The sequence below is a fragment of the Enterobacter ludwigii genome (assembly GCF_001750725.1).
GTDB classification, from domain to species: Bacteria; Pseudomonadota; Gammaproteobacteria; order Enterobacterales; family Enterobacteriaceae; genus Enterobacter; species Enterobacter ludwigii.
In genome coordinates this window covers 1,199,992-1,312,769 of the sequence record NZ_CP017279.1, presented here as the reverse complement: position 1 = coordinate 1,312,769, position 112,778 = coordinate 1,199,992, and the positions used below count along the sequence as shown (strand labels likewise).

114 protein-coding genes, 2 tRNA genes, 1 pseudogene and 1 riboswitch (1 of these 118 running past the window's edge) are annotated in these 112,778 nt (G+C 54.9%); of the genes and pseudogenes, 69 read left to right on the top strand and 48 right to left on the bottom strand.

Translation table 11 applies throughout. From position 1 onward, the window contains the following. From BH714_RS06300 to BH714_RS06275, 6 genes are all read right to left on the bottom strand, one after another. On the bottom strand, positions 1 to 72 hold the beginning of the coding sequence (locus tag BH714_RS06300) for an urea amidolyase associated protein UAAP2 (protein ID WP_025204312.1). 561 nt of this gene lie to the left of the window's left edge; only the first 72 of its 633 coding nucleotides appear in the window; it begins with the start codon at positions 70 to 72; the stop codon falls past the left edge of the window. 11 nt (positions 73 to 83) lie between these two features. After that, entirely contained in the window at positions 84 to 791 is a 708-nt protein-coding gene (locus tag BH714_RS06295; protein WP_040019021.1) for an urea amidolyase associated protein UAAP1, read from the bottom strand. Between the two features lie 13 nt (positions 792 to 804). Beyond that, positions 805 to 1,581: an ABC transporter ATP-binding protein gene (locus BH714_RS06290; protein WP_014169870.1), complete on the bottom strand. Its 777-nt coding sequence runs from the start codon at positions 1,579 to 1,581 to the stop codon at positions 805 to 807. Next, positions 1,578 to 2,393, bottom strand: coding sequence for an ABC transporter permease (locus tag BH714_RS06285; protein WP_014169869.1), 816 nt, complete (start codon positions 2,391 to 2,393; stop codon positions 1,578 to 1,580). The genes BH714_RS06290 and BH714_RS06285 overlap by 4 nt, the downstream gene beginning before the upstream one ends. Positions 2,394 to 2,410: 17 nt before the next feature. Beyond that, the gene (locus tag BH714_RS06280) at positions 2,411 to 3,469 is read right to left on the bottom strand and encodes a putative urea ABC transporter substrate-binding protein (RefSeq protein ID WP_040017355.1); all 1,059 of its coding nucleotides are present in this window, start codon (positions 3,467 to 3,469) and stop codon (positions 2,411 to 2,413) included. 57 nt (positions 3,470 to 3,526) lie between these two features. Next, positions 3,527 to 3,625, bottom strand: a riboswitch (guanidine-I (ykkC/yxkD leader). A gap of 216 nt (positions 3,626 to 3,841) precedes the next feature. Beyond that, on the bottom strand, positions 3,842 to 4,294 hold the full coding sequence (locus BH714_RS06275) for a MarR family winged helix-turn-helix transcriptional regulator (protein WP_040017354.1): 453 nt from the start codon (positions 4,292 to 4,294) through the stop codon (positions 3,842 to 3,844). 68 nt (positions 4,295 to 4,362) lie between these two features. Here BH714_RS06275 and BH714_RS06270 point away from each other — a divergent pair, with 68 nt between their 5' ends. From BH714_RS06270 to clcB, 8 genes are all read left to right on the top strand, one after another. Further along, a complete protein-coding gene (locus BH714_RS06270; protein WP_196480812.1) occupies positions 4,363 to 4,656 on the top strand; it encodes a DUF1330 domain-containing protein in 294 nt (97 codons plus the stop codon). A gap of 106 nt (positions 4,657 to 4,762) precedes the next feature. Then, positions 4,763 to 5,386 (top strand): glutathione S-transferase family protein, encoded by a 624-nt coding sequence (locus BH714_RS06265; RefSeq protein WP_040017353.1) that lies wholly within the window; start codon positions 4,763 to 4,765, stop codon positions 5,384 to 5,386. 156 nt (positions 5,387 to 5,542) lie between these two features. After that, positions 5,543 to 6,286 carry a YoaK family protein gene (locus tag BH714_RS06260; protein ID WP_025204317.1) on the top strand — a complete coding sequence of 248 codons (744 nt, stop codon included), beginning with the start codon at positions 5,543 to 5,545 and terminating at the stop codon, positions 6,284 to 6,286. 273 nt (positions 6,287 to 6,559) lie between these two features. Beyond that, on the top strand, positions 6,560 to 7,270 hold the full coding sequence (gene osmY, locus BH714_RS06255; protein WP_040017352.1) for an osmoprotectant ABC transporter permease OsmY: 711 nt from the start codon (positions 6,560 to 6,562) through the stop codon (positions 7,268 to 7,270). A gap of 18 nt (positions 7,271 to 7,288) precedes the next feature. Then, complete coding sequence (osmX, locus tag BH714_RS06250; protein WP_040017351.1) at positions 7,289 to 8,188, top strand: osmoprotectant ABC transporter substrate-binding protein OsmX; 900 nt, start codon at positions 7,289 to 7,291, stop codon at positions 8,186 to 8,188. 8 nt (positions 8,189 to 8,196) lie between these two features. Further along, positions 8,197 to 8,844 (top strand): osmoprotectant ABC transporter permease OsmW, encoded by a 648-nt coding sequence (gene osmW / locus BH714_RS06245; protein ID WP_014169860.1) that lies wholly within the window; start codon positions 8,197 to 8,199, stop codon positions 8,842 to 8,844. Beyond that, on the top strand, positions 8,844 to 9,992 hold the full coding sequence (osmV, locus tag BH714_RS06240) for an osmoprotectant ABC transporter ATP-binding protein OsmV (RefSeq protein WP_014169859.1): 1,149 nt from the start codon (positions 8,844 to 8,846) through the stop codon (positions 9,990 to 9,992). Before osmW ends, osmV begins: the two co-directional genes overlap by 1 nt. A gap of 168 nt (positions 9,993 to 10,160) precedes the next feature. After that, positions 10,161 to 11,471 (top strand): voltage-gated ClC-type chloride channel ClcB, encoded by a 1,311-nt coding sequence (clcB, locus tag BH714_RS06235; RefSeq protein ID WP_040017350.1) that lies wholly within the window; start codon positions 10,161 to 10,163, stop codon positions 11,469 to 11,471. Here the strand turns inward: clcB and bioD are convergent. From bioD to BH714_RS06220, 3 genes are all read right to left on the bottom strand, one after another. Further along, positions 11,406 to 12,101, bottom strand: a complete 696-nt coding sequence (bioD, locus tag BH714_RS06230; RefSeq protein ID WP_040017348.1) for a dethiobiotin synthase — start codon at positions 12,099 to 12,101, stop codon at positions 11,406 to 11,408. The two genes, clcB and bioD, sit on opposite strands and share 66 nt — an antisense overlap. Before the next feature lie 130 nt (positions 12,102 to 12,231). Then, positions 12,232 to 13,452: a sugar metabolism global transcriptional regulator Mlc gene (gene mlc / locus BH714_RS06225; protein WP_040017347.1), complete on the bottom strand. Its 1,221-nt coding sequence runs from the start codon at positions 13,450 to 13,452 to the stop codon at positions 12,232 to 12,234. A gap of 94 nt (positions 13,453 to 13,546) precedes the next feature. Beyond that, positions 13,547 to 14,479: a LysR family transcriptional regulator gene (locus BH714_RS06220; RefSeq protein WP_032678049.1), complete on the bottom strand. Its 933-nt coding sequence runs from the start codon at positions 14,477 to 14,479 to the stop codon at positions 13,547 to 13,549. A gap of 121 nt (positions 14,480 to 14,600) precedes the next feature. Between BH714_RS06220 and BH714_RS06215 the strand changes: the two genes are divergently transcribed. After that, entirely contained in the window at positions 14,601 to 15,854 is a 1,254-nt protein-coding gene (locus BH714_RS06215; protein WP_020884288.1) for an MFS transporter, read from the top strand. Position 15,855: 1 nt separating this feature from the next. Here the strand turns inward: BH714_RS06215 and BH714_RS06210 are convergent, their stop codons facing one another. After that, positions 15,856 to 16,218 carry a cell envelope integrity TolA family protein gene (locus BH714_RS06210; RefSeq protein ID WP_025204320.1) on the bottom strand — a complete coding sequence of 121 codons (363 nt, stop codon included), beginning with the start codon at positions 16,216 to 16,218 and terminating at the stop codon, positions 15,856 to 15,858. A 156-nt stretch (positions 16,219 to 16,374) separates the two neighbouring features. Between BH714_RS06210 and BH714_RS06205 the strand changes: the two genes are divergently transcribed. The 4 genes from BH714_RS06205 to BH714_RS06195 all read left to right on the top strand — a co-directional run bounded on the left by BH714_RS06205 (position 16,375) and on the right by BH714_RS06195 (position 19,529). Further along, the gene (locus BH714_RS06205) at positions 16,375 to 17,862 is read left to right on the top strand and encodes a carboxypeptidase M32 (RefSeq protein WP_040017342.1); all 1,488 of its coding nucleotides are present in this window, start codon (positions 16,375 to 16,377) and stop codon (positions 17,860 to 17,862) included. Between the two features lie 177 nt (positions 17,863 to 18,039). Continuing rightward, positions 18,040 to 18,429, top strand: coding sequence for an acid resistance repetitive basic protein Asr (asr, locus tag BH714_RS06200; RefSeq protein WP_032670412.1), 390 nt, complete (start codon positions 18,040 to 18,042; stop codon positions 18,427 to 18,429). 92 nt (positions 18,430 to 18,521) lie between these two features. Beyond that, positions 18,522 to 18,605 (top strand): small membrane protein YdgU, encoded by an 84-nt coding sequence (ydgU, locus tag BH714_RS24560; RefSeq protein ID WP_021241182.1) that lies wholly within the window; start codon positions 18,522 to 18,524, stop codon positions 18,603 to 18,605. A gap of 102 nt (positions 18,606 to 18,707) precedes the next feature. Further along, positions 18,708 to 19,529: a trypsin-like serine peptidase gene (locus BH714_RS06195; RefSeq protein ID WP_020884292.1), complete on the top strand. Its 822-nt coding sequence runs from the start codon at positions 18,708 to 18,710 to the stop codon at positions 19,527 to 19,529. Between the two features lies 1 nt (position 19,530). Here BH714_RS06195 and BH714_RS06190 read toward each other — a convergent pair whose 3' ends face one another. The 4 genes from BH714_RS06190 to BH714_RS24460 all read right to left on the bottom strand — a co-directional run bounded on the left by BH714_RS06190 (position 19,531) and on the right by BH714_RS24460 (position 22,745). Continuing rightward, positions 19,531 to 21,693, bottom strand: coding sequence for a bifunctional diguanylate cyclase/phosphodiesterase (locus tag BH714_RS06190; RefSeq protein ID WP_040017341.1), 2,163 nt, complete (start codon positions 21,691 to 21,693; stop codon positions 19,531 to 19,533). Positions 21,694 to 21,778: 85 nt separating this feature from the next. Further along, complete coding sequence (gene mdtI, locus BH714_RS06185) at positions 21,779 to 22,108, bottom strand: multidrug/spermidine efflux SMR transporter subunit MdtI (protein ID WP_014169849.1); 330 nt, start codon at positions 22,106 to 22,108, stop codon at positions 21,779 to 21,781. Beyond that, positions 22,095 to 22,457, bottom strand: coding sequence for a multidrug/spermidine efflux SMR transporter subunit MdtJ (gene mdtJ, locus BH714_RS06180; protein WP_025204323.1), 363 nt, complete (start codon positions 22,455 to 22,457; stop codon positions 22,095 to 22,097). The genes mdtI and mdtJ overlap by 14 nt, the downstream gene beginning before the upstream one ends. A gap of 117 nt (positions 22,458 to 22,574) precedes the next feature. Further along, positions 22,575 to 22,745, bottom strand: a complete 171-nt coding sequence (locus BH714_RS24460; RefSeq protein WP_086463355.1) for a protein YdgV — start codon at positions 22,743 to 22,745, stop codon at positions 22,575 to 22,577. Between the two features lie 133 nt (positions 22,746 to 22,878). Here BH714_RS24460 and BH714_RS06175 point away from each other — a divergent pair, with 133 nt between their 5' ends. Continuing rightward, positions 22,879 to 23,922, top strand: coding sequence for an AI-2E family transporter (locus BH714_RS06175; RefSeq protein ID WP_014169847.1), 1,044 nt, complete (start codon positions 22,879 to 22,881; stop codon positions 23,920 to 23,922). Positions 23,923 to 24,011: 89 nt separating this feature from the next. Here the strand turns inward: BH714_RS06175 and BH714_RS06170 are convergent, their stop codons facing one another. Then, the gene (locus BH714_RS06170) at positions 24,012 to 25,037 is read right to left on the bottom strand and encodes an LLM class flavin-dependent oxidoreductase (protein ID WP_014169846.1); all 1,026 of its coding nucleotides are present in this window, start codon (positions 25,035 to 25,037) and stop codon (positions 24,012 to 24,014) included. A 178-nt stretch (positions 25,038 to 25,215) separates the two neighbouring features. On the opposite strand from BH714_RS06170, the gene yajD reads away from it, so the two are divergent. Together yajD and BH714_RS06160 are read left to right on the top strand one after the other, a co-directional pair. Beyond that, positions 25,216 to 25,563, top strand: coding sequence for an HNH nuclease YajD (gene yajD / locus BH714_RS06165; RefSeq protein WP_014169845.1), 348 nt, complete (start codon positions 25,216 to 25,218; stop codon positions 25,561 to 25,563). Between the two features lie 56 nt (positions 25,564 to 25,619). Further along, positions 25,620 to 25,889, top strand: a complete 270-nt coding sequence (locus BH714_RS06160; protein WP_032681142.1) for a hypothetical protein — start codon at positions 25,620 to 25,622, stop codon at positions 25,887 to 25,889. Positions 25,890 to 26,008: 119 nt separating this feature from the next. On the opposite strand, the gene BH714_RS06155 is transcribed toward BH714_RS06160, so the two are convergent. Then, positions 26,009 to 26,776: an arylamine N-acetyltransferase family protein gene (locus BH714_RS06155; protein WP_040017334.1), complete on the bottom strand. Its 768-nt coding sequence runs from the start codon at positions 26,774 to 26,776 to the stop codon at positions 26,009 to 26,011. 36 nt (positions 26,777 to 26,812) lie between these two features. Between BH714_RS06155 and BH714_RS06150 the strand changes: the two genes are divergently transcribed. Further along, on the top strand, positions 26,813 to 28,321 hold the full coding sequence (locus tag BH714_RS06150; protein WP_040017332.1) for an aminotransferase-like domain-containing protein: 1,509 nt from the start codon (positions 26,813 to 26,815) through the stop codon (positions 28,319 to 28,321). Positions 28,322 to 28,387: 66 nt separating this feature from the next. On the opposite strand, the gene BH714_RS06145 is transcribed toward BH714_RS06150, so the two are convergent. Continuing rightward, a complete protein-coding gene (locus BH714_RS06145; protein ID WP_040017331.1) occupies positions 28,388 to 29,443 on the bottom strand; it encodes an SDR family oxidoreductase in 1,056 nt (351 codons plus the stop codon). Positions 29,444 to 29,540: 97 nt separating this feature from the next. Between BH714_RS06145 and BH714_RS06140 the strand changes: the two genes are divergently transcribed. After that, on the top strand, positions 29,541 to 30,422 hold the full coding sequence (locus BH714_RS06140; RefSeq protein WP_014169840.1) for a LysR family transcriptional regulator: 882 nt from the start codon (positions 29,541 to 29,543) through the stop codon (positions 30,420 to 30,422). Positions 30,423 to 30,429: 7 nt separating this feature from the next. Here the strand turns inward: BH714_RS06140 and umuC are convergent, their stop codons facing one another. From umuC to BH714_RS06125, 3 genes are all read right to left on the bottom strand, one after another. Next, positions 30,430 to 31,692: a translesion error-prone DNA polymerase V subunit UmuC gene (gene umuC / locus BH714_RS06135; RefSeq protein ID WP_040017329.1), complete on the bottom strand. Its 1,263-nt coding sequence runs from the start codon at positions 31,690 to 31,692 to the stop codon at positions 30,430 to 30,432. Next, positions 31,676 to 32,110, bottom strand: coding sequence for a translesion error-prone DNA polymerase V autoproteolytic subunit (gene umuD / locus BH714_RS06130; protein ID WP_014169838.1), 435 nt, complete (start codon positions 32,108 to 32,110; stop codon positions 31,676 to 31,678). The genes umuC and umuD overlap by 17 nt, the downstream gene beginning before the upstream one ends. Positions 32,111 to 32,343: 233 nt before the next feature. Continuing rightward, complete coding sequence (locus BH714_RS06125) at positions 32,344 to 33,210, bottom strand: aldo/keto reductase family oxidoreductase (protein WP_020884301.1); 867 nt, start codon at positions 33,208 to 33,210, stop codon at positions 32,344 to 32,346. Between the two features lie 144 nt (positions 33,211 to 33,354). Here BH714_RS06125 and tcp point away from each other — a divergent pair, with 144 nt between their 5' ends. Next, positions 33,355 to 35,016 (top strand): methyl-accepting chemotaxis citrate transducer, encoded by a 1,662-nt coding sequence (tcp, locus tag BH714_RS06120; protein WP_040017328.1) that lies wholly within the window; start codon positions 33,355 to 33,357, stop codon positions 35,014 to 35,016. Positions 35,017 to 35,053: 37 nt separating this feature from the next. On the opposite strand, the gene smrA is transcribed toward tcp, so the two are convergent. Both smrA and BH714_RS06110 read right to left on the bottom strand, forming a co-directional pair. Further along, complete coding sequence (gene smrA / locus BH714_RS06115) at positions 35,054 to 35,617, bottom strand: DNA endonuclease SmrA (protein ID WP_020884302.1); 564 nt, start codon at positions 35,615 to 35,617, stop codon at positions 35,054 to 35,056. 352 nt (positions 35,618 to 35,969) lie between these two features. After that, positions 35,970 to 36,881, bottom strand: coding sequence for a LysR family transcriptional regulator (locus tag BH714_RS06110; protein WP_014169834.1), 912 nt, complete (start codon positions 36,879 to 36,881; stop codon positions 35,970 to 35,972). A gap of 175 nt (positions 36,882 to 37,056) precedes the next feature. Between BH714_RS06110 and BH714_RS06105 the strand changes: the two genes are divergently transcribed. The 7 genes from BH714_RS06105 (at position 37,057) to uspE (ending at position 44,240) form a co-directional block, all read left to right on the top strand. Continuing rightward, the gene (locus BH714_RS06105) at positions 37,057 to 38,367 is read left to right on the top strand and encodes a M20 family metallo-hydrolase (protein WP_040017327.1); all 1,311 of its coding nucleotides are present in this window, start codon (positions 37,057 to 37,059) and stop codon (positions 38,365 to 38,367) included. Further along, complete coding sequence (locus BH714_RS06100; RefSeq protein WP_040017326.1) at positions 38,367 to 39,812, top strand: M20 family metallopeptidase; 1,446 nt, start codon at positions 38,367 to 38,369, stop codon at positions 39,810 to 39,812. Before BH714_RS06105 ends, BH714_RS06100 begins: the two co-directional genes overlap by 1 nt. 49 nt (positions 39,813 to 39,861) lie before the next feature. Continuing rightward, positions 39,862 to 41,388, top strand: a complete 1,527-nt coding sequence (gene abgT, locus BH714_RS06095; RefSeq protein ID WP_020884305.1) for a p-aminobenzoyl-glutamate transporter — start codon at positions 39,862 to 39,864, stop codon at positions 41,386 to 41,388. 10 nt (positions 41,389 to 41,398) lie between these two features. Further along, on the top strand, positions 41,399 to 41,914 hold the full coding sequence (gene ogt / locus BH714_RS06090) for a methylated-DNA--[protein]-cysteine S-methyltransferase (protein WP_020884306.1): 516 nt from the start codon (positions 41,399 to 41,401) through the stop codon (positions 41,912 to 41,914). A 183-nt stretch (positions 41,915 to 42,097) separates the two neighbouring features. After that, on the top strand, positions 42,098 to 42,850 hold the full coding sequence (fnr, locus tag BH714_RS06085; protein ID WP_014070017.1) for a fumarate/nitrate reduction transcriptional regulator Fnr: 753 nt from the start codon (positions 42,098 to 42,100) through the stop codon (positions 42,848 to 42,850). Between the two features lie 176 nt (positions 42,851 to 43,026). Beyond that, positions 43,027 to 43,179 carry a hypothetical protein gene (locus BH714_RS06080; protein WP_223398027.1) on the top strand — a complete coding sequence of 51 codons (153 nt, stop codon included), beginning with the start codon at positions 43,027 to 43,029 and terminating at the stop codon, positions 43,177 to 43,179. Positions 43,180 to 43,289: 110 nt separating this feature from the next. Then, a complete protein-coding gene (gene uspE, locus BH714_RS06075) occupies positions 43,290 to 44,240 on the top strand; it encodes a universal stress protein UspE (RefSeq protein WP_040017325.1) in 951 nt (316 codons plus the stop codon). A gap of 49 nt (positions 44,241 to 44,289) precedes the next feature. Here the strand turns inward: uspE and pntB are convergent, their stop codons facing one another. Together pntB and pntA are read right to left on the bottom strand one after the other, a co-directional pair. Beyond that, positions 44,290 to 45,678, bottom strand: a complete 1,389-nt coding sequence (pntB, locus tag BH714_RS06070) for a Re/Si-specific NAD(P)(+) transhydrogenase subunit beta (RefSeq protein ID WP_025204333.1) — start codon at positions 45,676 to 45,678, stop codon at positions 44,290 to 44,292. Between the two features lie 10 nt (positions 45,679 to 45,688). Continuing rightward, positions 45,689 to 47,218 carry a Re/Si-specific NAD(P)(+) transhydrogenase subunit alpha gene (pntA, locus tag BH714_RS06065; protein WP_020884308.1) on the bottom strand — a complete coding sequence of 510 codons (1,530 nt, stop codon included), beginning with the start codon at positions 47,216 to 47,218 and terminating at the stop codon, positions 45,689 to 45,691. A 535-nt stretch (positions 47,219 to 47,753) separates the two neighbouring features. Between pntA and ydgH the strand changes: the two genes are divergently transcribed. The 3 genes from ydgH (at position 47,754) to folM (ending at position 51,028) form a co-directional block, all read left to right on the top strand. Next, entirely contained in the window at positions 47,754 to 48,698 is a 945-nt protein-coding gene (gene ydgH, locus BH714_RS06060) for a DUF1471 family protein YdgH (protein WP_020884309.1), read from the top strand. Between the two features lie 185 nt (positions 48,699 to 48,883). Continuing rightward, on the top strand, positions 48,884 to 50,266 hold the full coding sequence (locus tag BH714_RS06055) for an amino acid permease (RefSeq protein WP_020884310.1): 1,383 nt from the start codon (positions 48,884 to 48,886) through the stop codon (positions 50,264 to 50,266). Positions 50,267 to 50,305: 39 nt separating this feature from the next. After that, on the top strand, positions 50,306 to 51,028 hold the full coding sequence (folM, locus tag BH714_RS06050) for a dihydromonapterin reductase (protein WP_025204335.1): 723 nt from the start codon (positions 50,306 to 50,308) through the stop codon (positions 51,026 to 51,028). Here the strand turns inward: folM and BH714_RS06045 are convergent. Continuing rightward, positions 51,025 to 51,360: a GlpM family protein gene (locus BH714_RS06045; RefSeq protein WP_020884312.1), complete on the bottom strand. Its 336-nt coding sequence runs from the start codon at positions 51,358 to 51,360 to the stop codon at positions 51,025 to 51,027. The genes folM and BH714_RS06045 overlap by 4 nt on opposite strands. A 128-nt stretch (positions 51,361 to 51,488) precedes the next feature. On the opposite strand from BH714_RS06045, the gene rstA reads away from it, so the two are divergent. From rstA to tus, 3 genes are all read left to right on the top strand, one after another. After that, positions 51,489 to 52,205 (top strand): two-component system response regulator RstA, encoded by a 717-nt coding sequence (gene rstA / locus BH714_RS06040; RefSeq protein WP_025204337.1) that lies wholly within the window; start codon positions 51,489 to 51,491, stop codon positions 52,203 to 52,205. Positions 52,206 to 52,690: 485 nt separating this feature from the next. Continuing rightward, entirely contained in the window at positions 52,691 to 53,989 is a 1,299-nt protein-coding gene (gene rstB / locus BH714_RS06035; protein ID WP_040017324.1) for a two-component system sensor histidine kinase RstB, read from the top strand. A gap of 74 nt (positions 53,990 to 54,063) precedes the next feature. After that, positions 54,064 to 54,993, top strand: a complete 930-nt coding sequence (gene tus, locus BH714_RS06030) for a DNA replication terminus site-binding protein (protein WP_014169815.1) — start codon at positions 54,064 to 54,066, stop codon at positions 54,991 to 54,993. On the opposite strand, the gene fumC is transcribed toward tus, so the two are convergent. Next, positions 54,994 to 56,388, bottom strand: coding sequence for a class II fumarate hydratase (fumC, locus tag BH714_RS06025; RefSeq protein WP_020884315.1), 1,395 nt, complete (start codon positions 56,386 to 56,388; stop codon positions 54,994 to 54,996). Positions 56,389 to 56,525: 137 nt separating this feature from the next. Beyond that, positions 56,526 to 58,172 (bottom strand): class I fumarate hydratase FumA, encoded by a 1,647-nt coding sequence (gene fumA, locus BH714_RS06020; RefSeq protein ID WP_040017323.1) that lies wholly within the window; start codon positions 58,170 to 58,172, stop codon positions 56,526 to 56,528. Between the two features lie 197 nt (positions 58,173 to 58,369). Here fumA and manA point away from each other — a divergent pair, with 197 nt between their 5' ends. Beyond that, the gene (gene manA, locus BH714_RS06015) at positions 58,370 to 59,545 is read left to right on the top strand and encodes a mannose-6-phosphate isomerase (RefSeq protein ID WP_020884317.1); all 1,176 of its coding nucleotides are present in this window, start codon (positions 58,370 to 58,372) and stop codon (positions 59,543 to 59,545) included. Positions 59,546 to 59,644: 99 nt separating this feature from the next. After that, positions 59,645 to 61,204, top strand: coding sequence for a YdgA family protein (locus BH714_RS06010; RefSeq protein WP_040017322.1), 1,560 nt, complete (start codon positions 59,645 to 59,647; stop codon positions 61,202 to 61,204). Positions 61,205 to 61,273: 69 nt separating this feature from the next. Here BH714_RS06010 and BH714_RS06005 read toward each other — a convergent pair whose 3' ends face one another. Continuing rightward, positions 61,274 to 62,302: a Mal regulon transcriptional regulator MalI gene (locus tag BH714_RS06005; RefSeq protein ID WP_014169810.1), complete on the bottom strand. Its 1,029-nt coding sequence runs from the start codon at positions 62,300 to 62,302 to the stop codon at positions 61,274 to 61,276. A gap of 177 nt (positions 62,303 to 62,479) precedes the next feature. On the opposite strand from BH714_RS06005, the gene malX reads away from it, so the two are divergent. From malX to add, 3 genes are all read left to right on the top strand, one after another. Continuing rightward, on the top strand, positions 62,480 to 64,072 hold the full coding sequence (malX, locus tag BH714_RS06000; protein WP_014169809.1) for a maltose/glucose-specific PTS transporter subunit IIBC: 1,593 nt from the start codon (positions 62,480 to 62,482) through the stop codon (positions 64,070 to 64,072). A gap of 48 nt (positions 64,073 to 64,120) precedes the next feature. Next, complete coding sequence (locus tag BH714_RS05995) at positions 64,121 to 65,293, top strand: MalY/PatB family protein (protein ID WP_040017321.1); 1,173 nt, start codon at positions 64,121 to 64,123, stop codon at positions 65,291 to 65,293. A gap of 96 nt (positions 65,294 to 65,389) precedes the next feature. Beyond that, positions 65,390 to 66,391, top strand: a complete 1,002-nt coding sequence (gene add / locus BH714_RS05990; protein WP_040017319.1) for an adenosine deaminase — start codon at positions 65,390 to 65,392, stop codon at positions 66,389 to 66,391. A 45-nt stretch (positions 66,392 to 66,436) separates the two neighbouring features. On the opposite strand, the gene BH714_RS05985 is transcribed toward add, so the two are convergent. After that, on the bottom strand, positions 66,437 to 67,477 hold the full coding sequence (locus BH714_RS05985; protein WP_020884320.1) for an oxidoreductase: 1,041 nt from the start codon (positions 67,475 to 67,477) through the stop codon (positions 66,437 to 66,439). A 243-nt stretch (positions 67,478 to 67,720) separates the two neighbouring features. On the opposite strand from BH714_RS05985, the gene blr reads away from it, so the two are divergent. The 12 genes from blr (at position 67,721) to gstA (ending at position 78,114) form a co-directional block, all read left to right on the top strand. Beyond that, a complete protein-coding gene (blr, locus tag BH714_RS05980; RefSeq protein WP_168112406.1) occupies positions 67,721 to 67,846 on the top strand; it encodes a division septum protein Blr in 126 nt (41 codons plus the stop codon). A gap of 232 nt (positions 67,847 to 68,078) precedes the next feature. Beyond that, a complete protein-coding gene (gene ydgT, locus BH714_RS05975; protein ID WP_006174966.1) occupies positions 68,079 to 68,294 on the top strand; it encodes a transcription modulator YdgT in 216 nt (71 codons plus the stop codon). 86 nt (positions 68,295 to 68,380) lie between these two features. Next, the gene (locus tag BH714_RS05970; protein WP_025204344.1) at positions 68,381 to 68,821 is read left to right on the top strand and encodes a DUF2569 domain-containing protein; all 441 of its coding nucleotides are present in this window, start codon (positions 68,381 to 68,383) and stop codon (positions 68,819 to 68,821) included. A gap of 76 nt (positions 68,822 to 68,897) precedes the next feature. Beyond that, entirely contained in the window at positions 68,898 to 69,479 is a 582-nt protein-coding gene (gene rsxA / locus BH714_RS05965) for an electron transport complex subunit RsxA (protein ID WP_014169803.1), read from the top strand. After that, positions 69,479 to 70,057 (top strand): electron transport complex subunit RsxB, encoded by a 579-nt coding sequence (gene rsxB / locus BH714_RS05960; protein WP_032678028.1) that lies wholly within the window; start codon positions 69,479 to 69,481, stop codon positions 70,055 to 70,057. Before rsxA ends, rsxB begins: the two co-directional genes overlap by 1 nt. After that, positions 70,050 to 72,272, top strand: a complete 2,223-nt coding sequence (rsxC, locus tag BH714_RS05955) for an electron transport complex subunit RsxC (RefSeq protein WP_040017317.1) — start codon at positions 70,050 to 70,052, stop codon at positions 72,270 to 72,272. The genes rsxB and rsxC overlap by 8 nt, the downstream gene beginning before the upstream one ends. Next, positions 72,273 to 73,325 (top strand): electron transport complex subunit RsxD, encoded by a 1,053-nt coding sequence (gene rsxD / locus BH714_RS05950; RefSeq protein WP_040017316.1) that lies wholly within the window; start codon positions 72,273 to 72,275, stop codon positions 73,323 to 73,325. 10 nt (positions 73,326 to 73,335) lie between these two features. Beyond that, complete coding sequence (gene rsxG, locus BH714_RS05945; protein WP_020884325.1) at positions 73,336 to 73,956, top strand: electron transport complex subunit RsxG; 621 nt, start codon at positions 73,336 to 73,338, stop codon at positions 73,954 to 73,956. 2 nt (positions 73,957 to 73,958) lie between these two features. Beyond that, on the top strand, positions 73,959 to 74,645 hold the full coding sequence (locus BH714_RS05940) for an electron transport complex subunit E (protein WP_020884326.1): 687 nt from the start codon (positions 73,959 to 73,961) through the stop codon (positions 74,643 to 74,645). Beyond that, a complete protein-coding gene (gene nth, locus BH714_RS05935) occupies positions 74,642 to 75,277 on the top strand; it encodes an endonuclease III (protein ID WP_040017315.1) in 636 nt (211 codons plus the stop codon). The genes BH714_RS05940 and nth overlap by 4 nt, the downstream gene beginning before the upstream one ends. 617 nt (positions 75,278 to 75,894) lie before the next feature. Continuing rightward, positions 75,895 to 77,403, top strand: a complete 1,509-nt coding sequence (gene dtpA, locus BH714_RS05930) for a dipeptide/tripeptide permease DtpA (RefSeq protein WP_014169796.1) — start codon at positions 75,895 to 75,897, stop codon at positions 77,401 to 77,403. Between the two features lie 105 nt (positions 77,404 to 77,508). Continuing rightward, on the top strand, positions 77,509 to 78,114 hold the full coding sequence (gene gstA / locus BH714_RS05925) for a glutathione transferase GstA (protein WP_014169795.1): 606 nt from the start codon (positions 77,509 to 77,511) through the stop codon (positions 78,112 to 78,114). Positions 78,115 to 78,173: 59 nt separating this feature from the next. On the opposite strand, the gene pdxY is transcribed toward gstA, so the two are convergent. The 5 genes and pseudogenes from pdxY to anmK form a co-directional block, all read right to left on the bottom strand. Next, positions 78,174 to 79,034, bottom strand: coding sequence for a pyridoxal kinase PdxY (gene pdxY / locus BH714_RS05920; RefSeq protein WP_040017313.1), 861 nt, complete (start codon positions 79,032 to 79,034; stop codon positions 78,174 to 78,176). 65 nt (positions 79,035 to 79,099) lie between these two features. Next, positions 79,100 to 80,374, bottom strand: coding sequence for a tyrosine--tRNA ligase (gene tyrS, locus BH714_RS05915; protein WP_020884327.1), 1,275 nt, complete (start codon positions 80,372 to 80,374; stop codon positions 79,100 to 79,102). A 125-nt stretch (positions 80,375 to 80,499) separates the two neighbouring features. Continuing rightward, positions 80,500 to 81,155: pseudogene (gene pdxH, locus BH714_RS05910) on the bottom strand (pyridoxamine 5'-phosphate oxidase). Between the two features lie 57 nt (positions 81,156 to 81,212). After that, positions 81,213 to 81,536, bottom strand: coding sequence for a C-type lysozyme inhibitor (gene mliC, locus BH714_RS05905; RefSeq protein WP_020884329.1), 324 nt, complete (start codon positions 81,534 to 81,536; stop codon positions 81,213 to 81,215). A 93-nt stretch (positions 81,537 to 81,629) separates the two neighbouring features. Next, complete coding sequence (gene anmK, locus BH714_RS05900) at positions 81,630 to 82,754, bottom strand: anhydro-N-acetylmuramic acid kinase (protein WP_020884330.1); 1,125 nt, start codon at positions 82,752 to 82,754, stop codon at positions 81,630 to 81,632. A 255-nt stretch (positions 82,755 to 83,009) separates the two neighbouring features. Between anmK and slyB the strand changes: the two genes are divergently transcribed. Both slyB and BH714_RS05890 read left to right on the top strand, forming a co-directional pair. Continuing rightward, positions 83,010 to 83,477, top strand: a complete 468-nt coding sequence (gene slyB, locus BH714_RS05895; protein ID WP_014169789.1) for an outer membrane lipoprotein SlyB — start codon at positions 83,010 to 83,012, stop codon at positions 83,475 to 83,477. A 235-nt stretch (positions 83,478 to 83,712) separates the two neighbouring features. Then, positions 83,713 to 85,074 (top strand): sensor domain-containing diguanylate cyclase, encoded by a 1,362-nt coding sequence (locus BH714_RS05890; RefSeq protein ID WP_040017311.1) that lies wholly within the window; start codon positions 83,713 to 83,715, stop codon positions 85,072 to 85,074. A 35-nt stretch (positions 85,075 to 85,109) separates the two neighbouring features. Here the strand turns inward: BH714_RS05890 and slyA are convergent, their stop codons facing one another. After that, entirely contained in the window at positions 85,110 to 85,550 is a 441-nt protein-coding gene (gene slyA, locus BH714_RS05885) for a transcriptional regulator SlyA (RefSeq protein WP_014169785.1), read from the bottom strand. 186 nt (positions 85,551 to 85,736) lie between these two features. Between slyA and BH714_RS05880 the strand changes: the two genes are divergently transcribed. From BH714_RS05880 to BH714_RS05870, 3 genes are read left to right on the top strand one after another with little or no spacing between them, the layout of a single operon-like run. Continuing rightward, on the top strand, positions 85,737 to 85,973 hold the full coding sequence (locus BH714_RS05880) for a DUF1656 domain-containing protein (protein WP_020884333.1): 237 nt from the start codon (positions 85,737 to 85,739) through the stop codon (positions 85,971 to 85,973). A gap of 2 nt (positions 85,974 to 85,975) precedes the next feature. Next, positions 85,976 to 86,836 carry an efflux RND transporter periplasmic adaptor subunit gene (locus tag BH714_RS05875; protein ID WP_040017309.1) on the top strand — a complete coding sequence of 287 codons (861 nt, stop codon included), beginning with the start codon at positions 85,976 to 85,978 and terminating at the stop codon, positions 86,834 to 86,836. Beyond that, positions 86,836 to 88,869: an FUSC family protein gene (locus BH714_RS05870; RefSeq protein ID WP_040017308.1), complete on the top strand. Its 2,034-nt coding sequence runs from the start codon at positions 86,836 to 86,838 to the stop codon at positions 88,867 to 88,869. Before BH714_RS05875 ends, BH714_RS05870 begins: the two co-directional genes overlap by 1 nt. On the opposite strand, the gene sodC is transcribed toward BH714_RS05870, so the two are convergent. From sodC to BH714_RS05855, 3 genes are all read right to left on the bottom strand, one after another. Next, positions 88,848 to 89,366: a superoxide dismutase [Cu-Zn] SodC gene (gene sodC / locus BH714_RS05865; RefSeq protein WP_020884336.1), complete on the bottom strand. Its 519-nt coding sequence runs from the start codon at positions 89,364 to 89,366 to the stop codon at positions 88,848 to 88,850. The genes BH714_RS05870 and sodC overlap by 22 nt on opposite strands. A 79-nt stretch (positions 89,367 to 89,445) precedes the next feature. Beyond that, on the bottom strand, positions 89,446 to 90,342 hold the full coding sequence (locus BH714_RS05860; protein ID WP_014169781.1) for an aldo/keto reductase: 897 nt from the start codon (positions 90,340 to 90,342) through the stop codon (positions 89,446 to 89,448). A 48-nt stretch (positions 90,343 to 90,390) separates the two neighbouring features. Further along, positions 90,391 to 90,630 carry a DUF1289 domain-containing protein gene (locus BH714_RS05855; protein ID WP_020884337.1) on the bottom strand — a complete coding sequence of 80 codons (240 nt, stop codon included), beginning with the start codon at positions 90,628 to 90,630 and terminating at the stop codon, positions 90,391 to 90,393. A 149-nt stretch (positions 90,631 to 90,779) separates the two neighbouring features. On the opposite strand from BH714_RS05855, the gene eptA reads away from it, so the two are divergent. From eptA to rnt, 5 genes are all read left to right on the top strand, one after another. Beyond that, a complete protein-coding gene (gene eptA / locus BH714_RS05850; protein WP_040017306.1) occupies positions 90,780 to 92,405 on the top strand; it encodes a phosphoethanolamine transferase EptA in 1,626 nt (541 codons plus the stop codon). A 41-nt stretch (positions 92,406 to 92,446) separates the two neighbouring features. Beyond that, entirely contained in the window at positions 92,447 to 93,046 is a 600-nt protein-coding gene (locus BH714_RS05845) for a TetR/AcrR family transcriptional regulator (RefSeq protein WP_014169778.1), read from the top strand. 53 nt (positions 93,047 to 93,099) lie between these two features. Then, positions 93,100 to 94,197, top strand: coding sequence for an alkene reductase (gene nemA, locus BH714_RS05840; protein WP_040017305.1), 1,098 nt, complete (start codon positions 93,100 to 93,102; stop codon positions 94,195 to 94,197). 100 nt (positions 94,198 to 94,297) lie between these two features. Next, positions 94,298 to 94,705 carry a lactoylglutathione lyase gene (gene gloA, locus BH714_RS05835; protein ID WP_020884340.1) on the top strand — a complete coding sequence of 136 codons (408 nt, stop codon included), beginning with the start codon at positions 94,298 to 94,300 and terminating at the stop codon, positions 94,703 to 94,705. 96 nt (positions 94,706 to 94,801) lie between these two features. After that, the gene (gene rnt, locus BH714_RS05830; RefSeq protein ID WP_014169774.1) at positions 94,802 to 95,452 is read left to right on the top strand and encodes a ribonuclease T; all 651 of its coding nucleotides are present in this window, start codon (positions 94,802 to 94,804) and stop codon (positions 95,450 to 95,452) included. A 45-nt stretch (positions 95,453 to 95,497) separates the two neighbouring features. Here rnt and grxD read toward each other — a convergent pair whose 3' ends face one another. Then, on the bottom strand, positions 95,498 to 95,845 hold the full coding sequence (gene grxD, locus BH714_RS05825) for a monothiol glutaredoxin 4 (RefSeq protein ID WP_003832760.1): 348 nt from the start codon (positions 95,843 to 95,845) through the stop codon (positions 95,498 to 95,500). A 339-nt stretch (positions 95,846 to 96,184) separates the two neighbouring features. Between grxD and BH714_RS05820 the strand changes: the two genes are divergently transcribed. After that, positions 96,185 to 96,958, top strand: coding sequence for a C40 family peptidase (locus BH714_RS05820; RefSeq protein WP_014169773.1), 774 nt, complete (start codon positions 96,185 to 96,187; stop codon positions 96,956 to 96,958). A 122-nt stretch (positions 96,959 to 97,080) separates the two neighbouring features. Next, complete coding sequence (sodB, locus tag BH714_RS05815; RefSeq protein ID WP_020884341.1) at positions 97,081 to 97,662, top strand: superoxide dismutase [Fe]; 582 nt, start codon at positions 97,081 to 97,083, stop codon at positions 97,660 to 97,662. 38 nt (positions 97,663 to 97,700) lie between these two features. On the opposite strand, the gene BH714_RS05810 is transcribed toward sodB, so the two are convergent. Further along, complete coding sequence (locus BH714_RS05810) at positions 97,701 to 98,867, bottom strand: MFS transporter (protein ID WP_014169771.1); 1,167 nt, start codon at positions 98,865 to 98,867, stop codon at positions 97,701 to 97,703. Positions 98,868 to 99,030: 163 nt separating this feature from the next. Then, positions 99,031 to 99,120 (bottom strand): cytochrome bd-I oxidase subunit CydH, encoded by a 90-nt coding sequence (gene cydH, locus BH714_RS24020; protein ID WP_032670423.1) that lies wholly within the window; start codon positions 99,118 to 99,120, stop codon positions 99,031 to 99,033. Between the two features lie 297 nt (positions 99,121 to 99,417). On the opposite strand from cydH, the gene purR reads away from it, so the two are divergent. After that, the gene (purR, locus tag BH714_RS05800) at positions 99,418 to 100,443 is read left to right on the top strand and encodes an HTH-type transcriptional repressor PurR (protein ID WP_014169769.1); all 1,026 of its coding nucleotides are present in this window, start codon (positions 99,418 to 99,420) and stop codon (positions 100,441 to 100,443) included. 16 nt (positions 100,444 to 100,459) lie between these two features. Here purR and punR read toward each other — a convergent pair whose 3' ends face one another. Continuing rightward, the gene (punR, locus tag BH714_RS05795) at positions 100,460 to 101,371 is read right to left on the bottom strand and encodes a DNA-binding transcriptional activator PunR (RefSeq protein ID WP_025204357.1); all 912 of its coding nucleotides are present in this window, start codon (positions 101,369 to 101,371) and stop codon (positions 100,460 to 100,462) included. A gap of 114 nt (positions 101,372 to 101,485) precedes the next feature. On the opposite strand from punR, the gene punC reads away from it, so the two are divergent. Both punC and cfa read left to right on the top strand, forming a co-directional pair. Further along, complete coding sequence (gene punC / locus BH714_RS05790; protein ID WP_040017303.1) at positions 101,486 to 102,685, top strand: purine nucleoside transporter PunC; 1,200 nt, start codon at positions 101,486 to 101,488, stop codon at positions 102,683 to 102,685. A 299-nt stretch (positions 102,686 to 102,984) separates the two neighbouring features. Beyond that, positions 102,985 to 104,133, top strand: coding sequence for a cyclopropane fatty acyl phospholipid synthase (gene cfa, locus BH714_RS05785; protein WP_014169766.1), 1,149 nt, complete (start codon positions 102,985 to 102,987; stop codon positions 104,131 to 104,133). Between the two features lie 28 nt (positions 104,134 to 104,161). On the opposite strand, the gene BH714_RS05780 is transcribed toward cfa, so the two are convergent. Next, positions 104,162 to 104,803 carry a riboflavin synthase gene (locus BH714_RS05780; protein WP_020884345.1) on the bottom strand — a complete coding sequence of 214 codons (642 nt, stop codon included), beginning with the start codon at positions 104,801 to 104,803 and terminating at the stop codon, positions 104,162 to 104,164. 225 nt (positions 104,804 to 105,028) lie between these two features. On the opposite strand from BH714_RS05780, the gene mdtK reads away from it, so the two are divergent. The 4 genes from mdtK (at position 105,029) to BH714_RS05760 (ending at position 108,428) form a co-directional block, all read left to right on the top strand. Further along, positions 105,029 to 106,402: an MdtK family multidrug efflux MATE transporter gene (gene mdtK / locus BH714_RS05775; protein WP_014169764.1), complete on the top strand. Its 1,374-nt coding sequence runs from the start codon at positions 105,029 to 105,031 to the stop codon at positions 106,400 to 106,402. A 153-nt stretch (positions 106,403 to 106,555) separates the two neighbouring features. After that, a tRNA-Val gene (locus tag BH714_RS05770) sits at positions 106,556 to 106,632 on the top strand. A 4-nt stretch (positions 106,633 to 106,636) separates the two neighbouring features. Continuing rightward, positions 106,637 to 106,713 (top strand) — tRNA-Val (locus BH714_RS05765). A gap of 119 nt (positions 106,714 to 106,832) precedes the next feature. After that, positions 106,833 to 108,428 carry an FAD-NAD(P)-binding protein gene (locus tag BH714_RS05760; RefSeq protein WP_040017301.1) on the top strand — a complete coding sequence of 532 codons (1,596 nt, stop codon included), beginning with the start codon at positions 106,833 to 106,835 and terminating at the stop codon, positions 108,426 to 108,428. A gap of 28 nt (positions 108,429 to 108,456) precedes the next feature. On the opposite strand, the gene BH714_RS05755 is transcribed toward BH714_RS05760, so the two are convergent. Next, positions 108,457 to 109,092: a carbonic anhydrase gene (locus tag BH714_RS05755; RefSeq protein WP_040017300.1), complete on the bottom strand. Its 636-nt coding sequence runs from the start codon at positions 109,090 to 109,092 to the stop codon at positions 108,457 to 108,459. A 72-nt stretch (positions 109,093 to 109,164) separates the two neighbouring features. Further along, a complete protein-coding gene (locus BH714_RS05750; RefSeq protein WP_040017299.1) occupies positions 109,165 to 109,947 on the bottom strand; it encodes an MBL fold metallo-hydrolase in 783 nt (260 codons plus the stop codon). A gap of 125 nt (positions 109,948 to 110,072) precedes the next feature. Between BH714_RS05750 and BH714_RS24015 the strand changes: the two genes are divergently transcribed. Then, on the top strand, positions 110,073 to 110,213 hold the full coding sequence (locus BH714_RS24015; RefSeq protein ID WP_020884349.1) for a hypothetical protein: 141 nt from the start codon (positions 110,073 to 110,075) through the stop codon (positions 110,211 to 110,213). A gap of 35 nt (positions 110,214 to 110,248) precedes the next feature. Here BH714_RS24015 and BH714_RS05740 read toward each other — a convergent pair whose 3' ends face one another. The 3 genes from BH714_RS05740 to BH714_RS05730 form a co-directional block, all read right to left on the bottom strand. Further along, the gene (locus tag BH714_RS05740) at positions 110,249 to 110,728 is read right to left on the bottom strand and encodes a GlcG/HbpS family heme-binding protein (RefSeq protein ID WP_032681169.1); all 480 of its coding nucleotides are present in this window, start codon (positions 110,726 to 110,728) and stop codon (positions 110,249 to 110,251) included. Positions 110,729 to 110,817: 89 nt separating this feature from the next. Beyond that, positions 110,818 to 111,429 carry a response regulator transcription factor gene (locus BH714_RS05735; protein WP_014169758.1) on the bottom strand — a complete coding sequence of 204 codons (612 nt, stop codon included), beginning with the start codon at positions 111,427 to 111,429 and terminating at the stop codon, positions 110,818 to 110,820. Further along, positions 111,422 to 112,747, bottom strand: a complete 1,326-nt coding sequence (locus BH714_RS05730; RefSeq protein WP_040017297.1) for a sensor histidine kinase — start codon at positions 112,745 to 112,747, stop codon at positions 111,422 to 111,424. Before BH714_RS05730 ends, BH714_RS05735 begins: the two co-directional genes overlap by 8 nt. Positions 112,748 to 112,778: the final 31 nt, after the last annotated feature.

Below are 112,778 nucleotides of genomic sequence, written 5' to 3'. Positions count from 1 at the left end.
GTACGGTTCACCTGCCGGGATCACGTGGCGAAATACCGCGTCTTGCACATGCTTTTCAGAGATCATGGTCATTTTACTGCTCCTTACAGGGCGAAAAGCCGGGTATTGGTCATGGCGCGTTCGTTTTCCGGGCGCGTCAGAAGCGCGTTAACGGCCCCCTCTTCATCCTCAGCCTGTCGCCAGCTCAGCGCGACCGGTCGTGGGGCATATTCCCGGGACGGATCCATCGGATGCTGCAGCGCGGTCATCACCACAAGCGTGTCCATGGGGGCGTACAGCTCCACGTAACTGCCCGGCTGCGAATAACCGCCGTGGAAGGTGAACTGACCGCGGTCATCGACGGTGACTTTGCTGAAGAAGTTGACCACCATCAGCAGATCTTCGAGGTTGAGATCCCACTTACCCATCTCCACCAGCAGGTTGTCCGTTCCGTTTCGGTAAAACCCGTTACGCAGTTCCTGATAGCGTCCCTGGCCATACTTTTCAGTCACCTCGGCGGCGTTCAGTACGCCGCCAAACGGGTCATGCCAGCCGCAGGTATCTGCGGTGATGCCTGCCAGCACGCGTCCCATGTCGGAGTAAAAGCAGTGTCCGGCTGTCAGACGCGCGGTGTGCTGACCTTTCAGGGTGTCGGGCAGGTTAAGACGTTCACTTTTCTCGTGCGGATTCAGCATCAGCAAGCTGACGTTTGCTCCACCTTCAATGTCGGTCATACGCAGGATCTGCCCGCGCTTAAGCACAAACGAGAGGTGACCGCCGCCGGGCAGGATCTCTTCACGTAACATGGTCATGGTATTCACGGTGTTAACCCCTTAATGCATAAACGTTATCGGGAGCCGTTCCACTCAGCGCGGAGAGCCGCGTCTCGTTGAGCGGAATGTCGTAGGTAATACGGGCGCCAAAGGCGTTGGGCGCCTGCGGGTCGAGGCGCACTTTGTCGAACACCAGTAAGCGGGTGCCGAGGTTAAAGCCCTCCGAAAGATCGTGGGTGACCATAAAGACGGTCATGCGGGTCTCCCCCCACAGCTGAAGCAACAAGGCGTGCATATCTTTACGGATACCCGGGTCCAGGGCGCCAAACGGCTCATCCAGCAGCAACACGCGCGGCTGCATGATGAAGGCCTGCGCAATGGCTAAACGTTGCTGCATACCGCCGGAAAGCTGGGCCGGGTATTTGTGCATCGCATGCCCGAGACCGACTTTTTCCAGCATCCCGGTGGCCCGCTCACGCGCCGCCCGTTTCTTTGCCCCAAACAGGCGCCCGAACAGCGGCGCTTGCGGCAGTTCGAGCCCTATGGTGACGTTATCCAGCACGCTGAGATGCGGGAAAACGGAGTAGCGCTGAAACACCACGCCCCGGCTGCTGTCCGGCTCGGCGCGCAGCGGTTTACCATCCAGCGTAATGGACCCTCGGCTGGGCGCTTCCTGACCGAGCAGCAGGCGCAAAAACGTGGATTTTCCGCAGCCAGAGGCCCCCACCATTGAGCAGAACTCGCCCTCTTTCACCTGCAGATTGAGGCGCTCCAGCACCACGTGGTCGCCGTACTCCTGCCAGATATTGTTGATGGTGATAAAGCTCATGCCTTCCCTCCTTCCGCCCAGGGAAACCAGGTTTTATGTAACTGGCGCAGGGCCAGATCCATCAGCCAGGCCAGCAGCGTGATCCACAGGACGTACGGAATGATCACATCCATCGCCATATAGCGGCGCACGAGGAAAATGCGATAGCCCAGCCCGGCGGTTGAGGAGATGGCCTCTGCCGAAATGAGAAACAACCATGCCGATCCCAGCAGCAGACGCAGCGAGGTCAGCAGCCGCGATAGCAGCTGCGGAAGTACCACGCGCAACACCAGCGTCCAGCTGTTGGCACCCAGCGTCTGGGCTTTGATCAGAATCTCCGGTGGGATTTCGCACGCGCGATGCTCCAGATCGCGCGCCAGCATCGGAGTGATGCCGATGACAATCAGCATCACTTTCGACAGTTCATCCAGCCCGAAAACGATAAATAGCACCGGCAGGATCGCCAGCGGCGGGATCATCGACAGCACCGTCATCAGCGGCGAGAGCGACGCGCGCCACAGCGGGAAAACACCGGCGGTGACGCCAACACAGAGGCCGATGATCGAGGCGATGACCAGCCCCGTCAGAAGACGGGCAAGGCTCACCAGCGTATCCACCCAGAACAGATAGTCACCGCTGCGTTTATCCGGGGTAAACGCCATGCGTGATAGCGCGTCCAGCATCTGCTGCAGGCCAGGCAGCAGCTTGTCCTGCGGGTTAGCCTCCAGCCTGACCGCGGAACCGAAAAAGTACGCGGCCAGCAGCAGGACGAAAGGCAGCATCACGAGCATCAGCCGCATGCCGGGCGTGGGATGGCGATTAATTTGTCGCATGGATGTTCCGTCCGTTATTACAGCGTGCCGGCAGCGGCCATTTTCACGAAGCTGTCGTCAAAGCGCAGCTTCACGTTGCTGGCATCGCCCTGGGTGACATTGCCCGGGAAGCGCATGCCGATGAAATCCGCGCTTTGCGCCCCATCGCCCAGCAGCCCTTTATCGAACGAAAACGTGGCTACGCGCTGCATGGTTTTCGCCAGCTCCGGCGACGTTAAAAAGGCAATATTGTCCTGCGGGGTATAGAACAGGTGGGTTGTTTTCAGCTGCGCCTGATAACCGGCCAGATCGGTACCGGAGGCGGCGGCCATTGCGTTGAGCACGGTGGCATCCTGCGCTTTCATCAGCCCCATCATCTCGTACCATGCGCCGGTCAATGCTTTGCCAAGCGCCGGGTTGTCTTTCAGGGTTTCGCTGTTGACCACCATCATGTCGATAAGCTCACCCGGAACCTGAGAGGAGCTGAACACTTCAGTCGTTTTTGGCGTGCTTTTGATGACCGACAGCTGCGGGTTCCAGGCTACCGCCGCCTGCACATTTGCCGTGCCAAAGGCGGAGACGATGTCCGCGTCAGACGTGTTTACCACGGTGACGTCTTTTTCGGCCAGGCCGGCTTTTTCCAGGCCGCGCACCAGCAGATAGTGGGAAACAGAGAGCTCTGGCAGGTAGACTTTCATCCCTTTCAGGTCGTTGAGCGTTTTGCCCTCGCCCTTCATCACCACGCCGTCGTTGCCTTCTGAATAACTGCCAAGGATCAGCGCCGTGGTATCAACGCCGCCCGCGGCCGGTATGGTCAGCGCATCCATATTGGTCATGGTGCAGCCGTCAAACTGGCCCGCAGTGTACTGGTTGATGGATTCGATATAGTCGTTGAGCTGAACAACGTTGATTTTGATGCCGTATTTATCGGCCCATTTATCGATGATTTTGCTACTGCTGAGGGTGCCCCAGGGCATCCAGCCGGCGTAGATGGTCCAGCAGACGTTGAACTCTTTCTTCACCGCAGCAAAGGTGGGGAGACTGACCAGCATCGCCAGGGAGAGTACCAGGGTGCGGAATAATGGCGTTTTCTTCATGCTTGACCTCTGAGTGGCACAAAATTAGGGGGCAGCGCGACACCTTCAGGTGCTGCTGTCTCCCGGGCTTTTGTCCCGCCGTGTAACCTCTCAGAGGTCGCCAGCTCTTGGACCAGCCATTCACCGCAGTGAACCGGAACCCTAGCCAGCTATTTTTCAAATTGTGGTGTGCTGCCCTTCAGTGTTAAGCGTTGCAAGGGATATGCCAGAATTTTTTATGTTAATTATTAAACTGTTAAGTCTGCCTGTGCAGGCTGTTTCACCGTTTTGGTGAGACACGGCGAGTTGAGTGCACCGTGCTGGTGCTCTTTGGGATGACGCGTGGTGCTGACGGCGTTGCCCACAGAACGTGTCTGCGACAGCAGGAAAGGCTCAAAATGATGTGCTGGTTTTTGCCAGGTCTTTCATCATCGTCGTCGTCAGGCTGAGCTGCTCGCTTCCCATTTTACGTGACAATTCCTCTCTTGCGGACTGCCATACGGGGATCACGGATGTCAGAAGCGCCCACCCCTGCGAGGTCAGGCTAAGTTGTTTTCCACGGCGCCCGCGCCCCCCCGTTGATTCAATAACCCCACGGGACTCCATAATCCGTATGTTTCGGCTCAGTGTGGTTGCATCCACCCCGGCCTTTGATGCAAGCCCTGCCACCGTTTCATTTACGCCACCGCCGATCCCCACCAGCAGGCTGAACTGTTCTGCCGTCAATTCATAAGGTCTGAAGCAGGCGTTGTAATAACGCGTAATAGCCCGTGCTGTTGCACGTGCCTGATACGCCGGACAGGTTTCGGGGATGGTTTTTAGTAACGCCAGATCAACAGTGTTCATACTTTACGCTCGACAGATACGGTGAGATAAAATAGTGTATATACACTATTAACGCTATTCAAGGTATCATGATGCCCGCATTTATCCATATCAATTTACGTGTTATCGACCCTGCACGGCAGGCCAATCTTGCACCTCGCTTCAGACTGGCACTTGAAGAGGCCGGCGGCAAAATTCTGCATTTTGGTCCTGTTGTTGAAGTCCTTGAAGGCGATGAAGAACCGCTACCCTTTGCTGGCATTTTTGAGTTCCCTTCACTGCAGCAGGCGCTGGCGTTTTACCATTCGGAAAAATATGCCCCGATCAAAGCTGAACGCCAGCTGGCACAGCAGGCAAAAATGTTCGTTGTCACCACTGACTAAGCGTTTCGTTTCCTTGCCTGCGATATCGTTTCCAGATTTCTCCACCCGTTCGCCAGAACCGGTGTAGAGTTTTTAAACACTGCATCTCTGAAAGGACACCGGCATCATGTTAAGCATCCTGGGCAAGACAACCTCGATCAACGTACGTAAAGTGCTCTGGACCTGCGAAGAAGCGGGTATCGAGTATCACCAGGAAGACTACGGCAGCGGTTTTGCCTCCACGCAAACCGCTGCCTTCCGCGCTCTGAATCCCAACGCCATGGTTCCCGTGCTGCTCGATGACGAGTTCGTCCTCTGGGAATCTAACGCAATCTGCCGTTATCTGGCCCGTAAAGCCGGCCGTGAGGATCTCCTGCCAACGGAACCGCAGGCCTGCGCCAACGTCGAACGCTGGATGGACTGGCAGGCAAGCGAATTCAACAATACCTGGCGGTATGTCTTTCCGGCATTGGGACGCAATAACCCGGACTATAACGACCCGGAGCGTATTGCCGCCGGAATTAAAGCGTGGAACCACTGCATCGCTATTCTGGAGGAGCAGTTGCAACGCACCGCAGCCTATACGGCGGGCGAGGTGTTTACCCTTGCAGACGTGGTACTTGGTCTCTCGGTGAACCGCTGGAAAATGACGCCATTTGAGAAGCCTGATGTCCCGGCAATTAACGCCTGGTTCGAACGGCTTAATCAGCGACCGGCATTTTTACGTCACGGGAATAACGGTATGGTGTAAGTTTTTCAGCCCACACACATTCAGCAAGGATATTTTATTTAATTACAAAACCCTGAATGCCGTTATCAGGAATAATAATTAAGCAATATCCTGGACAGCCCCTTGCACCGCTTTGCTAGCCTGAATAGTCAGGCAAAGCTCAACCCGGAGGTATTCTTGCTGATTAAACTCAAAAAAGAACGAACGCATCAGGAGGATCGCCTGCTCGCACTCTGGCTGGCGACCTCTGCAGGCTTGCTCAACGCCATCGCCCTCGGGGCATTTGGCTTTTTTCCCTCCCATATGACCGGCAATACCTCCCAATTATCCAGCGAAGTTTCCTCTACCGATCTGAATGATATTTTGTTCTTTGGCGCCATTATTCTGTCTTTTGTTGCCGGCGCAATCATGGCCCGTATCATCGTGTTATGGGGGATTATCCATAATATCAGGCTGGTTTTTTGCCAGATACTGTTGGTCGAGGGATTATTACTGACCGGCGTTTCCTGTTACGAGATGTATTTCCATGCCCTCACGACTAACCGTGAAATTATTATCTTTCTTTGTGGTCTGATGGGGATTCATAATTCAACATCGACCCAGCTTTCCGGCGGCCGGGTAAGATCAACCCATATTACCGGCACGCTGACGGACGCGGGAATATCTCTGGCCTCGGTCCTGGTGGCGATGCTCCGCCGGGATTATTCCAAAGATACGGCAGCGCAAAAAAGTCAGCTCAAAACCCACTTAACCACCATTTTCTCGTTTATTACCGGCGGTATCGCCGGGCTGATCCTGTTCAGGTGGATTGGGTTTAACGCCATGCTGGCGCTTGGGGTGATGCTCGTCGTTGTCGCCGCCTTTTCCATCATCAGCACCTCAGTGCGCGTTCGCCGGGTGCGCGCCGCCTTCAGCCGATAATGAGGGTCGCAGGCGTGAGGAGACGCTCACGCCATGTGACACTGTCACATTTTAAATTACGCTTTAGGACAATTCTGTCTGCACCACAGCCAGCCCTTGCTCCATAAGGCTTAACCTAAGGTTGTCACTAATTTCATAGGGTTACTGATTTTCCCCCTTCGCTGGAACCCATCCCAAACGCTTGCTATAGGTCATCTACCCCTGCCGAAACATGGCATAACAACAGGCAACCCGTGGTTGCTATAACGCATGCGCACAGGGAGACACATCGCAATGCACCCATTACTCAAACGTTCGCTGCTTTTTGTCGGCGCCATTATTGTGGTCGTTGCCCTCCTCACCTGGGGAATTGGGCTGGATACAATTAAGGCGCGTCAGGTTGACCTGATTTACCTCGGGCAACAGCATTTAATCCTGGTATTCTCCTCCATGTTCTTTGCCCTGCTGATGGGTATTCCCAGCGGCATTTTGTTGAGCCGCCCGTCAGCACGCGGTATCGCTGAATACGTGATGCAAATCTTTAACGTCGGTAATACCCTGCCGCCGCTGGCCGTTCTGGCGCTGGCAATGGTGGTGATTGGTATCGGTGATACGCCTGCGATTATCGCCCTGTTCCTCGCCTCGCTGCTGCCGATAGTGCGAAACACCTATGCCGGACTGTGCTCGGTTCCGGCGTCGTTACTGGAAGCGGCTAATGGCATTGGGATGACGAAATGGCAGCGTCTGTGCCAGGTCGAACTTCCCAACGCCTGGCCGGTAATGCTCTCCGGGATCCGCATTGCCACCGCCATCAACGTGGGTACCGCCCCGCTGGCCTTCCTGATTGGTGCCAGCAGCTACGGCGAACTGATTTTTCCCGGTATCTACCTCAACGACTTCCCGACGCTGATCCTCGGCGCGGCGGCCACCGCCCTGTTTGCTCTGATCCTCGACACCCTGCTGGCTGCGCTGGGTCGCGTGATGAGTCCACATCTCGCTCGATAACAATAACAAGGAGCTTTTATGAGACTGATATCCAGCCTGACGGCGCTGTGTGCCGCGGCACTGTTCACCAGCCAGGCGATAGCGGCCCCGCTGATCCTGGCGACCAAAAGCTTTACCGAGCAGCACATTCTCTCGGCCATGACCGTCCAGTATCTGCAAAAGAAGGGGTTTCAGGTCCAGCCACAGACCAATATTGCTACGGTCATTTCCCGCAATGCGATGATCAACAAACAGATTGATATGACCTGGGAGTACACCGGCACGTCGTTAATCATTTTTAACCACATCAACAAGCGCATGTCGCCACAGGAGTCTTACGAGACGGTGAAACGCCTGGACGCGAAGCACGGTCTGGTATGGCTCAACCCCGCCGATATGAACAATACCTACGCCTTCGCCATGCAGCGTAAACGCGCCGAAGCGGAACACATCAACACCATGTCTGAAATGGTCACAAAGATTGAGCAGATCCGTAAAACCGATCCGGATAAAAACTGGCTGCTGGGTCTGGACCTCGAATTTGCCGGACGCAGCGACGGGATGAAACCGCTGCAGGCGGCATACAACATGGAACTGGATCGCCCGCAGATCCGCCAGATGGACCCGGGCCTGGTCTATAACGCGGTGCGGGACGGTTTCGTCGATGCCGGGCTTATCTATACCACCGACGGGCGCGTAAAAGGCTTCGACCTGAAGGTGCTGGAAGATGATAAAGGCTTCTTCCCGAGCTATGCGGTCACTCCCGTGGTGCGTAAAGACACCCTTGATGCCAATCCGGGTCTGGAAGAGGCGCTGAATACTCTCTCCGCCCAGCTCAATAACGACGTTATCACCGAACTGAATAAGAAGGTGGATATCGACCATCAGTCACCGCAGCAGGTCGCCCGTGATTTCCTGCGTAGCAAACAGTTGCTGTAGGAGGCGCTATGGAGACGATTCACTACATTCTGGATAACTGGGACTATCTGCTAACCCTGACGCTGCAACACCTGTGGCTAGTGGCGCTGGCGGTTGGGCTAGCCATACTCATCGGCGTCCCTCTGGGGATTTTGATTGTCCGCCACAAATGGCTGGCGACGCCGGTGCTGGGGATTGCCACCATTGTGCTGACGATACCGTCCATTGCGCTGTTTGGCCTGATGATCCCGCTCTTTTCGCTGATCGGTCAGGGCATTGGTGCCCTGCCCGCTATCACGGCGGTGTTTCTTTACTCGTTGCTGCCAATTGTGCGTAACACCCATACCGCGCTGGACAGCCTGCCGCCGGGCCTGCGTGAAGCCGGACGCGGTATCGGGATGACCTTCTGGCAGCGTTTGCGCTGGGTTGAAATCCCGATGGCACTGCCGGTGATTTTTGGCGGTATCCGCACCGCCGTCGTGATGAACATCGGCGTGATGGCCATTGCCGCAGTGATTGGCGCTGGCGGCCTTGGCCTGCTGCTGCTTAACGGCATCGGCGGTAGCGATATTCGTATGTTAATTGCGGGTGCGCTGATGATCTGTCTTTTAGCGATTGTGCTCGACTGGCTGCTGCATCGTCTGCAGGTCGTTCTGACTCCAAAGGGGATACGATAATGATAAAACTGGAAAACCTCACCAAACAATTTTCGCAGAAACACGGCCAGAGCGTTAAGGCCGTCGACAACGTCAACCTCAACGTGCCTGAAGGGGAAATGTGCGTCCTGCTCGGCCCGTCAGGCTGTGGGAAAACCACCACCCTGAAGATGATTAACCGTCTGATCGCACCAAGCAGCGGCACGATCCTGATTAACGGTGAAGACACCAGCGGGATGGATACCGTGACCCTGCGCCGCAATATTGGCTACGTTATTCAGCAGATTGGTCTGTTCCCGAACATGACCATTGAGGAAAACATCACCGTGGTGCCGCGCATGCTGGGCTGGGATAAAGCCCGATGTAAAACCCGCGCTGAAGAGCTGATGGATATGGTGGCCATGGACCCGCATAAATTTCTCAACCGCTATCCGCGTGAAATGTCCGGCGGTCAGCAGCAGCGTATCGGCGTGATACGCGCCCTGGCGGCGGATCCTCCGGTACTGCTGATGGATGAACCGTTCGGTGCGGTGGACCCGATAAACCGCGAGGTGATCCAGAACCAGTTCCTGGAGATGCAGCGTAAACTGAAAAAGACCGTGATGCTGGTCAGCCATGACATCGACGAGGCCCTGAAGCTTGGGGATCGTATCGCCGTCTTCCGCCAGGGGCGTATTGTCCAGTGCGCCAGCCCGGACGAACTGCTGGCAAAACCGGCGAACGAGTTCGTCGGCTCGTTTGTCGGCCAGGACCGTACGCTCAAGCGTTTGCTGCTGGTATCGGCAGGTGATGTCACCGACCAGCAACCGACCCTCACCGTGCGGGGCTCTACCCTGCTTTCTGACGCCTTTGCGATCATGGATGACAACGATATTCGCGCCATTACCGTCGTGGACGATCGGGGTAAACCGCTGGGCTTTGTGAAGCGTCGGGAAGCGCGTAATGCCAGCGGCACCTGTGCCGATATCCTGCATCCGTTCCGTATGACCGGCAAAGCGGAGGATAACCTGCGCGTGGTGCTTTCACGGTTGTATGAGAGCAACACCAGCTGGATGCCGATTGTCGACGAAGAGGGCCGCTATAACGGCGAGATCTCACAGGATTATATTGCCGAGTATCTCAGCTCCGGCCGTACGCGCCGGGCGCTGAATATTCACAGCGAGAGTTAAGCGAAAACACTCCGCCGGGCGGGCCAGACGTATGGCGCTGACCTGCCCGGCTGCACGCTCCCCCACAGCGCATTTGCTCAGGCCGACACGGTTCATCGCACGCATACCTTTTGCTAACCCCGCGATTTCCCCTCACAATATTGTATCTCCCACGTTTAATTGCGGCCCATGCAACGTCTTCACGCTTATCCCGACATCCGCGCGATGTTTCGCAGACTTCTGATTGCCACCCTCACCGGCATACTGGCCGCGCTAGCCGTCGCGGTGTTCCGCCACAGCATGTATCTGCTGGAGTGGCTGTTTCTCAGTAACAACAGCGGCAGTCTGGTGAATGCCGCGGCGGCGTTATCCCCGTGGCGTCGCGCGCTGACGCCCGCGCTGGGAGGGCTGGCGGCGGGGTTATTGTTGTGGGAATGGCAGCGGCTTACGGCGCAACGTCCTCATGCGCCGACAGATTATATGGAAGCACTGGAGACGGGCGACGGCCAGTTTGATTATGGCTCGAGCCTCGTAAAATCCCTTGCGTCACTGCTGGTTGTCTCCAGCGGGAGCGCCATCGGCCGCGAAGGTGCCATGATCCTGCTTGCGGCACTGGCCGCCTCCTTTTTCGCCCAACGCTTTACGCCGAAATCCGAATGGAAATTATGGATTGCCTGCGGAGCCGCGGCCGGGATGGCCAGCGCCTATCACGCACCCCTGGCTGGCAGCCTGTTTATTGCCGAAATTCTATTTGGCACGCTGATGCTGGCCTCGCTCGGGCCGGTGGTGATTGCGGCGGTGGTAGCCCTGCTTACCACGCGACTCTTAGCGCCCGGTGCCGGTACGCTCTATGACGTCCATCTGAGTGGCCTACTCAGTGCGACAGATTATGGCCTGCTTGTCGTGACAGGCCTGCTGGCGGGACTGTGCGGACCGCTGCTGATGTGGCTTATGGCGTTCAGCCATTCGTTATTTCTGCGTCTCAGGCTCTCGCCGCCCTGGCAACTGGCGCTCGGCGGAGCGATCGTCGGGCTGCTGTCGCTCCTGACGCCTGACGTGTGGGGGAATGGCTACAGCGTGGTTCAGGCTTTTCTGCTCGCCCCACCGCTGCTGTCCGTGATAGCAGGTGTATTTATCTGTAAATTACTGGCGGTACTGGCAAGCAGTGGTTCTGGCGCGCCGGGCGGGGTTTTCACACCGACGTTGTTTGTCGGCATGGCCACAGGAATGCTGTTTGCACAACTCTTCGGGCTGTGGTTTCCGGGATCTGAAACGGTGATTTTGCTGGGGCTGGCAGGCATGGCGACGTTACTCGCCGCGACGACCCATGCGCCCATTATGTCTGCGTTGATGGTCTGTGAAATGACCGGGCAGTATTTTTTGCTGCCCGGTTTGCTGATTGCCTGCGTGATCGCGTCCGTCTTGTCGCGGACGTTACGCCACGACTCGATCTACGGACAACATGCGACCGAGGGAAGAGAGATCGATGTACTGCGCTAATTCACGCTGTTCGGCACGCGGCAGATAAGGCAGCTCGCCCACCAACGGTCCCGGCAGTTTTTTGCTGAGCACGTCGATGATTTCAGCGTAGTGCGCCAGGCCGGGGTTGATACGGTTTGCGACCCAGCCAATCAACGGCAATCCGTCATTGGCAATCGCCTGCGCCGTCAGAAGCGCATGGTTGATGCACCCTTCCTGAATACCGACCACAATGATCACCGGCAGTTGCTCCTGCACCACCCACTCAGAAAGCGGGCGCAGATCGTTCATCAGGCTGCGCCATCCGCCGGTACCTTCCACCACGACATGGTCGGCCATCTCGCTCAGGTTCGCCAGACCGTCGGACAACAGGGTGTAATTAATCAGACCGCTGTGCGCCACGCTGCTTTCATCTTCGCTTAAGGCAATGGGATTGATCGCGTGATATGGCAGTTCCAGTGACGAGACGCTTTGTAACACCAGGGCGTCTTTATTCCGCAATCCTTCGGGCGTCTCTTTACTGCCTTTTGCGACCGGTTTGTACCCTGCAACACGTTTACCGCTTGCTGCCAGAGCCTGTAGCAACGCGCGGGATACAACGGTCTTGCCGACAGAGGTATCTGTACCCGTAACAAAGAAACGCTTAAGCATGACTCATTCCACCTCTTGGGTATGCTTCGAAAATATAAACCAGAGAAATAATTCAGTGGGGGAAGTCTACGGTATGCGTGCGCTACCCAGCTTGAGATAGCGCAATTTTTCGTACATCTGCGGAAAAGAGTTAACCCTGTAGCAGGCGGATCAGCAGCGAGCCGTTATACATGGCGTCCTTGACCAGGGCTGCACCAGCCATGGTGCCCTGATTGGAAAACTGGGTGCTTTCCACGGCAATATTTTTGCTGTAGGCCGGGAGCGCCTGTTGATGAATACAGGCCGAGATAGCCGGGAAGAGGATTTCCGCCGCCTGACTCAGCGGTGAGCCAATCAGGATTTTTTGCGGGTTGAAGAGATTCACCATAATGGCCAGAATGCGGCCAACGTTATTCCCCACTCCGGTAATAATATCCTTTGCCAGCAGATCCCCCTGACGCGCTGCGGCGCAGAGTGAATCGACGGTCAACGGTTGTCCGTGCAGCGAAGAGCTCATGGACTGGCTGAGCCTGACCTGCGCCAGCTCCAGCACGCTTTCCACGCTGGCGATGGTTTCCAGACAGCCATGGTTTCCGCAGTAACAGCGCTTGCCGTAGGGATCGACCTGCGTGTGGCCGATTTCGACCAGGCTACTGCTTCCGGCATGCAGAAGGCGTCCGTCGGTGATGACGCCCGCCCCGACGTTATGGTCAATCACCACCTGAATCACGTCCCTTGCGCCGCGGGATGCGCCAAACAGCGCCTCCGCCATCGTCCAGGCGCTGATGTCATGCTGAATATAGACCGGCACGCCGGTGTGATTTTTCAGCACCTCGCCCAGCGGCATCTCTTTGACATCGTCGTAGAACGGCATGCGGTGCACGATTCCATTTTCGGTATCAATAATACCCGGCATGGTGATCGCAATAGCCGTTAAGCGTTCAAGGCGTTGCTGATGGCGAATAAAGAAGTGATCGATATGGGTGACAATGGCATCGAGGAGCGATTGTTCAGCCTCGAGCGGCAGTTCCAGCCGGTCTTCAACCACCAGCTTGCTGCTTAAATCGCGCAGGGCAAGGAAGATCTCTCCCCGGCTAATGCGCAGTGACAGGTAGTGCCACGCTTCGGTCTCCACCACCAGACCGACCGCCGGACGGCCGCGGCTGCCCGGCTCCTGAATTTCCGTCTCCTGGACCAGGTGGGCTTCCAGCATTTCACGAACAATCTTGGTAATACTGGCAGGTGCCAGTTGTGCCAGGCGCGAAAGATCGATACGCGAAACCGGGCCAAGCTGATCAATCAGGCGATAAACCGCGCCAGCGTTGGTCTGCTTAATCTGATCAATGTGCCCTGGCTGACTATCAGCAACCACCTCGTACTCCCTTATTTTCGAGCATCGAAATAAACTGTGGGCTATGGTGAAGCACTTCAATGGCCGTCGTCAAATATTTACTTAGCCATGTGATTTACTGCACATTTTTACCCACTTTTCCCTCTAAATATCGTCCTGCAGAGGCGCTTAATAGCTGTGCTTTAAACCGCTGCGCTGCATGGCTCTGCTCATGATGTTTCGACCATACCAGCCACATTTCCGAAACAGCATCGTCTTCGGCGATAGCAACCCAGCGCATTTCACGCAATTGTACCCGTTTAAACGAGGCCGGAAGAATAGAGACACCCAGCCCCGCCGCGACAAGCCCAATAATGGTCATCGCTTCCCCGACTTCCTGCGTAATGATCGGGGCAAGATCGTAGCGTCGTAACAGGCCCAGAATATCGTCGTACAGACCGGTACCTACCTGCGGGTCGAAAAAAACAAACGGCTCTTTTGCCAGCTCTGCCAGCGTGACCGCCGAACGCGAGGCGAGCGGATGATCGTGCGGGATCATTGCCATCAACGGTTCGCGCAGAATAACCTGCCACGCCAGCGTATCCGGGAGTTGGGTGTTACGCATCAGACCTAAATCAAGAGAACCTTCATTCAGCGGAGCGATTTGCTCGCGGGTATTAATTTCGCGCGTCTGAATATGCACATCCGGAAAATGCCGGCGAAACGACGACAGGGTCTGCGAAACAGCGCTGATAAACGGTGCAGACGAGGTAAACCCAATCCGCAACTCTCCGGTTTCCCCGAGATAAAGCCGCTCTGCCCGGGCTGCCGCCTCATCCACCATACTGAGAATTTGTCGGCTGTCGGCCAGAAATTGCTTCCCGGCCGCCGTCAGGCTCACGCTGCGGTTGGTCCGTGCCAGAAGGCGCGCCCCGACCTGTTGCTCAAGGATCTGAATCTGCTGGCTTAGCGGGGGTTGTGAGATATTCAGTCTTGCCGCCGCGCGGCCAAAATGAAGCTCTTCAGCGACGGCGACAAAGTAGCGCAGATGACGCAGTTCGATATTCATATTTTTAAAGTATCATTTGAGATTATTAATATATTAGACAGAATATTTACATTTTCCTACTCTGATCGTGTGGTCATACCCGTCACCCGAAACCACGGGGATGTTTAAGCAAGGACATTGTGTGAGTCGTACATCTACCATTGATATCGATCCGGCCAGAGATATTGATGATTTACCCGCAGCATCGCAGCCGGTTCAGTTCATTAAACGTGGTACCCCCCAGTTCATGCGCGTCACGCTGGCGCTTTTCTCAGCGGGTCTGGCAACCTTCGCCCTGCTCTATTGCGTTCAGCCGATCCTGCCCGTTCTTTCCCATGAATTTGGCGTATCGCCTGCCAGCAGCAGTATTTCGCTCTCCATCTCTACCGGCATGCTGGCGATTGGTCTGCTTTTCACCGGGCCACTTTCCGACGCCATTGGCCGTAAACAGGTGATGGTTACCGCCCTGATGCTGGCTTCGATTTGTACGTTACTTTCCACGATGATGACCAGCTGGCACGGTATCCTGGTGATGCGCGCGCTGATTGGGTTATCCCTGAGCGGTGTGGCGGCGGTCGGGATGACCTATCTCAGCGAAGAGATCCACCCGAGCTTTGTCGCCTTCTCTATGGGGCTGTACATCAGCGGGAACTCGATTGGCGGAATGAGTGGACGTCTGCTGAGCGGGGTGTTTACGGACTTCTTTAACTGGCGTATTGCGCTGGCGGTGATCGGCTGCTTTGCCCTTGCGTCTGCGCTGATGTTCTGGAGAATCCTTCCGGAATCACGTCATTTTCGTTCCACCTCCCTGCGCCCGAAAACGCTGTTCATCAACTTCCGTCTGCACTGGCGTGACAAAGGGTTGCCGCTGCTGTTCCTGACCGGCTTTCTGCTGATGGGCTCATTCGTTACGTTGTTTAACTATATCGGCTATCGCCTGATGCTCTCTCCGTGGCACCTGAGCCAGGCGGTGGTGGGTCTGCTCTCTGTAGCGTATCTCACCGGTACGTGGAGTTCACCTAAAGCCGGAGCGATGACGGCCCGCTTTGGACGCGGTCCGGTTATGCTGGTCTCTACGGCCGTCATGCTGCTCGGCCTGTTGATGACCCTTTTCGCCTCCCTGTGGCTTATCTTCGCCGGGATGCTGCTTTTCTCTGCCGGTTTCTTCGCCGCTCACTCGGTGGCCAGCAGCTGGATTGGGCCACGCGCTCGCCGGGCCAAAGGCCAGGCGTCGTCTTTGTATCTGTTCAGCTATTACCTCGGTTCCAGCTTTGCGGGGACGCTGGGTGGGGTGTTCTGGCATAACTATGGCTGGAACGGCGTGGGCGGTTTTATTGCGCTGATGCTCTGCGGGGCGCTGTTGGTAGGGACCCGTTTACACCAGCGGCTACACTGATTCAGGGTTTGAAATCGAGCGTGTAGTTTTCCCCGATACGCTCATCAGGTACCACTGGGAGCACATGATCGTCACTGGCAGACTGTAAGGCCGCAATGGCGGCCTTACACAGTTCCGGATCGCTGCCTTTTACCACCTGAATGTGGGTCACATAGGCCGCGCCTTTGGGCTGGTGAATCTTTAACGAGCAGAGCTTCCCTTCATACTGCTCTGTGGTCGTCATCCTTTGTTTCACTGTTTCCACATACGCAAACGCCCATGCGTGCGCAGAGTCTTCTTCGGTGTTGAACGGGATCACGTCATGATGATGTGTCTGGCACCCCGTCAGCAACACTGCAATCCCTACACTCACAACCTTGTTCATTTTCCATCCGGCAGTCGTTTTTTTTTAGGGTTATAACACAGCGTTACTGAACGAAATAGCACCAAACTCTAAGGGGTAATGGCTTGGATTCAGGCGGGAATTTTGATACTACTCACTCTTCATGCCTGAAACATCGCCTTGCAAAGAGAAAACGAAATGAGCGAAAACAGCCACTACCAACAACTCACCCGCACCTTCCAGCGCCTCTCCCGTTTCTCCCACCTCTCCGCCATCGCCAGCTGGGATATGTTTACCATGATGCCGCCGGGCGGCAGTGCCGCGCGCGGTGAAGCGCTGGCCGAAATGAGCGTTCTGCAACACCAAATCCTGACCGATAAAAAGGTGGGGGAATGGCTCACCGCCGCGGCCGGTGAGGACCTGAATGATATTGAACAAGCCAACCTGCGTGAAATGACGCGTCATTACCAGCAGGCGTCGCTGTTGCCGGAAGCGCTGGTGGAAGCCAAATCGCTGGCAGGCAGCAAATGTGAGCACGCCTGGCGTACTCAGCGCCCGGCCAATGACTGGCAGGGGTTTGCCGCCAACCTGAAAGAGGTCGTCAAACTGAGCCGTGAGGAGGCTCGCCTGCGTGCTGAAGCCAAAGGCTGCAGCCCTTACGACGCGCTGCTGGATATTTTCGAGCCGGACATGACCAGCGCGCGTCTGGACGTACTGTTCGCGGATATGAAATCCTGGCTGCCGGACCTGCTGGCAAACGTTGTGGAAAAACAGGCTCAGCAGTCGTTCGTTCCGCCGCAGGGCCCCTTCCCGACGGCAACGCAGCGTGAACTTGGGCTTGAAGCCATGAAGATGCTCGGCTTTGATTTTAACGGCGGTCGCCTGGACGTCAGTGCACACCCGTTCTGCGGTGGCGTGCCGGAAGATGTGCGCATCACCACGCGTTATGATGAGGACGAGCTGCTCAGCGCGCTGTTTGGCGTGATCCACGAAACCGGACACGCGCGCTACGAGCAAAACCTGCCGCGAACGTGGGCCGGTCAACCTGTCGCGCTGGCCCGTTCAACGGCGATCCACGAATCCCAGAGCCTGTTCTTTGAGATGCAGCTGGGGCGCAGCGACGCTTTCCTTAAACATCTCCTCCCTGCGGTTCACGCCCGTTTTGGCAGTCAGGCGGCGTTCAGTGAAGAGAACTTTATTGCCTGGAACCAGCGCGTGAAACCGGGCTATATCCGCGTCGATGCCGACGAAGTCAGCTACCCGGCACATGTGGTGCTGCGCTATGAAATTGAACGTGCGCTGATCAATGGCGATATCGAGGTGGATGACATTCCGGCGCTGTGGGATGAGAAAATGCAGGCCTGGCTCGGGTTATCAACCAAAGATAACTACCGCAACGGCTGTATGCAGGACATTCACTGGACCGACGGCGGTTTTGGCTACTTCCCGTCCTACACGCTCGGCGCGATGTACGCCGCGCAATTGTTCCATGCGGCCAAAACGGCGCTGCCGGGTCTGCAGTCCTCCATCGCTGAGGGCGATTTCTCCGCCCTGTTTGACTGGCTGCGTCAGAATATCTGGCAGCACGGTAGCCGCTTCACCACTTCGCAACTGATTACCCAGGCGACGGGTGAAGACCTGAATATCCGTTACTTCCGCGAGCATTTGACGTCCCGTTATCTGTAATCCAGCGGCCGGAGTGCGCTCCGGCCGTTTTCCTTTTGCGCACCCTGTACCGCCCTTTGTACATTCCGTTACACGCCGATACCAATCACTCACGGAAACCCCGAATTTACAGGGATATAGTTCTTTCAACGGCCCCGCAGTGGGGTTAAATGAAAAACCAAATTTGAGGGTATGAACATGAAAAAAGTATTAGCTCTGGTTGTTGCCGCTGCTATGGGTCTGTCTTCTGCTGCGTTTGCTGCTGAAACCACTGCCGCACCGGCTGCTGCTGCGCCAGCTGCAACGACGACTGCTGCTCCGGCAAAAACCGTACACCACAAGAAACACCATAAAGCCGCTAAACCTGCTGCAGAGCAAAAAGCGCAGGCTGCTAAAAAACACCACAAAAAAGCCGTTAAACAAGATGCCGCTAAACCGGCTGTAGAGCAGAAAGCGCAGGCCGCTAAAAAGCACCACAAAAAAGCGACCAAACCTGCTGTAGAACAGAAAGCCCAGGCGGCTAAAAAGCATCACAAAAAAGCAGTAAAACACGAAGCTGCTAAACCAGCTGCACAGCCAGCTGCGTAAGAGTACAAGCTTAACCGTGCCTTTCGGGGCTCGTTGGTAAACCGGCGCTGAACCGGAAAGGTCCAGCGCCGTTTTTTTTATCCGGAGGGCGTATGCTGCGGCGCTATCGGTTTGAGCTGATTCTTATCCTGCTTATTTTATGCGCGCTCATCGCAAGCCATTTTTATCTTTCCTGATCGTAGCACGCTGATTTTACTCCCACTTTAGCGCTGTCCCGTCTATAGTATTTTCATAGGGTTCACTTTTAATAATCATAATTGCCCCCACCAGAGTGTGATATGCGTAAATCTGTTGTGTTGTTACTGGGAACGTTTGGTCTTTTTTCTGGATTCTCACATGCGGATGATGGCGGTGATGAAACCATTAGCGCGAAAGAGCTTAAAACGCTGTTTTTCGGTCATGACGATCGTACGCGCGTCGCCGATCCTACCCAGGCACCCTGGGACGCTATCGGGCAACTGGAAACCGCCAGCGGTAATTTATGTACCGCTACGCTGATTACCCCGCAACTTGCCCTGACGGCAGGCCACTGCCTGCTGACACCGCCAGACGGCAAGCCAGACAAAGCCGTTGCCCTGCGGTTTGTGTCGCAAAAAGGGATGTGGCGTTATGAAATTCACGGTATTGAGGGACGCGTTGATGCTTCTCTCGGCAAACGTCTGAAGCCTGACGGTGACGGCTGGATAGTGCCTCCGTCAGCGGCATCCTGGGATTTTGGCCTGATCATTTTGCGCTACCCGCCTTCTGGCATTACCCCGCTTCCGTTATTTGACGGAGACAAAGCCGCGCTCACTGCCGCACTGAAAGCCGCCGACCGTAAGGTGACGCAATCAGGCTACCCTGTCGATCATCTGGACGCGCTTTACACCCACACGGACTGTATTGTCACAGGATGGGCGCAAAACAGCGTGCTCTCACATCAGTGCGATACGTTACCCGGTGACAGCGGCTCGCCGCTGATGTTAAAAACGGATAACGGCTGGCAGCTGATTGGGGTTCAAAGCTCTGCGCCAGCGGCAAAAGACAGATGGCGTGCAGATAACCGGGCCTTAGCCGTGACCGGTTTTCGTGACAAGCTGGAAGCACTGGCGCAGCAGTAGCTCAGCACTGTCTGACCTGACGTAACGCCCTGATTGATTCAATCGGCATCGGCTGGCTGAACCAGAACCCCTGCAGCTGATCGCAGCCAGCCAGCCGTAACAATTTCATCTGCTTTTCGTTTTCCACCCCTTCTGCGACCACCGCCATGCCCAGGGCATTGGCGATCCTCACCGTACCGCTCACCAGCGCCGCCGCCTGCTCATCGTTGTCCACCAGCCCGGCCAGTGATTTATCGATCTTAATGGTGTCGAAATTAAAACGCCGCAAATAGCCGATACTCGAATAGCCCGTGCCAAAATCATCCAGCGCCACCGCGGTGCCCAGCGCTTTAAGGTTGGCAATCGCCGTGCGGGCACGCTCGGGGTTTTCCAGTACATAGGTCTCCGTGACTTCGAGCTGGAGTCGCCTGGCCGGGAAACGGGTGCTTTCCAGAACCCAGGCCACTTTTTCTTCGAATTCAGGGTCGCGAAACTGCGCCGGGGAGATATTAACGGAGAGCTTCAATTCGCTGTACGGCTCCAGATCCTGGCAGGCACGCTGCAAAACAAACTGGCCCAGTTTGTAAATCAGCCCACTCGTTTCCGCAATGGAAATGAAGGTATCCGGACCGAGTTCACCTTCCGGACGACGCGGCCAGCGAACCAGCGCTTCCACACTGCTCATTTTCTGACTGCGGGCGTCAATAATCGGCTGGTACCAGACCTCAAACTCGTCTCGCTCCAGTCCGTTACGGATCTGGTTTTCAATCGCAAGCTTGCGTTCCCGGGCGTTATTCAGCGCCGCGTCATAGTGGGTGACACGCCCTTTCCCGCTAATTTTGGAATGGTACATGGCGATATCGGCGCGGCGAAACAGCTCGGAACTGGTGCATTCAATCAGGGTTCCGCTGGCAATCCCGATGCTGGCGCCGATATGAATGGTGCGCTCCCCCAGACGAATAGGGGTATTGAGAAAATCCAGTACGGATTCAGCAAAGGTGGTCGCCAGCGCTTCTGCCCCTTCACCGCCGATGGTCATGGCAAACTCATCGCCTCCCATGCGCGCCAGCATCCCGCCCGGTGGAACGCATTCATTCAGCGTTTTGGCAATGGTCACAATGAGATCGTCACCGAGGCTGTGGCCGTAGATATCGTTGACGTCCTTGAAGCCATCCAGATCGATAAACACCACGCTTTTGACGTCAATATCGCCACGCAAACTCACGCGGTCCAGCGCTTCAATGAGTGCGCGGCGGTTCGGCAGATGGCTTAGCCAGTCCGTTCTGGCGACCAGACGCGCCTGGCTTTCTCCGCGGGCCAGTTTGTACAGGCCCACGCAGCTTACCATAATAAACAGCAGGATCAGCACCGATGCCAGCACCACTATCTGCGTGATATCAGATGATGCGGCCCGGGCCGCCTGCGCGCCAGGAAGGCGTGCCTGCCAGTTGAGGTAACCCAGTAACTCCCCAGCAGAACTGCGCAGCGGCATACTCAGACTGTTGATTTTATCCGGGGTAAAGTTGAGGTTATCAATCTGAAAGGTCTGCCCCAGATCGGATAATATGCCGCTATTCAAATGGCGGGTAATCACCAGATAGCGGCGTGTACCGTCGTTAACCTGCAATCGCCCGATCATCGGTCGGATCAGCCCTATTCCGACAAACGCGACGCCGTGACGCGTTCGGGTGATCCCGGCATAAATATTCTTCTGGCTGGGTAATTCACGTCCGTGCTGCTGAATAAGCGCTTGCAGGCCTTTGCCAAAAAAGTTGAGATTCGACTCCGCAAAAGGCTGGCTTTGAAACGATCCCCAGATAACGTTGAAATGCTCATCCAGCACGAAAGTGCCGTCATAGAGGTTATTGACTTTAAAGCCCGCTCCCCAGGTGTTGTATAACCATTCGGTATCGAGCTTTGGGCGGTAGACCTCGCGTACCGCATCGTCCCAGACGGCATTATCAATCACCAGGGTCGAGACACGGTTAACCGACGTTTGTATCGCACCCTGCACGGAAAGCGTGGTGCGGTGCTCGTCAATTTCATTGGTTTTGGTGCTGATCAGGTGCAGAGATAAATAGAGCAGCGCGACAATGGAGATGATTAAGCCGATCCCCGCCATGAAGATCATGGCGAACAATGTTCTCGCGGTGGGAATATTGCGCCAGCTTAATGTGCGATACATTAGCCATCCTCTTCAATGTTTTGCTTTTTTTAAGAGTAATACAGGCAGCGAATTTCGCTGCCTGTAAATAATGGCTTAACGTGTATCAGGCGAGTTTTATCATGATCATGCCAGCAAGCAGCAATATCAGTCCAATCCAACCTTTGTTATTTAAACGCTGACCGAACAGCACCCAGCCGGCTGCCAGGGTGGCGGCAATACCAAACCCGCCCCACAGCGCATAGGCCACGGACAGATCGATACCCTTCACCGCCTGTGACAGGGCGCTGAACGCCCCCAGTACGGCGGCAATCGACAACAGTCCGTAAATTTTACGACGAAAACCGTCAGAGAATTTTAGCAGGACGTTCGCTAAAATCTCCAGCACGATGGCAAACCCCAACCAGGCCGCGTGGATCCATTCAAACTGCTGCATGGGTCTGCTCCTTCGGCTGCTTAGTCGGTTTGCGTGTACCCGATTTAATCAGCACGATACCTGCTACCAGCGTCGTTAACCCGGCAATCTTCATTGTTGATAATGTTTCGTCAAATAATAAGACGCTGAACAGGGTGATTAACAAAATACCGATCCCTTCCCACAGCGCATAGGCCACACCCAGCGCAATTTTCTTCACTGCAAACGACAGGAAAATATAGGAAAGTGAAATCATCACCAGCATTAAAATAAAGCCGGTATTGCCATCGCTGACGCTTGCCCATTTCATCGACAGCGTGCCGGTAATTTCAGCGATAATAGCAAGGGCTAATAAAATCCAGTAAAACATGTTTTTCTCCTGCTTGAGAATATAATCCATCGTGGCCTGCTGCGTGCAGCAAACCCAAAAATATGAAATTAAATCAGACAGCTAAGCGCGTAGCGCCAGCTCAGGCAGAAGATGTGACTATAGCGCGTTGCGCCAGTGTTGCTCACCAGAAAGAAGGCAGAAGGAAGTGAAAAATACAGCGGTGTTGTTTGAAGAATACGTCCTGAACAAATTGTCCATAAAATTACAATTATCCGCGTTGTTGCTTCTCGTCTTTGCGGATGAAAATTGTCCTCGGTAGTTGAACACGCCAAATTTGTACCATAAGTAAGGCTTTTACTCAAAGTCTTTTCAATTCTTTACCCATCCCGTTTGATTTTGGTTAGTTTATTGAAACGGCTTTCGCCTTTATTATAAATAAAAATATTATTCAGGAACCCCCATGGCTAAACCCATCATTACCCTGAACGGGCTAAAAATTGTCATCATGCTGGGCATGCTGGTGATCATATTGACGGGCGTCCGTTTTGCCGCCGACATCATCGTGCCGTTTATTCTGGCCCTGTTTATTGCGGTGATCCTTAACCCGCTCATACAGCGCATGACGCGGTTCCGCATCCCGCGCGTGCTGGCAATCACGATGCTTATCAGCATCATTATTATTGCCATGGTGCTGCTGGTCGCTTATCTCGGCACCTCCCTGAATGAACTGACGCGAACGTTACCGAAATACCGCTCGTCGCTGGCGATACCGCTGTTGCAGCTTGAACCCTGGCTGCAACGTGCGGGAATCGAAGTCTCCGTTGAGGAGTTGCTGAAGTACATTGATCCGAATGCCGCCATGACCCTCGTCACCGGCCTGCTGGCGCAGCTCTCTAACGCCATGACCTCGATTTTCCTGCTGTTTTTAACGGTGGTGTTCATGCTGCTGGAAGTGCCGCAACTGCCCGCAAAACTGCAGCAAATAATGGTCCGTCCGGTTGAAGGCATGGGAGCGATTCAACGCGCGCTGGATAGTGTCTCCCGCTATCTGGTCCTGAAAACCGCCATTAGCCTGGTCACCGGGGCCGTGGTCTGGGGAATGCTGATGGCGCTGGATGTCCGGTTTGCGTTCGTCTGGGGATTACTGGCCTTTGCGCTCAACTATATCCCCAACATCGGTTCGGTGCTGGCCGCTATCCCCCCTATTCTGCAGGTGCTGGTGTTCAGTGGGTTCTATGATGCGCTGATTCTGCTGGCCGGGTATCTGGTGATTAACCTGGTGTTCGGGAACATTCTTGAGCCACGCATGATGGGGCGTGGTCTGGGATTGTCCACGCTGGTGGTATTTCTGTCCCTTATCTTTTGGGGATGGCTGCTCGGCCCGGTCGGCATGTTGCTCTCCGTTCCGCTGACCATCATTGTGAAGATTGGCCTCGAACAGACGGCAGGCGGGCAAAGTATCGCCGTGCTGCTGAGTGATATGAGCCATAAGCCAGTCGAATAACCTCCGCAGATGCCTGCCTCGTCCCCCTTACCGGGGGTGACGAGACAGGCAGGCGTTACGGCCTTCGCGCTCGGCGCACAACAAAATGGCTACTCGCGCCATCCCATTGCCGGTGCAACATGCTTCAGAATGGATTCGATAACATGCGCGTTGTAATCCACTCCGAGCTGGTTCGGCACGGTGAGCAATAAGGTGTCCGCTTCGGCAATCGCTTCGTCCTGTTTCAACTGCTCAATCAGCTTTTCAGGCTCAGCGGCATAGCTGCGTCCGAAAATGGCGCGCGTTTTCTCATCAAGGTAACCCACGCTATCGCTGTCGTTCCGGCTTGCGCCGAAGTACATGCGGTCACGATCGTCCATCAGCGCAAAAATACTGCGGCTGACCGAGACGCGCGGCTGACGAGTATGCCCGGCTTCCGCCCAGGCCTGTCGGTAGGCGCGGATCTGTTTTGCCTGCTGAATATGGAATGGCTCACCGGTTTCATCATCTTTCAGGGTTGAGCTTTGCAGGTTCATCCCCAGTTTTGCAGCCCATACCGCTGTCGCGTTCGACCCTGCGCCCCACCAGATGCGCTCACGTAAACCTTCGGAATGTGGTTCCAGGCGCAGCAGTCCCGGTGGATTTGGGAACATGGGTTGTGGGTTTGGTTTTGCAAACCCTTCTCCGCGCAGCACCTCGAGCAGTACCTCGGTGTGTCGGCGTGCCATATCTGATTCATTTTCCCCTTCCTGCGGGACATAACCAAAATGACGCCAGCCATCAATGACCTGCTCCGGAGAGCCCCGGCTGATCCCCAGCTGCAAACGTCCGCCGGAGATTAAATCCGCCGCGCCCGCATCTTCCGCCATGTACATCGGATTTTCATAGCGCATATCGATCACACCAGTACCGATTTCGATGCTTTTCGTTTTGGCACCGATCGCCGCCAGTAAGGGGAATGGAGAGCTGAGTTGACGGGCAAAATGATGCACACGGAAATAGGCACCATCTGCGCCCAGCTCTTCAGCGGCGACGGCCAGGTCGATGGATTGCAACAGAGTGTCCGCCGCGGAACGCGTGCCGGACTGAGGTGACGGTGTCCAGTGACCAAATGACAAAAAGCCGATCTTTTTCATAACGAGATATCCTGATGATGCTTTGCGTTATCTCTACTTTACGCATTACCCGGGGAGAATAAATGCCCTTTATTTAACGGAATAATTCAAATAAATTGACTGAATTGAGCGGATCGCAATGACGCCCCATAATGAGATATAGTGCGTCTTTCTTTTTCCCTGGCAGGTAAAACCGGCAATGGCTCTGATCCCTAAAAACTACGCGCGACTGGAAAGTGGCTACCGTGAAAAGGCATTAAAAATCTATCCCTGGGTCTGTGGACGCTGCTCACGCGAGTTCGTCTATTCAAACCTGCGCGAGCTCACGGTTCACCATATCGATCACGATCATACTAATAACCCGGAAGATGGCAGCAACTGGGAGCTGTTGTGCCTGTTTTGCCACGACCATGAACACTCGAAATACACCGAAGCAGATCAGTACGGCACCACCGTTGTGGCGGGTGAAGACGCGCAAAAAGACATGGGCGTGGCCACTTTCAACCCGTTTGCCGATCTAAAAGCGATGATGAATAAGAAAAAATAATTCCCTAATATTGCCCCTCTTCGTCATATGGGCCGTACAGTTACAGGTAAAAGGATATGGATACACTCCGTTGCTACTGGGACGTTTTTTTCAATGCTTATGGCTCACTGCTCACGAAAACCGTGCTGGTATTACTGCTGGTGTGGTGGTGTCATCAAACCCTGCAGCGCTTCAGAAAAGAAGCCCCTGACGCTACCGGCCCCATTGCCGAGGCCAATGCCAGAGAACGCTACCAGTGGCGCTATTTGCGGTGGGCTTTAAGTAGCATCCAGGGCATCCTTTCCCTGTATATTATAGGGTCGATTATTACGACGCTTTTTACGTAGCGGATACGGTTTCTGCCCTGAAGACGTCTCAGGTAGCCTCTGTCTTTAACAGTTCGCATTGTCGATGATAAGCCGGGGGCGCATGCGCAGACTCGTTACAGTCCAGCGCCCCCTGCGGATCACTCAACCGTCAGCGCAAAACAATTTTTCAGTACAGAGGCAATGTCATCTTCTGCCAGCTGCTGCGTTTCCACGCCCTGCGCGGTGATCGTTTTCAGCACATTACCCAGCAAAATCTGGCGTCCTTCCGGGCGATGCTGTACGACGAGCAGCTTCTGCACAAAAATGGCGTCCGGGTGCGTGGAGTTAAGGTAGTTGGCAGGCACAAAATCAATCCACTCCTGAGGAGAGAGGTCAAAGCCGTACTGACTGGCCCATTTACCCTCCACCCATGCCTGAAGCAGATACTCACCCTCCGCGTTACGGGTCAGCCGGAACGTGTCGAAATCCTGCCGGATATCCGTATCAAGCATGTCTAACGCCATCGGCGCACGGATGCCGTAGCTACCGAACCCGAGGTCACAAAGCCACTGACGACCGCCAATCTCAGCAATGAGTGCCATATGGGTTTTAGGCCGACGCACCGGGTAGAACATCGGGCGCGCCGCGACAAAACGCCAGCGAATGCCCAATGCCTCCAGCGCCATCGCAAATAGCCCATTCACCTCATAGCAGTAGCCGCCGCGCTTCTGCCTCAGCAGCTTATCGGCAATGTCTTCGGGTACCAGCGAGACGACTTTACCCGCCTGTACATCCCCATTTTCAAAGGGTATCGAAAAGAGCTGATGGCGCATCAGCGCATGCAGAGTTGCAGTATCGGCAGCCGCCGGGCCGGTATAGTTTATGCGCCTGAAATAGGCAGAAATATCGAAATTGTCGCTGTGCATAGTGCCTCCTTGTCTGGAACATGCCGGACACTATAGATGGGGCACTTCATTGGCTGTATAGTCAGTTTTATCGAAAATTTGACTGCACAGATCCCCATGGCCGCCCCGTCCCCCCATTACCGTCGGATTGCTGAGATGCTGCGTCTTACGCTGGCTTCTGGCGCGTTGCAAATCGGCGACCGGATGATCTCTGCACGTAAACTGGCCGAGCGCGAACAGGTCAGTCTCCCGACGGCACTGGAAGCACTCCGCTGCCTTGAGGCCGAAGGCCTGATCGTTGCGCGTCCGCGTTCGGGCTACTACGTCCGTCAGACCCGCCTGTCCCGATGCGTGCAGCCCACCCGTTCCCTGCCCGGCCCCGTGCCTGTGACAATGTCAGCCGTCGCGCGATCGTTATTCAGTAGTGCAGAAGCCCGGCTGGTACCGCTGGGGGCTGCCTTGCCCGACCCCGCGTGGCTGCCAGGCGATACCCTGCAACGTGCGCTGCAGTCTGCAGGTCGACGTCTGGAAGCGCGTGGGCAAAGCTATAGCCTTCCTCCGGGACGGGTTGATTTGCGCAGTAAGATTGCCGCCCGGGCTGCGCAATGGGGCGGCCGTTTTGGTGCAGAGGATCTCATCATTACCGCTGGCGCGACACAGGCGCTGCGTCTGGCGTTGCGGGCTGTGTGCCAGCCTGGCGACGTGGTAGCGATAGAACAACCCGCCTATTTCGGTACGCTGTTGTTGCTGGAAGATTTGGGCCTGAAGGCGCTGGAGATCCCAACCGATCCTCAAGAAGGGTTGCTGCTGGCGCCGCTCGCCGATGCTATTCGGTGCCATCATCCAGCGGCCGTTCTGGCCTCGCCCACCGTGCAAAATCCGCTGGGTGCCAATATGTCCGTCCCCCGCAAGCAGGAACTGGTTGCCCTGCTGGAAGATGCAGGCATCCCGTTAATTGAGGACGATGTTTATGGCGACCTGGTCGGCGAAGGGCAACGTCCTCCGGCCTGTAAAGCGTTCGACCAGAGCGGGAATGTCATTTACTGCAGTTCATTGTCTAAAACGCTTGCGCCCGGATGGCGCATCGGCTGGATTGCGCCCGGACGTTACCACGCCCAGGTCCTGCAGGCGCGTATGGCCGGAGACTGGGCAGGCGCGCCGCTGTTTGAAGCCGCAACGAGCGAAATCCTGGCCAGTGGCGACTACGATCGTCATCTGCGGCGGCTAAAGCGGCGCATCGCAGAAGGGATTGGTGCCGTCATTGCGCGCGTCAAGGCAAGCTTCCCTCCCGGCACACGCGTTAACGTGCCAGCTGCCGGTTTCCTGTTGTGGGTTGAACTTCCACACCAGGTGAATGCACTGGAGGTGCACCGCCGCGCGCTGACACTGAATATTGGCGTTAGCCCCGGGCCGCTGTTTTCCCCCCGCGCACACTTAACGAATTTCCTGCGATTAAATTGTGCAAACGAACCCACGCCTCTCCTGCTGAATGCGGTGGATCGGATTGGCGCGCTTTGTCATGAACTGGCCGGCTCCTCTGGCCCTATTCCAGAAAGTGAACATTGAGCGTTCTTTACTCCCTGCATCCGGGTTCGCGTTTTTTACTGCCGTCAGAAACGCACTCCCCTTTTTTCACGGAATAATACGTGCCGCTCTTAGCTGCGAGAACAGGCTGAAAAACATCTCATCGGTTGCATGCATTCGCGTGAACCCTGACCGGCGGAGCTTACTGCCGTCGCCAAACATGTCGTAATTCCAGCTAAAGACAAAATCGGCAAAATGCCCGTCGTTTAGCTGCAAAATATCCGCCTCCACCAAGCGATCCCCGGCAATGTCGCGCCATAACGCACGATAGTCCTTAAACAGCTGATGGAATGACAATCTGACCGGCGGCGCAGAGTCCAGTTCAAACCAGCGTGCGATGCGCGGCCACAGCTCGCTCCAGCGCCAGATGTCCCCATTATTCACGTTGAAAGCCTGGTTGTTAGCCCTACGTGATGTGGCTGCCCACAGCGTTGCCTCCGCCAGCAATTCGGCGTCAGTATGATCAACAATGCTGTGCCAGGTCTGTTCCGAACCGGGAAAACGCAGAGGTAAACCCAGAGCCTTACACAGGGACGCATACAGCGCGATGCTCAGTGCAAGGTTCATGGTATTGCCTGGCACCGAACTGCCCACCACGCCTGGCCTGATGGCATTCCAGTGCCAGCATTTTCCCCGCTGAAAATCACGGAGCCACGCGAGCTGAGCGGCGTTAAATTCTGCCCCGGGTACGCCCGGATCGCTTTCGCGTGCCGGGGTTTTGAACGGTCCCAGGTGCGCACCATACACTTTGTATCCCTGCATCAGGCTTACCGTCTGCAAAGGCGCCGTTTTTTCAATATTGCTGACCAGGTTGCGCAACATCGTGACGTTCGGTTCAACCATTTCCGTCCAGCTCCCGGCATTCATCCAGGCGCTGTAAAAAATATGGGTGATCTCGCCAGCGGCTTGCAAAGCCCTGGCGCTATCCTCTGCATCCAGTAAATCAACGTTGATCAGCGAAATAGCATCAGGATGGGATAAGGCATGGCGGCTCAGGCCAATCACCTGCCATTTATTGTCCAGGAGCGTTTTGACGAGCTGTCTGCCTACGATCCCGCTGGCGCCAGCGACCAGCGCGACGTTTTGTGGCTGCATCTTATTCACGGTGTTTCTCCAGTTAGGGTGACAGACACAGTGTGATATATTATTTTTTCCCTACATATCCCCTGAATTCGATGGCACTTATAAGAAAAAACATTAAATGAACAATAAGCTCAACGCCATTTCCACCTTTCTGCGCGTCGCAGAAGCGGGTTCCTTTTCGGCAGCCGCTCGCCAGAGCGGAATGAAGCAGTCTGCCGTCAGCCAGCAGATTGCCGCCCTGGAACAGGAGCTCGGGGTGGTATTACTGCATCGGACAACGCGAATGATGAAGCTCACCGAGCAGGGTGAACGTTATCGCCGTGATATGCAGCTTTTGCTGGATGCCATGCAGGAAGCAGAGAGACGGTTGAACCCTGCCGATCATCAGTTTCAGGGCAGCGTCCATGTTCAGTTGCCAAGCGGTCTGGGGCAGATCGTTTTGCCCCCTCTGCTGGCGCTTCAGCGCCTGCATCCGGCGTTGCACCTGACGCTGTCCCTGGATGACCGCATCGCCGACCTGGTGAGCGAAGGGGTGGATGTCGCGCTACGCCTTAGCGCTGAACCTCCACAATCGCATGCGGCACGTCTGCTGATGCGGATTGAAACCGCGCTGTTCGCTGCTCCCGGCTTTCAGGCGGTACACTCCGTCAGCGAACTGGCGGCACATCCCCATGTGCGATTTAGCGGCATTCCGCGGGATGCGCCTCTACGGTTGATCGCCGGTGAGGAAACAATTGACGTGAAAGTGCATACCGTTTTTCGTGCCAACACCAGTGACGCCCTGTTACAGGCGCTGGAGTCAGGCATCGGGATTGGCGGTATGCAGTTGCCGCTTGCGGCAAAGGCGTTGCAAGCCGGCACGCTGGTGCCGGTATTACCGGCCTGGCGGTTACCTGACCGGTATCTCTATGCCGTCTACCCCGACGCCCGCTTTATCCCACAACGCGTCAGAAGCGTGATACAGGTGATCGAACAAATCCTGCCGTCGCTTGCCAAATAACCGGCGCCTACTTCGCTACCGGCAAATCCGCGTACCGCGTCGTATAAGCCGGTGACAACATCTCGCGCTTCATCGCCCAGGATTTCTCAATCCCCTGCCCGGCAAACCATATCTTCCCTTTCCCGGAATGATTCACGCTGTCGATCAGCGCCATCAGCGCCGCGCTGTTGGCGCGCAAACGGTTATCGTCAAATAAATTCAGCTGGGCGACGCCGCTACTGAAAAAGTCCGCCAGCATCACCCCCGCTTTCATGTAGCGATAGCCGTCAAGCCATATGCGCCCCAGCGCATCGGTGGCGGCACGGATGATATCGCGCGAGTCATTGGTGGGCGTCATCAGGGTGACAGACGCCTGATTGCCGTAATAAACCTCGTTGTCCGCATGCGGGCTGGTACGCAAAAACACGCTGATAAAGCGACAATATTGATGCTCGCTGCGCAGCTTTTCCGCAGCCCGTTCAGCGTAGGCGCAAATGGCCTGGTGCATCTCCTCATATTGCGTAATACGGTGTCCAAACGAGCGGCTACAGATAATCTGCTGCTTCGTGGGCGTGAACTCTTCCAGATCAAGACAGGGCTCGCCGCGCAGCTCGCGTGCCGTGCGCTCCAGGACAACGTTAAAATGTTTGCGGATGACCCACGAGGAAGCTTGTGCCAGATCCAGCGCCGTGGTGACGCCCATCGCATTAAGTTTTTTGGTAATGCGCCGCCCGACGCCCCACACCTCCTCTACCGGTACGCGCGCCAGCAGTTTACGTTGCCGCTCGCGATCCGATAAATCCACTACGCCTCCCGTGCTGCTCCACCGCTTTGCCGCATAGTTGGCCAGCTTCGCCAGCGTTTTCGTGGGGGCAATGCCTACGCCAACGGTTAATCCCGTATTTTTAAACACCTGCGTGCGCATATGATGACCAAACGCCTCCAGCGCCATGCAGTTGCTGATGCCAGCAACGTTCACAAACGCCTCATCAATGGAGTAAATCTCTATGGCCGGGGCGAAGTCGGTCAGCGTCTGCATCACCCGGCTGCTGAGATCGGCATAAAGCGCATAGTTCGAGCTAAAGACGTAAACCCGCGCGGGAAAGCGCTTCTCTTTGAATTTGAAATACGGCTCGCCCATTTTTATATCGAACTGCTTTGCCTCCCGCGACAGCGAAATAATGCAGCCGTCGTTATTGGAGACCACCACCACGGGTTTGCCCCGCAGATCGGGCCGAAACACCGTCTCGCAGGAGGCATAAAAGCTGTTCACATCAACCAGCGCGAACATGTTTATGCGTTTTGAGTGTGTGGGTGACAACACCGAAGATCTGCAGTTCCTCTTCGGACTGAAACGTGATCGGCTGATAGCGAACGTTATGCGGCACTAACCTCAGGATCGGGCGGGTCTGCAGCTCTTTGACCGTAAACTCACCCGCGACGGATGCCACCACAATATCCCCGTGCACGGCGTTTAACGAACGATCGACGACCAGCAGATCGCCATCGCCGATCCCAACGCCGATCATCGAGTCTCCGCTCACCTTCACAAAGTAGGTCGCGCTGGGATGCCTGACGGCCAGGCGGTTAAGATCGAGACGATCCTCCACATAATCCTGCGCCGGGCTTGGAAAACCACACGCTACGCGTTCTACAAATAACGGTAATTCAAGGGGTTGCTTTGGATAATAAGAAAAGAGAGTGTCCATAAATGCCTTTCTCGCCAGATACTGTATATAAATACAGTATTACGAATTATGGACAAGGATCAAGGTCCTTTACGGGGGTTACCCCAAACGCATTGAAGTGTGAGCGGATTTAATTCAGCCGTATCCTGCGCATCGGCGAAAGAATAGCCAGATAACGCCTGCGGCAGCGACATTCAGGTTTCAAGAGGGACAAAAAAGCCCAAAGCACTGCTTTGGGCTTATGCCTGTCTGGCTTAATCCGCCAGCGAATCGAGCGTTTCCAGCGCGTCAGCCGGGAGCACCAGCTCCGCCGCCGCAAGATTTTGTCGCAGATGCGCCACGGAGGAGGTGCCGGGGATCAACAGGATGTTCGGCGAGCGTTGCAGCAACCACGCCAGCGCGACCTGCATTGCCGTTACGCCCAGCGAATCAGCGACCGCCTGCAGCCCGGATGATTGCAGGGGTGTAAAACCGCCCAGCGGGAAGAACGGCACATACGCAATCCCCTGCTGCGCCAGCGAATCCACCAGCGCATCATCGCCACGGTTCACGATGTTGTACATGTTCTGCACACACACCACCTGCACCATCTTCTGCGCTTCCGCAACCTGGGTGGCCGTGACGTTGCTCAGGCCAATATGGCGCACCAAACCTTGCTGTTGTAACTCGGCCAGCGTGGCGAGAGGTTCAGCAATTGAGCCTTCTGCTGGCCCGTGTGCGCTGAACATGATGCGCAGATTAACCACATCCAGCACATCCAGCTGCAGATTACGCAGGTTGTCATGTACCGCCTGCGTCAGTTCCTGCGCGGAGAAGGCCGGCAGCCAGGAGGCATCACTGCCGCGACGGGCACCGATCTTGGTGACGAGCGTCAGATCGTCGCGGTACGGATGAAGCGCCTCGCGGATCAGCTGGTTGGTGATATGCGGCCCGTAAAAATCGCTGGTATCAATGTGATTCACCCCAGCAGCCACCGCTTCGCGGAGCACATCCAGCGCGGCATTTTTGTCCTTTGGAGGACCAAACACGCCCGGCCCGGCAAGCTGCATCGCGCCATAGCCAAGCCGTTTAACCGTCCGCGACCCAAGTGCGTACGTCCCGCTTTTATCAATGCTGCTCATGTCGACCTTCCTCATAAAAATGATCCGGATTTACAACGAGTTCCTTAACAGACCCCGTAGTTAAGCGCGAGTTAAATTAAAGTTTAATTTCTCTACGACGATAGTATTTGTGTAACCCTGCATCTTCTCTAACGGACGACCGCTATGCTGAAAAATCTGCACGTGATTACCGGTATTATCTTTGCTCTCACCATATTCTGTCTGTTGCAAGTTGTCACGGGAGGGTTGTTCTACTCTGCCGTCAGCAACGACCGCCATAACTTCCAGAACTCCGGGGTGCTCAATGCCCAGCAGGAGAGCCTGAGCGACAGCGTGAACACGCTGATCAAAACGCGCGTCACCGTCACCCGCGTGGCGATCCGCTACCTGAAAAACCAGCGCGACCCGGCGTCCCTTGCGGCGATCAACAAACTGCTTGGCACCGCAGCTGATTCTCTGGCTAAAGCTGAAGCCTATAACAAAGAGTGGCAGAAAATGCCGCAGGTTAACGGCCAGAACGCGGCATTAACCGACGAAATGCAGAAATCATGGAGCCAGATGCATGAAGTGATGCGTCTCTCCATTGCGTATCTGCGTGCCGACAACTACCAGGCCTATGGCGATCTGGATGCCCAACAGGCCCAGGACGATATGGAAGGGGTTTATAACCGCTGGCGCGCCGAAAACAACACCCTGCTGAAAGCCGCAACCGAAGAGAACCTGAGCAGCTTTACCCAGATGCAATGGACGCTGGCAGCGATCTTCCTGGCCGTTATCGCGGTGCTGGTGGTGATCTGGCAGGGTTTACAACACCTGCTGTTAAAACCGCTCCACATGATTATGAACCATATTCGCGCCATTGCGGGCGGCGATCTGACGCAGGATATCGCCCTGTCTGGCCGCAATGAGATGGGCCAGCTGGCGGCGGGTCTGCATGAGATGCAGCAGTCGCTGGTGACCACCGTCAGCGCCGTGCGTGGTAGCACCGACTCCATTTACACAGGCGCAGGTGAAATAGCCGCCGGAAGCAACGATCTGTCTGCCCGCACCGAGCAACAGGCGGCTTCGCTGGAGGAGACAGCAGCCAGCATGGAAGAGCTGACCGCAACGGTTAAACAGAACTCCGACAACGCCCGTCAGGCTACGCTACTGGCGAAGAACGCTTCAGAAACGGCGGCCCGTGGCGGTCACGTGGTCGATAACGTTGTCCGTACCATGACCGAAATCGCCGACAGCTCGCAGCAAATTGCGCACATTACCGGCGTGATTGACAGCATTGCCTTCCAGACAAACATTCTGGCGCTTAACGCGGCGGTGGAAGCCGCGCGTGCCGGGGAGCAAGGTCGTGGCTTTGCGGTCGTCGCAGGTGAAGTCCGCACGCTGGCCAGCCGCAGTGCGCAGGCGGCGAAAGAGATCAAAGGGCTGATTGAGAACTCCGTCAGCCGGGTGAATACCGGTTCAGAGCAGGTCAGCGAAGCGGGCGCAACCATGAAGGAGATTGTCGCTGCCGTGACCCGCGTGACCGATATCATGGGCGAGATTTCGTCGGCGTCCGATGAACAGAGCCGCGGCATCGAACAGGTGAGCCTGGCCGTTTCGCAGATGGACAGCGTCACACAGCAAAACGCCGCGCTGGTACAGCAATCCGCCACGGCGGCGGCGGCCCTGGAAGATCAGTCGGAACAACTGCGCCAGGCTGTGGCAGCGTTTCGCCTGAACGGAAAGGAAAAAGCCACCGCACCCCGCCCGGCCACGGTGAAAACCCCACAGCTGTTACGCCCGGCAACGGCCAACACCGCCACCGACAGCAACTGGGAAACCTTCTGAGTGACAGGCGGGCGAACGTCTCGCCCGCCAGAAGCGCTTAACGGCTGCGCTTAGCGTGCCGTTCCCAGTTCTCCTGTTTCGCTTCGTCAGACTTTCGTAGCGAAACATAGCATGCTCCGCTGCCGCCGTGATGCGGCAGCGCCACGCAAAAGGCCTGCACTTCCTCGAACTCGGTTAACCAGCGCGCCAGATAGCTGCGTACCACGTTGGGATGGGCGTTCTGCTCCCGCCCTTTTCCATGAATGATCACCAGGTTACGTAATCCATCGCGTCCAGCCTGGCGGATAAAGGAAAACAGCATCTGCCGGCAACGCTCGGCGGGCTGGCGTAACAGATTTAAGCTGGCCTGGCGGGAATATTTACCCGAGCGGAGCTTATCAATAACGCCCTGTTGCACCCCTTCCCGTCTGAACGCCAGCGGCTCCTCCAGGGGCAGAAGTTCCAGGAAGCCCAGGGTCAGGAAGTTATCCAGTTGCTCGGTATCAATCTCCTGACGCGTCCGCGTGTTGCGGCTCGGCTGCCAGTGAATATCCGTGCAGCGCTTCAGGGGCTGGATACCCTCCATGGCGTCAAGAAAAAGTGATTTGTCGTCAGGGTTCATGGACATCCTCCCGCTACATCTGAGCCTGTACTATACCTGCGCCAGGCATGGGCCTCAATAACCGCCCCCCAGGATAAGGACATAAATATTAACCTGATGAATATAAAATTATTTCTTCGCAAAAGTTAAACGCGACTTAACTTAAATTTCAGCACACATAAAACAGAAAGTTTAGGTTAAAAAATGTGGAATCAATGATGCTAAAACATATCTTTTTGAGGGTGGGCTGTTATAATTAAATAAACCTGCTTCACGGATATAACATTCAGGATCTGCGAAGGGAAGCACTGCTGTGTGTTGTAGGGTCTGTCTGATGTCGGACAGGCTCTGTTTTTTTATTTTACTCCCCACTTCACTCCGATACTATTTTCCGCGCCTCTCTTCTGAATTGCGTAATTAACGATTCGGTCAGGGGTGTCTGACGAGAATCACGACGCTGAATTAAATAATAGGCCGCTTTAGGTAGCGATTCGACAACGGGCAGCATAACCAGACGGTGCGCCAGCAGCGGGTCACAGCCCAGTTCCTTTGGCAGGATACTTAAAAAATCACTTTGTGCAACAAGACTAATGCAGGAAGAAAACGTTTCGCAGACAACGTCAATGCGCGGTATTTGCGAGCGATGAGTAAAAACATCTTCTAATTGCTTATAATAACTCCCGCGTGGCGTCGGCATTGTCCAGTTATAATTCAGCAATTCGGTAATGGATGTCGCGCCCGTCGCCGGATGCCCTTCCCGACAAAATACGGCGAAAGGCTTTTCGAACAATTTCTCAAACGTAAACTCATGATCGTACGGCCCCTGATAATAGGTATTGATGGTGAAATCCAGCTCGCCCTGGCGTAATTCATTGATCATCGACACCAGTTGCCCTTCCATAATCCGGACTTTTACCTGCGGATGTTGTGCATGAAAGCGGGTGATCACCGCGGGCATAAGGCTTCGCGAAATACTGGCTCCCATTCCAATATTAATCTGCCCGGCCAGTTCCCCCTGGCGCTGGCGGATATCATCCTGCGCCGCGCGTAACTCTTCCAGAATCAGCCTGGCGCGCGAGTAAAACCCTTCCCCACATTCGGTCAATGCGACGCCTTTACTCCTGCGCACAAAAAGCTGCGCCGCCATCCCCTCTTCCAGCTCTTTGATCGATTTGGTCAGCGCCGGTTGCGAAAGATTAAGCGTCCTGCTGGCACCGCGGATACTGCCCTGACGCGCGACTTCAACAAACGCCCGGATTTGATGAAATTTAATCTGAAATGACATAGCCCGACCGATAACCGTTGTTTATCAGAGTAAAGAAACTGTCATCTACTTTAATGGAAATGGATGTGCGAGGGTAATTCCTGAACGGTTAAAACTGTGAAAAAACGGTTAGTGATAAGTAAAAACTATCACAGCGTGAAGCAGTTCACATATTTTAATGATGACAGGAACAGATATGGAATCACTGGCGCAGTACATCCAGACATTAGCCCCACAACTGAGCGCATGGCGTCGCGATTTTCACCATTTCGCGGAGTCCGGATGGCTCGAATTTCGCACGGCGGCGAAAGTCGCGGAAATCTTAGACCAGCTGGGTTATTCGCTGGCGATGGGCCGCGACGTGGTGGACGCCGAAAGCCGTATGGGATTACCCGATGACGCCTCGCTGGCGCGAGAGTTTGCTCGCGCCCGGGCGCAAGGCGCACCAGAGAAATGGCTGGCCCCGTTTGAAGGGGGATTTACCGGCATTGTGGCGACCCTGAATACCGGCCGCCCAGGACCGACGCTGGCGTTTCGCGTGGATATGGACGCGCTGGATTTAAGCGAAGCACTCGATGACAGCCATCGCCCGTTCCGCGACGGGTTTGCCTCCTGCAACCCGGGGATGATGCACGCCTGCGGCCACGATGGCCACACCACCATTGGTCTGGGGCTGGCGCACGTGCTTAAGCAGAATGAATCGCAACTCAATGGCACCATCAAACTGATCTTCCAGCCTGCCGAGGAAGGCACCCGAGGCGCTCGGGCCATGGTGGCCGCCGGGGCGCTCGACGACGTGGACTACTTCACCGCGATTCACATTGGCACCGGCGTGCCCGCCGGTGTGGTGATCTGCGGCAGCGATAACTTTATGGCCACCACCAAGTTCGATGTGCATTTTACCGGGGTTGCCGCACACGCCGGCGGTAAACCGGAGGACGGCCGTAATGCCCTGCTCGCCGCAGCTCAGGCCGCTATCGCGCTTCACAGCATTGCCCCACACAGCGAAGGTGCATCGCGGGTGAATGTCGGCGTGATGCAGGCCGGCAGCGGACGCAACGTCGTGCCGGCTAACGCCCTGCTCAAGGTTGAAACCCGCGGCGTAAGCGAAGCCATTAACCATTACGTCTTTGAACGCGCGCAGGCCGTGATTACCGGTGCGGCGGCACTCTACGGCGTGAGCGTCGAGATGCGTCTGATGGGCGCCGCCACCGCCAGTGCCCCTACACCGGCCTGGGTAGATTATCTGCGCCAGCAGGCAAGCCAGGTGACCGGCGTGGTGCAGGCCATTGACAGAGTCAACGCCCCCGCAGGTTCCGAAGACGCGACGCTGATGATGGCCCGCGTGCAGCAGAACGGCGGAATGGCGTCGTATATGGTGTTCGGTACCGAGTTAAGCGCAGGTCATCACAATGAAAAATTTGATTTTGATGAGCAGGTCATGAACCTCGCTATCGAAACGCTGGCGCGCACTGCGCTTAATTTCCCGTGGACGCGAGGTGTGTAATGCAGGAGAACTACGCTTTTATTGCCGATGCCATCGACACGCGATGTCAGCTGTTAACCGGCATTGCCGACGACATCTGGGATCACCCTGAAACGCGTTTTGAAGAGTTTTGGTCCGCGGAACGGATTGCCGGCGCGCTGGAAGCGGAAGGTTTCACCCTGACCCGTGAAGCCGGCGGGATTCCGAATGCCTTTATCGCCAGCTTCGGCAGCGGTAAACCCGTTATCGCCCTGCTGGGGGAATATGATGCTCTGGCCGGATTGAGCCAGCAGGCACACTGCGCGACGGCACAGTCCGCCACGCCGGGTGCCAACGGCCACGGCTGTGGCCACAATTTGCTGGGAACGGCAGCGCTGGCGGGTGCCATTGCGGTGAAAAGCTGGCTGGAGCAGCACGGGGGGAGCGGCACCGTGCGTTTCTACGGCTGTCCTGGTGAAGAAGGTGGTTCAGGGAAAACCTTTATGGTGCGCGAAGGTTTGTTTGATGACGTTGATGCCGCCGTCACCTGGCACCCTGAAGCATTTGCCGGCATGTTTAACGTCAGCACGCTGGCCAATATTCAGGCCGCCTGGCGGTTTCACGGCGTGGCGGCACATGCTGCTAACTCGCCACATCTGGGGCGTAGCGCGCTGGATGCCGTAACGCTGATGACCACCGGCACCAATTTTCTCAACGAACACATCATTGAGAAAGCGCGCGTTCATTACGCTATCACCGATACCGGTGGAATCTCACCCAACGTGGTGCAGGCGCAGGCTGAAGTGCTGTACCTGATCCGCGCGCCGGAAATGGCCGATGCGCAGCAGATCTACGAACGTATCGAGAAAATCGCTCAGGGCGCGGCAATGATGACCGAAACCACCGTTGCGTGTCGCTTTGATAAAGCCTGCTCCAGCTACCTGCCCAACCGCACGCTCGAAGCGGCGATGTATCGCGCCCTGCAGCATTACGGCACGCCGGAATGGACGGAAGAAGAGCGCCAGTTTGCGCAGGATATTCGTGCCACGCTAACGCCAAATGACCTGCAAAACAGCCTGAAGAACATTGCCGCGACGGGGGGAGAAGCCGGTAACGCTTTTGCGCGCCGTCAGCAGGAGAAGTTACTGACAGATGAGGTCGCACCTTATGCCATTACCGATAACGTACTGGCCGGGTCAACCGATGTGGGCGATGTCAGCTGGAAAATGCCGGTGGCACAGTGTTTCAGCCCCTGCTTTACCATCGGAACGCCTTTGCATACCTGGCAACTCGTGGCTCAGGGGCGAACCTCGATTGCTCATAAGGGCATGCTGCTGGCCGGAAAAGTGATGGGCGCAACCGCGCTAAATCTGCTCCAGGATGCAACGCTGCTGCAACAATGCCGGGAAGAGTTCGAACAACAAATCACCGAAAAGCCGTACGTGTGTCCGATTCCGGCAGGCGTGACACCGTCACCTTTAAAATAACAAAACACAACACAACACAACAACACAACAACAGTCCCGAGGAACGCCCATGAGTATGTCTTCCATACCTTCGCATTCCCCATCCGGTAAGCTCTATGGCTGGGTTGAAAGGATCGGCAATAAAGTGCCGCACCCTTTCCTGCTTTTTATCTGGTTGATCGTGGTTTTGATGGTGGCGACAGCGGTGCTGTCCGCCTTTGATGTCAGCGTGCGCAGTCCGGCCGATGGCAGTATGGTGGCGGTCAAGAACCTGTTGAGCGTCGAAGGGTTGCACTGGTTCTTACCGAATGTGGTTAAAAACTTCAGCGGCTTCGCCCCGCTGGGGGCCATTCTGGCGCTGGTACTGGGTGCCGGGCTTGCCGAGCGTGTCGGTCTGTTACCGGCGCTGATGGTGAAAATGGCCTCCCACGTCAGCGCACGTTACGCCAGCTACATGGTGCTGTTTATCGCCTTCTTTAGCCACATCTCCTCTGATGCCGCGCTGGTGATCATGCCGCCCATGGGCGCTCTGATTTTCCTCGCCGTCGGACGCCATCCCGTGGCGGGTCTGCTGTCGGCGATTGCGGGCGTAGGCTGCGGCTTTACCGCCAACCTGCTGATCGTGACCACCGATGTCCTGCTCTCAGGCATCAGCACGGAGGCGGCCAAAACCATCGACACCGCGATGCACGTCAGCGTCATCGACAACTGGTACTTTATGGCCAGCTCGGTGGTCCTGCTGACCCTGGTGGGCGGACTGATTACCGATAAGCTCATTGAGCCGCGTTTAGGGAAATGGGAAGGCCGAAGCGATGAGAAGCTGGAGACGCTGAGTAAAGAGCAACGCGTTGGCCTGCGCGTGGCAGGCGTGGTCTCGCTGGCGTTTATTGCCGCGGTCGCGCTGATGGTGGTACCGGAAAACGGCATCCTGCGCGATCCGGTTAAACATACCGTTCTCCCCTCGCCGTTTATTCAGGGCATTGTGCCGCTGATTATTCTGTTTTTCTTTGTCGTTTCGCTCGCCTATGGGATCGCCACCGGCAAAATTCGCCGTCAGGGCGATCTGCCGCAGCTGATGATCGAACCCATGAAAGAGATGGCGGGCTTTATTGTGATGGTGTTCCCGCTGGCGCAGTTCGTGGCGATGTTTAACTGGAGCAACATGGGCAAATTTATGGCCGTGGGGCTGACCGATGCGCTGGAAGCGGCGGGGTTAAGCGGCGTCCCGGCATTTGTCGGCCTTGCGCTGCTGTCGTCACTGCTGTGCATGTTTATCGCCAGCGGCTCGGCTATCTGGTCGATTCTGGCCCCCATCTTTGTGCCGATGTTTATGATGCTGGGGTTCCACCCGGCGTTTGCCCAGATCCTGTTCCGTATCGCAGACTCCTCCGTCATCCCGCTGGCACCGGTCTCACCGTTTGTTCCGCTGTTTTTAGGCTTCCTGCAGCGCTATAAACCAGAGGCAAAACTGGGTACCTACTATTCGCTGGTTTTACCCTATCCGCTTATCTTTTTAGGGGTATGGCTGGTGATGCTGGTGGCATGGTATCTTGTCGGTCTGCCGATTGGGCCGGGGATTTACCCAAGGCTGCACTAAAGGATTAACGATGCTGAGATTACTCGAAGATAAAATTGCCACGCCGCTTGGTCCACTGTGGGTGATTGCAGACGAGCAGTTCTGTCTGCGCGCCGTTGAATGGGAAGAACACAGCGACAGGATGGACACGTTGCTCAACGTGCACTATCGCGCGCAGGGTTATGAACGTATCAGCGCCACCAACCCCGGCGGCCTGAGCGACAAACTGACGGCGTACTTCGAGGGCGATCTCAGCATCATTGACACCCTGCCGACCGCCACGGCAGGCACACCTTTCCAGCGCGAAGTCTGGCAGGCGCTGCGCAGTATTCCGTGCGGACAGGTCATGCATTACGGCCAGCTCGCCGGGCAACTCGGCCGTGCCGGCGCGGCCCGCGCGGTCGGCGCGGCAAATGGCGCTAACCCCGTCAGTATTGTGGTCCCCTGCCACCGCGTGATTGGCCGCAACGGCACCCTGACCGGCTATGCCGGTGGCGTGCAGCGCAAGGAGTGGTTACTGCGTCACGAGGGGTATCTCCTGCTCTAGTTTCCAGGCTTTTAGTGCTTAATTTTCTTCCGGTTAGGCTAAAAATCCATAATCAAGCTGTGGAATTTCAAGAAGATGGCAACACGTTGCCGTCTCTTGTCCTTATTGATGGTTTGGCAGGCTTACGTACTTACCAAAAAGATGTTAAAATTGACCAATATCAATTAAGGCTTGAGCAAACCTATGATCCCGGAAAAGCGAATTATACGACGCATTCAGTCTGGCGGTTGTGCTATCCATTGCCAGGATTGCAGCATCAGCCAGCTCTGTATCCCGTTTACTCTGAATGAGCATGAACTCGATCAGCTTGATAATATCATCGAGCGCAAAAAGCCTATTCAGAAAGGGCAGACGCTGTTTAAAGCGGGAGACGAACTGAAATCGCTCTATGCTATCCGTTCTGGCACCATCAAAAGCTACACCATCACTGAACAGGGTGATGAGCAGATCACCGGCTTCCATCTGGCGGGTGACCTGGTTGGCTTTGATGCCATCGGTACTGGCCATCACCCGAGCTTTGCTCAGGCGCTGGAAACCTCAATGGTTTGCGAAATCCCGTTTGAAACGCTGGACGATCTCTCAGGCAAAATGCCCAATCTGCGTCAGCAGATGATGCGTCTGATGAGCGGTGAGATCAAAGGCGATCAGGACATGATTCTGCTGCTTTCCAAAAAGAATGCAGAAGAACGCCTGGCCGCGTTTATCTATAACCTCTCACGCCGCTTCGCGGAGCGCGGTTTCTCCCCGCGTGAATTCCGTCTGACCATGACGCGTGGCGATATCGGTAACTACCTGGGCCTGACCGTGGAAACCATCAGCCGTCTGCTGGGTCGTTTCCAGAAAAGCGGAATGCTAGCCGTTAAGGGTAAATACATTACCATCGAAAACGGTGAAGCTCTGGCCGTTCTTGCCGGTCACTCCCGCAACGTGGCATAACGCCCCCGCATGATTGATGCCAGGCCGATAAATTTTTATGATTTATTGGTCTGGTACGTCACCACTTCCGTTTCACCACGTTTCCCTGGCACCGCCCCACTCAGTCCCTGAAAGGTTCTTGTTGAGGTTATGAATTGAGAGAAAGTTTATTTTTCGTTTCAGTCGTTATCGCCTCAGTGACCTTCATATTCATCTGGATCATGCTTGTCGGGCCAATGAAGGGTGAAGAAAAAACCTACGTACAGGATTCAACGACGTTTGCGATTGCGGTGATGGTACTGCTGTTGATTGCCTTTATCGCGGTAACAACAACGGTTCTTTTTCTGTGACAGATTTTCATGATTTATTGATCTGACAAAAACTTCCCCCCTGTTTCATTCAAGATATATAGGTTACTCTTTTAATTACAGACTGTGGTGACAGTAGTAAGGAGACCTGTATGGCAAAGTATCAAAACATGCTGGTGGCTATCGATCCTAACCAGGACGATCAGCCGGCATTACGACGTGCTGTGTATCTACATCAACGGATTGGTGGCAAAATCAAAGCGTTTTTGCCGATCTATGACTTCTCTTATGAGATGACCACCCTTCTGTCGCCTGACGAACGCACCGCAATGCGTCAGGGAGTGATCAGCCAGCGTACCGCGTGGATCCGTGAACAGGCCAAATATTACCTGGAAGCGGGTGTTCCTATCGATATTAAAGTGGTCTGGCATAACCGACCTTTCGAAGCCATTATCCAGGAAGTGGTCGCCGGTGGGCACGACCTGTTGCTGAAAATGGCGCACCAGCACGACAAGCTGGAATCCGTGATCTTTACCCCTACCGACTGGCACCTGCTGCGTAAATGCCCTTGCCCGGTGTGGATGGTAAAAGACCAGCCGTGGCCAGAAGGCGGCAAGGCCGTCGTGGCGGTCAACCTGGCGAGCGAGGAGGATTATCACAATTCGCTCAATGAAAAGCTGGTCAAGGAGACGATCCAGATTGCCGAGCAGGTTAACCACACTGAAGTCCATCTGGTGGGCGCTTACCCGGTAACACCGATTAATATTGCCATCGAGCTGCCTGAATTTGACCCGAGCGTGTATAACGATGCGATCCGGGGGCAGCACCTGCTGGCCATGAAGGCGTTACGCCAGAAATTCAGCATCGATGAGAAAATGACACATGTGGAAAAAGGGTTGCCTGAAGAGGTGATCCCGGATTTAGCAGAACATCTGCAGGCGGGGATTGTGGTACTGGGTACCATTGGCCGGACCGGTATTTCTGCCGCATTCCTGGGCAATACCGCCGAACAGGTGATCGACCATCTGCGCTGTGACCTGCTGGTCATCAAGCCGGATGAGTATCAGACACCGGTTGAACTGGACGACCCGGAAGACGACTAAGTTCAGACATAAAAAAACCGCCGTTTCCGGCGGTTTTTTTGTCGCTGATTTACAGCGATTTCAGAATCGCATCGACACTGGCTTTTGCATCGCCAAACAGCATGTGCGTGTTCTCTTTAAAGAACAGCGGGTTCTGAACCCCTGCATAACCGGTGTTCATGGAACGTTTGAAGACAATCACATTCTGCGCCTTCCACACTTCCAGAACCGGCATACCGGCGATTGGGCTACGCGGATCGTCCTGCGCCGCCGGGTTAACGGTGTCGTTGGCACCTATAACCAGGACGGTGTCGGTATCGGTGAAATCATCGTTGATCTCATCCATCTCCAGCACGATGTCGTAAGGCACTTTCGCTTCCGCGAGCAGCACGTTCATGTGGCCTGGCAGACGCCCCGCTACCGGGTGAATGCCAAAGCGAACCTTGATACCACGCGCACGCAGCTTCTCGGTGATCTCCGCAACCGGATACTGAGCCTGTGCCACCGCCATGCCGTAGCCTGGGGTAATGATGACCGAGTGTGAGTTTTTCAGCATCTCTGCGGTATCTTCCGCGGTGATCTCACGGTGCTCACCCACTTCTTCGTCAGAACCGGTTGAGGAGCCATCAGAACCAAAGCCACCCGCGATAACGCTGATAAACGAACGGTTCATCGCCTTACACATGATGTAAGACAGGATCGCACCAGAAGAACCGACCAGCGCACCGGTGACGATCAACAGATCGTTGCTCAGCATGAAGCCTGCTGCTGCCGCGGCCCAACCGGAGTAGGAGTTCAGCATGGAGACAACCACTGGCATATCGGCACCACCAATGGAGGCCACCAGGTGCCAGCCAAAGGCCAGAGCAATCAGGGTCATCACCAGTAACGCCAGCACCTGCAGGCCCACGCTTTCAGTGCGCACGAAGACCACCAGCAGCACAAAGGACACGACCAGCGCCGCCAGGTTCAGCTTGTGACGGTTTGGCAGCATCAGCGGTTTAGAAGAGATCTTACCGCGCAGTTTGCCGAACGCGACAATTGAGCCGGTGAAGGTCACCGCACCAATGAAGATGCCGAGGAACACTTCCGTCAGATGGATGTTGACCAGAATCGGTTCCAGACCGGGTGTGTGGTACAGGTAGCTGTTGAAGCCCACCAGCACCGCCGCCAGCCCCACGAAGCTGTGCAGAATGGCCACCAGCTCCGGCATCTCGGTCATTTCAACGCGTTTCGCCAGGCGAATACCAATCGCGCCACCGATGATCATCGCCACCAGGATCCATGCAACGTTGCCGGTGTCCGGCCCGAAGATGGTGGCAATCAGCGCAATCGCCATCCCGGCGATACCAAAGTTATTTCCCTGCTGAGACGTTTCGTGTTTGGAAAGCCCCGCCAGACTGAAAATAAACAGGATTGCAGCAACAATGTATGCGGCTGTGACTAATCCTCCAGACATATGCTACCCCTTAGCCTTTACGAAACATTTTCAGCATGCGCTGAGTCACGGTGAACCCACCGAAAATATTGATACTGGCGATCAGCACCGCGATAAAGCTCAGGAAGCTTACCCAGCCGCCGTGGCCAATCTGCAGCAGCGCCCCGACCACGATAATCCCGGAGATGGCGTTAGTGACCGACATCAGTGGCGTATGCAGCGCATGGGAGACATTCCATACGACGTAGTACCCCACCACACACGAGAGCGCGAAGACGGTAAAGTGGCCGAGGAATTCTTTCGGCGCGACGTCTGCCAGCCAGCCAAACAGAATAATGACCAGCGCCATGATCGCGTACTTGCGCCACGGAGAAGCCGGTTTAGCTGGCTCTTTAGGCTCAGGCGCCGCTTTCGGTGCCGCCTGAGGCTGCGCGGACACCTGAATCGGTGGCGCAGGCCAGGTGATTTCGCCTTCACGCACCACCGTTACGCCACGCACAACAACATCGTCAAAATCAACGGTGATGTTGCCGTCTTTCTCTTTGCAGAGCAGTTTCAGTAGGTTAACAAGGTTGGTACCGTACAGCTGAGAAGACTGCGTTGGCAGACGGCCCGGCAAATCGGTATACCCGATCACCTTCACGCCGTTAGCAGTGGTGGTCACCTGATTTGGCACGGTGTATTCACAGTTGCCACCGTTTTGCGACGCCAGGTCGACGATCACGCTGCCCGACTTCATTGAGTCAACCATCTCACGGGTAATCAGCTTCGGCGCGGGTTTACCGGGGATAAGCGCGGTAGTGACAATGATGTCGACATCTTTTGCCTGCGCGGCGAAGAGTTCCATTTCCGCTTTGATAAAAGCTTCGGACATGACCTTCGCGTAACCGTCACCGCTACCCGCTTCTTCCTTGAAGTCCAGCTCAAGGAATTCGGCACCCATACTTTGTACTTGTTCTTTTACTTCAGGACGGGTGTCAAAAGCGCGTACGATAGCGCCCAGGCTGTTTGCTGCGCCGATAGCCGCAAGACCCGCCACGCCCGCGCCAATCACCATCACTTTCGCCGGAGGCACTTTCCCTGCCGCAGTGATCTGACCGGTAAAGAAGCGACCAAACTCATGCGCCGCCTCAACAATCGCGCGGTAACCGGCGATATTCGCCATGGAACTTAAGGCATCCAGCGACTGCGCGCGCGAAATACGCGGCACGGAGTCCATGGCCATCACGGTCACGCCACGTGCTGCCAGCTTCTCCATCAACTCAGGATTCTGTGCAGGCCAGATGAAGCTCACCAGCGTCGTGCCAGGATTCAGCAGTTCAATCTCGCTCTCTTCCGGCGCATTAACCTTGAGAATAACGGGCGACTGCCAGACTTCAGCACCGTCCACCACTTCCGCGCCAGCCTGAATAAAGGCCTCGTCATCGAAACTCGCCAGTTTGCCCGCGCCGCGTTCAACTGCGACGGTAAAACCCAGTTTAAGCAGTTGCTCCACCGTTTTCGGTGTTGCCGCTACGCGGGTTTCATTGGCTAACCGTTCTTTTGGTACCCCAATACGCATAGTTTTCCCTTCCATCGGTTTTTGATGATGGTTTGTCGATAAATGCCCGCGGTTTGTATCAACTTTCGCCAGCAGGACAGCGACGACATATGATTAACCCCAGAAAATAAAACAGTAACAAACTTTCTATAACCTACTGAAAATAACGCCCGTGATCTACCGCCAGAAAACACTATTTCTTACTTTATCTGTGAAAAATAAGTGATCTGCGTCGCTGACAGTGATATTTACCTTAAATTCATCGCTGAGACCGATAAATAGCGCAAGCGAAGCGGTAAAAACATGATATAGCGCCATTAGAGAACAACTTATTAACATTAAATTAACTTGTAAAAGTCATAAGCTTTATCAGTTTTGCTTGTCAGACGCCTGTTTTTTCAACATATCACTAAATGTTATCAAATCAGATGATTCAGTGAGCACAGGCTGTGAAAAATGGCGCAGACAGCGACGGGTTTTAAATGCCATAATCGGGACCGTCTCAAATTAACAACAATACCAGTACATGGTTTGCGCAAGGCGAAGGATTATTTTTATGAAGCTTAAGAACACACTCCTGGCGTCCGCACTTCTCTCCGCGACCGCCCTGTCTGCGAATGCCGCGACAGAGTTAACGCCGGAGCAAGCGGCAGCGTTAAAACCTTTTGACCATACGGTCATTGTGGGTCGTTATAATTCTATTGGCGATGCCGTCGCCGCCGCATCAAAAGCCGCCGATAAAAACGGTGCGGCCTCGTTTTACGTTGTTGATCAGTCTGACTCCGGCAACAGCGGTAACCAGCGCGTGACCATTGCGCTGTATAAAGACAATGCGCCGAAAGCTGACGCACCGAAAAACCGCGTGATTAACGGCGTCGTTGAATTACCAAAAGATCAGGCGATTGAGCTGGAACCTTATGACACCGTCACCGTGCAGGGCTTCTATCGCAGCCAACCTGAAGTGAACGATGCCATCACCAAAGCCGCAAAAGAAAAAGGCGCGTACTCTTTCTTTATCGTGCGTCAGGTCGATGCTAACCAGGGTGGCAACCAGCGCATTACCGCGTTCATCTATAAAGAAGATGCGAAAAAACGCGTTCTGCAAAGCCCGGACGCTATTCCTGCTGATTCCGAAGCGGGTCGTGCGGCGATAGCGAAAGGCGGCGAAGAAGCGAAGAAAGTGGAAATTCCAGGCGTAGCCACCTCTGCCGCACCAAGCGCTGAAGTGGGCCGTTTCTTCGAAACGCAATCCACCAAAGGTGGCCGTTACTCCGTTACCCTGCCAGACGGAACCAAAATTGAAGAGCTGAACAAAGCCACTGCAGCGCAGATGGTGCCGTTCGACAGCATTAAATTTACCGGCAACTACGGCAACATGACGGAAGTCTCTTATCAGGTCGCGAAACGTGCGGCGAAGAAAGGGGCGAAGTATTACCACATCACCCGCCAGTGGCAGGAACGTGGTAACAACGTAACCATCAGCGCCGACCTGTACAAGTAACAGAACGGTTGACCCGAGGCGGCGCAATGCCGCCTTTTTTGTTACTTTTTTTTGAAATTCGGCCCCACGTCATTGCATGCTTTCGTGACACTCCGTAAAATCCCGCGCCTTAGTGTGATCCACCATTTTTATGCGCCTGTGCGAAATAATTATTCTGGATTTGGACCTTTCATAACAGGAAGCCAATGGAAAAGAAACTAGGCCTGAGTGCTTTGACTGCACTCGTTTTGAGCTCAATGCTGGGTGCGGGCGTGTTCAGCTTACCGCAGAATATGGCGGCGGTCGCAAGCCCTGCCGCACTGCTTATAGGGTGGGGCATCACGGGTGCCGGGATTTTGCTGCTGGCGTTCGCAATGCTGCTGCTGACCCGCATCCGCCCGGATCTGGATGGGGGGATTTTCACTTACGCCCGTGAAGGTTTCGGCGAACTGATTGGCTTCTGTTCCGCATGGGGCTACTGGCTGTGCGCGGTCATCGCAAACGTCTCCTACCTGGTGATCGTCTTTTCGGCGCTCAGTTTCTTTACCGATACCCCTGAACTGCGGTTCTTTGGCGACGGCAATACCTGGCAGTCCATTGTGGGCGCTTCGGTACTGCTGTGGGTTGTTCACTGGCTGATTCTACGTGGCGTACAGACGGCGGCCAGCATTAACCTGGTGGCAACTCTGGCCAAACTGGTTCCGCTCGGCCTGTTTATCGTGCTGGCCTTTATGGCGTTCCGTCTCGATGTGTTCAGTCTCGATTTCAGCGGTGTCGCGCTGGGCGTACCGGTCTGGGAGCAGGTCAAAAACACCATGCTGATCACCCTGTGGGTCTTCATCGGTGTTGAAGGTGCCGTCGTGGTCTCTGCCCGGGCGCGGAATAAGCGCGATGTGGGTCGCGCCACGCTGCTGGCGGTACTGGCGGCGCTGGGCGTGTATCTGATGGTGACGCTGCTGTCGCTGGGGGTGGTCGCGCGTCCTGAACTGGCCGAAATGCGTAACCCGTCGATGGCGGGCCTGATGGTGAAAATGTTCGGACCGTGGGGTGACGTGGTAATTGCCGCGGGGCTGATTATCTCCGTGTGCGGCGCGTACCTGAGCTGGACCATTATGGCGGCAGAAGTGCCGTTCCTGGCCGCAACGCACAAAGCATTTCCACGCCTGTTTGCTCGTCAAAACAAAAACAGCGCGCCGTCGGCCTCACTCTGGCTGACCAACATCAGCGTTCAGGTCTGTCTGGTGCTGATCTGGCTCACAGGTTCAGACTATAACACTCTGCTGACCATCGCCTCGGAGATGATTCTGGTACCCTATTTCTTAGTGGGTGCATATCTGTTAAAAATCGCCACACGTCCGGCGCACTATGTGGTGGGTGTCGGAGCCTGTATTTACGGCCTGTGGTTGTTGTATGCTTCCGGGCCTATGCATCTGCTGCTGTCGGTGGTGTTGTATGCACCGGGCCTGCTGGTGTTTATCTACGCCCGCCGCACGCATCAGTTAGAGAACGCGCTTAGACGCCGTGAGATGGCCTTAATCGGGCTGTTACTGGTTGCTGCCGTACCGGCAACCTGGATGTTAATGGGATAGAATCGCCTTTCCCATTGTTGAACTGAAAAGGAGAACACGATGGGAAACGCGCAGCAACGCCCAATACTGATTACTGGTGGAGGCCGTCGTATCGGCCTCGCCCTTGCCCATCACTTTCTCAATCTTCGCCATCCGGTCATCATCAGTTACCGCAGCGAATATCCCTCGATTGAGGGGCTACGCAAAGCCGGTGCGATCTGCATTCAGGCCGATTTCTCAACCGATGACGGTATTCTGGCCTTCGCTGAAAAAGTAAAATCTACCACCCCCGGGCTGCGCGCCATTATCCATAATGCCAGCGCCTGGCTTCCCGAAAAATCCGGTACGCCACTCAGCGAAACGCTCTCCTGCATGCTGCAGATCCACGTCAATGCGCCCTATCTGCTGAACCATGCCCTGCTCGACCTGCTGCGCGGTCACGGACATGCGGCGGGTGATATTATTCATTTCACCGATTACGTCGTGGAGCGCGGCAGCGACAAGCACATCGCCTATGCGGCCAGTAAAGCTGCACTCGATAACATGACGCGCTCGTTCGCCCGTAAACTTGCCCCTGAAGTTAAGGTGAACGCCATCGCCCCGGCGATGATTTTATTCAACGAAGACGATGATGCGGAGTATCGCCAGCAGGCGCTAAATAAATCGCTGATGAAAATTGCGCCAGGTGAAAAAGAGGTTATCGATCTTATCGATTATCTGCTCACCAGTTGCTATGTCACTGGCAGAACCTTTGCCGTGGACGGCGGTCGACCGCTGCGCTAGTGAAAGCGGCTCCAGAAGAAGATAAGCACCCAGGCGCTGAGCCCCCAGCAGACAACGGCCCCGCTCAGCGCCAGGGGAAGTCGCATAAAACCGGTGAAGTACCACAGCGAAAGCAGATAAAGAAAATAAGGGATGATCGACCACATCCCGAACACGATAGTCGTACGCAATGCTTCCGTGCCTCGTTCTGAGGCGACAATATAGTGCGCTATTAACGCAAAGGTCGGGAAGAGTGGGATCAGCCCGGCAATATAATAATTCCTGGTTTTAGCCAGAATACCAATCAGTAACACCACCAGCGCACCCAACGCGGCTTTTATCACCAGCCCCATCTTTTTCCCTATAACAATCAAATAACACTATGAGCCAGAATAACGGAACTGGCGTTAATTATGAAAGATTAATGGAACGTTAAGGTTGTGCGGTGTATGTTGGCTTTTTTCGCGATAACAGACGTTGTATGAATAAGATTGTTTATGTTGAAGACGAGCCCGAAGTGGGGCAATTGATCGCCGCCTATCTGGGTAAGCATGATATGGACGTCATTGTTGAGCCTCGTGGCGATCGTGCCGAAGAGGTGGTCTTACGTGAAAACCCGGACCTGGTGCTGCTGGACATTATGCTGCCCGGCAAAGATGGCATGACGGTCTGCCGCGATCTGCGCGCCCGGTGGGAGGGCCCTATCGTGCTGCTGACCTCGCTGGACAGCGACATGAACCATATTTTGTCACTCGAAATGGGTGCCAATGACTACATTCTGAAAACCACGCCCCCTGCCGTCCTCCTTGCTCGTCTGCGCCTTCATTTACGCCAGCGTGCCAGCGTTGAACGAGAAGCGCCTGCTCAGTCGCTGACCCCGCACAAAGCGATGCGTTTTGGTACCTTGTCTATTGATCCGATTAACCGTCAGGTTCTGCTTTCTGGCGAGCTTATCGCCCTTTCCACGGCAGATTTTGACCTGCTCTGGGAACTGGCAACCCACGCCGGGCAGATCATGGACCGCGATGCATTACTGAAAAACCTGCGCGGCGTCAGCTACGACGGAATGGATCGCAGCGTTGACGTGGCTATTTCGCGCCTGCGTAAAAAACTGCAGGATAATGCCACTGAGCCGTACCGCATTAAAACCGTGCGTAACAAGGGCTATCTGTTCGCGCCTCACGCCTGGGAAACCTGATGCCGGTTCCCCGAACGACACCGTTTAAAACATTACGCAGACGAGGTCTGACAGTTGCATAAAATAAGAACACTCAGCCTGATCTGCTGTTTTGGGTTAACCGGGTGCGTTGTCGCAGATATGGATTCAAGTCATTATGACTATGTTCCGTATATTCAGACTATCCAGAATCCCAGGACCCCGGGCCATACCAATGTGCAACAACGCCGTGAGGATTTGTACGCCTGCGGCGTTGATCGAAAGTATTCGCTCAATTCATGGGACGAAAGCTTCAGTCGCAACCGCCTGCTGCCGGGCGAAACGATAGAACAGCAAGATTCCAGGATCAAAAAAATAGAAGACTGTATGAAATCAAAAGGGTACGTTCTGTGGGATTACTCACAATGCGGACCCCGTAAAAAACCGAGCGGTATGTGTAACTAGTTTGGGTTTGCGTGTTTGTCTTCGACGCAGGTTGTTAACGTATTGATTTTCGGTGAGATTGAATGAAAAAGCTGTTCGTACAGTTTTATCTCCTGCTGTTTGTCTGCTTCCTGGTGATGACCATGCTGGTTGGGCTGGTCTATAAATTCACCGCCGAACGTGCGGGCAGGCAGTCACTGGATGATTTAATGAAAAGCTCGCTCTACCTGATGCGCAGCGAGCTGCGAGAGATCCCGCCACACGACTGGGCCAAGACCTTAAAAGAGCTGGATCTGAACCTGTCGTTTGATCTGCGCATCGAGCCGATGAAGGATTTCGATTTAGAGCCACCCGCCATGCAGCGACTGCGTGACGGGGACATTGTGGCGCTGGATGAGAAATATACCTTTATCCAGCGCATTCCACGGAGCCATTACGTTCTGGCCGTGGGGCCGGTACCTTATCTCTATTATCTGCACCAGATGCGCCTGCTGGACCTTGCCCTGCTGGCTTTCATTGCCATTTCGCTCGCGTTCCCGGTCTTTATCTGGATGAGGCCACACTGGCAGGACATGCTGAAACTGGAATCAGCTGCGCAACGTTTTGGTGACGGGCATTTTACCGAGCGCATTCACTTCGACAGCGGTTCCAGCTTCGAACGTCTTGGCGTGGCGTTTAACCAGATGGCTGATAACATCAATGCGCTGATTATCAGTAAAAAACAGCTCATTGACGGAATTGCTCACGAGCTGCGTACGCCGCTGGTACGCCTGCGCTATCGGCTGGAGATGAGCGAAAACCTGACGGAGGTCGAGTCTCAGGCGCTGAACCGCGACATTGGTCAGCTTGAGGGCCTCATTGAGGAGCTCCTGACCTACGCGCGCCTCGATCGCCCGCAAAACGAACTGAACCTCAGTACGCCGGACCTGCCCGGCTGGTTACAAACCCATATCGATGATGTCCAGAGCGTAAACCCGCAACGTACCCTGCTGACACACGTCACGCCCGGCGATTATGGCGCACTGGATATGCGTCTGATGGAACGCGTGCTGGATAATCTGATGAACAACGCCATGCGCTATAGCGAGAGCACGCTGCAGATTGGCTTAGATTTACAGGGTAGTCAGGCCTGTCTGACGGTTGAGGATGACGGACCGGGCATCGCCCCGGAAGCGCGTGAAACGGTGTTTGAGCCGTTTGTACGCCTCGACCCCAGCCGCGATCGTGCCACGGGGGGATGTGGCCTGGGGCTGGCAATTGTTTACTCCATTGCGCAGGCGATGGGCGGCACGGTGCATTGTGAAGAGAGCGCACTCGGCGGCGCGCGCTTCTGCTTTAGCTGGCCAGTATATCACAACATCACCCTTCCCGTCCCTGCCTGACCTTTATCGCACGCTGGCCTGACCCGGCGTGCTGTGCTATATGATAAGTATGTTGTAACTAATGAAGAGTTATCATGGCGACGTACGATCTCATCGAAAGGCTGAACAGCACGTTCCGCGACATTGAACACGAGTTACTGACCCTGACCGAACGTTTGCAGACCTGCCGTCTGTTAGCCGCGCGGGTCTTTACCCTGCCGGATGTGGTGAAAGGCGCTGAACACGACCCGCTGGAAACCATAGAGGTACAGCAGCATATCGGCAAAGCGGCGCTGGAACTGACGCTGCGGCACTACCGTCGCCTGTTTATCCAGCAGCAGTCAGAAAACCGCAGCAGTAAGGCGGCCGTTCGTCTGCCGGGCGTAATCTGCCTGCAAACTGATGCAACAACGCGAGAAGCGCTGGAAAACCAGATTGCGCATATCAACACGCTTAAGGCGACGTTTGAAAAGATCATCACTGAAGAGTCGGGTCTGGCCCCTGCCGCCCGTTTTGAATGGGTACACCGACAGCTACCGGGATTAATCACCCTGAATGCCTACCGTACGCTCACGGTACTGCGTCATCCCGCTACGCTTCGCTTCGGCTGGGCCAACAAGCACATCATTAAAAACTTCACCCGGGATGACATTCTGGCGCAGCTGGAAAAGAGTCTGAAGGCACCGCGGACTGTCGCACCGTGGTCACGCGAGCAGTGGATTGAACGGCTTGAGCAGGAGTACCACAGCATCGCCTCACTGCCGGCAGATACCCGGCTTAAGATTAAGCGTCCGGTGAAGGTGCAGCCTATCGCGCGCGTCTGGTATTCCGGCCAGCAAAAGCAGGTACAGTATGCCTGCCCGACGCCGCTGATCGCACTTTATGATGCCGATCAAGGGGCCATTGTGCCGGATATTGGCGAACTGCTGAATTACGATGCTGAAAATGTCCAGCATCGTTACAGACCTCAGGCGCAACCGCTGCAGCTGATCATTCCGCGGCTGCACCTGTATGTGGCGCAGTGATTATTTCAGGCTGCCGACCATCGATTCCGGGCGTACCCATGCATCAAACTCAGCCTCCGTCAGGTAACCCAATGCCAGAGCGGAGGCTTTCAGCGTCAGCCCCTCTTTATGCGCTTTTTTCGCAATCTCAGCGGCTTTGTCGTAGCCGATATGGGTATTCAGCGCGGTCACCAGCATCAACGACTCATTGAGCAACTGGCTGATGCGCTCGCGGTTTGGCTCAATGCCTGACGCACAGTGCTCGTTGAAACTCTCCATACCGTCCGCCAGCAGGCGTATGGACTGAAGCACGTTGTGAATCACCATCGGGCGATAGACGTTCAGCTCAAAGTTACCGGACGCGCCGCCCATGTTAACGGCAACGTCGTTACCCATTACCTGACAGCAGAGCATGGTCATGGCTTCACATTGGGTCGGGTTTACTTTGCCCGGCATGATTGAGCTACCCGGCTCGTTCTCCGGAATGCTAATTTCACCGATACCGCAACGGGGACCCGAGGCCAGCCAGCGCACATCATTGGCGATTTTCATCAACGACGCTGCCAGCCCCTTGAGGGCACCGTGGGTATGAACCAGCGCATCACAGGTGGCCAGCGCTTCAAACTTATTCGGCGCCGTGATAAACGGCTGCCCGGTGATGGCCGCCAGCTCGTCGGCAACGCGCACCGCATATTCCGGATGGGTATTTAACCCCGTACCGACCGCCGTTCCGCCCAGCGCCAGCTCTGCAAGATGCGGCAGGCTGTACTCGATGTGCTTGAGGTTATGTTCTAGCATTGCCACCCAGCCGGAAATCTCCTGGCCGAGCGTCAGCGGCGTGGCATCCTGCAGGTGAGTACGTCCTATTTTGACGATATCGCTGAAAGCCTGCGCCTTCTCGCCAAGGGTGGTTTTAAGCACGTTGAGCTGCGGGATCAGCTGTTCACGAAGCGCAATCACCGCCGCCACGTGCATCGCCGTCGGGAAGACGTCGTTCGAACTTTGGCTTTTGTTTACGTCATCGTTCGGGTGAACCTTACGCTCCATACCGCGCACGCCGCCCAGCAGTTCGCTTGCCCGGTTCGCCAGCACTTCGTTCATATTCATGTTGCTCTGGGTGCCAGAACCGGTCTGCCAGATGGCGAGGGGGAATTCATCGGGATGCTTGCCGGCCAGCACTTCATCGGCAGCAGTGATAATCGCGGTGGCCTTATCTGCCGCCAGCAGGCCTAAATCCTGATTCACTTTGGCGGCCGCACGTTTAGTGAGCGCCAGCGCCTGAATCAGCGAGACGGGCATTTTCTCGGTCGAAATACGGAAATGTTCCAGCGAACGCTGGGTTTGCGCGCCCCATAGCTTGTCAGCCGGGACATCGATCGCGCCCATAGAGTCTTTCTCACGGCGTACCGTAGTCATTACTTTCTCCTTGATAACACTGTCGGGATTGCTCACATGCTTCAGAGATAAGTATTGATTGCTTTACAGAAAAGATATGGCGCTTTGTGCGCTCTTTGATGTGCCGGGTGACGTGAACGCCACCCGGCTATAGTAGATTACTTCAAACACGCCGAACATTGAGAGGACTGGATCTGCCTGAAGAAGTCGTTACCTTTGTCATCCACAAGGATAAACGCCGGGAAATCTTCCACTTCAATTTTCCAGATAGCTTCCATACCCAGTTCCGGGTATTCAATGCACTCAAGGCTCTTAATGCTGCCCTGCGCGAGTACGGCAGCCGGACCGCCGATGCTGCCCAGGTAGAAGCCACCGTGTTTATGGCAGGCATCCGTCACCTGCTGGCTACGGTTTCCTTTTGCCAGCATGATCATGCTGCCGCCGTTGGCCTGTAGCTGGTCAACATACGAGTCCATACGGCCTGCGGTGGTCGGGCCTAACGAGCCAGAGGCGTAGCCTTCTGGCGTTTTGGCCGGGCCTGCGTAGTAAATCGGGTGATCTTTGATGTACTGCGGCAGCCCTTCACCATTGTCCAGACGCTCTTTCAGTTTCGCGTGAGCGATGTCACGACCAACGATGATGGTTCCGTTAAGAGAGAGACGGGTCGACACCGGATACTGAGACAGCTGCGCCAGAATCTCTTTCATCGGACGGTTCAGGTCAACGTGAACGGCTTCACCCTCGCCCGCTTTGCGCAACGCTTCAGGAATGTACTTCCCTGGGTTGTTTTCCAGTTTTTCGATCCAGACACCTTCGCGGTTGATCTTCGCTTTGATGTTACGATCCGCAGAACAGGAGACCCCCATCCCGACCGGGCAGGAGGCGCCGTGGCGCGGCAGACGGATCACACGCACATCATGGGCAAAATATTTGCCGCCGAACTGCGCACCCAGACCGAGGTTACGCGCTTCTTCCAGCAGTTCCTGTTCGAGCTGAACATCGCGGAACGCCTGGCCGTGCTCGTTCCCTTCGGTAGGCAGGCCGTCGTAGTATTTGGTCGACGCCAGCTTCACCGTTTTCAGGGTGCTCTCTGCCGACGTACCGCCAATCACAAAGGCAATATGGTACGGCGGGCAGGCAGCGGTGCCGAGCGTGCGCATTTTCTCAACCAGGTAATTCTTCAGCTTGCCCGGCGTGAGCAGCGCTTTGGTTTCCTGGTAGAGATAGGTTTTGTTCGCTGAACCGCCACCTTTGGCGATGCAGAGGAATTTGTATTCATCACCGTCCACGCTATACAGGTCAATCTGCGCAGGCAGGTTTGTGCCCGTGTTGACCTCTTTGTACATATCCAGCGCCGCGTTTTGCGAGTAGCGCAGGTTGTCTTCGGTGTAGGTGTTGTACACGCCGTGCGCCAGCGCCGCTTCGTCGCCGCCGCCGGTCCAGACGCGCTGGCCTTTTTTACCCACAATGATGGCCGTGCCGGTGTCCTGACAGGTAGGTAAAATACCCTTCGCCGCGATATCCGAGTTACGCAGGAACTGCAGGGCGACGTATTTGTCGTTTTCGCTGGCCTGCGGGTCGCTCAGGATATCGGCCACCTGCTGCTGGTGCGCAGGGCGGAGCATAAACGAGGCGTCGTGGAAAGCCTGCTGCGCCAGTAACGTCAGCGCCTGCGGATCGACCTTGAGGATCTCCTGCCCTTCGAATTCAGAGACGGAGACGTGATCGCGGGTTAACAGGTAATATTCGGTTTGATCCTTACTGAGGGGGAAAGGATCCTGATAATGAAAGGGTTTGTTCGACATTGTTCTCTCACTTACTGCTTCAGTCTGATTATTTGGGCAGATGTTCCGCTGCCCGCTTAAAAGCGAGTCAGCTTATCCTACACAATTTTTTAACAAAAACTGAGACTAGTACGACTTTTTACATCCACAGGTTACTTCCATGTGGTTTATTGCTTTAATACCCGGAGTTAATTCCACCATTGAATCAGGGCTTGATAATGCAAAAACTCATTAACTCAGTGCAAAACTACGCCTGGGGAAGTAAAACTGCGTTAACGGATCTCTACGGTATCGCGAACCCAAACAACCTGCCAATGGCAGAACTGTGGATGGGTGCGCACCCGAAGAGCAGCTCAAAAATTGAAGACGCAAGCGGCCAGGTTCGCTCTCTGCGCGACGTGATTGATGCCGACAAAGCCACCCTGCTGGGTGACAAGGTTGCCAGCCGTTTTGGTGAGCTGCCGTTCCTGTTTAAAGTGCTGTGCGCCGACCAGCCACTCTCGATCCAGGTGCACCCGAATAAAAAAGCCTCTGAGATGGGCTTTGCGAAAGAGAACGCGGCCGGTATTCCGTTAGATGCCGCCGAGCGTAACTACAAAGATCCTAACCACAAGCCGGAACTGGTCTTTGCGCTGACCCCCTTCCTGGCGATGAACGCGTTTCGCGAGTTCTCAGAAATTATCTCCCTGCTGCAGCCGGTGGCGGGTGCTAACAACGCTATTGCCCACTTCCTGGAAAACCCGAATGCAGAAGGCCTGAGCCAGCTTTTCGCCAGCCTGCTGAACATGCAGGGAGAAGAGAAATCTCACGCCCTGGCGGTGCTGAAAGCAGCGCTGGACAGCCAGCACGGTGAGCCGTGGGATACCATCCGCCTGATTTCTGAATTCTACCCGGACGACAGCGGCCTGTTCTCCCCTCTGCTGCTGAACGTGGTGAAGCTGAACCCGGGCGAGGCGATGTTCCTGTTTGCTGAAACCCCGCACGCCTACCTGCAGGGCGTGGCGCTGGAGGTGATGGCCAACTCAGACAACGTACTGCGTGCAGGCCTGACGCCGAAATACATTGATATCCCTGAGCTGGTTGCCAACGTGAAGTTTGAGGCGAAGCCTGCGGATCACCTGCTGACTCAGCCTGTTAAACAGGGTGCGGAGCTGGACTTCCCGATCCCGGTGGATGATTTTGCCTTCTCACTGCATGACCTGAGCCCGGCAGAAACCGCCATCGCGCAGGAGAGCGCAGCAATCCTGTTCTGCGTTGAGGGTGAAGCAACGCTGCATAAAGGTGGCGAGCGTCTGGTGCTCAAGCCAGGCGAATCGGCATTTGTAGCGGCAAACGAGTCGCCGGTGAGCGTGAGCGGTACCGGTCGTCTGGCGCGTGTTTTTAATAAGCTATAAGCACTTACTGAATTTTTTAACAACTCTTGCTAAGCTAGTTGAAGACTTTACATCACCGGGCGGTTTCTACCGCCTGGTTTCATTTTAGGGATAGTCGCAATGAAAAAATCGGTCGTAGCGGTAGGAGTGATTGTAGCGTTAGGCGTGGTCTGGACAGGTGCCTCCTGGTTTACCGGGAAACAGCTGGAAAGCCGTCTGGCTGAGATGGTGGCACAGGCTAACGGAGAGCTTAAGCGTGGTGCGCCGGAAGCAGGCGTGGAGCTTGCCTACCAGAATTATCAGCGTGGTGTCTTTACCAGCCATATGCAGGTGGTTGTCAAGCCTGTCGCCGGTAATGAAAATGGCTGGCTGAAACCGGGCCAAAGCGTGGTGCTGGATGAAGTGGTCAGCCACGGTCCGTTCCCGCTGGCACAGTTAACGTCTTTTAACCTGATCCCGTCGATGGCGTCTGTTCATACTGTACTGGTGAATAACGACTTAACCAAACCTCTGTTTGATCTGGCAAAGAATGAGTCACCTTTCGAGGTTAACACCCGCATCAGCTACGCCGGTGACACACGTTCCAGTATCGATCTGAAAGCACTGAACTACGAGAAAGATAACGAGAAAGTGACCTTTAGCGGGGGGAATTTCAAGGTTGATGCTGACCGCGATGGAAATGTCTTCTCCCTGACCGGTGCAGCAGAGAGCGGCCTGATCAATGCCGTCAATGAATACGGTCAAAAGGTTCAGCTGACGTTCAATAACCTGAAAGCCGATGGCGACAGCAAGATGACCGATTTTAAAGAGCGTATCGGTAATCAGAAACTCTCTTTCGACAAGATTGCTATCGCGGTTGAAGGGAAAGAGATGGCCGTGCTGGAAGGCATGGAGGTGGACGGCAAATCCGACGTGTCTAAAGACGGTAAGAGCATCAATACCCAACTGGATTACGCCCTGAAGAGCCTGAAAGTGCAGAACCAGGATCTGGGGACCGGCAAACTGTCGCTGAAGATTGGCAATATCGACGGTCAGGCGTGGCATGAATTTAGCCAGAAATACAGCAAAGAGAGCCAGGCACTGCTGAGCAATGCCGCGCTGCAGCAGAATCCGGAAGTTTACCAGCAGCAGGCCATGGCGGTGCTGATGAACAACCTGCCAATCCTGCTGAAAGGCGAGCCGGTTATCACTGTGGCCCCGCTGAGCTGGAAAAACAGCAAAGGCGAAACCAACTTTAACCTGTCCCTGTTCCTGAAAGACCCGGCAACCGCAACGGGTGAACCTCAGACGCTGGCGCAGGAAGTGGATCGCAGCGTGAAGTCACTCGACAGCAAGCTGGCCATCCCTGTGGATATGGCGACCGAGTTTATGACCCAGATTGCGAAGCTTGAAGGGTATGGCGATGAAGATGCCGGCAAGCTAGCGAGCCAGCAGGTGAAAGGCCTGGCGGCAATGGGCCAGATGTTCCGCATCACGAAGATGGAAGACAACACCATTTCCACCAGCCTGCAGTACGCCAACGGTCAGGTCACGCTGAACGGCGATAAAATGCCGCTGGAAGATTTTGTCGGGATGTTTGGTATGCCTGCCCTGGGGATGCCGGAACCGGCTGAACCTGCAGCGCCGGCCGTGCCTGAAGCACCCGCTGCACCCGCTGCACCCGCTGCACCACAGCAGTAATCATCAAAACCCCTCTCTGAGGGGTTTTTTATTACCGGTTGCAGGTACTCAGCCTGGTGCCACGAAATACTATTTCACCGTCACTAACCGTGCCGACACAATCTGGTGCCCGGCCTGCACGTCTGCTTTCTCGATGCGCTGCATAATCCTGTCCGCCAGCGTGTAACCCATCTCCCGGGCAGGTGTGGTGGCCCAGACAATGGGCAGATCGTCCAGCGCGTTTTCACCAACGTCGGCAAATGCCCCTAACGCCACCTGGTGGCCGAAGAAGGTTTCAACGCCACCCTCGCCGCTCTGACGCCCGGCGCGGATCAGGCCAAACCAGGCCCCCATCGCAATCACCTCGTTATAGCAAATCACGGCGCTTATCGTCGGGCTACTCCGTAATAACGCGTTTATCGCTTCCGCGGCTTTCTTCTGGCTGGATTCGCATTCCACCACCCATTCACTGTGGAACGGGAGGCCGTATTTAATCAGCGTCGCGCAGTAGCCGCCTACCCGCTCGGCTCGCGTCAGGGACGAGCTTTTTCCGCCAAGCCAGGCAATGCGCTGATGCCCACGATGAATGAGATGCTCCGTCAACATTTGTGCGGCTTGCATGTTGTCCGGTCGCAGGGTATCGGCTTCGTCCAGATAACTGGCGCGCGAGGCAAACACCAGCGGCACGCCTTTTTCGGCAGCGCGCTCGCACAAGTCATTACTCACCCCCGACGCGCCGGCGACGATCACCCCGTCGACGCCCTGCGTAAGCAGCATATCCAGACGGGAAAGGAGCTGATCGGCCTCGCGGCCGCCGTGAAGCAAAAAGACCATCCGTCCCTGCGCTTCAAGCGCTTCGGTCAGGCCCGCGGTCAGTTCGGCATAAAAGGGAGAGGTCAGGTCACGCACAATCAAACCGATCACACCGCTTTGGCCGCCGCGCAGCGCTGATGCCTGGCGGTTACGTACAAAGCCCAGTTGCTCAACCGCCTCGTTAACCCGTTGCCCGGTCGCGGGAGAAATGCGTCCTTTCCCACTGAGCACCAGTGAAACGGTGCTGACGGAAACCCCCGCCGCCAGCGCGACATCGTTGATGGTGATTTTTTTCGCTACAGCCATGTGTCGGCGTGACTCCCTGAAATGAGATCGGTAAAACGTTTTATCAATATGTAATCTTTATACTACCAGTCAAAGCCTGAGAATGTGATTCAGAGCGCACTAAACTTTGATAAAACGTTTTATCTTCTCGCAGCATTGACGCAGATAAACTGATTTTAACAATAAAGGAGTCGTTTTATGACGGCGAAAGCAGCACAAAAAATATCGCTGTGGGAATTTTTCCAGCAACTGGGTAAAACCTTTATGCTGCCCGTGGCACTCCTCTCGTTCTGCGGGATCATGCTCGGGATCGGCAGTTCGTTGAGCAGTAAGGACGTCATCACGCTGATCCCGTTCCTCGGAACACCTGTGCTGCAGGCGATCTTTATCTGGATGAGTAAAGTCGGCTCCTTCGCCTTCAGCTTCCTGCCGGTGATGTTCTGTATTGCTATCCCGCTGGGTCTGGCACGCGAGAACAAAGGCGTGGCCGCCTTTGCCGGGTTTGTCGGTTATGCGGTAATGAACCTTGCGGTGAACTTCTGGCTGACGGCTAAAGGCATTCTGCCCACCACCGATGCCGCCGTGCTTAAAGCGAACAACATTCAGAGCGTTATCGGGATTCAGTCCATTGATACCGGGATCCTCGGCGCGGTGATCGCCGGGGTGATTATCTGGATGCTGCACGAGCGCTTCCACAATATCCGCCTGCCTGATGCGCTGGCGTTCTTCGGGGGCACCCGCTTTGTACCCATTGTAACCCTTGTGGTCATGGGTCTGTTTGGCCTTATTATTCCGCTGATCTGGCCAGTCTTTGCGCTGGGGATTAACGGGATTGGTCGCATCATCAACGGTGCGGGCGATTTTGGTCCGATGATCTTCGGAACCGGCGAACGTCTGCTGCTGCCGTTTGGTTTGCAACATATTCTGGTGGCGCTGATCCGCTTTACCGAAGCGGGCGGCACAATGGAGGTGTGCGGACACGATGTGAGCGGTGCGCTGACCATCTTCCAGGCACAGCTGAGCTGCCCGACCACGCACGGCTTCTCTGAAAGTGCGACCCGCTTCCTGTCACAGGGTAAAATGCCGGCCTTCCTCGGCGGCTTGCCGGGTGCGGCGCTGGCCATGTATCACTGTGCTCGTCCGGAAAACCGCCATAAAATTAAAGGGCTGCTGATTTCCGGGGTCATCGCCTGCGTCGTGGGTGGTACAACGGAGCCAATCGAATTCCTGTTCCTGTTTGTCGCGCCAGTGCTGTATCTCATCCACGCGGTACTGACCGGTCTGGGCTTCACCGTGATGGCGGTGCTGGGCGTCACCATCGGGAATACCGACGGCAACGTCATCGACTTTGTGGTGTTCGGGATCCTGCACGGGTTGTCGACCAAATGGTACCTGGTACCGGTGGTGGCCGCTATCTGGTTCGCGGTGTACTACGGCATTTTCCGCTTCGCCATCACCCGCTTTAACCTCAAAACGCCTGGACGGGATACCGATACCGCCAGCAGCGTTGAGCAGGCTGTTGCAGGTACCGTGGGTAAGTCTGGCTATAACACCCCTGCTATTCTGGCGGCGCTGGGCGGTGCAGATAACATTACCTCTCTGGATAACTGCATCACCCGACTGCGCCTGTCGGTGGCAGACATGTCGAAAGTGGACACCAACGCCCTGAAAGCCAACCGGGCCATCGGCGTGGTACAGTTAAATCAACATAATTTGCAGGTGGTTATCGGCCCGCAGGTTCAGTCAGTGAAAGATGAGCTGGCAACCCTGATGCGTACAGTGGAAGCCTGATGCCTCACCCCCTCGCGCTGAGGGGGTTTTTCTTTAAGGACTTGAGTCATGTTCGATTTTTCAACCGTCGTGGATCGACACGGCACCTGGTGCACGCAGTGGGACTATGTCGCCGACCGCTTTGGCGCGGCCGATCTGCTGCCCTTCACCATCTCCGATATGGATTTCGCGACCGCGCCCTGCATCACCGAAGCGCTGCACCAGCGTATTCATCACGGGGTGTTTGGCTACAGCCGCTGGAAAAATGAAGAGTTTCTCGCCGCTGTGGCGCACTGGTTCCGGCAGCGCTTTAACAGCCACATTGATACCGACTCGCTCGTGTACGGGCCTTCCGTTATTTATATGGTATCCGAACTGATTCGCCTCTGGTCAACTCCCGGCGACGGCGTGGTGGTCCATACCCCCGCTTACGATGCGTTCTATAAGGCCATCGAGGGGAATGCCCGCCAGGTGGTCGGCGTGGCGATGGAAAAACATGCCACGGGCTGGCAGGGAAATAGGGCCGCACTTGAGGCGGCGCTGGCAAAACCGGAAAACAAAATTTTGCTGCTGTGCAGCCCGCAAAATCCCACGGGTAAAGTCTGGACCCGTGAAGAGCTGAGTCACATGGCAGAACTGTGCGCCCGTTATGACGTGGCGGTGATTAGCGATGAAATTCATATGGACATGGTGTGGGGAGGCCGTCGCCATACGCCGTGGAATGAAGTGGCACGCGGCAAATGGGCACTTCTGAGCTCTGGTTCAAAAAGTTTTAACATACCGGCGCTCACCGGTGCCTGGGGGCTTATTGGCGATGAACAGAGCCGTAACGGTTACCTCAGCGCATTAAAAGGTCGTGACGGGCTCTCTTCCCCTTCCGTACTGGCGCTGACGGCCCACATTGCTGCCTATCAGCAGGGAGAGCCATGGCTGGATGCGTTGAGGGCGTATCTGGAGGAAAATCTGGCGTACATTGCACGCGAATTACACCGCGCGTTTCCGACGCTCAACTGGCAGCCACCGGAAGCCACGTATCTGGCCTGGATCGATTTACGCCCACTCAACCTTGACGATAAAATGCTACAAAAAGTCCTGATTGAGCAGCAAAAGGTCGCCATCATGCCGGGATACACCTACGGCGAAGAGGGTAGCGGTTTTGTCCGTCTGAACGCGGGATGCCCGCGTAGCAAGCTTGAGCAAGGGGTTCAGCGGCTGATCGCCGGCATAACGACGCTCCTGTAATCAGATTGCGCAACGGAATATTCCCTTGCGCAAATAGCTTTTTACCTCGTTTTGTTTTTATAATATGACGCACTTTAACCAGAAAAGAGTGCGACCATGATTGATACACGCCTGCCACTAACTGATATTCACCGCCATCTTGACGGTAACATTCGTGCCCAAACCATCCTCGATCTTGGCCGCCAGTACAATCTCACGCTCCCTGCTCAAACGATTGAGACCCTAATCCCCCACGTTCAGGTCACCTCAAATGAACCGGATCTGGTCAGTTTCCTGAGCAAACTCGACTGGGGCGTGAAGATGCTGGCCTCGCTGGATGCCTGCCGCCGTGTTGCTTTCGAAAATATTGAAGATGCCGCCCGTAATGGCCTGCACTACGTTGAACTGCGCTTTTCGCCAGGCTATATGGCGATGACCCACAACCTGCCCGTTGCAGGCGTGGTTGAAGCGGTAATTGACGGCGTGCGCGAAGGGTGTAAAACCTTCGACGTTCAGGCTCGCCTGATTGGCATTATGAGCCGCACCTTCGGTGAAGCGGCCTGTCTGCGGGAGCTGGAAGGGTTACTGGCGCATCGTGATGCGATCGCTGCCGTTGACCTGGCGGGTGATGAACTCGGCTTCCCGGGCAGTTTGTTCCTTTCTCATTTCAACCGCGCGCGTGACGCCGGCTGGCACATTACCGTGCATGCCGGTGAAGCGGCAGGCCCTGAAAGCATCTGGCAGGCCATCCGAGAGCTGGGTGCAGAGCGTATCGGTCATGGTGTCAAAGCCGTTGAAGATCGCGCCCTGATGGATTTCCTTGCCGAGCAGCGTATTGGTATTGAATCGTGTCTGACGTCCAATATTCAGACCAGCACAGTGGCATCACTGGCGCATCACCCGCTGAAAACCTTCCTGGAGCACGGTGTTCTGGCCTCACTGAATACGGACGATCCGGCGGTACAGGGCGTGGATATTATTCATGAGTACACCGTCGCCGCACCGCAGGCTGGCCTGAGTCAGGATCAGATCCGCCAGGTGCAGATTAACGGCCTGGACATCGCCTTCCTGACGCCAGCAGAGAAACAGGCGCTGAGGGATAAAGTCGCCCGCGGCTAAGCCCGTTGCCGGGTGGGCGCTTAGCCTTACCCGGCTTTGCCAGAATCACGCCAGACAGAGCGTTGCGCGGTGTTTGGCTGATTCAATCCCCAGTTCAATCAATTCCATAATCTGAATCGCCTGGCTGGCCGGAACCGGGTTATCCCCCGTCCCGTTTAGCGCATCACGGATAGCGGCATAATACGCCGGATAGTTACCCGGGATCGTCAGTAACGTTTCTTCAACCCTCTCCTCGCCTTCCACCCGCGTCACAACCCCGTCCCGCATGTCATAGCCCCAGTCTTCCTGCGGCAAACGCTCGCCGTTTTTCAGGCGTTCTTCCTGAGGATCGAGACCAAACTTCACAAAGCTCCCGCGGGTACCGTGGAGGATATAACGCGCTGATTCGGCGGCTGCCACCATTGTCCCGTGCAGTACAATACGCCGCTGCGGGTAACTCAAGACGGCATGAAAGTAATCGGTGGTTTGCGCTCCGGGTCTGAGCTGGGCCAGATCGACCGTCATGCTGACCGGCAGGCCAAACAAATTTACGGCCTGATCGAGAAGATGCGGCGCTAAATCGTACCAGATGCCGCTGCCCGGCCCGGCTTGCTCACGCCAGCGGTTTCGGACCTGAGGGCGGAACCGGTCAAAGTGCGATTCAAAAAAGAGGATTTCGCCCAGCGTGCCTTCATTAAGGAGCGCTTTTACCGTCAGGAAATCACTGTCCCAGCGGCGGTTATGAAATACCGAAAGCACTCTGCCAAAACTTTTTGCCAGCGCATCCAGTTCGCGTGCCTGTGACAACGTCACCGTGAAGGGTTTATCGACAATAACGTGCTTACCGGCTTCCAGTGCAGCCTTTGCCAGCGGAAAATGCGTGTCATTGGGGGTGGGAATGACGATCAGATCAATATTAGGGTCGTTAAAAAGATGCTTAGGTTCAGAAACAACCGGCACGGAGGGCCAGTCGGCATGCACTTTCGTGGCATCGCTACTGGAAACTGCCGCCAGCGCCATGCCCGGCGTCCCGGCAATCAGAGGCGCATGAAAAGTCTTGCTCGCGTAACCGTAACCAATAAGCCCGACGCGGATGCTATCACTCATAATGTTGCCCTCTTTTATGACTATCTTATTTCACACTGGCTACTCTGACGTTCTTACAGATTAATCATGTGCCATATGACGTAAAATAGCAGGCTATGCCGGTTGTTTTTGTTACATAGATTTAACGTTCTGATTTTGTTTAGGGGAACCGTTCCCAAAGCACTTGCCGCGGGGGAAACGGCGCTGTAACATTTGCAACCTGTATTTATGGATAAATTACACGTACCAGTCATGACGTCAATTATTAATCGAATCATTGAATTAGCGGGATGGATTGTCCTTGGGGTATCGGTCATTTTGCTTGGCGTTGCCAGCCATATCGATAACTACCAGCCGCCGGAGCCTGTCACCGTCGCCCAACCTAAGTAACCGGTTACCGCAATAAAGAGTGACATAATATGTCAGTTACTTATTGCCAGCCCTGGTGAACACGGTTAACCTTCTCTTCCAGGCATCGTCTGATGCCTGTACTTTCAGCAAAGAAAACTCCTAATTTAGTCGCGTTATCTGAGTGGGCTGTTTACGTCTTTATTAATCCGTTTATTATTCGGACGAATTACCTTAACTGGTATTACTCACTTTTATATGGAAACTTATTAATATGACAGTTCAGGACTATTTATTAAAATTTCGCAAGATCAATTCGCTTGAGAGCCTGGAAAAACTGTTTGACCATCTGAACTACACGCTGTCGGATAATCAGGAAATCATCAATATGTATCGCGCCGCTGACCACCGCCGTGCGGAGCTGGTCTCCGGTGGCCGTTTGTTCAACGTCGGTGAAGTGCCTAAGTCTGTATGGCGCTACGTTTTATAAGAAAGTAGCCATCCGCGCGAAATGTTATATACTCTCCGCCCTGCAAACTGGCTGTACAACATTTCGCGCAGATTATGGGAGAGTTCATGACCGCAACGCCTGGAGAACGAATTGGAGGCTGGTTAATCGCCCCACTGGCATGGCTGCTGGTTGCCTTATTAAGCGCATCACTTGCGCTGCTGCTTTATACCACCGCTCTGATTACACCTCATGCAATCCAGACCCTGATGTCGCAAAGTGTGCTTAATATTACGATGTGGTTTGTGTCGTTCGTTTTTGCAATCGGGATGTGGTACTACACGCTATGGCTGACCATTGCCTTCTTTAAGCGCCGTAAGGGTGTCCCTAAACACTACATTATCTGGCTGCTGATTTCGGTCCTGCTGGCGGTGAAAGCCTTTGCTTTTTCGCCAGTTTCTGATGCCCTGGCCGTTCGCCAGCTGCTTTTCCCGTTACTGGCGGCGGCGCTGCTGGTGCCCTATTTCAAGCGTTCGACGCGGGTGAAGAACACCTTTGTGAACCCGTAATAACCTTACAGATAACCTGTTGTCGCCTGCGGTGGTTTGTCCGATAATAGGCGGCTTTTTTATTTCAGGCTAAATAATGACCGATTACTTACTGCTCTTTGTCGGCACTGTGCTGGTTAACAACTTCGTCCTGGTGAAGTTCCTTGGCCTGTGTCCATTTATGGGGGTTTCCAAAAAGCTGGAAACTGCGATGGGCATGGGGCTGGCCACCACCTTCGTGATGACGATGGCGTCTATCTGCGCGTGGTTGATTGATAACTGGATCCTCATCCCGCTGGATTTAATCTATCTGCGTACGCTGTCCTTTATTCTGGTCATCGCGGTGGTAGTGCAATTCACAGAAATGGTGGTGCGTAAAACCAGCCCGGCTCTCTATCGCCTGCTGGGTATCTTCCTGCCGCTGATTACCACCAACTGTGCAGTACTTGGCGTGGCGCTGCTGAACATCAACCTTGGGCATAATTTCATGCAATCGGCGCTGTACGGTTTTTCTGCCGCCGTCGGTTTCTCTCTGGTGATGGTGCTGTTCGCCTCGATTCGCGAGCGTCTGGCAGCAGCGGATATCCCTGCGCCATTCCGCGGTAACGCGATCGCCCTGGTGACAGCAGGTTTAATGTCTCTGGCCTTTATGGGCTTTAGTGGTCTGGTGAAGTTGTAATGAGTACTGTCTGGATAGCCATCGCCTCTATCAGCGTGCTGGGGTTGGTGTTTGGCCTTATTCTGGGTTACGCCTCCCGCCGTTTCGCGGTAGAGGACGATCCTGTTGTAGAAAAAATCGATGAGCTTCTGCCGCAAAGCCAGTGCGGGCAGTGTGGCTATCCTGGCTGCCGCCCCTATGCCGAAGCGGTAGGCGTGCAGGGTGAAAAAATTAACCGCTGCGCACCCGGCGGTGAAGCGGTAATGCTGAAAATAGCCGCCCTGCTTAACGTTGACCCGCAACCTGTTGACGGCGATGAAGATGTGCAGGAGCCGGTTCGCGCCCTCGCCGTGATTGACGAAGCGAACTGCATCGGCTGCACAAAATGCATTCAGGCATGCCCTGTCGACGCCATCGTTGGCGCAACGCGCGCCATGCACACCGTCGTGGCGGATCTGTGCACCGGCTGTAACCTCTGCGTGGCGCCCTGCCCGACGCAATGTATCGCGTTGCGCCCGGTTGAACCGACTACCGAAAGCTGGAAGTGGGATCTTCAAACCATTCCGGTTCGCATCATTCCTGTGGAACAACATGCTTAAGTTATTTTCTGCTTTCAGAAAAGAGAAGATTTGGGACTTTGACGGTGGTATCCATCCACCTGAAATGAAAACCCAGTCCAACGGCACGCCGCTGCGCCAAATTCCGCTGGCGTCCCGTTACGTCATGCCGCTGAAACAGCATATCGGTGCTGAGGGTGAACTGTGCGTGAAAGAAGGCGATACCGTCCTTCGCGGCCAGCCGTTAACGTTCGGTCGCGGACGTATGCTGCCGGTCCACGCTCCGACCTCCGGTACAGTGATGGCGATCGCCCCCCATACCGTTGCACACCCCTCTGCGCTCTCCGAGCTGAGCGTCATTATTGAAGCCGACGGAGAAGACCGCTGGATAGAACGTGACGGCTGGAGCGACTACCGCAACCGGAGCCGCGAAGCGCTTATCGAGCGTATTCATCAATTCGGCGTTGCCGGCCTGGGCGGCGCAGGGTTCCCTACCGGCGTCAAACTGCACGGCGGCGGCGATAAAATTCAGACTCTGATCATCAATGCAGCGGAATGTGAACCCTACATCACCGCCGACGATCGTCTGATGCAGGACTGCGCCGCGCAGGTCGTGGAAGGGATCCGCATTCTTGCCCATATTCTGCAGCCGCGCGAAGTGCTGATTGGCATTGAAGATAACAAGCCACAGGCTATTTCGATGCTGCGCGCCGTCCTCAACGGCAGCCACGATATCGGCCTGCGCGTTATCCCAACCAAGTACCCCTCTGGCGGCGCCAAACAGCTGACGCAAATTCTGACCGGCAAGCAGGTTCCGCATGGCGGACGCTCTTCGGACATCGGGGTGCTGATGCAAAACGTCGGGACAGCCTACGCCGTGAAACGTGCGGTGGTGGACGGTGAACCGCTGACCGAGCGCGTGGTTACGCTGACCGGTGAATCTGTCGCACGTCCGGGCAACGTCTGGGCGCGTCTGGGTACGCCGGTTCGTCATCTGCTGGAACAGGCTGATTTTTGCCCGGGCAGCGACCAGATGGTGATCATGGGTGGCCCGCTGATGGGCTTTACCCTGCCGTGGCTCGATGTCCCGGTAGTAAAAATCACAAACTGCCTGCTTGCCCCCTCCCCGACTGAAATGGGTGAAGAGCAGGAGGAGAAAGGCTGTATCCGCTGCAGCGCCTGTGCCGATGCCTGTCCGGCGGATTTACTTCCGCAACAGTTGTACTGGTACAGCAAAGGTCAGCTGCACGATAAAGCGCAGGCCCATAACCTGGCCGACTGCATCGAATGCGGCGCCTGCGCCTGGGTCTGCCCAAGTAACATTCCTCTGGTGCAGTACTTCCGCCAGGAGAAGGCCGAGATTTATGCCATCTCCATGGAAGAGAAACGCGCAGCCGAAGCGAAAGCACGTTTTGAAGCGCGTCAGGCGCGTCTGGAGCGTGAAAAACTGGCCCGTCAGGCGCGTCACAAACAGGCCGCAGTTCAGCCCGGCGAAAAAGACCAGGATGCGATTAATGCCGCACTGGCACGCGTGCGGGAGAAAAAAGCGACGGCAGCCCAGACCGTGGTGATCCCGGCAGGTGAAAAACCGGATAACAGCGAAGCGATTGCCGCCCGCGAAGCGCGTAAAGCGGCTGCGCGCGCCCGTCAGGCAGAAAAAGCACAGACAGCCTCCTCTGACGCTGAGATCGATCCGCGTAAAGCCGCCGTTGAAGCCGCCATTGCCCGCGCCAAAGCGCGTAAGGCCGGTGAGCAAAACGTGGTAGTTGAACAAGACGCGGAGGCCGTAGATCCCCGTAAAGCGGCTGTTGAAGCGGCGATCGCGCGCGCCAAAGCCCGTAAGGCCGGCGAGCAAAACGTGGTAGTTGAACAAGAAGCGGAGGCCGTAGATCCCCGTAAAGCGGCTGTTGAAGCGGCGATCGCGCGCGCTAAAGCGCGCAAAGCAGCGGCGCAGACTGAAACCGCTACGCCTGAAGCCCCCGTCGACCCGCGTAAAGCGGCTGTCGAAGCCGCCATTGCCCGTGCCAAAGCGCGTAAAGCGGCGGCGCAGCCTGAAGCCGCTGAACCTGAAGCACCTGTCGACCCGCGTAAGGCGGCTGTTGAAGCCGCCATTGCCCGCGCCAAGGCCCGCAAAGCAGCACAGCAGGAAGAACAGCAACCGGCCGCAAACGACGACCCACGTAAAGCCGCAGTCGCCGCCGCCATTGCGCGCGTTCAGGCGAAGAAAGCCGCACAGCAAGCAGTTAACGAGGATTAAATGGTTTTCAGAATCGCAAGTTCCCCTTACACCCATAATCAGCGCCAGACATCACGCATCATGATGCTGGTGTGCCTGGCGGCGCTGCCGGGCATTGCCGTACAGTGCTGGTTTTTCGGCTGGGGAACGCTGTTCCAGATAGTGCTGGGCTGTGCCAGTGCCTTAGGGGCAGAAGCCCTGGTGCTTAAACTGCGTAAGCTGGCGGTTTCCCGCATCCTTGCCGATAACTCAGCACTGCTGACTGGCCTGTTGCTGGCAATCAGTATTCCGCCGTTTGCCCCGTGGTGGATGGTGGTGCTCGGTACGGTGTTTGCAGTCATTATTGCCAAACAGCTTTATGGTGGGCTGGGCCATAACCCGTTCAACCCGGCGATGATTGGCTACGTCGTACTGCTGATCTCCTTCCCGGTTCAGATGACCAGCTGGTTGCCGCCGCATGACATTGCCGCGACGGTACCCGGCTTTATGGATGCCCTGCACGTTATCTTTACCGGCCATACCGTGCTCGGTGCGGATATGAACGCGCTGCGTATGGGCGTGGATGGCATCAGCCAGGCCACACCACTCGATACGTTTAAAACCTCCCTGCATGCCGGGCACTCCGTCGATCAGATTATGAAATCTGCCATCTTCAGCGGCATGCTGGCGGGCGCGGGCTGGCAGTGGGTGAACCTTGCTTATTTGCTGGGCGGGCTGTTCCTGCTGCAGCAGAAAGCGATCCGCTGGCATATTCCGGTCAGCTTCCTCGTGACGCTGGCAGTCTGCGCCACACTGGGATGGGTGTTCTCGCCAGAATCGCTCGCCAGCCCACAGATGCATCTGCTCTCGGGGGCAACCATGCTGGGTGCGTTCTTTATCCTGACCGATCCGGTAACGGCATCTACCACGAACCGTGGCCGCCTGATCTTCGGTGCACTGGCCGGCTTGCTGGTGTGGCTCATCCGCAGCTTTGGCGGTTACCCGGACGGTGTGGCATTCGCGGTTCTGCTTGCAAACATCACCGTTCCGCTCATCGACTACTACACGCGTCCGCGCGTGTACGGCCACCGTTAAGGGTTTCGCGATGCTGAAAACAATGCAAAAACACGGTGTCACGCTGGCCATTTTCGCCGCGGTCCTCACCGGACTGACGGCCCTGGTGAACAACCTGACCAAATCGACCATCGACGAACAGGCGGTGAAGCAGCAAAAAGCCCTGTTCGATCAGGTGATCCCCCCTGATTTCTACGATAATGACCTGCAGAAAAGTTGCTTCGTGGTCCAGGCACCTCAGTTAGGCAAAGGCCCGCACCGCGTCTTTATTGCCCGTAAGGGAGATAACGCGGTAGGCGCGGTGATGGAAGCGACGGCGCCCGATGGCTACTCCGGGGCGATTCAACTGCTGGTCGGCAGCGATTTCTCCGGTACCGTGTTGGGTACGCGCGTGACGGAACATCATGAGACGCCAGGCCTGGGGGATAAAATTGAAACCCGTCTGAGCGACTGGATTTTGCATTTTGCCGGAAAAGTGATCCACGGCGAAGCGGATCCTGCGTTTGCTGTGAAAAAGGATGGCGGCGAGTTTGACCAGTTCACAGGGGCAACCATTACCCCACGGGCCGTGGTCAATGCCGTAAAACGAGCCGGGCTGTATGCGGAAACGCTGCCCGCGCAGATGAACAATCTTCCGGCCTGTGAGGAGTAATCATGAGCCAGGTTAAAGAGGTTATCGTCCAGGGATTGTGGAAGAACAACTCCGCGCTGGTACAGCTGCTGGGGATGTGTCCGCTGCTGGCAGTGACATCCACCGCCACCAACGCGCTGGGTCTGGGGCTGGCAACCACGCTGGTTCTCACCCTGACCAACCTGTCCATCTCTGCCCTGCGCCGCTGGACGCCATCAGAAATCCGTATTCCGATTTACGTCATGATCATCGCGTCGGTGGTGAGTATCGTCCAGATGCTGATTAACGCTTATGCGTTCGGTCTGTATCAGTCGCTCGGGATCTTTATTCCCCTCATCGTAACCAACTGTATTGTGGTCGGGCGCGCGGAAGCTTTTGCCGTGAAAAACAGCCCGGCGATGTCGGCTCTGGATGGTTTCTCTATTGGTATGGGGGCAACCGGTGCCATGTTCGTGCTCGGCTCAATGCGTGAGATCCTGGGTAACGGAACGCTGTTTGATGGCGCAGATGCGCTGCTCGGCGGCTGGGCTAAAGCGCTGCGCATCGAAGTCTTCCACACCGATACGCCGTTCCTGCTGGCCATGCTGCCGCCAGGCGCGTTTATTGGCCTCGGCATGATGCTGGCGATAAAATACCTGATTGATGAAAAACGTAAGCGCCGCGCGGCTGAGCGCAGCGTACAGGAAGGGATACCCGAGAAGGCCTCATGAATAAAGAAAAGCGCATTGCGATCCTGACCCGTCTGCGGGATGAGAACCCACACCCGACGACGGAGCTGAATTTTAACTCCCCGTTCGAGCTATTGATCGCCGTGCTGCTCTCTGCGCAGGCTACCGACGTGAGCGTTAATAAGGCGACCGCCCTGCTTTATCCGGTCGCCAACACGCCAAGGGCGATGCTGGAACTGGGCGTGGACGGGGTGAAGTCCTATATCAAAACCATCGGTCTGTTTAACAGCAAGGCTGAGAACGTGATCAAAACCTGCCGGATCCTGCTGGAACAGCACGGGGGGGAAGTGCCGGAAGATCGCGCCGCTCTGGAAGCATTACCCGGCGTGGGACGTAAGACTGCGAATGTGGTACTTAACACCGCGTTTGGCTGGCCGACTATCGCCGTTGATACCCATATTTTCCGCGTCTCTAACCGCACGAACTTCGCACCGGGTAAGAATGTCGAGCAGGTTGAAGAGAAACTGCTAAAAGTGGTCCCCGCCGAATTTAAGGTGGATTGCCATCACTGGCTCATTCTCCATGGCCGTTATACCTGTATTGCCCGTAAGCCTCGCTGTGGCTCCTGTATCATCGAAGATCTCTGCGAGTACAAAGAGAAAGTGTATCCCTGATATCTTCCGCTTTTCGTTTTCTGACGCAACGGCAATTCCTTACCAAAAGAGGGTCTACCAGAAGACCTTCTTTTGACCATAATTTATCCGCCTTCCTTACCGCTTCCCTTATCACTTGTTCGAGCCTTTAACGCTCAAACAGGTTAATACTTTTTTCATAGCCGAAAATTTCTATACATATGTGATCAAGATCACCCTGATAACTTCGTGTTGAATTTTTGTTGTTAAAAGCGGCGTAAACCCTTTGCCAGACAAGATCAAACTCATCACGAGCAACACATAAGACCAGCTATTTTTCAGAATATGGGCTATATCACTGCAATAAACCTTAAATAGCAGAACATATCGCCATTGAGGGCAAAATACGGGTGAATGCCAGTCAAAAAAACTCCCTTTACAGATCGTATGAAATTTAACGCTGAATAACATTTGTATGAACCGCCGATTATAGCGGCCCAGTTATATGTAACAGATTATTACAAACGTATTGCCAGACGGTGCAGGATAGTGAACATTACCCGCCGTTTCTCCTCCCAATATAACTATAAGGCGGATGGACTACGGCCATCACGCGATGAACACCCCCGTTAATATGGGATGTAAAAAAAGAGGTATATGTGTCGACTGCAAACAATAAACCAACAGATGAAAGCGTAAGTCTTAACGCTTTTAAACAACCTAAAGCGTTCTATCTCATCTTCTCTATCGAGTTATGGGAGCGTTTTGGTTATTACGGCCTGCAAGGGATCATGGCGGTTTACCTGGTAAAACAGCTGGGTATGTCCGAAGCAGATTCCATTACGCTGTTCTCCTCTTTCAGTGCCCTGGTGTACGGTCTGGTCGCTATCGGCGGCTGGCTCGGTGATAAAGTCCTCGGGACTAAACGTGTCATTATGCTGGGTGCGATTGTCCTGGCCGTTGGCTATGCACTGGTTGCATGGTCTGGTCACGATGCCGCTGTGGTGTATATGGGTATGGCGACTATCGCCGTCGGTAACGGTCTGTTCAAAGCGAACCCGTCTTCCCTGCTCTCTACCTGTTACAACAAAGATGACCCGCGTCTGGACGGTGCATTCACCATGTACTACATGTCCGTGAACATCGGTTCCTTCTTCTCCATGCTGGCAACCCCGTGGCTGGCCGCTAAATTCGGCTGGAGCGTTGCGTTCTCCCTGTCCGTTGTCGGTATGCTTATCACCGTGGTTAACTTTGCCTTCTGCAAACGCTGGGTGAAAGACTACGGCTCCAAACCTGACTTCGAACCGGTTCACATTGGCAAACTGCTGGCGACCATTGTCGGCGTGGTGATCCTCGCGGCAATCGCAACCTGGCTGCTGCATAACCAGGGCATCGCGCGTGCGGTTCTGGGTGTGGTTGCGCTGGGTATCGTGATCATCTTCGCGAAAGAAGCCTTCGCCATGCAGGGTGCCGCTCGTCGTAAGATGATTGTGGCCTTCATCCTGATGCTGGAAGCGATTATCTTCTTCGTTCTGTACAGCCAGATGCCAACGTCTCTGAACTTCTTCGCTATCCGTAACGTTGAACACTCAATCCTGGGTATCGCGTTCGAGCCGGAGCAGTATCAGGCCCTGAACCCGTTCTGGATCATGATTGGTAGCCCGATTCTGGCTGCTATCTATAACAAGATGGGCGACCGTCTGCCGATGCCGCACAAATTTGCTATCGGTATGCTGCTGTGTTCTGGCGCATTCCTGGTACTGCCGCTGGGTACGAAATTTGCGACTGACGCCGGTATCGTCTCCGTTAACTGGCTGATCCTGAGCTACGCGCTGCAGTCTATCGGTGAACTGATGATCTCCGGTCTGGGCCTGGCGATGGTTGCACAACTGGTTCCTCAGCGTCTGATGGGCTTCATCATGGGTAGCTGGTTCCTGACCACTGCGGGTGCCGCCATCATCGCAGGTAAAATTGCAAACCTGATGGCCGTGCCGGATAACGTGACTGACCCACTGGTCTCTCTGAACGTCTACGGTACCGTGTTCATGCAGATTGGTATTGCTACTGCGGTTATCGCGGTTCTGATGATGCTGACTGCGCCGAAGCTTAATCGCATGACTCAGGACGACGACAAGACGGCGAAAGCGACCGAAACCGCTACCGCATAATGTCACTGAGAAACGACTGAACAGAAGCCGCTAATGTATTAGCGGCTTTTTTTTTACCCGTTCGCGCACTAACATAGCTGAAACCTCAGCAAAAAGGAGTTACCGATGAAACTGTTCTACAAACCGGGCGCGTGCTCTCTTGCTTCCCACATTACCCTGCGCGAGAGCGGCAAAGATTTCACGCTGGATGGCGTTGACCTGATGAAAAAACGCCTGGAAAACGGCGATGATTTTTTTGCTATTAACCCGAAGGGACAAGTTCCGGCTCTGCTGCTGGATGACGGTACCCTGCTGACCGAAGGCGTGGCGATTATGCAATTCCTCGCCGATAGCGTGCCCGACAGGCAATTGCTGGCACCGGTAAGTACGGTTTCTCGCTACAAAACGCTGGAGTGGATGAACTACATTGCGACCGAGCTGCACAAAGGCTTTACCCCGCTGTTCCGTCCGGAGACGCCGGAAGAGTACAAACCGACCGTACGTGCTCAACTGGAGAAAAAACTGCAGTACGTTAACGCATCGCTGAAAGACGATCAGTGGATTGGGGGCGCGCGTTTTACGATTGCCGATGCCTATCTGTTCACCGTGCTGCGCTGGGCGCGGGCCATTAAGCTCAACATGGACGGGCTGGACCACATTGCATCGTACATGGATCGCGTAGCCGCGCGTCCTGCGGTGGCTGCAGCGCTTAAAGCAGAAGGGTTGAACTGACCGGCGCACTGTATTGCCGGGTGGCGCTGTCGCTACCCGGCTGACAGGAACGTGAACCGTTATAACCGGGTCGCGCTGAAGTAATGCTCCGGTTTCGCGATACGATCCTGTGCCGCGACCACCTGCAGTTCATACTCCTGCATCTCTTTTGTCGCCTTCATGATTTCGTACACCGCAGCAGTCATATGCTCAAGCGCATCCCGCAGCGTGGCTCCCTGAAGTAATTTCACCAGCAGCAAACCGCTTGTCACATCACCGACACCCACCGGCTGACGCATGCCGAAGTCCACCAGCGGACGGCTGATATGCCAGGCTTCGTCTTTCGTCACCAGCAGCATCTCAAAACGGTCCCTGCTCAGCCCTGCGCGCGCGAGATGTTTCACCAGGACAATCTCCGGCCCCTGGGCTATTAGCTCACGAGAAGCGCTTACCGCCTCTTCTACGCTATTCACCGGATGCTCGCAGAGAATTTCCAGCTCAATCAGGTTCGGCGCAATAATATCGCTAGCCGGCAGCGCGTGACGCACATGGAATTCAGCCACGCCGGGGGCCACGATACAGCCTTTCTCCGGATGCCCCATAACAGGATCACAAAAGTATTTCGCCGCCGGGTTTGCCGCTTTCACCTGGCGGACAATGCCCAGGATATGCTCTCCCTGCTCTGCCGAACCGAGATATCCGCTCAGTATCGCATCACAGCGTTTTAGCTGATCGATATTGGCAATGCCCTGCACAATGTCGGTGAGGTGCGAAGGCGGCATCACGCAGCCGGTCCATTGACCGTATTGTGTATGGTTTGAGAACTGCACGGTATTGAGGGGCCAGACGTTGGCACCGAGGCGGCGCATCGGAAATTCCGCGGCGCTGTTGCCAGCATGCCCAAAGACCACGTGGGACTGAATGGCGAGGATGTTCTTCATTTTTACTTACCAAACCCTGAAAAAACAAAAGGGGCGTGGTTTCCCACGCCCCTGGATACTTTTAATTATTTCCAGCAGACCAGACAGTAGTTTTTCTTACCGCGACGCAGAAGCGTGTAGCGGCCATACAAACGATCGCTGTCAGCGAAGGTGTATTCCGGGTCGGCCTGTTTTTCACCGTTAATGGTGATAGCGTTCGAGGCGATGGTTTTACGCGCCTGACCGCGGGATGGCTGCAGCTCGGAGTCCACCAGCGCCTGCATCAGGTCGGCACCTTTTTCCATCTCAACCATCGGCACGCCATCCTGCGCCAGCTGTTCGAAGTCCGCTTCGCTCAGATCGCTCAGCGTCCCATTGAACAGGCTTGCAGTAATGCGTTTTGCCGCGGCCAGACCTTCTTCACCGTGAACCAGTTTGGTCACTTCATCAGCCAGTACGTACTGAGCACGTGGCGCTTTACCGCTGTTTTTGTCTTCTTCTTCCAGAGCATTGATCGTCTCAATGTCCATAAAGGTGAAGAACTTCAGGAAGCGATAAACATCGGCATCTGCCGTGTTAATCCAGAACTGGTAGAATTTGTACGGGCTGGTTTTCTTCGGATCAAGCCATACCGCGCCGCCTTCGGTTTTACCAAATTTGGTGCCGTCGGCTTTGGTGATCAGTGGAACGGTCAGACCGAAGACCTGGTTCTGGTGCAGACGACGCGTCAGATCGATACCCGACGTGATGTTGCCCCACTGGTCAGAGCCGCCAATCTGCAGGCAGACGCCGTGCAGTTTATTCAGGCAGGCAAAGTCATAACCCTGCAGCAGGTTGTAGGAGAACTCGGTAAAGGAGATGCCCTGGTCGTCACGGTTCAGACGCTGCTTCACCGCTTCTTTGTTAATCATCTGGTTAACAGAGAAGTGTTTGCCAATGTCGCGCAGGAAGGTCAGCACGTTCATGCCGCCAAACCAGTCATAGTTGTTGGCCGCAATCGCAGAGTTGTCACCGCAGTTAAAGTCGAGGAAAGGCGCAACCTGTTTGCGGATCTTATCCACCCACTCCTGCACGGTGTCTTCGGTGTTCAGTTTACGCTCGGCAGCTTTAAAGCTTGGGTCGCCAATCAGACCGGTCGCGCCGCCAACCAGTGCGACAGGCTTGTGGCCCGCCATCTGGAAGCGTTTCAGGCATAACAATGGAACAAGATGCCCCAAATGCAAGCTGTCAGCGGTAGGATCGAAGCCGCAATAGAGCGCGATCGGGCCTTGCGCCAGTCGCTCTGCTAACGCTTCCTCGTCCGTCACCTGAGCCACAAGGCCCCGCTCTTGCAATTGTTTAATCAAGTTACTGCTTGCCATCAAATTCTCCATGTATAAACGACTGCACCTTTGCCGGTACACGACTTTTCGCCTGATGCGAAAGGTACATAGAATAAAGCGCAAGCGCGGCCTGCGCTAGCGCTTAAATCAACAAATTTCGGCGATTACGGTGCCAGCCTGTCGATTTTCCAGCCGCCATTTTCACGCTGGTATAAAAAGCGGTCATGCAGACGGTGTTCGCCGCCCTGCCAGAATTCCATCTGCTCGATCGGAATGCGGAAGCCCCCCAGAAACTGGGCAACGGAACTTCGCCCTGCTGGAATTTCTGCTTCAGTTCGAGGAATTTGCTTTCAAGCACGCCACGCGCCGAAATACGGCTGGACTGTTTTGAGACCCAGGCGCCAATCTGGCTGTCACGCGGACGGCTGTGGAAATACTTCACCACTTCCAGCGTGGAGAGACGCTCTGCTTTGCCGGTGACCATCACCTGACGCTCCAGCATATGCCACGGGAACAGCAGGCTGATACGAGGATTGTTTTCTAAATGGTGTGCCTTACGACTGCCCAGGTTGGTGTAAAACACCAGGCCTTTCTCGTCATAATGTTTGAGCAGGACGATACGCTGATACGGTTGACCGTTTTCATCTACCGTTGCGACAACCATTGCCGTTGGGTCGGCGAGTTTCGCTTCGCAGGCCTGTTTCAGCCAGCGTTCAAAAAGCACGAGGGGTTCGGCGGGAAGATCCTGGCGACGCAGGCCGCCTTTGGTGTATTCACGGCGCAGATGCGCAATTTGCTGCAGTTCGTCGTTATCTGACATGGCGTTAGCTGACATTGACATTGGGTGGCGCTATTGTGCGCCGCCCCTGTAAAAATCTCAACGCTTCGGATTTTCGAGCTGGCAATTGTTCAGCACAATACGGTCGCGTTTGTAGACGGTGGCACTGTCGCCTTTCGACCAGAAGACATAAATTCCGTCCGTGTAGCGTGCGCCGGAGGCAGAAATGCCCTGCTTGAGGGTGAGCAATTTGTTGTCGTAGACAAAACTGGCTTCCTGACGCGGATTGTTCAGCTTAACGGTCAGCGGTTTTTCATCACAGCGATACTCCAGGGTATCGGTCTGCATGCGATCAAGGAACTGGTTGTAGACGCTGCATCCTGACAGCAATAAAGGCGCGGCAATAAGAAGAAGTTTTTTCATGGGCGTATTCCGAAGACTTTCCTGGTCCTGGAGGGCATGGCTGCCCTCCTGTTTCATTCCATTCTAACGACCACACGCCGCGCTGAATTTCAGTTAACTCTGATTATGACGTGGATTCGCCGGGAAAATGGCCCCGAGGACGCTGGCCTCACGTGCGCCAGTCACCGACGGTAAATTGCCCGGAAGCCCGGCAATGGTGCGCCAGGCAAGCCAGGCAAAGGCCAGCGCTTCCATATCATCGCCGCTGATGCCGGCTTCATCGGTGGTCGTCACCTCGGTACCCGGCAATAACCCGGCAAGACGTGCCATCACCAACGGGTTACGGCTGCCACCGCCGCACACCAGCAGGCGTTCGCATCCACCGCTGAGAAGAACCTGTTCCGATATCGAAACCGCCGTTAACTCGGCGAGCGTCGCCTGGACATCCTGCGGTGCAAGTGCCGGGAACTGCGCCAGCTGACGTTCGAGCCAGCCATAGTTGAAATATTCGCGCCCCGTGCTTTTGGGCGCCGGTAGGGCGAAGTACGGATCGCTTAGCATGGACTGCAACAGCGGGATGATCACTTTGCCTTCGCTGGCCCACTGCGCGTCTTTATCATACGCCTGACCACGCTGACGCCAGATCCAGGCATCCATCAGCATGTTACCCGGGCCGGTGTCATAGCCGCGTACGGGTTGATCCGGGATAAGCAGAGACAGGTTGGCGATACCGCCAATGTTCAGCACCATTCGGCGCTCTGTCGGATGGGTCAACAATGCCTGATGAAAAGCGGGCACCAGCGGCGCGCCCTGCCCGCCAAGCGCAATATCGCGACGCCGAAAATCACCGACTACGGTCACGCCCGTCTTCGCCACAATCTGGTTGTTGTCGCCGATTTGCAGGGTATGCGGTGCATCGCCGACCGGCTCATGCCAGACCGTTTGTCCGTGACAGCCGATGGCGACGACATCCTGCGGGCGAAGCTTTTCTTTATGCATCAGGGCCAGTACCGCATCGGCAAACAGCGCCCCCAGCCGCACATCAAGCTGACCAAGCTGAGAAAGCGTCAGTTGCTGCCCCTGACAGACACTGAGAATGTCCTCTTTCAGCGCCAGGGGGATAGGCCAGGTCAGGCTCGCCTGCTGTGCCACCATGTTTTCATCAATAGCGGCCAGAACGACGTCTACGCCATCCAGACTGGTACCCGACATCACACCAATGTAGCGACCCGATTTCATGCGCTTTCCTTACGTTGCGTGGGCTAATGCTCTCCACTCAACCATAAACAGTGCCGCTTTGCTATCCGGCGATAATATTTTTTAACAATCTCAGACAGGTAACCTGCCGGGTGCCCGTTTATGTCTCGTTAAGTTAAATTCAAGTACAATTTTCTTATTGTTAGTGCAAAGATATGAACTATGGCCCCTTATGCCATATAATTTAGCCATAACGGATGCCCGCCATCGGGCGTTTTTGGTGAACAGGAGATTCAAATGATTTTACGTGTACTGGGCGTTTCGCTGATCGGTTTAACCCTTGCAGGCTGTGTGAATGACAGTTCACTTTCTGGCGACGTGTACAGCGCTTCTGAAGCCAAACAGGTTCAGAGCGTCACTTACGGTACCGTTGTTAACGCACGTCCTGTACAAATTCAGGGTGGCGATGACAGCAACGTGATGGGCGCCATCGGCGGTGCTGTGCTGGGTGGCTTCCTCGGTAATACCGTAGGCGGTGGCACAGGTCGTTCGCTGGCCACAGCAGCAGGTGCCGTTGCGGGTGGCGTTGCAGGCCAGGGCGTTCAGGGTGCAATGAACAAAAGCCAGGGCGTAGAACTGGAAATCCGTAAAGATGACGGCAGCACCATCATGGTAGTACAGAAACAAGGTAATACCCGTTTCTCTGCCGGCCAGCGCGTTGTTCTGGCGAGCAACGGAAGCCAGGTCACCGTTTCTCCACGCTAATTCAAACTGGATGTGGTCATCAGACCACATCCATTTAACAAATCCGTTTAGCGAAGCCAGTAAACAAATCTATTTACATATAATATAATTATCAGCAATATATTTACAAAAAACATTCCCGCCATGAATCATTAAGCGCGGTATATCTTGTTCCTGCGCAAAGTATTTACTCTCCACGCCTGTTACTCTCTTTCTCACTTTACATTTTTTAATTTTATTATTCCGTCAAATCCCTATGCTTGCACTACAACGATATTTTAAGAACCCTTATATTACATTCTGTTTTGGATGCATCGTCGTCGTTGGAATATTACAAGGTCTCTTTGTAAAACTGGTAGAATTAGTTCCTTCATTCTCACCGCTGCTATTCCCGACACTTACCATATTTTTGCTGGTATTCCACCTGTTTATTGCCTGCTTCATGGTCATGAAATACTGGTGCGACAGACGGCGGTTGTACCTTATCGCCCTCGCCTCGGCCTTCGCCGGGTCGACGATGCTGATGGCCGGTACCCTGTCCAGCTTCCCGTCATGGCTGGATCTCTATCAGTTCAATGTTGTCGACTATAACGACGCCATGATCTTCTTTATGTTCCGTCATATTCTTATGGCGGTGCTGATAATAGTCTCAGCGTTACTCTATTCCATTCGGGATTATCCCCTTTCACGCCCCGCGCATATTGCCGTGGTTATCGGTACAATGCTGTTTACGGTTTCTATGGTCGCCCTGGCCTGGTTCTGCTCCAGCCACTCGGCACTGATAACGCTGGATCTGGTGGATAATGAAACCCGGCAATTTATGGTTCTCTGGAGCCAGGTCATAAATATCTTTTTGATTCTTCTCTGGGTTGTGGCGTTAGCAACGTTAATGACGATTACCCGGGTGCGGAATCTTTTTTGGGTTGGCGGTAATTTCTTATGTGTCTGTTATGTCCTGACGCTCGCATTACTGTTAGCCGGCGGGCATGCTGAGGACACGTCCTGGTATCACGCTCGCTTATTCGAAACCGTGGCGACGCTGATGATTATTTTTGTCCTGCTGTACGACGTCTTTAACCTGTATCGCGACTCGCACATAAAGTATCAGCAGTCTTATCAGAACTCGATCCGCGACCCGCTGACGCGCCTCTACAACCGCAGTTATTTTTACGACGCCTTAAATCAGGCACTCAGCATCAGCAAAGCCAACCACCCTGTGTCGGTTATCGTCAGCGATCTCGACCGTTTTAAGCGCATCAACGACTGCTACGGCCATCTGCAGGGAGACAAAGTATTGCAGTTTGTCGCCAACCTGCTGATGGATTCCGTCCGCCCACAGGACATCGCGGCACGTATTGGTGGGGAAGAATTTGTCCTGATGCTGACCAATACTTCGTCGGAAGCAGCGTACCAGGTGGCTGAACGCATACGGCTAAAGCTGAGCAGTTTTGATAAGGTCAGCAGCGGCGGTCAGTTACCTGAATCCATCACGATTAGCATGGGGGTATTTACCGCCACCTCTCCGACGACGACCGCTGAAGCGTGCGTGGAGAATGCTGACAAGGCGATGTATGAAGCGAAAGAGACCGGGCGTAACCGTGTCGTTGTGTCGAGGTAAAAAAGGCCTTGCTGCTGCAAGGCCTTGTGATGGTGTCAGTCGCGTGACTGCAGCTCATGGATGTTCTGCTCAAGGCGCCCAATGAGGCTGATGAGCAGTTCAAGCTCTGCGGGTGAAACCCCGGAAAGGATTTCGCCGCGCGTTTTGGTGATAACGGCTTCCATTTCAGTAATGATAGGGGCCGCTTTCTCAGTGAGCTTAATCCGCTTAGCGCGACGATCGCTGGCGCAGGTTTGCCGGGAGATGAGTCCTTTCTCTTCCAGTTGGTCAAGCGTACGTACCAGTGACGGTTGCTCAATGCCGATCGCTTTTGCCAGTTGAATTTGTGACTGGTCGGGTGGCAGCTGATGAATGTTATGCAGCGTGACCCAGTGCGTCTGTGTCAATTCCAGAGGTTTCAGGCGATGGTCAATCAGAGCACGCCAGACGCGTACCAACCTTGCCAGATCAGAACCTAATGGCGATTCCAATTTCATCTCCTTATAATTAGCTTGCTAAGTTATTATACTGATTTTAGAATAGTGTGCAGCATTTGTATTGGCAAAACAAATGCAATACTGCATTCATCGAACTTAAAAGGATGACTTACACTGAATTGTGATGTTCCATCAGATTAAGACTCGCCCTCGCGGCATTTTGTTCACTGCAAAGGATCTCTGCCCGTGACGTTTTTTCAAAGCTCCGTGGGACTCCCCCTTCAGGACCTGATTTTCGGTGCGTCAGTCTACTTTCCGCCCTTGTTTAAGGCCGTCCTGGTCGGCTTTATGATTTGGCTCATAGCCCATCGCCTGCTTCGCGACTGGATGTACTCCGGCGAGATTTGGCACCCCATGTTAATGGATCTCTCCCTGTTTGCCCTTTCCGTATGCCTGGGCCTAGCTGTCTTGATTGTGTGGTGAATATGCCCCTGAAAACGCTGAAGTACTTTTCCACGCTGATTGTTCTTGCTCTGGCCCTGGTTGCCGGGTGGTGGCTCTGGAATTTTTATATGCAGTCACCCTGGACACGTGACGGCAAAGTGCGGGCTGAGCAGGTCAGCATTACCCCACAGGTTTCGGGCAGCATTACGACGCTTGTCGTGAAAGATAACCAGTACGTTAAAAAGGGTGACGTGTTATTCCGTATCGACGACACCCCCTATCATATTGCGATCCTTAACGCCCAGGCACAGCTGGCGAAGGCCCAGTCTGATTTAGCAAAAGCCAATAACGAAGCCAATCGCCGCCGGCATTTGTCGCGCAACTATATTTCCGCAGAAGATTTAGATACTGCCAATATCAACGTTAAGGCCATGCAGGCGAGCGTGAACGTCGCGGAGGCTACGCTCAAACAGGCGCAGTGGGAGCTGACACAAACCGTTATTACCGCGCCAGTCGATGGATGGATCACCAACCTGTCAGCCCGCGTGGGGAATTATGCCACCGCCGGGCAACCCGTTTTCGCCCTTGTCGACAGCCACTCGTTCTATGTGGTGGGTTATTTTGAAGAGACCAAGCTTCGCCATATTCGCGAAGGGTCTCCCGCTACCATTACGCTTTACAGCGGTTCGCAGAGGTTACAGGGTCACGTCTCCAGCATTGGCCGCGCCATTTACGATCAGAGTGTTGAAATGGATTCAGGCCTGGTACCGGACATCAAACCGAACGTGCCGTGGGTACGTCTGGCCCAGCGCGTACCGGTTCGTGTGGAGTTTGACCATTTACCGCAGGGCATAACGCTGGTCTCCGGCACAACCTGCACCGTCGCCATCGGGACCCGTTGATGAACCTGCAGGCCTTCTCCTGGCGAAATACGCCGTGGATGAAAGCGACACGTCCGCAGTGGCGCTATGCGCTGCGTAATGGCATTGCGATGTGTCTGGCGCTGACTGTCGCCTATTACCTCAACCTTGATCAGCCCTACTGGGCAATGACCTCTGCCGCGGTGGTGAGTTTCCCCACCGTCGGCGGGGTGATCAGCAAAAGTCTTGGACGTATTGCTGGCAGCCTGTTGGGTGCCACCGCAGCGTTAATCATTGCAGGTCATACGCTGAACGATCCGTGGCTTTTTTTGTTGAGCATGGCGATATGGCTGGGCTTTTGTACCTGGGCCTGCGCGCACTTTACGAATAACGTTGCCTATGCCTTCCAGCTGGCTGGCTATACCGCCGCCATTATCGCCTTTCCGGTGGTGAATGTGCTCGATACCACCGAGCTGTGGGACATCGCTCAGGCGCGCGTCTGCGAAGTAATTGTCGGTATTCTGAGCGGCGGTTTCATGATGATGATACTGCCGAGCACTTCCGATGGCACCGCGCTTATTACTGCCCTGAAGACCATGCATACCCGTTTACTGGAGCACGCAAGTCTGCTCTGGCAACCGGATACCAACGACGACATCCGTCTTGCGCACGAAAAGGTGATCGGCCAGATCCTGACCATGAATCTGTTACGCATTCAGGCCTTCTGGAGCCACTATCGCTTTCGTCGTCAGAACACCCTGCTGAACTATCTGTTGCATCAGCAGTTGCGTATGACCAGTTCAATCTCCAGCCTGCGCCGGATGCTGCTCAACTGGCCTACACCCCCTGCGCATACGCGCACCGTGATTGAAACGCTGCTTGCGGCGCTTGCACGCCCGGATGCCGACATCTACACCGTCGCGAAGATTATCGCCCCGCTCGCGCCAGTAGATGAGTACGATTACCGTCACCGCGCCTTCTGGCAGCGTCTCAACTATTTTTGCCGGTTGTATCTGCGCAGCAGCCGCTGGATTAACGCCGTGGAAAATGCCACCCCGGTCACCGAGTTCGCTGTCCCCGGTAGCCCGGCGCTGGCACGACACACAGACTCGATGGAGGCACTGTGGAGTGGTTTTCGTACCTTTTGCGCGCTCACGCTGGTTGGCGCGTGGAGTATCACCACCCAGTGGGAGTCAGGCCCTGCGGCCCTGACGCTTGCTGCTATCAGCTGCGTGCTGTACTCCGTCGCCGCGTCACCGTTCAACTCCCTCACGCTGCTGCTACGCACCCTGGTGCTGCTTTCGCTGTTTAGTTTTGCCGTGAAGTTTGGGTTGATGGTGCAGATAAGAGACCTGTGGCAGTTCCTTCTGTTCCTGTTCCCGCTGTTAACCACCATGCAGTTGCTGAAGCTGCAAATGCCCAAACTCGCGGGGCTGTGGGGACAGCTGATTGTATTTATGGGCTCGTTTATCTCCGTCACTAACCCGCCGGTTTATGACTACGCCGATTTTCTCAATGATAATCTGGCGAAGATCCTTGGCGTTGGGCTGGCGTGGCTGGCATTTGCGGTGTTACGTCCGGGTTCAGATGCGCGCAAGAGTCGCCGGCATATCCGCGAGTTACGCAGAGGTTTTGTCGACCAGTTGAGTCGAAAACCGCATTTACGTGAAAGTGAGTATGAATCGCTGGTCTATCACTATGTCAGCCAGCTCAATAACAGCCAGGACTCCCTTTCGCGCCGCTGGCTGTTGCGCTGGGGCGTGGTGCTGTTGAACTGCTCTCACGTGGTCTGGCAACTTAGGGCATGGGAAACACGGTCCGACCCGCTGTCGCAGGTTCGTGATGTCTGCATCACCCTGCTACGCGATGTCATGAGCGAACGCGGTGTCCAGCAGCGTCCACTGGAAACCACGCTTGCCGAACTTCAGCGAATTTGCGATACCCTTGCGCACCACCACTCGCCTGCAGCACGAGATTTAGCCTCGATAATCTGGCGCCTGCACTGCTCGCTGTCGCAGCTGGAACAGGCACCGGCTCCGGGTACAATTGGGGATCACATCACCCCGCAGGCATAGCGAGCCCCGCCACCGCCAAGCGGTTTTGGCTGATCGGACATATTGTCGCCGCCGACATGGATCATCAGCGCCTTGCCTTTCACTTCATCCAGCTTTTTCAGCCGCGGCGCGACGACGGGATCCGTGGCTTTGCCGTCGTTATTCACCACCAGCACCGGCAAATCGCCCAGATGTCCCATACCGTCAGGACCTTCATGTTTACCGGTATGTTGTGGGTCGAGGTGGCCGCCTGCCGCCTCCGCAGCCGAGGCTTTACCCTCTTTTAATGCGGGCTGACAGCTACCGTTGGCATGGACATGGAAACCATGTTCGCCAGGAGGAAGGGCTTTGAGATTGGGCGCGAATTCCAGTCCCTTGTCGGTTTCAGTGATTTTCACCGTGCCGATGGACTGACCTACACCCTGAGAGGTGACGAGATTCATTTCCACTTCATCACTGGCCGCCTGCGCACCTGCACAGACCACCAGCGTGACGAGAGCCAGAGTAAAACGCTTCATATGACCTCCACGGGTTGTTTTTTGCCCCTTAAGTTTATACCAGGGGCAAAGATTTCACCGGAAAGTCACGTTTTACCGGTTACGGGACGTCGTAACCCAGCGCCGCTTTGCGGATGCGGAACCACTGCTGACGGGTCATCTGCAACTCTTCCGCGGCAATGGCGGCGCGTACGCGTTCAATTTTGCCCGAGCCAATGATTGGCAGTGGTTTTGACGGCAGACGCAGGATCCACGCGTACACCACCTGTTCGATGCTCCCGGCATTCAGTTCGCGGGCAATGGTCTCAAGCTCAGTGCGCAGCGGCTGGAATTCATCATCATTAAACAGACGTCCGCCGCCCAGACACGACCACGCCATCGGTCGGATACGCAATTGCTGAAGCTGATCGAGCGTGCCATCCAGCAGCAGCGGCTGATGAACCGGAGAAATTTCAACCTGGTTGGTGGCCAGGGTAAACGGCAGACGAGACTGCAGCAGCGCAAACTGTGCAGGGGTAAAGTTTGATACGCCGAAATGACGCACTTTGCCGCTTTGATGCAGATTCAGAAACGCTTCGGCCACCTCATCGGCATCCATCAACGGATCGGGGCGGTGGATCAGTAGCAGATCGATATGATCGGTCGCCAGGTTAACCAGCGACTGTTCGGCGCTCTTAATGATGTGCGCGCTGTCGGTAATGTAATGGCCGAGAGCATGTTCCGGTTTTGCCGTCGTGGCAATCCCGCATTTGGTGACGATCTCCATGCGTTCGCGTAACGCAGGAACCAACTTGAGTGCCTCGCCGAACGCGGCTTCACACTGATAGCCACCGTAAATATCAGCGTGATCGACCGTGGTGATCCCTAAGTCGAGATGCTCTTCAATAAAGCTTGCCAGCTGGAGGGGGGACATATTCCAGTCCATCAGGCGCCAGTAGCCCATCACAAAGCGGGAGAATTCTGGCCCCTGGGGGGCAAGGGTAATTCGCTGAACCATAACATTTTCCTCAAGGACGTGATGTCATGAGTATACGCAATTACCGTGTTAAAACAGTGAAGGTTGCTGGGGTTCTTCGGTGTCACCGGCTTTGTTTGCGCGTATTTTGCGCAGAAGTCGCTGTCGACAGAGACGGAGCACCTCCTGTTTCTGCGTGTCGCTGAAGTGTTGCCAGTTAAAACGCTCATCGCGCGTGCGCATGCAGCCACGGCAATATCCGCGTTCATCCACCTGACAAATACCCCGGCACGGGCTCTGGATGGGGAAAAACTCCAGTTGCTCTGCCACACTCACCTCCCGATAACGACTATCACCTACAGTGAAGACGCTAAACGTCCCGCGTGCAAGGGCTTTACCACAGTTTTGTGGCATTAAGGTTTCACTAATCTTCGTTCTCTATACTCGCCCCATCATTAAAATTGCAGGTTTTCTGATCGATGTGGCTAATCAAAAAGTTACAATGTAACGATATAAAATTTACTCTGGGCTGTGCACTTTTCTTTACCGTATTAAACGCGCTGTTTATTCAGCGTAGCTGGGCTATTATCGCGCCCGCGCATATCCATGACGTCCTCTTTGCCGCGTCCGTTCCACTGGTGCTGTTTTGCGGCTGGGTCATTGTTTTTAGTCTGCTTAATATCCCGTTTATCCGTAAGCCGCTGCTGATTGTCTTGACCGTCGGATGCGCCGCCGCGACTTACTTTATGTATACCTACGGCGCGGTTATCGATCAGAACATGATTGTTAACGTGTTCGAAACCAACTCTCAGGAAGCCACTGCCCTGGTGACGCCGCAGATGATCCTGTGGATTGTCGTTGCCGGTCTTGTTCCGTCCGTGGTGCTGGCCATGATCCGCATTCGCACCGGGAAATGGTGGTACGCCCTGCTGACCCGTTTTGCCGCAATGCTCGGCGCCCTGCTGGTTATCATCCTCATCGCCGCCCTGTTTTATAAAGACTACGCGTCGCTGTTTCGCAATAACAAAAGCATCGTCAAAATGGTGACCCCCGCAAACTATGTCAGCGCGATGGTCAAATACAGCAAAATGCGCTGGTTTGCAGGCGATCAAACGCTGGTCCGGATCGGTGAAGATGCCCATAAAGGGCCGCTGATTGCAGGCCAACAAAAGAAAACCGTGCTGGTGCTGGTCATCGGCGAAGCGTCACGCGCCGCGAACTACTCCTTGAATGGCTACGGGCGTGAAACAAACCCCGAGCTGAAAAAGCAGGATGTGATTAACTTCCCGCAGGCCTCCTCCTGCGGCACCGAAACAGCCGTTTCCGTGCCCTGCATGTTCTCCGGTATGACGCGCAGTAAATACGATGCCGACCTGGCCCATCACCAGGAAGGGTTGCTGGACGTGCTCGCCCATGCGGGGATCAATATGCTGTGGCGTGACAATGATGGCGGTTGTAAAGGCGCCTGCGATCGCGTTCCCCATACCGACATGACCCAGTGGAAACTCGATCAGTTCTGCAAAGACAACTCCTGCATTGACGATGTGAACTTCACCCGTCTGGACAATGTTCTGGATGGCCTGAAGCAGGACTCCGTACTGGTCATCCACCTGATGGGCAGCCACGGCCCGGCATACTATCGCCGTTATCCGGATAATTTCCGCAAATTTACGCCAACCTGCGATACCAATGAAATTCAGGATTGCGATCACCAGGCGCTGATGAATACCTATGACAACACCATCCTGTATACCGACAGCATGGTCAGTAAAACCATCGATGCCCTAAAAGCGCGTCAGGCGAGCATGAATACCGCCCTGATTTACCTTTCGGATCACGGGGAGTCGCTGGGCGAAAGCGGGATTTATCTGCACGGCACGCCGTATATGCTGGCCCCAGAGCAACAAACGCACATTCCGTTTATGTTCTGGTTATCACCAGACTATGCGAAAAATTTCGGCGTCAACGCGCAGTGTTTACGTGACCATGCAGCAAAAAATGCGGTTTCGCAGGACAATTTGTTCTCTACCGTATTGGGTATGATGGACATTAAATCAAAGGTTTACCAACAACAGCTGGATATTCTGAACGCATGTCGCCACTGAACACGCTTGCAATAGACCGAACGGTCTATTAGAGTGCGGCCATGAGCAGAAATACAGAACACGATACCCGAGAACATTTACTGGCGACCGGCGAGCGACTTTGCATGCATCGCGGGTTTACCGGTATGGGGTTGAGCGAGTTATTAAAAACCGCTGAGGTACCGAAGGGGTCGTTTTATCACTACTTCCGGTCCAAAGAGGCGTTTGGCGTGGCAATGCTGGAGCGGCACTATGCCAGCTACCATCAGCGCCTGGCAGCGCACTTCGCCACGGGCGAAGGTAATTATCGCGATCGTGTTCTGCACTTCTATCAGGAAACGCTGAACCAGTTCTGTCAGCAGGGCATCATCAGCGGTTGCCTGACGGTAAAACTTTCTGCCGAAGTGTGCGATCTTTCAGAAGATATGCGCACAGCAATGGATAAAGGGGCCCGCGGGGTTATCGCCCTCATGGCACAGGCGCTGGAGAAAGGCCGCGATGAAAAAACGCTGACTTTTCCCGGCGAACCTTTAACCCAGGCGCAGGTTTTATACGCCCTCTGGTTAGGCGCGAACCTGCAGGCCAAGATTTCACGCAGTGCGGTGCCGCTTGAAAGCGCACTGGCACATGTAAAAAGCAGCATTACTACGCCTCGCGTATAGCAGGCGTTTTTATTTACGTAATTACTAGACGACTGGTCTACTCAGGAGCCTTTATGTCCGCTGAAAAATTATTTACCCCCTTGAAAGTGGGTGCCGTTACCGCGCCAAACCGTGTGTTCATGGCCCCGCTTACCCGTCTGCGCAGCATTGAGCCGGGTGATATCCCTACCCCGTTGATGGGTGAATATTACCGTCAGCGCGCAAGCTCTGGCCTGATCATCACCGAGGCCACTCAGATTTCTGCTCAGGCTAAGGGTTACGCTGGCGCACCAGGTCTGCACAGCCCGGAACAGATTGCCGCGTGGAAAAAAATCACGGCTGGCGTTCACGCTGAAGAGGGTCGTATTGCCGTCCAGCTGTGGCATACCGGTCGTATCTCTCACAGCAGCATCCAGCCTGGCGCTCAGGCACCGGTTTCCGCCTCTGCCCTGAGCGCGAACACCCGCACCTCCCTGCGCGATGAAAACGGCAATGCGATCCGCGTTGATACGTCTATGCCGCGCGCTCTTGAACTGGACGAGATCCCGGGGATTGTTAACGATTTCCGCCAGGCCGTGGCGAATGCGCGTGAAGCCGGTTTCGACCTGGTTGAACTGCACTCCGCGCATGGCTATCTGCTGCACCAGTTCCTGTCACCGTCCTCTAACCATCGTACCGACCAGTACGGCGGCAGCGTTGAAAACCGTGCGCGCCTGGTGCTGGAAGTGGTGGATGCCGTATGTCAGGAGTGGAGCCCGGACCGCATTGGTATCCGCGTTTCCCCGATTGGTTCTTTCCAGAACGTTGATAACGGCCCGAACGAAGAAGCGGATGCCCTTTATCTGATTGAAGAGCTGGCAAAACGGGGTATCGCGTATCTGCATATGTCCGAGCCAGACTGGGCCGGTGGTCAACCTTACACTGAAGCCTTCCGTCAGAAAGTACGCGAACGCTTCCACGGTGTGATCATCGGTGCAGGTGCATATACCCCTGAGAAAGCTGAAGATCTGATTAGCAAAGGTTTGATCGACGCCGTTGCATTTGGTCGCGATTTTATCGCTAACCCTGATCTGGTCGCCCGTCTGCAGCAGAAAGCCGCGCTGAACCCTCAGCGTCCGGAAAGCTTCTACGGCGGCGGCGCTGAAGGTTATACCGACTACCCTACCCTGTAATCTCTTCATTGCTCATTGATAGCGGCGACCTTTCGCCGCTATACTAAAACATCGTTTCTGTTCAAATAGATATTCTATTCCATTGGTTAATGAGGAAATTATGCGCCTACTTCACACCATGCTGCGCGTTGGCGATCTGCAACGTTCTGTCGATTTCTACACTAACGTACTGGGTATGAAACTGCTGCGCACCAGCGAAAACCCGGAATATAAATACTCGCTGGCGTTTGTGGGTTACGGCCCGGAAACGGACGAAGCGGTCATCGAATTGACCTACAACTGGGGCGTGGACAGCTATGAGCTGGGCACCGCTTATGGTCATATCGCGCTGGAAGTGGACAACGCAGCCGAAGCCTGTGAACGTATTCGCAGCAACGGCGGTAACGTGACGCGCGAAGCTGGCCCGGTCAAAGGCGGCACCACCGTGATCGCGTTTGTTGAAGATCCGGACGGCTACAAAATCGAGCTGATTGAAGCCAAAGACGCTGGTCGCGGTCTGGGCAACTGATCCCGCAGGGCGCAACATGCGCCCGTACTTTTACTGCATCCCCATCCAAAATTTGCCATAATGCGCACTGCTTTTTTCCCCATGTAAGAGACCCTGATGTCCGATAACGCTCAATTTAGCGGTCTGTGCGACCGTTTTCGTGGTTTTTATCCTGTTGTGATCGATGTTGAAACAGCTGGATTTAACGCTAAAACCGATGCGCTGCTTGAAATTGCCGCCATCACGCTGAAGATGGATGAACAGGGATGGCTTACACCGGACACCACGCTGCATTTCCACGTTGAACCGTTTGAAGGGGCCAACTTACAGCCCGAGGCGTTGGCCTTTAACGGCATCGATCCGCATAACCCGCTGCGTGGTGCGGTAAGTGAATATGACGCGCTGCACGCCATTTTTAAAATGGTGCGTAAAGGTATGAAAGAGAGCAACTGCAGCCGCGCCATTATGGTGGCGCATAACGCCACGTTCGATCACACCTTTACCATGGCCGCCGCTGAGCGCGCGTCGCTCAAGCGTAACCCTTTCCACCCGTTTGTGACCTTCGATACCGCGGCACTGAGCGGTCTGGCGTTGGGACAAACGGTATTATCAAAGGCATGTATTACGGCAGGCATTGAGTTTGACGGTACGCAGGCGCATTCCGCGCTTTATGACACCGAGCGGACGGCGGAACTGTTTTGCGAAATTGTGAACCGCTGGAAGCGTCTGGGCGGCTGGCCGCTGCCTATGGGTGACAGTGAAGAATAAAAAAAAGCGACCTCATGAGGTCGCTTTTTTGTCTTCGCAGATAACTTACTCCGCGTCTGGCTCTTCCGTTTTGTACTTCGCAGCCGTTTCTTTGATCAGCTGCTGCAGTTCACCGCGCTGATACATTTCGATCAGGATATCGCAACCGCCGACCAGCTCACCGTCTACCCACAGCTGTGGGAACGTCGGCCAGTTAGCGTATTTAGGCAGCTCAGCGCGGATGTCCGGGTTCTGCAGGATATCAACGTAAGCAAAACGCTCACCACAGGCAGACAGCGCCTGAACCGCTTGCGCGGAGAAGCCACAGCTTGGCAGCTTCGGAGAACCTTTCATATACAGCAGAATCGGGTTTTCAGCGATCTGGCGCTGGATTTTTTCAATAGTGGTGCTCATGTCTTGCTTCCTTTAACTTCTGTTACGGCATTCGTCTGTCATTGTAGCGGTTCAGACTGCCATCGGAAAATAACATTTTTGTCACGTCTTTCTTATTTTACCGCGAGTGATGAAAAGTTGCATTGCAAATGGTGTTTAACCCTGCGGCACTCAGGGTTTTGTTTAGGGAGTGAACAATAGTGCGACAGATTGATGAATTTTTTTGCACTTGCTAACGAAACAGGATTGTAGATTGAAAAATGCTATTAACTTATCGGGTTTTTATAGATTAGAATCGACGGGCTTTGTAAATCATTCGCGGGTATTATTGATGACCTGCATTTATCAGGGGACTGCCCAGTGGCGCGGATAAATAAAATCTCGATCACGCTCTGTGCTTTACTGTTTACAACACTCACTTTCACGCCAGTGGCGAACGCCTCTCAACAGGCGCGGCACTCTGCTGTACAAAAAACGCATCTGGCCAAAACCACAGACCGTAAGAAAAAAACCACCAGCAAGAACGACAAGAAAAAGACCACCACCCAGACTAAAAAGACCGCCTCCAGCAAGACGAAAACAAAACCTTCCCGCACTGCCCACGCAACCAAAAGCAAAGCCTCGCAAACTGCAGCTAATCTCGTGACGGAAAAATGCATTCCCCGCAAAGGTCATAAAGCGAAATGCACGAAGGTCACGAAAATAGCGGAAGTGCATAAGGTTCGCGTGCAGAAAGCGCAAAAAACGGCGTTGAATAAACTGATGGGGCAGATCGGCAAACCCTATCGCTGGGGCGGCAGCTCACCGCGTACCGGTTTCGACTGCAGCGGCCTCGTCTATTACGCCTATAAAGATCTGGTGAAGTTCCGTATTCCACGTACCGCCAATGAGATGTATCACCTGCGCGACGCGTCACCGGTCAACCGCGGTGAACTGGAGAATGGCGATCTCGTCTTCTTCCGCACTCAGGGGCGCGGCACGGCTGACCACGTTGGCGTATATGTAGGCAACGGGAAATTTATTCAGTCCCCACGTAGCGGCCAGGACATCCAGATAACCTCTCTCAGTGAAGACTACTGGGTACGTCACTATGTCGGCGCACGCCGCGTGATGACGCCAAAAACCATTCGCTAACCCCTGCCCTGCCACAGCCGTGGCAGGGTAAGTTCCTCTTTTGCATACCCTTTCAATTTGCTATTCTGTCCCTGTTGTCTGTGTGGTTATTGGCAACATAAAAAACAATAAGGAGAGAAGCAATGTCGTTCGAATTACCTGCACTACCATATGCAAAAGACGCCCTGGCCCCGCACATTTCTGCGGAAACCCTGGAGTATCACTACGGCAAACATCACCAGACGTACGTCACCAATCTGAACAACCTGATCAAGGGCACCGATTTTGAAGGCAAAACGCTGGAAGAGATCGTCCGCAGTTCAGAGGGCGGTGTCTTTAACAATGCCGCTCAGGTGTGGAACCACACCTTCTACTGGCACTGCCTGGCACCGAATGCAGGCGGCGAACCTACGGGTGAACTGGCTGGCGCGATTAACGCGGCATTTGGTAGCTTTGCTGATTTTAAAGCGAAGTTTACGGATGCTGCAGTCAAGAACTTCGGTTCTGGCTGGACGTGGCTGGTGAAAGACGCGGATGGCAAACTGGCTATCGTTTCCACCTCGAACGCGGGTACGCCACTGACCACCAGCGCAACGCCGCTGATGACCGTGGACGTCTGGGAACACGCCTACTACATTGATTACCGTAACGCGCGCCCGAACTACCTGGAGCACTTCTGGGCACTGGTTAACTGGGCGTTTGTGGCGAAGAACTTCGCCGCGTAAGAGACACGCAGAAGGGGTTGCCCTTCTGCGTTTTTTAATTATTCAGCAGCGCACGCTGCTTCCGGCTGTTTACGGCCAGACATCATCACTAACAGCAGGCCGAGCGCGGCAATTATCGCCCCCATCACCGGCACAAAGCTGTATCCCAGGCCACCAGAAATGACGGCACCACCGGCAGCGGCACCGAGCGCATTGCCAAGGTTAAACGCGCCAATATTGACCGACGACGAGAGACCCGGTGCCTCATGGGCAACGCGCATCACGCGCATCTGCAGCGGCGGAACCACGGCAAAGGTCGCAGCCCCCCAGACAACCATCGCCATCGCCGCCCCGACCTCATTACGCGCCAGCCATGGAATGGCGATCATGATGACAATCAGCAGCGTTAAAAAGCCTTTCAGCGTCCCGCTCACGGAACGATCGGCGAATTTCCCGCCGAGATAGTTGCCTATAGAGAACCCGACACCAATCAGCACCAGCATCGCGGTCACAAAGAGAGGCGTTGCGTGGGTGATATCGTGCAACACCGGTGAAATATAGGTGTACAGGGTAAACATGGCGCCCGCCCCCAGTACGGTGGTCAACAGCGCGGAGAGCACCTGCGGGCGCATCAGTACCGACAGCTCTTTGCGGACGTCAGGACGTTCACCAGCGCTGCCTTTCGGCAAGGAGAAGTACAACGCCACCATGGCGATAACACCCAGCACGGCCGTCGCCAGGAACGACATGCGCCAGCCGATCGCCTCACCCAGCCAGGTTGCGGCAGGTACACCGCCAATGTTGGCAATCGTCAGACCCATAAACATGGTTGCCACGGCACTCGCCTGCTTGTGTTTTGGCACCACGCTTGCGGCCACAACCGATCCCAGCCCAAAGAACGCGCCGTGGTTAAGACTGGTCAGAATGCGGGACAACATCAGGGTGGTGTAATCCGGCGCAATCGCGGAGAGCACGTTGCCCAGCGTAAATATCGCCATCAGGAAAATCAGCGCATTGCGGCGCGCGCGGTGTGAAAGCAGAAGCGTCATGAGCGGTGCCCCCACCATCACGCCAATGGCGTAGGCGCTGATGAGCATCCCGGCCGCCGGGATAGAAACATCCACGCCCCGGGCGATAACAGGCAGTAACCCCATCGGGGAGAATTCAGTGGTGCCAATCCCAAAAGCGCCAATCGCCAGGGCAAGCAGGGGAAAATTGATTTTCATGCGTCAACTCCGGATGCCGTGTCATGTCGTGACACAGAACAAAGAAGCCGAAAGCATGACATCAATCACAAAAAATGAGAAGTTAACAAATTGGCAAAAGATTTTTGCCGCAGGCGTAACAATCAGGAAAACTGAGAGGGAGAGAGCTCTCCCTCCGTGTAAATCAGTGCAATGCAGCCGTCAGACCCGCCGCAACAATCAGAGCCAGTACAATAACGGTGGTCACCAGCGAAAACTTCAGATCGTAGCTCATCAATTTTTCTCCTTTTAATCTCCCCACGAAAAGTGAGCCTGCTCATTTTTACACAGTTTAGTTCAAAAATCTTCCTGGATTTAAACTGATAACCACTTTAGCTCTTCCCCTTTTCATCAAGATAGGACAAAATTCCACGCTAAATTTATTAGCGTACCGGCCATTGACCCCCTCCTGACGTCCTGTGTCGTTTTCCCGGCGTGCCGCAATTCAAGATTGCGTGATAAGGGTGAGAGAAGGCAAACGTTTACCTTCAAGTTTTTCAGGAGTTTAGGATATGGTCTGGAGTGACATTTAATGGCAACAATTAAAGACGTAGCAAAACGCGCAAACGTTTCCACTACAACCGTATCACATGTAATTAACAAAACCCGCTTTGTGGCGGAAGAGACGCGCAACGCCGTCTGGGCGGCAATCAAAGAATTACACTATTCACCGAGTGCGGTGGCGCGCAGCCTCAAAGTTAATCACACCAAATCCATTGGTTTGCTGGCAACCAGCAGTGAAGCGGCCTATTTTGCCGAGATCATTGAAGCGGTCGAGAAAAACTGCTTCCAGAAAGGCTATACCCTGATTCTGGGCAACGCGTGGAACAGCATTGAAAAACAGCGCGCTTATCTCTCCATGATGGCGCAAAAGCGTGTGGATGGCCTGCTGGTGATGTGTTCAGAGTATCCGGAGTCCGTGCTTTCCATGCTGGAAGAGTACCGCCATATTCCTATGGTGGTCATGGACTGGGGCGAAGCACGTGCAGACTTCACCGACTCCGTCATCGATAACGCGTTTGAAGGCGGCTATATGGCAGGCCGTTATCTGATTGAACGCGGTCACCGTGAGATTGGTGTGATCCCGGGTCCACTGGAGCGCAACACCGGTGCCGGACGTCTGGCCGGGTTTATGAAAGCCATGGAAGAGGCGCTGATTACCGTGCCGGAAAACTGGATCGTGCAGGGTGACTTTGAACCGGAATCCGGTTACCGCGCAATGCAGCAGATTGTCTCACAGTCGCATCGCCCGACAGCCGTTTTCTGTGGCGGTGACATTATGGCGATGGGAGCTCTCTGTGCCGCCGATGAACTGGGTCTGCGCGTGCCGCAGGACATTTCCGTGATCGGGTATGACAACGTGCGCAACGCGCGCTTCTTTACCCCGGCGCTGACCACCATCCACCAGCCAAAAGACTCGCTGGGTGAAACGGCCTTCAATATGCTGATGGACAGGATCGTCAACAAGCGTGAAGAGTCTCAGTCCATTGAAGTTCACCCGCGTCTTATCGAACGCCGTTCCGTTGCGGATGGTCCGTTCCGCGACTATCGTCGTTAATCTTTTACGGGGCCAGTTATACTGGCTCCCGTAGCCATTCCCGGTTAAGCGTCTCACTGTCTCCCAGGTAATCCAGCAGCCAGGCCATTGCGGGCGACACATCATTTTGTTGCCAGGTGAGGCAACAGGCCGCATCCGGAAAAGGATTTTCCAGCGTCAGTTCAACCCATTCACCGGTGTCGATTCGGGGCCGCGCAAAATGGCCAGGGACCATGGCAACGCACAGCCCTGCGCTGAGGCATGTTGCTGAGGATTCCCAGTCCGGCGCAACCACCCGTCGCTGGTTATCCAGCAGCCAGGTAATGCGTTTGGGCAACGAACGCGAGGTATCTTCCAGCACCAGCGAGGGCCAGTTACGGAGCGTTTCGTCGCTGAGCGGCCCGTCCAGGTCAGCCAGCGGATGATCGCTTGCCACCACACATTTCCAGCTGAGCATGCCCATGTCGCGAAAGGCAAAGCGTCCTCCAACCGGAATCGCCTGCGTGGCACCGATCGCCATCTCTGCCCTGCCATCTGCCAGCGCATCCCATACGCCGTTAAACACTTCCTGGGATACCCGCAATTCGACATCCGAGAAATGGCGATAGAAATCGACAATCATTTGCCGGGTACGTTCCGGTTTTACGATGTTATCCACGGCAATGGAAAGATGTCCTCGCCAGCCGTTAGCGATCTGCTGACACTGTTCGCGGGTGATCTGCATTTTTTTGATAACAGAACGCCCTTCTTTCAAAAACCATGCCCCGGCGGGCGTTAATTCCACATCACGGTGACGCCGTTCAAACAGCGGAACAGCCAGCCATTCCTCAAGCTGACGCACCGTATAGCTGATTGCTGAGGGGACGCGGTGCAACTCCTGCGCTGCACCGCTAAAGCTGCCGTTGCGCGCAACAGCATCGACCACTTCAAGAGAATAATCTGACCACATTTTCTGCCTGCAAAAATTTTGAATGCACTCGCCAAATATTAGCGTTTCACAACCTGCTTTGCACTCCCTACACTCTGCGCAAACATAGACCTGCCTCCCTCAGGAGAAAAAACAATGCAACCCAGGAAAGGATTTTTAGTCTGGCTCGGTGGTTTAAGCGTGCTGGGCTTTTTAGCCACTGATATGTACCTGCCTGCCTTCGCCGCAATGCAGGAAGATTTACAGACCCCGGCGGCAGCCATCAGCGCCAGCCTGAGCTTATTCCTCGCGGGCTTTGCCTTCGCGCAGCTGCTCTGGGGGCCTCTCTCTGACCGCTTTGGCCGTAAACCGGTGCTGTTGCTGGGGCTGGCTATCTTTGCCGTCGGCTGTCTGGGAATGTTATGGGTACGCGATGCAACCTGGCTGCTGGTACTGCGCTTCGTGCAGGCCGTTGGCGTCTGTGCTGCCGCGGTGACCTGGCAGGCGCTGGTCACCGACTACTATCCGGCCAACCGTATAAACCGCATTTTCGCCACCATTATGCCGCTGGTAGGGCTTTCGCCTGCCCTCGCCCCGCTGCTCGGGAGCTGGATCCTGGCGCATTTCGACTGGCAGGCCATTTTCGCTACGCTGTTTGCCATCACGCTGGTCCTGATGATCCCGGCATTCACACTCAAAGCGGCACATAAGAAAGAGACGCCTGCTGACACAACACCGGTGACCTTCACCTCTCTGCTGAGCACCAAAGCGTACCGCGGTAATGTCCTGATTTATGCCGCCTGCTCGGCGAGTTTCTTCGCGTGGCTGACCGGTTCGCCGTTCATTCTTCACGACATGGGTTACAGCCCGGCCGCCATCGGTCTGAGCTATGTCCCGCAGACCATCGCGTTTCTGGTCGGGGGTTATGGCTGTCGCGCGGCGCTGCAAAAATGGGAAGGTCAGCAGATGTTGCCCTGGCTGCTGGTGCTCTACGCGCTGAGCGTGATCGCCACCTGGGCTGTGGGCTTTATCCCGGGCGCAGGTCTGGCAGAAATTCTGATTCCCTTCTGCGTGATGGCCGTGGCGAACGGTGCGATTTACCCTATCGTCGTAGCCCAGGCGTTACGTCCGTTCCCACAGGCAACAGGTCGTGCGGCCGCGCTTCAGAATACCCTGCAGCTGGGTCTGTGCTTCCTGGCAAGCCTGGTGGTCTCTGCGCTGATTGCCACGCCGCTCCTGACCACCACCAGCGTCATGCTGGTTACGGTTGCGCTGGCCCTTCTGGGATACCGTATGCAGTCTGCGGCACAACGTGAGCAGGATGACCGCGCAGAGGTGAAAACCTCGCATGCATAATCGCGTCAGAAATTATGTTAAATATCAGTGATTAGGTTGCTAAGAATTTTCTATTGAATCACCAAATTTTGAGGCCTATACTAAATTTGGTTCGATTAAATACGATAAATATTAAGTGTTAACGGGAGCCGGAGCGCTCCCGTTTTACCATGGAAGGCATTTCGGCAAGGGTTATCTCCCTTCCTCTGTTCTACGTCGGATACTAGCCTCACGGGGAAATACCGTGAGATTTCTCACAAACCATAAAAAGCGTCTACGCTGTTTGAAGGTTCTGATCACAGTAAGGTGATGGAGAAGCTATGAGTTCATCGTGTATAGAAGAAGTCAGCGTTCCGGACGATAACTGGTCCCGGATCGTCAGTGAACTGTTAGGTCGTGCAGGCATCACTATTAATGGATCTTCGCCATCCGATCCACAGGTTAAGCATCCCGACTTTTTTAAACGCGTATTGCGAGAGGGATCGTTAGGCCTGGGGGAAAGTTATATGGACGGCTGGTGGGAGTGTGAACGGCTGGATATGTTTTTCTCCAGCGTTTTACGCGCCGGTCTGGAAAACCAGCTCCCCCGTAATCTGAAAGATACATTACGTGTCGCCTCCGCCCGGCTGTTTAATCTGCAAAGCAAAAAACGGGCGTGGATCGTCGGCAAGGAGCATTACGACCTCGGTAATGACCTGTTCAGCCGCATGCTCGATCCTTTCATGCAATATTCCTGCGCCTACTGGAAAGAGGCCTCAACCCTTGAAGAAGCACAGCAGGCTAAGCTACGTCTGATTTGTGAAAAACTGCAGCTACAGCCGGGCATGCGTGTGCTGGATATCGGCTGTGGATGGGGTGGTCTGGCCTATTTTATGGCGAAGCATTATGGTGCCAGCGTGGTCGGTGTGACCATTTCAGCTGAACAGCAAAAAATGGCACGGGAGCGCTGCCAGGGCCTTGATGTGGATATTCGCCTTCAGGATTATCGCGACCTGAACGAGCAGTTTGATCGCATAGTCTCCGTCGGCATGTTCGAACACGTGGGGCCGAAAAACTATGACACCTACTTCAGCGTGGTGGACCGTAACTTGAAACCTGACGGCATCTTCCTGCTGCACACCATTGGTTCTAAGCGCACCGACAATAACGTCGATCCGTGGATCAACAAATACATCTTTCCGAATGGCTGTTTGCCGTCCGTTCGCCAGATTGCTAACGCCAGTGAACCTCATTTCATTATGGAAGACTGGCATAACTTTGGCGCGGATTATGACACCACGTTGATGGCATGGCATTCACGTTTCCAGGAAGCCTGGCCAGAAATTGCGGACAACTATTCTGAACGGTTTAAACGGATGTTCAGCTATTATCTCAATGCCTGCGCAGGCGCCTTTCGCGCGCGTGATATTCAACTTTGGCAGGTTGTTTTCAGCCGAGGGATAGAACACGGTTTGCGGGTCGCACGCTAAAAAAAACCCCGGATATCCGGGGTTCATTTTATTCTTCTTCTGCGGTCTTTATTATTGCGGCTTCTTTTGCCGCCAACAGCCGCTCAACGGTATCCACAACCGCCTGAGTCTGCGGATCGATTTCGATATTAACCCGATGCCCCAGTTTTTTCGCCCCCAGGGTTGTACGCTGGAGAGTTTCAGGAATTAAATGCACGCAGAAACGGGTCGGCGTCACTTCCCCAACCGTCAGGCTAATCCCATCAATACCAATAAACCCTTTATACAGGATGTATTTCATTAATGAAGGATCCTGCACTTTAAACCAGATTTGACGGTTATTTTCCGAGGTGACAATCTTCGCCACTTCCGCGGTGGTCATAATATGGCCTGACATCAGATGGCCGCCAATCTCATCGCTGAACCTGGCCGCACGCTCTACGTTTACGGTATCCCCCACCACCAGCTCGCCCAGGTTGGTGATGCGCAGCGTCTCTTTCATTAAATCAAAGCTAATCTGGTTACCGTTAATTTCGGTTACCGTCAGGCAACAGCCGTTATGTGCAATCGAGGCGCCAGTTTCAATGCCATCAAGCATATATTCCGGAAGCTCAACCACATGAGTTCGGAAATTAGGTTTTTCATCAATGGACACCACTTTGGCGGTGCCCTGCACAATACCAGTAAACATGCTTACAACTCCTGTTTTTTCCGGACGGTGGTGACACCGTTTAATCCCACCACAATAACAGTTGGAAAAACAGGTTGCCAGCGGAGCGCATTTTGTGGCGATTTTTTCACTAGATAAATAGCTAAACCCCGCTACAATAGCTGGCACCCCCCTGCATTTTCTTCTTGCTGCCAGTTACGGCGGCCTTTTTAGTCTCTCAAATAACTAGAATATAAAGGTGTTCACGTGCAGAAGTACATGAATGAAGCGCGCCAGTTATTGGCACTGGCTATACCAGTGATCATCGCGCAAGTAGCCCAGACCGCAATGGGATTTGTGGATACGGTAATGGCGGGTGGCTACAGCGCCACCGATATGGCCGCCGTGGCAATAGGCACCTCGATCTGGCTTCCGGCCATCCTGTTTGGCCACGGCCTGCTGCTCGCCCTCACCCCGGTTATCGCTCAGCTAAATGGCTCAGGGCGACGTGAACGTATTGCCCATCAGGTTCGACAGGGGTTCTGGCTGGCAGGGTTTGTCTCTGTGCTGATAATGGTTGTGCTGTGGAATGCCGGTCATATCATCCGCGCCATGCATAATATTGACCCAGCTCTGGCTGACAAAGCCGTCGGCTATCTGCGGGCCCTGCTGTGGGGTGCGCCTGGCTATCTGTTCTTCCAGGTCGCGCGTAACCAGTGTGAAGGTCTGGCGAAAACCAAGCCCGGAATGGTAATGGGCTTTATCGGCTTGCTGGTGAATATTCCGGTGAACTACATCTTCATCTATGGTCACTTCGGTATGCCGGAGCTCGGCGGCGTCGGCTGCGGCGTGGCGACGGCTGCCGTCTATTGGGTGATGTTCTTCAGTATGATCTCCTATGTGAAACGTGCCCGTTCAATGCGCGATATCCGCAATGAACGTTCGTTCAGCACGCCGGACTGGAACATCATGACGCGTCTGGTGCAGTTAGGCCTGCCGATTGCACTGGCGCTGTTCTTTGAAGTGACGCTGTTTGCCGTGGTCGCCCTGCTGGTTTCTCCGCTCGGCATTGTGAACGTAGCCGGTCACCAGATTGCGCTGAACTTCAGTTCCCTGATGTTCGTATTGCCGATGTCGCTGGCCGCAGCGGTGACCATTCGCGTGGGCTTTCGTCTGGGGCAAGGTTCGACGCTGGATGCGCAAACGGCGGCCCGTACGGGGCTTGGCGTCGGTGTCTGTATGGCCATCTGTACGGCACTGTTTACCATCACGCTGCGTGAGCAAATTGCCCTGCTTTACAACGACAACCCGGAAGTGGTGGCCCTTGCCTCCCATCTGATGCTGCTTGCCGCGGTGTACCAGATCTCCGACTCCATACAGGTGATTGGCAGCGGCGTACTGCGTGGGTATAAAGATACGCGTTCGATCTTCTTTATCACCTTCATCGCTTACTGGGTGCTGGGTCTGCCGTGTGGTTATATCCTGGCGCTTACCGATCTGGTGGTTGACCGCATGGGGCCGGCAGGATTCTGGATGGGCTTTATCATCGGCTTAACCTCTGCGGCAATTATGATGATGCTGCGCATGCGCTTCCTGCAACGCCAGTCATCCTCGGTAATATTGCAACGCGCTGCACGTTAAATACGCAGTAGCCGCCAGCTGGCGGCTACTTTCTCTTCACTTTGCGCGGTAATAAAGCAATCGCGTGAAATCAGAGAGAAAAATGCATTTTCCCTCTTGCCTCAACGATGCTGTGCCGCTAATATTCGTCCCCGTTGTCACCGACAACACGTTGCGTTCATAGCTCAGTTGGTTAGAGCACCACCTTGACATGGTGGGGGTCGTTGGTTCGAGTCCAATTGAACGCACCATTCTGCGTCCGTAGCTCAGTTGGTTAGAGCACCACCTTGACATGGTGGGGGTCGGTGGTTCGAGTCCACTCGGACGCACCATTTCAGTCCTGAAATGGTGCAAATCCTCTTCTTAACGCCTGATTTTTCTTAATACCTCAATTTCATCATTATTCTCCTGCTACGCTTTTCTTATGGAAAAAAAAACAGGAAGACTGTCGATGAAGAAAATCGCCATTATCGGCTCCGGCCCTACAGGGATTTACACCTTTCATTCTCTTCTTAAGAACGCGTCGCCGCTCTCTGTCTCCGTTTTTGAACAGGCAGACGAAGCTGGCGTGGGAATGCCCTACAACGACGACGATAACTCTCGCCTGATGCTGGCCAACATTGCCAGCATTGAGATCCCGCCCCTTTTTATGACCTACCTCGACTGGCTTAAGCGCCAGAGTGAAGCCCATCTGGCGCGCTTTAAGGTTGATAAAGCCACCTTGCATGACAGACAGTTTTTGCCCCGTATTCTGCTGGGCGAGTATTTTCGCGACAGTTTCCAGACAATAGTCCAGGAAGCTAAGAGGCGGGGATTTCAGGTTGAGATCCACACGTCTGCCACCGTCACCGATGTTGCCCCGTCCTCCTCCGGCGTGACGCTTTCGGTCAATGACACGCCGTTTCCGGAACGATTCGATCTCGCCGTGATCGCCACCGGGCATGTCTGGCCAGAAGAAGAGGAAGCCACGCGCGCGTATTTCCCAAGCCCGTGGTCAGGGTTGATGGATGCCCGCATCCGCCCCTGCCGCGTCGGTATTATGGGAACATCCTTAAGCGGGCTGGACGCGGCGATGGCCGTGGTCATGCAGCATGGTGAGTTTCGCGACGGCACGTTCCTCCTTGATAAAGGAAGTGAAGCGTTAAAAATTGTACTCATGTCCAGGACCGGGATTCTGCCAGAGGCCGATTTTTACTGTCCTATTCCGTACGAACCGCTGTCGGTATTAACCGAATCGGTACTCGAAGCCGAAATCGCCAAAGGATCAGACGGTCTGCTTGACCGCATTTTCGCCCTGATGGTGAAAGAGCTTGAACTCGCCGACCCGGCCTGGTGTGAGAAAATATCGCTGCGCATGCAGACGGCGGACAGCCTTCGCGAAGCGTGGTTTGAGGATCGAAAACAGCACGGTCCGTTTACCTGGGCTGAAGAGAACCTGATTGAAGTCGAGCGGAACAAACGTGACCGGCGCACGGTGGCCTGGCGCTACACCGTGCTTCGGCTGCATGAAGTGGTTCAGGAGATGGTTCCTCATCTTACCGAAAAGGACGCTGAACGCTTTAAAAACGGGCTGGCACGCGTCTTTATCGACAACTATGCCGCCATTCCCCCGCAGTCGATTCGCAGGCTTCTCGCGCTTCGTGAGGCCGGCATCATTAGTGTTGTGGCGCTGGGTGATGATTACACGCTGGATATTGGCAGCGCGCAGACGGTGATCGCCACTAAAGAGACGACCTACCGTTTCGACGTCTTTATTGATGCCCGCGGGCAAAAGCCGCTTAAAACAAAAGATCTGCCCTTCCCTACGCTGCGCAAGCAGCTACAGGCGACGGGCGATGAGATCCCGGATATTGGCGAGGATTACACGTTAAAAGCGCCGGAAACGCTTCGCGGACGCATTGCATTTGGCGCAATCCCGTGGCTGATGCACGATCACCCTTTTGTTCAGGGACTGGCGGAATGTGCAGAGATAGCAGAGGCGATGGCAAAAGCCGCAGAGAAAACCGCGTCGGGTTCAAGAAGGAAATTACCGTACAGTGATGACTGACAGGGCATCCGTGCCCTGCAACGCGGGATTACTCGAAGTAAACCTGCGGGTTATCGGATAAAGAGACGAAGGTTTTCGTCTCTTTATCCAGTGCAAGGATTTTGCCGCTTTCAATGTCATACACCCAGCCGTGAAGACGGATGGCGTTATTGCGCAGGCCCACCGCCACTGACGGGTGAGTCTTAATGTTGCTCAGCTGCGCAAACACGTTTTCCTGCACCATCGCATTCACTTTATCGATTGGCTTATCCCAGCTTTTCTTCTCAACCACCGCTTTTGCCGCATCGGAATAGCGTAACCAGTGAGAAACCGCCGGCATAGGTTCGAGGTCCGCATTGTCGGCAATGGCTTTCATCGCCCCACAGTTGGAGTGGCCGCAGATAACAATATCGGTCACGCCCAGCGCAACAACCGCGTATTCAATCGTTGCGGAGACACCGCCTGGCTCAGGGCCGAACGGTGGCACGATGTTGCCAGCATTACGAATGACAAAGAGTTGTCCTGGCTCTTGCTGAGTGACCAGTTCTGGGACCAGACGGCTGTCGGAGCATGAGATGAACAGCGCTTTGGGATTCTGGCTGGACGCTAAACTGCGGAAGAGCTCTTTACGTTGCGGGAAAATCTCTTTTTGAAAGCTGAGAAAACCTTCAATGATATGTTGCATAGCAATTTCTCTTTTATCTGTTTTAGTTTAGGTATGATCGGGATCACACAAGTAAAGTTTACCCACCGGACTTTACTTCAGACAAGCAATATATTTCTGGCCCGACCGCTGCACAATCTCATCCGCATTCGCCAGGATATTTTGCCCTTCAAAAGCGCCGTACAGGCGAGCGAATTTTTTCCCCACCAGCCGCCCGGTCACGTCTTCGACGCTGCGGGCGGGCAACGGCAGCATATTCGGATAGCTCCACATAAACGAGACGGCATCTTTGCCCGGCGTGACCTGTAGAATATCACCTGCCAGTAAGACACCATCACCCTCCTGCCAGTGCAGCACCGTTCCGCCAGCGAAATGTCCTCCGAGGCGTAATAACGTTACCGCGGGGAAAATGTCCAGCGTATCGCCCTGCCAGAAGTGGAGCATCGGGCTGTCGCGCATAACCCACTCGCGATCGTTCGCGTGCAGGTAAACCGGCGCATCGAAAGCCCCGGCCCACTCCTGCATTGTGGTGTAGTAGTGAGGATGTGAAATCGCGATCGCGCTGATGCCGCCGAGCGCCGTGATGATGGTTCTGGTTGCCGGGTCGAGATTCGCAATGCAATCCCAAAGGATATTGCCGTGGGGGGTACGCAGAAGCAGCACGCGCTGGTTGATGGCAAAAGCGGGCACCGTTTTGATACTGAGCAGCTGCGGCTCAAGCTGCTGCCATTTATTGCTGTGTGTGGCCGTCACCGTCGCAAAATCACTCCACGCCTGGCCGCTGGCCGGAACATACTGGCGTTCATCCTCGCACACAGGGCATCGCGCCGGCGTTGCGTCATAAGAGGTACCGCAGGTTTTACACAGTGTAATCATGAGCTCTCCTCAGCGATAAAGCACTGAGTATGGCAGGGATTATCGTTATGTGCTGCGCGGTACATTGCCGGCTCTTTTTGCCCTATACTGTGCCAGTATCAAAAACCGAACAAAGCAGGTGCCATATGGAAATTGATCTCGAAAACTTGGTCTTTAACGGGCTGGATGAAGCTGAAGAGCGTAACGCGGAACGTCTCGACGACGCTGATAAAAAAGCGCAGTCGATTATCGCCGATGACGACTGCGGTGATGCCTGCAAGATCTGATGATAAAGCACCGGAAAACCCGGTGCTTTTTTATATTATTTCTTCAGCCCGTCAATCGCCGCCTGCGCGCACGCTTCATCCAGATGACCACCCGGCGCACCGCCGATCCCTATTGCGCCGATCACCTCATCCCCCTCTTTCACCGGCAGACCACCGGCCAGCAGCAGGAAGCCCGGAATATCACGCATGTTTTGTGCGCCGGCATTGCTCTGCGCGGCGTCCATAACCTTGCCTGACGCATTTTTTGCACTCAGCGCGGTATAGGCTTTCATTTCGCTGGCTTTTACCGTGTGTGGCCCGGCATTGTCTGTACGCTGCACCGCTTTGACCACACCGGCGCGGTCCACCACGGTGACCGTCACCTGGTAGTTTTTCGCTACGCAGGCCTGAATGGCGGAGGTCGCCAGCGCGTTGGCCTGCGCCAGGGAGAGATTTTTCTGGTTCAATGCGTCGGCCTGTGCCGTCAGGCTTACGCTACCGGCGACAAGCGCGGCTGCCATCATTACTTTTTTCATCGCATGTCCTCGAATGATTGAATACCGTTCGATCGTACTCAGACGCGCGATGAAGCGTAATTCGGTTGATTACGCAATTATCCTGGTAGTTATACGGATTGTAATTTGTCGTAATCGCGGATTGCCTGCACCAGGCTGGTCACGCCAAGCTTGGCGAACGCCGCGGCCCGGTGCGCTTCAACCGTTCTGGGCGAGAGGTTCAACTGCAGGGCCACCTCTTTATTGCTGCGTCCTTCCATCAGCACCGCCAGCACCTCGTGCTCACGTGCCGTCAGTTGTTCGAAACGCGCTTTAATCCGCGACGTTTCCTGCCAGCGGGTCAGTCGTCTCTGGCTCTCTTCGAAGGCGAGCCCCACCGTTTCAATGAGCTTATCGGCATCCAGCGGCTTGGTGAAAAACTCAAAGACGCCATTGCGAAAGGCGCGGCGGCAGGCATCAACGGTACCGTGTCCGGTCATGACGATAACCGGCAGCAGCGGCCAGGGCCATTTGCCCTCCTCCAGCCAGGTCAGCCCGCCTTTTCCCGGCATGCGCATATCCAGCAGCAGACAGCCGACGAGCGCCGCGCGCCCACCGTGCGCTGAAGTAAACGCGTCCACGCTTTCAAACCCATTGACCTGCCAGCCCATTCCCGAGAGTAAGAAGGCCAGCGACTCACGGATGGATTCATCGTCATCAATCAGCCAGACTGTGTTATCCACGCGTATTTAACTCTCCACTCGCCAGTTGTAACCGGACCTGCGCCCCGCCCTGGGGCGCATTGCCCAGCGTGATTGATCCATTCATGCGCGTCATCAACGACTCCGTTAACGTCATTCCCAGCCCAATTCCTTCCGTCCGTCCGCTGTAAAACGGCATAAAGGCGTTCTGCAAGGCCTCCGGGCTAAAGCCAGGTCCGCCATCGGTGAGGGTGATATAAATCCAGTTTTCCCGTTTCTCGCTGGTTATTTTCACCCACCCTTGCGCGCACTCTTGCTGGGCCTGAATGGCATTACTGAGCAGATTATGCAGCACCTGTTCAAGCCAGAGTCGGTCTGCCAGAACCCGCGTGGCACCTGCCGCGAACGCATGGCTTACCGCGATATGCTCAGAGCGGCGTTCATGTTCAAGGAGATCGACCACCTGCTGCCAGCACGGTTTCAGGTCGATGTCGCGCAAGGTGACTTTTTCCTGAACCACATGTTCGCGAAAGCGGGTTAAGAGCGCGCTGATACGCTGGGTTTGTACCAGCGCGGCAGCCAGCGCCTGCGATACGGCCTGCGGATTCGCCTGCTGTTGCTGACGCTGAGCACCCTGGATCCAGGTCTGAACGGCAGTCAGCGGCTGGTTAATCTCATGCACGATCCCAGCGGTGATCTCTCCCAGGGTGTTGAGCCTTGCATGCTGGTAATAGTGTGCGCGCTGTTCGGCGTGCTGGCGCTGCCGCCGTTGCCAGAGCAGCAGGCTGGCCGCGGCGATAAGCACTGCCCAGCCGAAGAACAGGAACGGATATACCCACCAGGAGACGGCCAGCCAGTGCGGCTTTGCCGTGGCCATAAGGGTAAAAGGTTGTGTGGGTTGCGTGAAGGTCCGCTGCCAGTGCCAGAAAGCCCCGGCAGGGGGCGCGTTATCTGCGTCATTGAAGCGAATGGCAAGTGCGTCAAAGGTATGTTGGGTGCGGAGCAGCGGCGCAAGATCGATAAGTACGCGGATCTGACGCCAGGGGTTATACAGCCAGTACTGACAATCGCGGGTCGATTCCACACGGGCGGCGTTCAGCGCACGGCCTGAGGTTTTCTCAAGGGCGAGGATGTGCGGGAATTTTTTGCGCAGGGCCGCGAGGTCTTCCTCGCCGTTGAGTAACGGCAAAACAGATTCATTTTGCGTCAGTACGGCGCTAAGGGTGGAATAGCGTGTCGAAAACTCACGATCGCGTTCCCAGAACTGGCGGCGGATCTGTTCGGCATAGAGCAAAACGCCGCTGATGAGGCACACCAGCAGCCAGACAATAACCGTGCGCCTGAAAAGAGTGTTATTCATTCCGTTAACGGGTCAGGAGATTCATCCTGCC

Excerpts from the sequence above, each read along its gene's own strand:
- BH714_RS06295 (WP_040019021.1), bottom strand. The coding sequence starts at position 791 with ATGACCATGTTACGTGAAGAGATCCTGCCCGGCGGCGGTCACCTCTCG.
- BH714_RS06290 (WP_014169870.1), bottom strand. The coding sequence starts at position 1,581 with ATGAGCTTTATCACCATCAACAATATCTGGCAGGAGTACGGCGACCAC.
- BH714_RS06285 (WP_014169869.1), bottom strand. The coding sequence starts at position 2,393 with ATGCGACAAATTAATCGCCATCCCACGCCCGGCATGCGGCTGATGCTC.
- BH714_RS06280 (WP_040017355.1), bottom strand. The coding sequence starts at position 3,469 with ATGAAGAAAACGCCATTATTCCGCACCCTGGTACTCTCCCTGGCGATG.
- BH714_RS06275 (WP_040017354.1), bottom strand. The coding sequence starts at position 4,294 with ATGAACACTGTTGATCTGGCGTTACTAAAAACCATCCCCGAAACCTGT.
- BH714_RS06270 (WP_196480812.1), top strand. The coding sequence starts at position 4,363 with ATGATGCCCGCATTTATCCATATCAATTTACGTGTTATCGACCCTGCA.
- BH714_RS06265 (WP_040017353.1), top strand. The coding sequence starts at position 4,763 with ATGTTAAGCATCCTGGGCAAGACAACCTCGATCAACGTACGTAAAGTG.
- osmY (WP_040017352.1), top strand. The coding sequence starts at position 6,560 with ATGCACCCATTACTCAAACGTTCGCTGCTTTTTGTCGGCGCCATTATT.
- osmX (WP_040017351.1), top strand. The coding sequence starts at position 7,289 with ATGAGACTGATATCCAGCCTGACGGCGCTGTGTGCCGCGGCACTGTTC.
- osmW (WP_014169860.1), top strand. The coding sequence starts at position 8,197 with ATGGAGACGATTCACTACATTCTGGATAACTGGGACTATCTGCTAACC.
- osmV (WP_014169859.1), top strand. The coding sequence starts at position 8,844 with ATGATAAAACTGGAAAACCTCACCAAACAATTTTCGCAGAAACACGGC.
- clcB (WP_040017350.1), top strand. The coding sequence starts at position 10,161 with ATGCAACGTCTTCACGCTTATCCCGACATCCGCGCGATGTTTCGCAGA.
- bioD (WP_040017348.1), bottom strand. The coding sequence starts at position 12,101 with ATGCTTAAGCGTTTCTTTGTTACGGGTACAGATACCTCTGTCGGCAAG.
- BH714_RS06220 (WP_032678049.1), bottom strand. The coding sequence starts at position 14,479 with ATGAATATCGAACTGCGTCATCTGCGCTACTTTGTCGCCGTCGCTGAA.
- BH714_RS06210 (WP_025204320.1), bottom strand. The coding sequence starts at position 16,218 with ATGAACAAGGTTGTGAGTGTAGGGATTGCAGTGTTGCTGACGGGGTGC.
- BH714_RS06205 (WP_040017342.1), top strand. The coding sequence starts at position 16,375 with ATGAGCGAAAACAGCCACTACCAACAACTCACCCGCACCTTCCAGCGC.
- asr (WP_032670412.1), top strand. The coding sequence starts at position 18,040 with ATGAAAAAAGTATTAGCTCTGGTTGTTGCCGCTGCTATGGGTCTGTCT.
- ydgU (WP_021241182.1), top strand. The coding sequence starts at position 18,522 with ATGCTGCGGCGCTATCGGTTTGAGCTGATTCTTATCCTGCTTATTTTA.
- BH714_RS06195 (WP_020884292.1), top strand. The coding sequence starts at position 18,708 with ATGCGTAAATCTGTTGTGTTGTTACTGGGAACGTTTGGTCTTTTTTCT.
- BH714_RS06190 (WP_040017341.1), bottom strand. The coding sequence starts at position 21,693 with ATGTATCGCACATTAAGCTGGCGCAATATTCCCACCGCGAGAACATTG.
- mdtI (WP_014169849.1), bottom strand. The coding sequence starts at position 22,108 with ATGCAGCAGTTTGAATGGATCCACGCGGCCTGGTTGGGGTTTGCCATC.
- mdtJ (WP_025204323.1), bottom strand. The coding sequence starts at position 22,457 with ATGTTTTACTGGATTTTATTAGCCCTTGCTATTATCGCTGAAATTACC.
- BH714_RS06175 (WP_014169847.1), top strand. The coding sequence starts at position 22,879 with ATGGCTAAACCCATCATTACCCTGAACGGGCTAAAAATTGTCATCATG.
- BH714_RS06170 (WP_014169846.1), bottom strand. The coding sequence starts at position 25,037 with ATGAAAAAGATCGGCTTTTTGTCATTTGGTCACTGGACACCGTCACCT.
- yajD (WP_014169845.1), top strand. The coding sequence starts at position 25,216 with ATGGCTCTGATCCCTAAAAACTACGCGCGACTGGAAAGTGGCTACCGT.
- BH714_RS06160 (WP_032681142.1), top strand. The coding sequence starts at position 25,620 with ATGGATACACTCCGTTGCTACTGGGACGTTTTTTTCAATGCTTATGGC.
- BH714_RS06155 (WP_040017334.1), bottom strand. The coding sequence starts at position 26,776 with ATGCACAGCGACAATTTCGATATTTCTGCCTATTTCAGGCGCATAAAC.
- BH714_RS06150 (WP_040017332.1), top strand. The coding sequence starts at position 26,813 with ATGGGGCACTTCATTGGCTGTATAGTCAGTTTTATCGAAAATTTGACT.
- BH714_RS06140 (WP_014169840.1), top strand. The coding sequence starts at position 29,541 with ATGAACAATAAGCTCAACGCCATTTCCACCTTTCTGCGCGTCGCAGAA.
- umuC (WP_040017329.1), bottom strand. The coding sequence starts at position 31,692 with ATGTTCGCGCTGGTTGATGTGAACAGCTTTTATGCCTCCTGCGAGACG.
- umuD (WP_014169838.1), bottom strand. The coding sequence starts at position 32,110 with ATGGACACTCTCTTTTCTTATTATCCAAAGCAACCCCTTGAATTACCG.
- BH714_RS06125 (WP_020884301.1), bottom strand. The coding sequence starts at position 33,210 with ATGAGCAGCATTGATAAAAGCGGGACGTACGCACTTGGGTCGCGGACG.
- tcp (WP_040017328.1), top strand. The coding sequence starts at position 33,355 with ATGCTGAAAAATCTGCACGTGATTACCGGTATTATCTTTGCTCTCACC.
- smrA (WP_020884302.1), bottom strand. The coding sequence starts at position 35,617 with ATGAACCCTGACGACAAATCACTTTTTCTTGACGCCATGGAGGGTATC.
- BH714_RS06110 (WP_014169834.1), bottom strand. The coding sequence starts at position 36,881 with ATGTCATTTCAGATTAAATTTCATCAAATCCGGGCGTTTGTTGAAGTC.
- BH714_RS06105 (WP_040017327.1), top strand. The coding sequence starts at position 37,057 with ATGGAATCACTGGCGCAGTACATCCAGACATTAGCCCCACAACTGAGC.
- BH714_RS06100 (WP_040017326.1), top strand. The coding sequence starts at position 38,367 with ATGCAGGAGAACTACGCTTTTATTGCCGATGCCATCGACACGCGATGT.
- abgT (WP_020884305.1), top strand. The coding sequence starts at position 39,862 with ATGAGTATGTCTTCCATACCTTCGCATTCCCCATCCGGTAAGCTCTAT.
- ogt (WP_020884306.1), top strand. The coding sequence starts at position 41,399 with ATGCTGAGATTACTCGAAGATAAAATTGCCACGCCGCTTGGTCCACTG.
- fnr (WP_014070017.1), top strand. The coding sequence starts at position 42,098 with ATGATCCCGGAAAAGCGAATTATACGACGCATTCAGTCTGGCGGTTGT.
- uspE (WP_040017325.1), top strand. The coding sequence starts at position 43,290 with ATGGCAAAGTATCAAAACATGCTGGTGGCTATCGATCCTAACCAGGAC.
- pntB (WP_025204333.1), bottom strand. The coding sequence starts at position 45,678 with ATGTCTGGAGGATTAGTCACAGCCGCATACATTGTTGCTGCAATCCTG.
- pntA (WP_020884308.1), bottom strand. The coding sequence starts at position 47,218 with ATGCGTATTGGGGTACCAAAAGAACGGTTAGCCAATGAAACCCGCGTA.
- ydgH (WP_020884309.1), top strand. The coding sequence starts at position 47,754 with ATGAAGCTTAAGAACACACTCCTGGCGTCCGCACTTCTCTCCGCGACC.
- BH714_RS06055 (WP_020884310.1), top strand. The coding sequence starts at position 48,884 with ATGGAAAAGAAACTAGGCCTGAGTGCTTTGACTGCACTCGTTTTGAGC.
- folM (WP_025204335.1), top strand. The coding sequence starts at position 50,306 with ATGGGAAACGCGCAGCAACGCCCAATACTGATTACTGGTGGAGGCCGT.
- BH714_RS06045 (WP_020884312.1), bottom strand. The coding sequence starts at position 51,360 with ATGGGGCTGGTGATAAAAGCCGCGTTGGGTGCGCTGGTGGTGTTACTG.
- rstA (WP_025204337.1), top strand. The coding sequence starts at position 51,489 with ATGAATAAGATTGTTTATGTTGAAGACGAGCCCGAAGTGGGGCAATTG.
- rstB (WP_040017324.1), top strand. The coding sequence starts at position 52,691 with ATGAAAAAGCTGTTCGTACAGTTTTATCTCCTGCTGTTTGTCTGCTTC.
- tus (WP_014169815.1), top strand. The coding sequence starts at position 54,064 with ATGGCGACGTACGATCTCATCGAAAGGCTGAACAGCACGTTCCGCGAC.
- fumC (WP_020884315.1), bottom strand. The coding sequence starts at position 56,388 with ATGACTACGGTACGCCGTGAGAAAGACTCTATGGGCGCGATCGATGTC.
- fumA (WP_040017323.1), bottom strand. The coding sequence starts at position 58,172 with ATGTCGAACAAACCCTTTCATTATCAGGATCCTTTCCCCCTCAGTAAG.
- manA (WP_020884317.1), top strand. The coding sequence starts at position 58,370 with ATGCAAAAACTCATTAACTCAGTGCAAAACTACGCCTGGGGAAGTAAA.
- BH714_RS06010 (WP_040017322.1), top strand. The coding sequence starts at position 59,645 with ATGAAAAAATCGGTCGTAGCGGTAGGAGTGATTGTAGCGTTAGGCGTG.
- BH714_RS06005 (WP_014169810.1), bottom strand. The coding sequence starts at position 62,302 with ATGGCTGTAGCGAAAAAAATCACCATCAACGATGTCGCGCTGGCGGCG.
- malX (WP_014169809.1), top strand. The coding sequence starts at position 62,480 with ATGACGGCGAAAGCAGCACAAAAAATATCGCTGTGGGAATTTTTCCAG.
- BH714_RS05995 (WP_040017321.1), top strand. The coding sequence starts at position 64,121 with ATGTTCGATTTTTCAACCGTCGTGGATCGACACGGCACCTGGTGCACG.
- add (WP_040017319.1), top strand. The coding sequence starts at position 65,390 with ATGATTGATACACGCCTGCCACTAACTGATATTCACCGCCATCTTGAC.
- BH714_RS05985 (WP_020884320.1), bottom strand. The coding sequence starts at position 67,477 with ATGAGTGATAGCATCCGCGTCGGGCTTATTGGTTACGGTTACGCGAGC.
- ydgT (WP_006174966.1), top strand. The coding sequence starts at position 68,079 with ATGACAGTTCAGGACTATTTATTAAAATTTCGCAAGATCAATTCGCTT.
- BH714_RS05970 (WP_025204344.1), top strand. The coding sequence starts at position 68,381 with ATGACCGCAACGCCTGGAGAACGAATTGGAGGCTGGTTAATCGCCCCA.
- rsxA (WP_014169803.1), top strand. The coding sequence starts at position 68,898 with ATGACCGATTACTTACTGCTCTTTGTCGGCACTGTGCTGGTTAACAAC.
- rsxB (WP_032678028.1), top strand. The coding sequence starts at position 69,479 with ATGAGTACTGTCTGGATAGCCATCGCCTCTATCAGCGTGCTGGGGTTG.
- rsxC (WP_040017317.1), top strand. The coding sequence starts at position 70,050 with ATGCTTAAGTTATTTTCTGCTTTCAGAAAAGAGAAGATTTGGGACTTT.
- rsxD (WP_040017316.1), top strand. The coding sequence starts at position 72,273 with ATGGTTTTCAGAATCGCAAGTTCCCCTTACACCCATAATCAGCGCCAG.
- rsxG (WP_020884325.1), top strand. The coding sequence starts at position 73,336 with ATGCTGAAAACAATGCAAAAACACGGTGTCACGCTGGCCATTTTCGCC.
- BH714_RS05940 (WP_020884326.1), top strand. The coding sequence starts at position 73,959 with ATGAGCCAGGTTAAAGAGGTTATCGTCCAGGGATTGTGGAAGAACAAC.
- nth (WP_040017315.1), top strand. The coding sequence starts at position 74,642 with ATGAATAAAGAAAAGCGCATTGCGATCCTGACCCGTCTGCGGGATGAG.
- gstA (WP_014169795.1), top strand. The coding sequence starts at position 77,509 with ATGAAACTGTTCTACAAACCGGGCGCGTGCTCTCTTGCTTCCCACATT.
- pdxY (WP_040017313.1), bottom strand. The coding sequence starts at position 79,034 with ATGAAGAACATCCTCGCCATTCAGTCCCACGTGGTCTTTGGGCATGCT.
- tyrS (WP_020884327.1), bottom strand. The coding sequence starts at position 80,374 with ATGGCAAGCAGTAACTTGATTAAACAATTGCAAGAGCGGGGCCTTGTG.
- mliC (WP_020884329.1), bottom strand. The coding sequence starts at position 81,536 with ATGAAAAAACTTCTTCTTATTGCCGCGCCTTTATTGCTGTCAGGATGC.
- anmK (WP_020884330.1), bottom strand. The coding sequence starts at position 82,754 with ATGAAATCGGGTCGCTACATTGGTGTGATGTCGGGTACCAGTCTGGAT.
- slyB (WP_014169789.1), top strand. The coding sequence starts at position 83,010 with ATGATTTTACGTGTACTGGGCGTTTCGCTGATCGGTTTAACCCTTGCA.
- BH714_RS05890 (WP_040017311.1), top strand. The coding sequence starts at position 83,713 with ATGCTTGCACTACAACGATATTTTAAGAACCCTTATATTACATTCTGT.
- slyA (WP_014169785.1), bottom strand. The coding sequence starts at position 85,550 with ATGAAATTGGAATCGCCATTAGGTTCTGATCTGGCAAGGTTGGTACGC.
- BH714_RS05875 (WP_040017309.1), top strand. The coding sequence starts at position 85,976 with ATGCCCCTGAAAACGCTGAAGTACTTTTCCACGCTGATTGTTCTTGCT.
- BH714_RS05870 (WP_040017308.1), top strand. The coding sequence starts at position 86,836 with ATGAACCTGCAGGCCTTCTCCTGGCGAAATACGCCGTGGATGAAAGCG.
- sodC (WP_020884336.1), bottom strand. The coding sequence starts at position 89,366 with ATGAAGCGTTTTACTCTGGCTCTCGTCACGCTGGTGGTCTGTGCAGGT.
- BH714_RS05860 (WP_014169781.1), bottom strand. The coding sequence starts at position 90,342 with ATGGTTCAGCGAATTACCCTTGCCCCCCAGGGGCCAGAATTCTCCCGC.
- eptA (WP_040017306.1), top strand. The coding sequence starts at position 90,780 with ATGTGGCTAATCAAAAAGTTACAATGTAACGATATAAAATTTACTCTG.
- BH714_RS05845 (WP_014169778.1), top strand. The coding sequence starts at position 92,447 with ATGAGCAGAAATACAGAACACGATACCCGAGAACATTTACTGGCGACC.
- nemA (WP_040017305.1), top strand. The coding sequence starts at position 93,100 with ATGTCCGCTGAAAAATTATTTACCCCCTTGAAAGTGGGTGCCGTTACC.
- gloA (WP_020884340.1), top strand. The coding sequence starts at position 94,298 with ATGCGCCTACTTCACACCATGCTGCGCGTTGGCGATCTGCAACGTTCT.
- rnt (WP_014169774.1), top strand. The coding sequence starts at position 94,802 with ATGTCCGATAACGCTCAATTTAGCGGTCTGTGCGACCGTTTTCGTGGT.
- grxD (WP_003832760.1), bottom strand. The coding sequence starts at position 95,845 with ATGAGCACCACTATTGAAAAAATCCAGCGCCAGATCGCTGAAAACCCG.
- sodB (WP_020884341.1), top strand. The coding sequence starts at position 97,081 with ATGTCGTTCGAATTACCTGCACTACCATATGCAAAAGACGCCCTGGCC.
- BH714_RS05810 (WP_014169771.1), bottom strand. The coding sequence starts at position 98,867 with ATGAAAATCAATTTTCCCCTGCTTGCCCTGGCGATTGGCGCTTTTGGG.
- cydH (WP_032670423.1), bottom strand. The coding sequence starts at position 99,120 with ATGAGCTACGATCTGAAGTTTTCGCTGGTGACCACCGTTATTGTACTG.
- purR (WP_014169769.1), top strand. The coding sequence starts at position 99,418 with ATGGCAACAATTAAAGACGTAGCAAAACGCGCAAACGTTTCCACTACA.
- punR (WP_025204357.1), bottom strand. The coding sequence starts at position 101,371 with ATGTGGTCAGATTATTCTCTTGAAGTGGTCGATGCTGTTGCGCGCAAC.
- punC (WP_040017303.1), top strand. The coding sequence starts at position 101,486 with ATGCAACCCAGGAAAGGATTTTTAGTCTGGCTCGGTGGTTTAAGCGTG.
- cfa (WP_014169766.1), top strand. The coding sequence starts at position 102,985 with ATGAGTTCATCGTGTATAGAAGAAGTCAGCGTTCCGGACGATAACTGG.
- BH714_RS05780 (WP_020884345.1), bottom strand. The coding sequence starts at position 104,803 with ATGTTTACTGGTATTGTGCAGGGCACCGCCAAAGTGGTGTCCATTGAT.
- BH714_RS05760 (WP_040017301.1), top strand. The coding sequence starts at position 106,833 with ATGAAGAAAATCGCCATTATCGGCTCCGGCCCTACAGGGATTTACACC.
- BH714_RS05755 (WP_040017300.1), bottom strand. The coding sequence starts at position 109,092 with ATGCAACATATCATTGAAGGTTTTCTCAGCTTTCAAAAAGAGATTTTC.
- BH714_RS05750 (WP_040017299.1), bottom strand. The coding sequence starts at position 109,947 with ATGATTACACTGTGTAAAACCTGCGGTACCTCTTATGACGCAACGCCG.
- BH714_RS24015 (WP_020884349.1), top strand. The coding sequence starts at position 110,073 with ATGGAAATTGATCTCGAAAACTTGGTCTTTAACGGGCTGGATGAAGCT.
- BH714_RS05740 (WP_032681169.1), bottom strand. The coding sequence starts at position 110,728 with ATGAAAAAAGTAATGATGGCAGCCGCGCTTGTCGCCGGTAGCGTAAGC.
- BH714_RS05730 (WP_040017297.1), bottom strand. The coding sequence starts at position 112,747 with ATGAATAACACTCTTTTCAGGCGCACGGTTATTGTCTGGCTGCTGGTG.